Source organism: Nocardia sp. NPDC005366, assembly GCF_040606855.1.
Taxonomy (GTDB): domain Bacteria; phylum Actinomycetota; class Actinomycetes; order Mycobacteriales; family Mycobacteriaceae; genus Nocardia.
Genome location: NZ_JBEXFQ010000012.1, coordinates 1 through 113,880 on the forward strand (window position 1 = coordinate 1; position 113,880 = coordinate 113,880).

The 113,880-nt window shown below is 66.5% G+C and carries 111 protein-coding genes, 1 tRNA gene, 1 other RNA gene and 1 pseudogene (1 of these 114 only partly in view); 64 read left to right on the top strand and 50 right to left on the bottom strand.

Annotated features, from left to right (window positions below; all coding sequences use genetic code 11):
- Positions 1-375: 375 nt before the first annotated feature.
- Positions 376-1,055: pseudogene (locus ABZS43_RS15810) on the bottom strand (IS5 family transposase); the annotation flags it as partial.
- A gap of 133 nt (positions 1,056-1,188) precedes the next feature.
- Here ABZS43_RS15810 and ABZS43_RS15815 point away from each other — a divergent pair.
- A complete protein-coding gene (locus ABZS43_RS15815) occupies positions 1,189-1,485 on the top strand; it encodes a hypothetical protein (RefSeq protein WP_355036607.1) in 297 nt (98 codons plus the stop codon).
- Between the two features lie 605 nt (positions 1,486-2,090).
- On the opposite strand, the gene ABZS43_RS15820 is transcribed toward ABZS43_RS15815, so the two are convergent.
- From ABZS43_RS15820 to ABZS43_RS15830, 3 genes are read right to left on the bottom strand one after another with little or no spacing between them, the layout of a single operon-like run.
- A complete protein-coding gene (locus ABZS43_RS15820; RefSeq protein WP_355036608.1) occupies positions 2,091-2,717 on the bottom strand; it encodes a dihydrofolate reductase family protein in 627 nt (208 codons plus the stop codon).
- Positions 2,714-3,190 carry an SRPBCC domain-containing protein gene (locus tag ABZS43_RS15825; RefSeq protein WP_355036609.1) on the bottom strand — a complete coding sequence of 159 codons (477 nt, stop codon included), beginning with the start codon at positions 3,188-3,190 and terminating at the stop codon, positions 2,714-2,716. The genes ABZS43_RS15820 and ABZS43_RS15825 overlap by 4 nt, the downstream gene beginning before the upstream one ends.
- Positions 3,180-3,521 (bottom strand): metalloregulator ArsR/SmtB family transcription factor, encoded by a 342-nt coding sequence (locus ABZS43_RS15830; RefSeq protein WP_355036610.1) that lies wholly within the window; start codon positions 3,519-3,521, stop codon positions 3,180-3,182. Before ABZS43_RS15830 ends, ABZS43_RS15825 begins: the two co-directional genes overlap by 11 nt.
- 110 nt (positions 3,522-3,631) lie before the next feature.
- Here ABZS43_RS15830 and ABZS43_RS15835 point away from each other — a divergent pair, with 110 nt between their 5' ends.
- The 3 genes from ABZS43_RS15835 (at position 3,632) to ABZS43_RS15845 (ending at position 6,528) form a co-directional block, all read left to right on the top strand.
- Positions 3,632-3,823 (top strand): hypothetical protein, encoded by a 192-nt coding sequence (locus tag ABZS43_RS15835; RefSeq protein ID WP_355036611.1) that lies wholly within the window; start codon positions 3,632-3,634, stop codon positions 3,821-3,823.
- Between the two features lie 272 nt (positions 3,824-4,095).
- On the top strand, positions 4,096-5,064 hold the full coding sequence (locus tag ABZS43_RS15840) for an alpha/beta hydrolase family protein (protein WP_355036783.1): 969 nt from the start codon (positions 4,096-4,098) through the stop codon (positions 5,062-5,064).
- Positions 5,065-5,205: 141 nt separating this feature from the next.
- A complete protein-coding gene (locus ABZS43_RS15845) occupies positions 5,206-6,528 on the top strand; it encodes a VWA domain-containing protein (RefSeq protein WP_355036612.1) in 1,323 nt (440 codons plus the stop codon).
- Here ABZS43_RS15845 and ABZS43_RS15850 read toward each other — a convergent pair whose 3' ends face one another.
- On the bottom strand, positions 6,529-6,804 hold the full coding sequence (locus tag ABZS43_RS15850; protein ID WP_355036613.1) for a hypothetical protein: 276 nt from the start codon (positions 6,802-6,804) through the stop codon (positions 6,529-6,531).
- A 249-nt stretch (positions 6,805-7,053) separates the two neighbouring features.
- On the opposite strand from ABZS43_RS15850, the gene ABZS43_RS15855 reads away from it, so the two are divergent.
- The 4 genes from ABZS43_RS15855 (at position 7,054) to ABZS43_RS15870 (ending at position 10,394) form a co-directional block, all read left to right on the top strand.
- Positions 7,054-7,347, top strand: a complete 294-nt coding sequence (locus ABZS43_RS15855; protein ID WP_355036614.1) for a hypothetical protein — start codon at positions 7,054-7,056, stop codon at positions 7,345-7,347.
- A 213-nt stretch (positions 7,348-7,560) separates the two neighbouring features.
- Positions 7,561-8,790, top strand: coding sequence for a cytochrome P450 (locus tag ABZS43_RS15860; RefSeq protein ID WP_355036615.1), 1,230 nt, complete (start codon positions 7,561-7,563; stop codon positions 8,788-8,790).
- A 52-nt stretch (positions 8,791-8,842) separates the two neighbouring features.
- Positions 8,843-9,574, top strand: a complete 732-nt coding sequence (locus ABZS43_RS15865; RefSeq protein WP_355036616.1) for a TetR/AcrR family transcriptional regulator — start codon at positions 8,843-8,845, stop codon at positions 9,572-9,574.
- Between the two features lie 58 nt (positions 9,575-9,632).
- Complete coding sequence (locus ABZS43_RS15870; protein WP_355036617.1) at positions 9,633-10,394, top strand: SDR family oxidoreductase; 762 nt, start codon at positions 9,633-9,635, stop codon at positions 10,392-10,394.
- Positions 10,395-10,396: 2 nt separating this feature from the next.
- Here ABZS43_RS15870 and ABZS43_RS15875 read toward each other — a convergent pair whose 3' ends face one another.
- Positions 10,397-12,367: a TerD family protein gene (locus tag ABZS43_RS15875; protein WP_355036618.1), complete on the bottom strand. Its 1,971-nt coding sequence runs from the start codon at positions 12,365-12,367 to the stop codon at positions 10,397-10,399.
- 207 nt (positions 12,368-12,574) lie between these two features.
- On the opposite strand from ABZS43_RS15875, the gene ABZS43_RS15880 reads away from it, so the two are divergent.
- Positions 12,575-13,072, top strand: coding sequence for a hypothetical protein (locus ABZS43_RS15880; RefSeq protein ID WP_355036619.1), 498 nt, complete (start codon positions 12,575-12,577; stop codon positions 13,070-13,072).
- Here ABZS43_RS15880 and pabB read toward each other — a convergent pair.
- Positions 13,017-15,326, bottom strand: coding sequence for an aminodeoxychorismate synthase component I (gene pabB, locus ABZS43_RS15885; protein ID WP_355036620.1), 2,310 nt, complete (start codon positions 15,324-15,326; stop codon positions 13,017-13,019). The two genes, ABZS43_RS15880 and pabB, sit on opposite strands and share 56 nt — an antisense overlap.
- Positions 15,327-15,415: 89 nt before the next feature.
- Here pabB and ABZS43_RS15890 point away from each other — a divergent pair, with 89 nt between their 5' ends.
- The 3 genes from ABZS43_RS15890 (at position 15,416) to ABZS43_RS15900 (ending at position 18,234) form a co-directional block, all read left to right on the top strand.
- Positions 15,416-16,471, top strand: coding sequence for a phosphotransferase family protein (locus ABZS43_RS15890; RefSeq protein WP_355036621.1), 1,056 nt, complete (start codon positions 15,416-15,418; stop codon positions 16,469-16,471).
- Between the two features lie 21 nt (positions 16,472-16,492).
- Positions 16,493-16,954, top strand: a complete 462-nt coding sequence (locus ABZS43_RS15895) for a DinB family protein (RefSeq protein ID WP_355036622.1) — start codon at positions 16,493-16,495, stop codon at positions 16,952-16,954.
- Between the two features lie 149 nt (positions 16,955-17,103).
- On the top strand, positions 17,104-18,234 hold the full coding sequence (locus ABZS43_RS15900) for an NDMA-dependent alcohol dehydrogenase (protein WP_355036623.1): 1,131 nt from the start codon (positions 17,104-17,106) through the stop codon (positions 18,232-18,234).
- A gap of 190 nt (positions 18,235-18,424) precedes the next feature.
- Here the strand turns inward: ABZS43_RS15900 and ABZS43_RS15905 are convergent, their stop codons facing one another.
- Positions 18,425-19,618 carry a serine hydrolase domain-containing protein gene (locus tag ABZS43_RS15905; protein ID WP_355036624.1) on the bottom strand — a complete coding sequence of 398 codons (1,194 nt, stop codon included), beginning with the start codon at positions 19,616-19,618 and terminating at the stop codon, positions 18,425-18,427.
- Positions 19,619-19,743: 125 nt separating this feature from the next.
- On the opposite strand from ABZS43_RS15905, the gene ABZS43_RS15910 reads away from it, so the two are divergent.
- The 5 genes from ABZS43_RS15910 to ABZS43_RS15930 all read left to right on the top strand — a co-directional run bounded on the left by ABZS43_RS15910 (position 19,744) and on the right by ABZS43_RS15930 (position 25,065).
- Positions 19,744-20,574 (top strand): serine hydrolase domain-containing protein, encoded by an 831-nt coding sequence (locus tag ABZS43_RS15910; protein WP_355036625.1) that lies wholly within the window; start codon positions 19,744-19,746, stop codon positions 20,572-20,574.
- 97 nt (positions 20,575-20,671) lie between these two features.
- Positions 20,672-21,208 (top strand): DUF3145 domain-containing protein, encoded by a 537-nt coding sequence (locus ABZS43_RS15915; RefSeq protein WP_355036626.1) that lies wholly within the window; start codon positions 20,672-20,674, stop codon positions 21,206-21,208.
- A gap of 317 nt (positions 21,209-21,525) precedes the next feature.
- Complete coding sequence (locus ABZS43_RS15920; protein WP_355036627.1) at positions 21,526-22,761, top strand: glycosyltransferase; 1,236 nt, start codon at positions 21,526-21,528, stop codon at positions 22,759-22,761.
- A 378-nt stretch (positions 22,762-23,139) separates the two neighbouring features.
- Entirely contained in the window at positions 23,140-23,526 is a 387-nt protein-coding gene (locus ABZS43_RS15925; protein ID WP_355036628.1) for a hypothetical protein, read from the top strand.
- Positions 23,527-23,967: 441 nt separating this feature from the next.
- A complete protein-coding gene (locus ABZS43_RS15930) occupies positions 23,968-25,065 on the top strand; it encodes a tyrosine-type recombinase/integrase (protein ID WP_355036629.1) in 1,098 nt (365 codons plus the stop codon).
- Between the two features lie 24 nt (positions 25,066-25,089).
- Here the strand turns inward: ABZS43_RS15930 and ABZS43_RS15935 are convergent, their stop codons facing one another.
- A complete protein-coding gene (locus ABZS43_RS15935; protein ID WP_355036630.1) occupies positions 25,090-26,346 on the bottom strand; it encodes a hypothetical protein in 1,257 nt (418 codons plus the stop codon).
- Positions 26,347-26,348: 2 nt separating this feature from the next.
- Positions 26,349-27,173 carry a GntR family transcriptional regulator gene (locus tag ABZS43_RS15940; protein ID WP_355036631.1) on the bottom strand — a complete coding sequence of 275 codons (825 nt, stop codon included), beginning with the start codon at positions 27,171-27,173 and terminating at the stop codon, positions 26,349-26,351.
- Between the two features lie 196 nt (positions 27,174-27,369).
- Here ABZS43_RS15940 and ABZS43_RS15945 point away from each other — a divergent pair, with 196 nt between their 5' ends.
- The 14 genes from ABZS43_RS15945 (at position 27,370) to ABZS43_RS16010 (ending at position 38,045) form a co-directional block, all read left to right on the top strand.
- Entirely contained in the window at positions 27,370-27,585 is a 216-nt protein-coding gene (locus ABZS43_RS15945; protein WP_355036632.1) for a helix-turn-helix domain-containing protein, read from the top strand.
- A complete protein-coding gene (locus ABZS43_RS15950) occupies positions 27,585-27,734 on the top strand; it encodes a hypothetical protein (RefSeq protein ID WP_355036633.1) in 150 nt (49 codons plus the stop codon). The genes ABZS43_RS15945 and ABZS43_RS15950 overlap by 1 nt, the downstream gene beginning before the upstream one ends.
- A complete protein-coding gene (locus tag ABZS43_RS15955) occupies positions 27,731-28,096 on the top strand; it encodes a hypothetical protein (protein WP_355036634.1) in 366 nt (121 codons plus the stop codon). The genes ABZS43_RS15950 and ABZS43_RS15955 overlap by 4 nt, the downstream gene beginning before the upstream one ends.
- Positions 28,093-28,443 carry a hypothetical protein gene (locus ABZS43_RS15960; RefSeq protein WP_355036635.1) on the top strand — a complete coding sequence of 117 codons (351 nt, stop codon included), beginning with the start codon at positions 28,093-28,095 and terminating at the stop codon, positions 28,441-28,443. The genes ABZS43_RS15955 and ABZS43_RS15960 overlap by 4 nt, the downstream gene beginning before the upstream one ends.
- On the top strand, positions 28,440-28,847 hold the full coding sequence (locus ABZS43_RS15965; RefSeq protein ID WP_355036636.1) for an RRQRL motif-containing zinc-binding protein: 408 nt from the start codon (positions 28,440-28,442) through the stop codon (positions 28,845-28,847). Before ABZS43_RS15960 ends, ABZS43_RS15965 begins: the two co-directional genes overlap by 4 nt.
- On the top strand, positions 28,844-29,887 hold the full coding sequence (locus ABZS43_RS15970; protein WP_355036637.1) for a hypothetical protein: 1,044 nt from the start codon (positions 28,844-28,846) through the stop codon (positions 29,885-29,887). Before ABZS43_RS15965 ends, ABZS43_RS15970 begins: the two co-directional genes overlap by 4 nt.
- A complete protein-coding gene (locus tag ABZS43_RS15975) occupies positions 29,884-31,908 on the top strand; it encodes a hypothetical protein (protein WP_355036638.1) in 2,025 nt (674 codons plus the stop codon). The genes ABZS43_RS15970 and ABZS43_RS15975 overlap by 4 nt, the downstream gene beginning before the upstream one ends.
- 47 nt (positions 31,909-31,955) lie before the next feature.
- Positions 31,956-32,552: a hypothetical protein gene (locus ABZS43_RS15980; RefSeq protein WP_355036639.1), complete on the top strand. Its 597-nt coding sequence runs from the start codon at positions 31,956-31,958 to the stop codon at positions 32,550-32,552.
- 19 nt (positions 32,553-32,571) lie between these two features.
- Positions 32,572-33,216, top strand: a complete 645-nt coding sequence (locus ABZS43_RS15985) for a hypothetical protein (RefSeq protein ID WP_355036640.1) — start codon at positions 32,572-32,574, stop codon at positions 33,214-33,216.
- Positions 33,217-33,275: 59 nt separating this feature from the next.
- Entirely contained in the window at positions 33,276-34,781 is a 1,506-nt protein-coding gene (locus ABZS43_RS15990) for a hypothetical protein (protein ID WP_355036641.1), read from the top strand.
- Between the two features lie 25 nt (positions 34,782-34,806).
- Entirely contained in the window at positions 34,807-35,145 is a 339-nt protein-coding gene (locus ABZS43_RS15995) for a hypothetical protein (RefSeq protein WP_355036642.1), read from the top strand.
- A gap of 6 nt (positions 35,146-35,151) precedes the next feature.
- The gene (locus ABZS43_RS16000; RefSeq protein ID WP_355036643.1) at positions 35,152-36,234 is read left to right on the top strand and encodes a toprim domain-containing protein; all 1,083 of its coding nucleotides are present in this window, start codon (positions 35,152-35,154) and stop codon (positions 36,232-36,234) included.
- Between the two features lie 50 nt (positions 36,235-36,284).
- Positions 36,285-37,214, top strand: a complete 930-nt coding sequence (locus ABZS43_RS16005; RefSeq protein WP_355036644.1) for a DUF2637 domain-containing protein — start codon at positions 36,285-36,287, stop codon at positions 37,212-37,214.
- An 87-nt stretch (positions 37,215-37,301) separates the two neighbouring features.
- Positions 37,302-38,045 (top strand): phage Gp37/Gp68 family protein, encoded by a 744-nt coding sequence (locus ABZS43_RS16010; RefSeq protein WP_355036645.1) that lies wholly within the window; start codon positions 37,302-37,304, stop codon positions 38,043-38,045.
- A gap of 75 nt (positions 38,046-38,120) precedes the next feature.
- On the opposite strand, the gene ABZS43_RS16015 is transcribed toward ABZS43_RS16010, so the two are convergent.
- Entirely contained in the window at positions 38,121-39,227 is a 1,107-nt protein-coding gene (locus ABZS43_RS16015) for a three-Cys-motif partner protein TcmP (protein WP_355036646.1), read from the bottom strand.
- 905 nt (positions 39,228-40,132) lie between these two features.
- Between ABZS43_RS16015 and ABZS43_RS16020 the strand changes: the two genes are divergently transcribed.
- The 4 genes from ABZS43_RS16020 to ABZS43_RS16035 all read left to right on the top strand — a co-directional run bounded on the left by ABZS43_RS16020 (position 40,133) and on the right by ABZS43_RS16035 (position 44,248).
- Positions 40,133-41,383: a hypothetical protein gene (locus ABZS43_RS16020; protein ID WP_355036647.1), complete on the top strand. Its 1,251-nt coding sequence runs from the start codon at positions 40,133-40,135 to the stop codon at positions 41,381-41,383.
- Positions 41,380-42,072, top strand: coding sequence for a hypothetical protein (locus tag ABZS43_RS16025; protein ID WP_355036648.1), 693 nt, complete (start codon positions 41,380-41,382; stop codon positions 42,070-42,072). Before ABZS43_RS16020 ends, ABZS43_RS16025 begins: the two co-directional genes overlap by 4 nt.
- Positions 42,073-42,397: 325 nt before the next feature.
- The gene (locus tag ABZS43_RS16030; protein ID WP_355036649.1) at positions 42,398-42,859 is read left to right on the top strand and encodes a type II toxin-antitoxin system antitoxin SocA domain-containing protein; all 462 of its coding nucleotides are present in this window, start codon (positions 42,398-42,400) and stop codon (positions 42,857-42,859) included.
- A 612-nt stretch (positions 42,860-43,471) separates the two neighbouring features.
- Positions 43,472-44,248, top strand: coding sequence for a hypothetical protein (locus ABZS43_RS16035; protein WP_355036650.1), 777 nt, complete (start codon positions 43,472-43,474; stop codon positions 44,246-44,248).
- A gap of 216 nt (positions 44,249-44,464) precedes the next feature.
- Here the strand turns inward: ABZS43_RS16035 and ABZS43_RS16040 are convergent, their stop codons facing one another.
- Positions 44,465-45,730: a hypothetical protein gene (locus ABZS43_RS16040; protein ID WP_355036651.1), complete on the bottom strand. Its 1,266-nt coding sequence runs from the start codon at positions 45,728-45,730 to the stop codon at positions 44,465-44,467.
- A gap of 130 nt (positions 45,731-45,860) precedes the next feature.
- On the opposite strand from ABZS43_RS16040, the gene ABZS43_RS16045 reads away from it, so the two are divergent.
- Positions 45,861-46,589: an inositol monophosphatase family protein gene (locus tag ABZS43_RS16045; RefSeq protein ID WP_355036652.1), complete on the top strand. Its 729-nt coding sequence runs from the start codon at positions 45,861-45,863 to the stop codon at positions 46,587-46,589.
- A gap of 846 nt (positions 46,590-47,435) precedes the next feature.
- On the opposite strand, the gene ABZS43_RS16050 is transcribed toward ABZS43_RS16045, so the two are convergent.
- From ABZS43_RS16050 to ABZS43_RS16065, 4 genes are all read right to left on the bottom strand, one after another.
- Positions 47,436-47,510 (bottom strand) — tRNA-Val (locus tag ABZS43_RS16050).
- Between the two features lie 31 nt (positions 47,511-47,541).
- Positions 47,542-48,006, bottom strand: coding sequence for a peroxiredoxin (locus ABZS43_RS16055; RefSeq protein ID WP_355036653.1), 465 nt, complete (start codon positions 48,004-48,006; stop codon positions 47,542-47,544).
- Positions 48,007-48,080: 74 nt separating this feature from the next.
- On the bottom strand, positions 48,081-48,503 hold the full coding sequence (locus tag ABZS43_RS16060) for a DUF3052 domain-containing protein (RefSeq protein WP_109526416.1): 423 nt from the start codon (positions 48,501-48,503) through the stop codon (positions 48,081-48,083).
- 117 nt (positions 48,504-48,620) lie between these two features.
- Positions 48,621-49,178: a hypothetical protein gene (locus tag ABZS43_RS16065; protein ID WP_355036654.1), complete on the bottom strand. Its 558-nt coding sequence runs from the start codon at positions 49,176-49,178 to the stop codon at positions 48,621-48,623.
- Positions 49,179-49,557: 379 nt separating this feature from the next.
- Here ABZS43_RS16065 and aceE point away from each other — a divergent pair, with 379 nt between their 5' ends.
- From aceE to ABZS43_RS16100, 7 genes are all read left to right on the top strand, one after another.
- Positions 49,558-52,353, top strand: a complete 2,796-nt coding sequence (gene aceE / locus ABZS43_RS16070) for a pyruvate dehydrogenase (acetyl-transferring), homodimeric type (RefSeq protein ID WP_355036784.1) — start codon at positions 49,558-49,560, stop codon at positions 52,351-52,353.
- A 71-nt stretch (positions 52,354-52,424) separates the two neighbouring features.
- A complete protein-coding gene (locus ABZS43_RS16075) occupies positions 52,425-53,699 on the top strand; it encodes a helix-turn-helix domain-containing protein (RefSeq protein WP_355036785.1) in 1,275 nt (424 codons plus the stop codon).
- 128 nt (positions 53,700-53,827) lie between these two features.
- The gene (locus ABZS43_RS16080) at positions 53,828-54,742 is read left to right on the top strand and encodes an ACP S-malonyltransferase (RefSeq protein WP_355036655.1); all 915 of its coding nucleotides are present in this window, start codon (positions 53,828-53,830) and stop codon (positions 54,740-54,742) included.
- Positions 54,743-54,863: 121 nt separating this feature from the next.
- Positions 54,864-55,163 carry a meromycolate extension acyl carrier protein AcpM gene (gene acpM / locus ABZS43_RS16085; protein ID WP_355036656.1) on the top strand — a complete coding sequence of 100 codons (300 nt, stop codon included), beginning with the start codon at positions 54,864-54,866 and terminating at the stop codon, positions 55,161-55,163.
- 10 nt (positions 55,164-55,173) lie between these two features.
- Positions 55,174-56,424, top strand: a complete 1,251-nt coding sequence (locus tag ABZS43_RS16090) for a KasA/KasB family beta-ketoacyl-ACP synthase (protein ID WP_355036657.1) — start codon at positions 55,174-55,176, stop codon at positions 56,422-56,424.
- Positions 56,425-56,534: 110 nt separating this feature from the next.
- Complete coding sequence (locus tag ABZS43_RS16095) at positions 56,535-57,968, top strand: carboxyl transferase domain-containing protein (RefSeq protein WP_355036658.1); 1,434 nt, start codon at positions 56,535-56,537, stop codon at positions 57,966-57,968.
- Between the two features lie 165 nt (positions 57,969-58,133).
- Complete coding sequence (locus ABZS43_RS16100) at positions 58,134-58,613, top strand: helix-turn-helix domain-containing protein (protein ID WP_355036659.1); 480 nt, start codon at positions 58,134-58,136, stop codon at positions 58,611-58,613.
- 7 nt (positions 58,614-58,620) lie between these two features.
- On the opposite strand, the gene ABZS43_RS16105 is transcribed toward ABZS43_RS16100, so the two are convergent.
- Both ABZS43_RS16105 and ABZS43_RS16110 read right to left on the bottom strand, forming a co-directional pair.
- The gene (locus ABZS43_RS16105) at positions 58,621-59,082 is read right to left on the bottom strand and encodes a hypothetical protein (protein ID WP_355036660.1); all 462 of its coding nucleotides are present in this window, start codon (positions 59,080-59,082) and stop codon (positions 58,621-58,623) included.
- Between the two features lie 155 nt (positions 59,083-59,237).
- Positions 59,238-59,933 (bottom strand): nitroreductase, encoded by a 696-nt coding sequence (locus tag ABZS43_RS16110; RefSeq protein WP_355036661.1) that lies wholly within the window; start codon positions 59,931-59,933, stop codon positions 59,238-59,240.
- Positions 59,934-60,141: 208 nt separating this feature from the next.
- On the opposite strand from ABZS43_RS16110, the gene ABZS43_RS16115 reads away from it, so the two are divergent.
- On the top strand, positions 60,142-61,881 hold the full coding sequence (locus ABZS43_RS16115; protein WP_355036662.1) for an N-6 DNA methylase: 1,740 nt from the start codon (positions 60,142-60,144) through the stop codon (positions 61,879-61,881).
- Here ABZS43_RS16115 and ABZS43_RS16120 read toward each other — a convergent pair.
- From ABZS43_RS16120 to ABZS43_RS16135, 4 genes are all read right to left on the bottom strand, one after another.
- The gene (locus ABZS43_RS16120) at positions 61,804-62,421 is read right to left on the bottom strand and encodes a TetR family transcriptional regulator (protein ID WP_355036663.1); all 618 of its coding nucleotides are present in this window, start codon (positions 62,419-62,421) and stop codon (positions 61,804-61,806) included. The genes ABZS43_RS16115 and ABZS43_RS16120 overlap by 78 nt on opposite strands.
- Before the next feature lie 161 nt (positions 62,422-62,582).
- Entirely contained in the window at positions 62,583-62,768 is a 186-nt protein-coding gene (locus ABZS43_RS16125) for a hypothetical protein (protein ID WP_355036664.1), read from the bottom strand.
- A 159-nt stretch (positions 62,769-62,927) separates the two neighbouring features.
- Positions 62,928-63,443, bottom strand: a complete 516-nt coding sequence (locus tag ABZS43_RS16130) for a gamma carbonic anhydrase family protein (protein ID WP_355036665.1) — start codon at positions 63,441-63,443, stop codon at positions 62,928-62,930.
- Complete coding sequence (locus ABZS43_RS16135; RefSeq protein WP_355036666.1) at positions 63,440-64,420, bottom strand: helix-turn-helix domain-containing protein; 981 nt, start codon at positions 64,418-64,420, stop codon at positions 63,440-63,442. The genes ABZS43_RS16130 and ABZS43_RS16135 overlap by 4 nt, the downstream gene beginning before the upstream one ends.
- Before the next feature lie 71 nt (positions 64,421-64,491).
- Here ABZS43_RS16135 and ABZS43_RS16140 point away from each other — a divergent pair, with 71 nt between their 5' ends.
- The gene (locus tag ABZS43_RS16140) at positions 64,492-65,259 is read left to right on the top strand and encodes an MBL fold metallo-hydrolase (protein ID WP_355036667.1); all 768 of its coding nucleotides are present in this window, start codon (positions 64,492-64,494) and stop codon (positions 65,257-65,259) included.
- A 133-nt stretch (positions 65,260-65,392) separates the two neighbouring features.
- Positions 65,393-66,508, top strand: a complete 1,116-nt coding sequence (gene ald, locus ABZS43_RS16145; RefSeq protein ID WP_355036668.1) for an alanine dehydrogenase — start codon at positions 65,393-65,395, stop codon at positions 66,506-66,508.
- Between the two features lie 25 nt (positions 66,509-66,533).
- Here the strand turns inward: ald and sigJ are convergent, their stop codons facing one another.
- Positions 66,534-67,475 carry an RNA polymerase sigma factor SigJ gene (gene sigJ / locus ABZS43_RS16150; RefSeq protein WP_355036786.1) on the bottom strand — a complete coding sequence of 314 codons (942 nt, stop codon included), beginning with the start codon at positions 67,473-67,475 and terminating at the stop codon, positions 66,534-66,536.
- 153 nt (positions 67,476-67,628) lie between these two features.
- A complete protein-coding gene (locus ABZS43_RS16155; protein ID WP_355036669.1) occupies positions 67,629-68,051 on the bottom strand; it encodes a TIGR03618 family F420-dependent PPOX class oxidoreductase in 423 nt (140 codons plus the stop codon).
- Positions 68,052-68,182: 131 nt separating this feature from the next.
- Here ABZS43_RS16155 and ABZS43_RS16160 point away from each other — a divergent pair, with 131 nt between their 5' ends.
- Positions 68,183-69,094: a cobalamin biosynthesis protein gene (locus tag ABZS43_RS16160; protein WP_355036670.1), complete on the top strand. Its 912-nt coding sequence runs from the start codon at positions 68,183-68,185 to the stop codon at positions 69,092-69,094.
- Positions 69,095-69,191: 97 nt separating this feature from the next.
- Here ABZS43_RS16160 and ABZS43_RS16165 read toward each other — a convergent pair whose 3' ends face one another.
- Together ABZS43_RS16165 and ABZS43_RS16170 are read right to left on the bottom strand one after the other, a co-directional pair.
- A complete protein-coding gene (locus ABZS43_RS16165; RefSeq protein WP_355036671.1) occupies positions 69,192-70,055 on the bottom strand; it encodes an SURF1 family protein in 864 nt (287 codons plus the stop codon).
- A complete protein-coding gene (locus ABZS43_RS16170; RefSeq protein WP_355036787.1) occupies positions 70,055-70,555 on the bottom strand; it encodes a low molecular weight protein-tyrosine-phosphatase in 501 nt (166 codons plus the stop codon). The genes ABZS43_RS16165 and ABZS43_RS16170 overlap by 1 nt, the downstream gene beginning before the upstream one ends.
- 44 nt (positions 70,556-70,599) lie before the next feature.
- Here ABZS43_RS16170 and cobC point away from each other — a divergent pair, with 44 nt between their 5' ends.
- The 6 genes from cobC to ABZS43_RS16200 all read left to right on the top strand — a co-directional run bounded on the left by cobC (position 70,600) and on the right by ABZS43_RS16200 (position 77,035).
- The gene (gene cobC, locus ABZS43_RS16175) at positions 70,600-71,652 is read left to right on the top strand and encodes an Rv2231c family pyridoxal phosphate-dependent protein CobC (RefSeq protein ID WP_355036672.1); all 1,053 of its coding nucleotides are present in this window, start codon (positions 70,600-70,602) and stop codon (positions 71,650-71,652) included.
- Positions 71,653-71,673: 21 nt separating this feature from the next.
- Positions 71,674-72,798, top strand: a complete 1,125-nt coding sequence (locus ABZS43_RS16180; RefSeq protein WP_355036673.1) for a Nif3-like dinuclear metal center hexameric protein — start codon at positions 71,674-71,676, stop codon at positions 72,796-72,798.
- 134 nt (positions 72,799-72,932) lie between these two features.
- Positions 72,933-73,577, top strand: coding sequence for a hypothetical protein (locus ABZS43_RS16185; RefSeq protein ID WP_355036674.1), 645 nt, complete (start codon positions 72,933-72,935; stop codon positions 73,575-73,577).
- Between the two features lie 265 nt (positions 73,578-73,842).
- Positions 73,843-74,580, top strand: a complete 738-nt coding sequence (locus tag ABZS43_RS16190) for a C4-type zinc ribbon domain-containing protein (protein ID WP_355036675.1) — start codon at positions 73,843-73,845, stop codon at positions 74,578-74,580.
- 211 nt (positions 74,581-74,791) lie between these two features.
- Positions 74,792-75,967 carry a bifunctional RNase H/acid phosphatase gene (locus ABZS43_RS16195; protein ID WP_355036676.1) on the top strand — a complete coding sequence of 392 codons (1,176 nt, stop codon included), beginning with the start codon at positions 74,792-74,794 and terminating at the stop codon, positions 75,965-75,967.
- Between the two features lie 363 nt (positions 75,968-76,330).
- A complete protein-coding gene (locus ABZS43_RS16200; RefSeq protein WP_355036677.1) occupies positions 76,331-77,035 on the top strand; it encodes a hypothetical protein in 705 nt (234 codons plus the stop codon).
- Positions 77,036-77,200: 165 nt separating this feature from the next.
- On the opposite strand, the gene ABZS43_RS16205 is transcribed toward ABZS43_RS16200, so the two are convergent.
- The 4 genes from ABZS43_RS16205 to ABZS43_RS16220 form a co-directional block, all read right to left on the bottom strand.
- Complete coding sequence (locus tag ABZS43_RS16205; protein WP_355036678.1) at positions 77,201-77,485, bottom strand: hypothetical protein; 285 nt, start codon at positions 77,483-77,485, stop codon at positions 77,201-77,203.
- 82 nt (positions 77,486-77,567) lie between these two features.
- Positions 77,568-78,146 carry an NUDIX domain-containing protein gene (locus ABZS43_RS16210; RefSeq protein WP_355036679.1) on the bottom strand — a complete coding sequence of 193 codons (579 nt, stop codon included), beginning with the start codon at positions 78,144-78,146 and terminating at the stop codon, positions 77,568-77,570.
- Positions 78,147-78,197: 51 nt separating this feature from the next.
- Positions 78,198-78,716, bottom strand: a complete 519-nt coding sequence (locus ABZS43_RS16215; protein WP_355036680.1) for a TrmH family RNA methyltransferase — start codon at positions 78,714-78,716, stop codon at positions 78,198-78,200.
- A 136-nt stretch (positions 78,717-78,852) separates the two neighbouring features.
- On the bottom strand, positions 78,853-79,740 hold the full coding sequence (locus ABZS43_RS16220; protein ID WP_355036681.1) for an alpha/beta fold hydrolase: 888 nt from the start codon (positions 79,738-79,740) through the stop codon (positions 78,853-78,855).
- A gap of 75 nt (positions 79,741-79,815) precedes the next feature.
- Between ABZS43_RS16220 and rnpB the strand changes: the two genes are divergently transcribed.
- Positions 79,816-80,246: RNase P RNA component class A (gene rnpB / locus ABZS43_RS16225), an RNA gene on the top strand.
- An 80-nt stretch (positions 80,247-80,326) separates the two neighbouring features.
- On the opposite strand, the gene ABZS43_RS16230 is transcribed toward rnpB, so the two are convergent.
- Positions 80,327-80,725 carry a hypothetical protein gene (locus ABZS43_RS16230; RefSeq protein WP_355036682.1) on the bottom strand — a complete coding sequence of 133 codons (399 nt, stop codon included), beginning with the start codon at positions 80,723-80,725 and terminating at the stop codon, positions 80,327-80,329.
- Positions 80,726-81,169: 444 nt separating this feature from the next.
- Between ABZS43_RS16230 and ABZS43_RS16235 the strand changes: the two genes are divergently transcribed.
- Both ABZS43_RS16235 and ABZS43_RS16240 read left to right on the top strand, forming a co-directional pair.
- Positions 81,170-81,484 carry a hypothetical protein gene (locus ABZS43_RS16235; RefSeq protein WP_355036683.1) on the top strand — a complete coding sequence of 105 codons (315 nt, stop codon included), beginning with the start codon at positions 81,170-81,172 and terminating at the stop codon, positions 81,482-81,484.
- A 3-nt stretch (positions 81,485-81,487) separates the two neighbouring features.
- Complete coding sequence (locus tag ABZS43_RS16240) at positions 81,488-82,924, top strand: RNB domain-containing ribonuclease (protein WP_355036684.1); 1,437 nt, start codon at positions 81,488-81,490, stop codon at positions 82,922-82,924.
- A 24-nt stretch (positions 82,925-82,948) separates the two neighbouring features.
- On the opposite strand, the gene ABZS43_RS16245 is transcribed toward ABZS43_RS16240, so the two are convergent.
- From ABZS43_RS16245 to panB, 4 genes are all read right to left on the bottom strand, one after another.
- On the bottom strand, positions 82,949-83,854 hold the full coding sequence (locus ABZS43_RS16245) for a CHAD domain-containing protein (protein WP_355036685.1): 906 nt from the start codon (positions 83,852-83,854) through the stop codon (positions 82,949-82,951).
- Positions 83,855-83,858: 4 nt separating this feature from the next.
- A complete protein-coding gene (gene pip / locus ABZS43_RS16250; protein ID WP_355036686.1) occupies positions 83,859-84,821 on the bottom strand; it encodes a prolyl aminopeptidase in 963 nt (320 codons plus the stop codon).
- Positions 84,821-85,264 carry a hypothetical protein gene (locus tag ABZS43_RS16255; protein WP_355036687.1) on the bottom strand — a complete coding sequence of 148 codons (444 nt, stop codon included), beginning with the start codon at positions 85,262-85,264 and terminating at the stop codon, positions 84,821-84,823. Before ABZS43_RS16255 ends, pip begins: the two co-directional genes overlap by 1 nt.
- 162 nt (positions 85,265-85,426) lie before the next feature.
- Positions 85,427-86,284: a 3-methyl-2-oxobutanoate hydroxymethyltransferase gene (gene panB / locus ABZS43_RS16260; RefSeq protein WP_355036688.1), complete on the bottom strand. Its 858-nt coding sequence runs from the start codon at positions 86,282-86,284 to the stop codon at positions 85,427-85,429.
- 268 nt (positions 86,285-86,552) lie between these two features.
- On the opposite strand from panB, the gene ABZS43_RS16265 reads away from it, so the two are divergent.
- The 3 genes from ABZS43_RS16265 to ABZS43_RS16275 all read left to right on the top strand — a co-directional run bounded on the left by ABZS43_RS16265 (position 86,553) and on the right by ABZS43_RS16275 (position 92,679).
- Positions 86,553-88,082, top strand: a complete 1,530-nt coding sequence (locus tag ABZS43_RS16265) for an alpha/beta hydrolase (RefSeq protein WP_355036689.1) — start codon at positions 86,553-86,555, stop codon at positions 88,080-88,082.
- 155 nt (positions 88,083-88,237) lie between these two features.
- On the top strand, positions 88,238-89,578 hold the full coding sequence (locus tag ABZS43_RS16270) for a glutamine synthetase family protein (protein ID WP_355036690.1): 1,341 nt from the start codon (positions 88,238-88,240) through the stop codon (positions 89,576-89,578).
- Positions 89,579-89,667: 89 nt separating this feature from the next.
- Positions 89,668-92,679 (top strand): bifunctional [glutamine synthetase] adenylyltransferase/[glutamine synthetase]-adenylyl-L-tyrosine phosphorylase, encoded by a 3,012-nt coding sequence (locus ABZS43_RS16275; protein ID WP_355036691.1) that lies wholly within the window; start codon positions 89,668-89,670, stop codon positions 92,677-92,679.
- Between the two features lie 10 nt (positions 92,680-92,689).
- Here ABZS43_RS16275 and ABZS43_RS16280 read toward each other — a convergent pair whose 3' ends face one another.
- Positions 92,690-94,225 carry an MFS transporter gene (locus tag ABZS43_RS16280; RefSeq protein ID WP_355036692.1) on the bottom strand — a complete coding sequence of 512 codons (1,536 nt, stop codon included), beginning with the start codon at positions 94,223-94,225 and terminating at the stop codon, positions 92,690-92,692.
- A 54-nt stretch (positions 94,226-94,279) separates the two neighbouring features.
- A complete protein-coding gene (locus tag ABZS43_RS16285) occupies positions 94,280-94,936 on the bottom strand; it encodes a 2OG-Fe dioxygenase family protein (protein ID WP_355036693.1) in 657 nt (218 codons plus the stop codon).
- 622 nt (positions 94,937-95,558) lie between these two features.
- Between ABZS43_RS16285 and ABZS43_RS16290 the strand changes: the two genes are divergently transcribed.
- On the top strand, positions 95,559-96,509 hold the full coding sequence (locus ABZS43_RS16290; RefSeq protein ID WP_355036694.1) for an endonuclease/exonuclease/phosphatase family protein: 951 nt from the start codon (positions 95,559-95,561) through the stop codon (positions 96,507-96,509).
- Between the two features lie 148 nt (positions 96,510-96,657).
- Positions 96,658-98,148 (top strand): metallopeptidase, encoded by a 1,491-nt coding sequence (locus ABZS43_RS16295; RefSeq protein ID WP_355036695.1) that lies wholly within the window; start codon positions 96,658-96,660, stop codon positions 98,146-98,148.
- Between the two features lie 31 nt (positions 98,149-98,179).
- Here ABZS43_RS16295 and ABZS43_RS16300 read toward each other — a convergent pair whose 3' ends face one another.
- From ABZS43_RS16300 to glnA, 9 genes are all read right to left on the bottom strand, one after another.
- Complete coding sequence (locus ABZS43_RS16300; RefSeq protein ID WP_355036696.1) at positions 98,180-98,638, bottom strand: 6,7-dimethyl-8-ribityllumazine synthase; 459 nt, start codon at positions 98,636-98,638, stop codon at positions 98,180-98,182.
- A 9-nt stretch (positions 98,639-98,647) separates the two neighbouring features.
- Positions 98,648-99,487 carry a lysophospholipase gene (locus ABZS43_RS16305; RefSeq protein ID WP_355036697.1) on the bottom strand — a complete coding sequence of 280 codons (840 nt, stop codon included), beginning with the start codon at positions 99,485-99,487 and terminating at the stop codon, positions 98,648-98,650.
- 24 nt (positions 99,488-99,511) lie between these two features.
- Entirely contained in the window at positions 99,512-100,906 is a 1,395-nt protein-coding gene (locus tag ABZS43_RS16310) for a M20/M25/M40 family metallo-hydrolase (protein WP_355036698.1), read from the bottom strand.
- Positions 100,903-102,567: a CocE/NonD family hydrolase gene (locus tag ABZS43_RS16315; RefSeq protein WP_355036699.1), complete on the bottom strand. Its 1,665-nt coding sequence runs from the start codon at positions 102,565-102,567 to the stop codon at positions 100,903-100,905. The genes ABZS43_RS16310 and ABZS43_RS16315 overlap by 4 nt, the downstream gene beginning before the upstream one ends.
- A gap of 127 nt (positions 102,568-102,694) precedes the next feature.
- Positions 102,695-103,546, bottom strand: a complete 852-nt coding sequence (locus tag ABZS43_RS16320) for a hypothetical protein (RefSeq protein ID WP_355036700.1) — start codon at positions 103,544-103,546, stop codon at positions 102,695-102,697.
- A 176-nt stretch (positions 103,547-103,722) separates the two neighbouring features.
- Positions 103,723-104,463, bottom strand: a complete 741-nt coding sequence (locus ABZS43_RS16325; protein ID WP_355036701.1) for an MspA family porin — start codon at positions 104,461-104,463, stop codon at positions 103,723-103,725.
- A 194-nt stretch (positions 104,464-104,657) separates the two neighbouring features.
- Positions 104,658-105,503, bottom strand: a complete 846-nt coding sequence (locus ABZS43_RS16330) for a hypothetical protein (RefSeq protein ID WP_355036702.1) — start codon at positions 105,501-105,503, stop codon at positions 104,658-104,660.
- A 167-nt stretch (positions 105,504-105,670) separates the two neighbouring features.
- Complete coding sequence (locus ABZS43_RS16335) at positions 105,671-105,799, bottom strand: hypothetical protein (protein ID WP_355036703.1); 129 nt, start codon at positions 105,797-105,799, stop codon at positions 105,671-105,673.
- Between the two features lie 171 nt (positions 105,800-105,970).
- On the bottom strand, positions 105,971-107,407 hold the full coding sequence (gene glnA, locus ABZS43_RS16340) for a type I glutamate--ammonia ligase (protein ID WP_355036704.1): 1,437 nt from the start codon (positions 107,405-107,407) through the stop codon (positions 105,971-105,973).
- A 252-nt stretch (positions 107,408-107,659) separates the two neighbouring features.
- Between glnA and ABZS43_RS16345 the strand changes: the two genes are divergently transcribed.
- Positions 107,660-108,112: an RDD family protein gene (locus ABZS43_RS16345; protein WP_355036705.1), complete on the top strand. Its 453-nt coding sequence runs from the start codon at positions 107,660-107,662 to the stop codon at positions 108,110-108,112.
- An 18-nt stretch (positions 108,113-108,130) separates the two neighbouring features.
- Here the strand turns inward: ABZS43_RS16345 and ABZS43_RS16350 are convergent, their stop codons facing one another.
- From ABZS43_RS16350 to ABZS43_RS16360, 3 genes are all read right to left on the bottom strand, one after another.
- Positions 108,131-108,874, bottom strand: coding sequence for a DUF4191 domain-containing protein (locus ABZS43_RS16350; RefSeq protein WP_355036706.1), 744 nt, complete (start codon positions 108,872-108,874; stop codon positions 108,131-108,133).
- A gap of 86 nt (positions 108,875-108,960) precedes the next feature.
- Entirely contained in the window at positions 108,961-111,165 is a 2,205-nt protein-coding gene (locus tag ABZS43_RS16355) for an elongation factor G-like protein EF-G2 (protein ID WP_355036707.1), read from the bottom strand.
- Positions 111,166-111,349: 184 nt separating this feature from the next.
- Positions 111,350-111,820 carry a DUF4254 domain-containing protein gene (locus ABZS43_RS16360; RefSeq protein WP_355036708.1) on the bottom strand — a complete coding sequence of 157 codons (471 nt, stop codon included), beginning with the start codon at positions 111,818-111,820 and terminating at the stop codon, positions 111,350-111,352.
- Positions 111,821-112,286: 466 nt separating this feature from the next.
- Here ABZS43_RS16360 and ABZS43_RS16365 point away from each other — a divergent pair, with 466 nt between their 5' ends.
- On the top strand, positions 112,287-113,150 hold the full coding sequence (locus ABZS43_RS16365; RefSeq protein WP_355036709.1) for a Scr1 family TA system antitoxin-like transcriptional regulator: 864 nt from the start codon (positions 112,287-112,289) through the stop codon (positions 113,148-113,150).
- Positions 113,151-113,214: 64 nt separating this feature from the next.
- On the opposite strand, the gene ABZS43_RS16370 is transcribed toward ABZS43_RS16365, so the two are convergent.
- Positions 113,215-113,469 carry a hypothetical protein gene (locus tag ABZS43_RS16370; RefSeq protein WP_355036710.1) on the bottom strand — a complete coding sequence of 85 codons (255 nt, stop codon included), beginning with the start codon at positions 113,467-113,469 and terminating at the stop codon, positions 113,215-113,217.
- A 371-nt stretch (positions 113,470-113,840) separates the two neighbouring features.
- Between ABZS43_RS16370 and ABZS43_RS16375 the strand changes: the two genes are divergently transcribed.
- Positions 113,841-113,880, top strand: the 5' end (the start) of a protein-coding gene (locus ABZS43_RS16375) for an NERD domain-containing protein (RefSeq protein ID WP_355036711.1). The gene runs 1,994 nt beyond the window's last position; 40 of the gene's 2,034 nt are visible here — the first part of the coding sequence; its start codon is at positions 113,841-113,843; the stop codon falls past the right edge of the window.

Here is a 113,880-nt window from a genome sequence, read left to right on the forward strand (position 1 = left end):
ACGCCGAGCCCAGACCCTGGACCAGGCATTCACGGCTCACCCCGAACGCTTCCACGGCCGCCGACCGCTACCACCCAGGCTGCCGATCCGGGTCTGGATCAACGAACCGCCAGCCACCCTCCGAACCGACCACCCGCCACAAACCCCCTACGCAGCCTGATGTCTCATCCGGATTGACAGCTTCCGCGGCCAACAGACCGGCGAAAGATCGAGGCTAGAGACTTCGATGGTCGTCTGACCGATAGAGGCGTCGTGTTCCCGCCACGGCAGCAGGCAGCGGCAGCGACTGAAGTGCGACGGTCTCTAAACCGGCGCAAGGGGAGCATTAGGGTGCCTGACAATGAGCCTTCGAGATTGTTTTACTTAGACCGTGTCTCACATGGTTGTTCGCGCTTTGGCGAGCTTCTTGAAGCCGGTCAGCGCTGCGGCGAGTGTGAGGAAGCCCGGGAAGTGAGTTCCTGTGCGGTCGTATCGGATTGCCAGTCGGTGATATCCGGTCAGCCACGAGATCGTTCTCTCGACCACCCAACGATGACGGCCCAGACGCTCGGCGGATTCGATTCCTTTGCGGGCGACACGAACCGCGATTCCACGCCTGCGCAGCCGCCGTCGCAGTTCCGGCTGGTCATAGGCCTTGTCGGCATGCAACTTGCCCGGCCGACGACGCTGCGGACCTCGCCGCGACCGCACCGCCGGGATCGCCTTCACCAGCGGCTTCAGTGCCTGGGAGTCGTGGACGTTGGCACCCGAAACCGCCACGGATAGAGGGATTCCCGCCCGATCGGTCAGCACGTGCAGCTTCGAGCCGGGCTTACCTCGATCGGTCGGATTCGGGCCGGTCAGGCCGCCCCCTTTTTCGCTCGCACGCTCGCTCCATCGGCCACCGCCCGAGACCAGTCGATCAGCCCGTGGGCGCCCAACTCGTCGAGCACCGCTCGATGCAACCGCCGCCACACACCCGATTGCGTCCAGACAGTGAACCGGCGATGCGCCGTCGGCACCGTCACGCCGAACGACGGCGGCAACATCCGCCACGCACAACCACTGGTCAACACTCAGGATTCGGGCGGCCAGCCGACGTCTCGATACAAAGTAATCACCGACAGGTGGGGCACTGTTGTTAATATGTTCCCAGACTGAACGTTATCCCCCGAATATAGCCTTCGGGAATTCAAGAGAGGCCCGGCATTGGCAATCAGCATCATCGTTCAGGATCAAATACATGAAAAGCATTCAACGACCGCAGGCCTCCCTGCGGTGACGCTCGCCGACATAGTGTTGGATGCGCCGGTCGGTTCGATTATGCGAGGCATACACAAGTACGCGGACACGATGTTCAACTCGTATCAACTGAAGTTCTTCCTCGAAGAACTCACTGAATTCGAACCGAAGAACTCCGCTGAATCGGAGCTGATTTCGGTTCTGCGGAGCGCTTCCGAGGAGGCGATCCGAATCCACGGCTACCTGTGGTTCAGCGGGGACTGAGCGACCACTCGTGACCTTTGTGGCTGAACGGGCGGCAGCCCCGCTCAGGGAACTCGGCACTGACGACGACGGCGTCGTCTGCGAACGACCGATCCTGGTGTACAGGTCGTGCCGACGCAGACCGTTGAGGTGATGTAGTTGATCGTCGCCCGTTGAATTGAAGACGCTGTTCGACGGGTGCCCCGGAACCGATTTCGACTCGCGTCGCGACAATGCCATTATCTGGGTTGTTCGCCGATACCGGTTGCCGCTGTGGTGAAGTCGCGAACCTTCCGTCGATGATCTCGATTTCGAGGAGGACACCGCGCTGGTCATCGGCAAGGGAAACCGGCCGCGGTCGTCACCGTTCGGCGACAAGACGAGGATCGCCCTGCCGCCGAGTGGTGCCCTGGTTCGCGAGGGACCGCCGCTTGAAGGCTCTGTATAGCCCGTGATGAGTGCCCAAGCCCTCGCGGCGGGTTTATCCGTTTCCGAATCGCGTGGACTCTGTCGCACGGGGCCTCGGAGCGGGCTCGGGCGTGCTGTCGCGCCAGGACATGTGCGTCTCCCCTCGACCGGCAACACCTACCCACTACACGCCAGTCGCCTCACTCGGTGATCGGGGTTCAGACGAACTGGCTGACGCCGTCGAATTCCGCAAGTGGTGCGGGTCCACCGACTTCGTATTCGAGCAGCAGCAGGCCGCGACCGGTGGCCTCGTGGCGAGTGAGTCGAAGGCCGGTGGTCGAGCCGTTTCCGGTGAGTAGTCGTCTTCCCGTTCGCAGCACGGTGGGGGCGACGACCAGTCGCACGATGTCGACGAGTCCGGCGGCGAGCAGACAATTGCCGAGGTGTGAGCTGCCGTGGATCTGTAGTTCGCGGCCCGGCCGGCGTTTCAGGTCGCCGACGGTGGCGACCGGGTCGCCGGGTAGTACTGTCGTCGGATTCCAACTGCCTGCTGTCAGGGTGTTGGATACGACGTATTTCGGCAGGGCGTTCATCCGCTCGGTGAAGGGGTCGCGGGGATCGGTGATGGCGGGCCAGTCGCGCGCGAACGCCTCGTAGGTGCGGCGCCCGAGGAGTAGTCCGTCGGCGGAATCGAGCCATTCGGAGGTGCGCTGGATGAACGTCTCGTCCAGGTAGGGCACCAGCCAGCCACCGCGATCGAAACCATCGCTGGTGTCCTCGGTCGATGAGCCCGGTCCCTGGCTGACTCCGTCGAGGGTGACGAACTCGGTGAGCGTGAGTTTCATGCCCTGACCTCGCTCTCGATGAGTTCTGTGAGTTGATCGGTGACCGTCCACCACCCGTGCGCGAATCCCAGTTCTTCGTGACGGGCCCGCGCGGCCGGGTCGCCGTGCCGGACGAGTACGCGATAGTCGGTGCCGTCCGGGTGATCGCGCAGGGTGATCTCGGCGGTCATCGGCACCGGAGCGCCTGCGGCCGGACGCCAGTTGCTGTCGAGGGCGTTGGTGAACACGAGGCGTTCGTGCTCCTCGGCGACCAGGAAGCAGGCATCCAGGTGTGGGACGAACTTCTCGCCGTCGTCACTCATACTCGTTACGAAGGCGCCTGCGGGCCTGATCTCGAGTCTTTCGACGCGGCACCGGGTCGGCGCGGGAAGCCACCATTGCGCAAGGCTTTTCGGGTCGGTCCACGCGTTCCACACGCTCGCGCGGGGCGCGCGGATGACGCGGTGGATGGTGAGGTCGAGATCAGGATTCATCGGTGGACTCCTTGGTTTCGGTGAGGAATTGCTCGAGCCGGTCGGTGCGGCCCTCCCAGATGCGGCGCTGTTCGGCCAGCCAGTCATCGACCAGTCCGAACCGTTCGCGGTCGAGTTCGCATCGACGCACCCGACCGGTTTTGACGGTCCGGATCAGCCCGCTGGCCTCCAGGACACGAATATGTTTCATGAACGACGGCAGGGTGATCGGCGCAGACTCGGCCAACTCCCCGACGCTGGCCGGACCGGATCCGAGGCGCTGGACCACTGCGCGGCGAGACGGATCCGCTAGGGCGGCGAATACGTCGTCCAGTACAGAATGCTTAGCCATATGGCTAAGTATTAATCGAGTTGCTTCGCGGCGCAAGTGGCGGATCCTGCGGAACGGCCGACAGGCATCGGCCGCGCAATGGCGGACGCCTGGCCTTCGCGGGATATGGCGTGGCGTCGGCATTGCTGTTCGCCGCCGTACTGGCGGTGGTGCTGCCTCGCTCGGCCCACGCGGTTCCCGCGACAGTCGCCGTCGCCGTGAGCATCCCGTTCATGGCGACATCGATCCCGTACTCGCTCGGTGGCGCGGTACTGACGCACACCCGCGCCCACACCTCGCGAACCATGGAACGCGTGCGCTGACAGTGCGACCGAACCCGCTGCGGATTGTGGTCTGTGCCAACGGTGGACGTTCGCGTTCGCGAGAAAAGCCAAAACCGCGATGGGTGCCGCGGTGCGGGGGTGCGGGGGGTTAGGGTCGGGCGGACAAGTGCCGCGTGTCGATGGGCTCGGAGGTTCGCGTGAGTGTCTGGGGTGGGCGGTCCGTCGTGCGCGGCGCTGTCCTGTTCGTTGCCGTTGTCGTCGTGTCGACTCTCGCCGCGGGGTCGGGTGGGATCGCCTCGGCCGAGCAGGAAATGTCGGTCGCGGTGCGGGCGATGGCGACGGCACGACCCGCGCCCGATGGATCACGGTTGGTGTCGGCGGCGCAGGGGCCGGGGCGGGTCGTGGATGTGGTGGTGCGTTCGGAGGCGATGGGACGCGAGGTGCGGATCGCGGTTCTTCCGGCAGTGGATGATTCGGCGGTCGCGCCGACCCTGTATCTGCTCAATGGGGTGGACGGTGGTAGCGATACCGAGTCGTGGGGTGACGGGAAGAATTGGCTCACCAGGACCGACGCGGAGAGATTCTTCGCCGACGAGCAGGTGAATGTCGTGATGCCGATCGGCGGCGGGGGCACATTCTTCGCGGATTGGCATGCGGAGGATCCGGTGCTGGGCAAACAGCGGTGGACGACCTTCCTGACCGGGGAGTTGCCGCCGATCATCGATTCAGCGTTCCGTGGTAACGGGGCGAACGCGATCGCGGGACTGTCGATGGCGAGTTCGGCGGTGTTCCGGCTGGCGCTGGCGGCGCCGGGGCTCTACCGCGCGATCGGTTCCTACAGCGGCTGTGTGCGGACGAGTGATCCACTCGGGCAGGCGATGGTCGAGACGATCGTCGCCGGCAAGCGCGGCAATCCGGCGAATATGTGGGGGCCGCCGACGGACCCGGCGTGGGCGGCCAACGACCCGTATCTGCATGCCGATCGGTTGCGCGGCACGGCGATCTACGTGTCGACCGGCACCGGGCAGGCGGGCCCGCTCGACACCCTCGACGGTCCAGGTATCAACTCGGATTCGCGGAAATTGCTGGATCAACTGCTCATCGGCGGTGCGCTGGACGCGATCACCTACTCGTGTACCCAGCAGTTGCGGGATCGATTCCTGGAGTTGAGTGTTCCGGCCACCTTCGACTTCCGTGCGAACGGAACCCATTCGTGGGGGTATTGGCAAGAGGATCTGCACAACTCGTGGCCGGTGCTGAGCGCGGCACTGCGGGAGTGAGCCGGTCGTCTGCCCGGCGATCCGGCCTACGGAGGAGGATCCGCGTCACCTGATCGAGGCGGGACACCGGAGGTCGATCGGCACCGGGTATTCGAACGCTCCCGTACGCTGAGCCCGGACGCGTCGAAAACAGGAGTCTCGGTGGTGCATTCGCTGGTCAAAGGGCAGAACGGCCCGTTGTCGGTCCCGCGAGCCGTGGTGTCGGTGCGGCTCGATGCCCCCGCCGACGTGTCCGCGTTACTCGTGACCGAATCCGGCCGGGTGCGCTCCGACGCCGATTTCGTCTTCTTCAATCAGCCCGAGGCGCCGGGGGTGCGACTGCGGCAGGGCGCGCCTGCCTCGCTCACGGTGTCACCGGCCGAGATCCCCGCCGAGATCGCTCAGGTGCGCGTGGTGATCACCCTCGACGATCAGCGGGCCACGTTCGGGCAGTTCGCCGCCGCCGTCGCCACCGTCGCGGATACGGCGGGAAATCTGCTGTACGAGTACACGATCGACGGTCTCGCGAGCGAATCCGTTGTCATCGCGCTGGAACTGTACCGTCGCGGCACGGAGTGGAAGGTGCGGGCGGTGGGACAGGGGTACGCGGGCGGATTCGCGGCGCTGGTCACCAATCACGGCGTGAGCGTGGACGACGAGCAGTCCGATACCGCGACCCCGGTTGCCGCCGGACCGATCGCCGCCGGACCGATCGCCGCCGGACCGATCGCCGTGGCGGCGACTTCCGCCGAACCTCAGGTGCGCACCGTCCCCGGTGAGGCCGCGCTGTCCTTGGAGAAGCGCGCCAAGCTGGACCTGCGCAAACGTGCTGTCGCCAAGGTGCTGATCGATAAGTCCGCGTTCGGAACTCGCGCCAGGGTCGTGCTGGTGATCGACAAGACCGGCAGCATGCTCGCGCAGTATCGCAAGCAGGTCGTGCACCGCGTGGTGGAGCGGATGATCCCGATCGCCACCCAACTCGACGACGACGGCGCCCTGGAGGCGTACCTCTATGCGCGTTCCTTCGTCAAACTGCCCGATATCGCTGTGCAGCACGGTGAACAGTGGGCGCAGACCTTTCTGCACCTGGGCGGCATACACGAGGGCATCGACTACGGCGTTCTCGGTGCGCGCAACGAAGAGTTGCCGATCATGCGCGACATCATCGACTCGCTGCGTCCCGGCGACCGGCCGACGCTGGTGTTGTTCTTCACCGACGGCGGTTTCGCGAAGAAACGTGAGATCGCCGCATTGATGCGTGAGGCCGCACATTTGCCCGCGTTCTGGCAGTTCGTAGGGCTCGGCCGCGCCAATTACGGTCTGCTGCGCAGTCTCGACGAGTTGGACGGCCGCATCGTGGACAACGCGGGCTTCTTCGCGCTCGACGATATCGATCAGGTCGACGACGACGAACTGTACGTCCGGCTGCTCGGTGAATTCCCGGACTGGCTGCGTGCCGCCCGCGCCGCCCGAATTATCGCCTGATCAGCCGATTACGGCGTTCATGATGGTGCCGGCGCTGGTCGCGACGACCCCGCCGATCATGGCTCCCGCCACCATCTTCGGCGATTCCAGACCGCCACCGGACCACTTCTCCCAGGCGAATCTGCCGCCCGCGTAGATGATGCCGATGATGCCCGACAGCAAGACGAACCACGTCAGGTAACGGACGAGTTGGAGGATCTTGTCGGAGATCGGAGGGGCCTCGGGCGAGGGGTTGCCGATCTGCGCGAGGACGTCATATGTGGAGACCAGTATCATTGGCGTGCTGCTCATTCTGATTCGGGCGGGACTCGGGACCGGTACGGCATCACTATGGATGGTATCGGTTTCCGCGGGGTGACGCAGGCGCCTGCTTGCACGAGATCCGGTGGCTCTGGATGATGGGTACTGCGCGGCGGCCGGGGAATCCGATTGTCGTGGCCGGTGGTTCCGCCCGGCGGTGTCGTCGGCGAATGCTGCGACACCCGAGTCGCTTTCGCCCTTCGGGGGTACAGGGAGGATCTCGCGGTGAGTATCGTGCTGACAACGTTCGGCGACGGCGTCGCAACGCTGGCCCAGATCGGTAATCCGACGCCCGAGGCCCCGCCGCTGTCGGACAAGATCATGCAGTTCGTCCGGTACATCACCTGGTTCGCGATGCTGTCCGGCATCGTCGCCATCATCTACGCCGGCGGCAGATTCGCCTGGGAGAAGTGGTCGGGAAGCGGTCTGGAATCACCGAAGATGGTCGCGGGAGCCATGATCGGCGGGGTCGTCGCGACCAGCGCCGGCACCATCATGAACGCGGTGATCGGCGCCTGATCCGCGCGGCCCAGGAAAAGTAAACACGTTTTACTAAATACTGTTCACAAATAGGTGCGCGGTGTGGTTCCATCTCCTTGGACGTGTTCCACACGGCGGTGCGAGTGAGCGCACCGCCACGATCGAGACCCATCGGACCAGGGGATCTCCGGGACGCCGTCCGACCAGCACAGTGTTGTGAGGTCTTGCAGCCCAGACCGGTAGGAGATTGCCGTGACCGTTACCTCGATCCCCGCGGGATTCGACTTCACCGACCCCGACCTGCTCGCCACCCGCCTTCCGGTCGAAGAATTCGCCGAACTGCGCAGGACCGCCCCGGTGTGGTGGTGCGCGCAATCCGACCGTGCCAGCGGTTTCGACGACGGCGGCTACTGGGTGGTGTCCAAGCTCGCCGACATCAAGGAGATCTCGAAGAATCCCGAGGTCTTCTCCTCGCACGAGAACACCGCGATCATCCGGTTCAACGAGGACACCACTCGCGAACAGATCGACATGCTCGGAAATATGCTGCTGCTGAATCTCGATCCGCCCCAGCACACCAAGGTTCGGCGCATCATCTCCAAGGGGTTCACCCCGCGCGCCGTGGAAAGCCTGCGGGCCGCGCTCACCGAACGCGCCGCCCGGATCGTGCACGACGCCAAGAAGAGCGGCCGGGGCGATTTCGTCGAGCAGGTCGCGTGCGAGCTGCCGCTGCAGGCCATCGCCGAACTCATCGGGATTCCGCAGGACGATCGCAAGAAGCTGTTCGACTGGACCAACCAGATGATCGCCTACGACGATCCTGAGTTCGACGGCAATCATCACGCGGCCACCGCCGAAGTGATGGGCTACGCCTGGAATATGGCCGAGGAACGGCGCAAATGTCCGGCGGACGATATTGTCACCCAGCTCATCAACGCCGATATCAATGGCGAACAACTCGGTTCGGACGAATTCGCGTTCTTCGTCATCCTGCTCTCGGTCGCGGGGAACGAGACCACTCGGAACTCGATCACCCACGGTATGAAGGCATTCGTCGACAATCCGGAGCAGTGGGAGCTGTATAAGCAGCAGCGTCCGCGCACCGCGCCCGACGAGATCGTGCGATGGGCCACCCCCGTCACCGCGTTCCAGCGCACCGCGACCCAGGACACCGAAATCGGCGGGCAGCGGATCAAGAAGGGGCAGCGGGTCGGATTGTTCTACAGTTCGGCCAATTTCGACGAGGACGGATTCGAGAATCCGTTCGCCTTCGATGTGCTGCGCGACCCCAATCCGCACGTCGGCTTCGGGGGCACCGGCACGCACTACTGCGTCGGCAGCAATCTGGCGCGGTTGCAGATCGATCTGATGTTCAACGCCATCGCCGACGCGATGCCGAATCTGCGTCAGGTCGCCGATCCGGTTCGATTGCGTTCGGGTTGGCTGAACGGAATCAAGCGCTGGGAAGTCGAATACGCTTGAATCGAGGGTGAGCCCGCGCAACGGCGCCGGGCGACATTCGAGGCGGGATGACGTGGGAGATAGACAACCCAAGCCGCGGGGCCGCGCGCCGGTCGTGACCGACGCCGATATCCGGCGGGTCGCCCGGGCGCTACTCGTCGAGCACGGTCCCGACGCGTTGACCCTGCGCGCCATCGCGCGCGAGCTCGGCATCACCGCGCCCGCGCTGTATCGGCATTACAAGAGCCGTGACGACCTGCTGGAAGGTCTGCGGCTGGAGTTCTGTGCCGATCTCGCAGCCGAACTCACCGCCGAGATCACCACCCTGCCCGACGACGGCGCGATCCAGTTCTTCGCCATCTGCAAGGGCTTTCGACGCTGGGCGCTGGCGCATACCAAGGAATACACCCTGGTATTCGCCTCGCCCGGCACCGGGCAGACGGCGCTGATGCGCCGCTTCGACGAGCCGTTCGGGCGGGTTTTCCTAGCGGCGGCGGGCCGACTGCTCGCGACCTACGACATCGTGACCCCGCCGACCGATGTGATCCCAGGGGAACTGCGCGAGGATCTCGTGCTGTTTCAGACCGAGCTGCTTGCGGCCCTGTCCGAAAGCGGGCAGAAATTTCCCGCCGAGAAATTGGATCTGGGCGTCACGTACCTGATGATCCAGATCTGGGCCCGGCTGTACGGGCATGTGACACTCGAGGTATTCGGCAACTATCCGATTCCGCTGTCGAATCCGGAGTTCCTGTTCGACGCGATGCTGGCCGATCTGGGGCGCACGGCGGGTCTGGTTTCGGGCTGAGCGGAAATCCTCGCCCGTCGTGCTTGGCGTCTGTCCCGGCCTGCGGTAGGTGTGGGTGATGAGCACTGTCCTCATCACCGGTGGCACCGGAGCGCTCGGCACGCGTATCGTCGACCGTCTGCGCAGAGACGGTCACCAGCTGCGGGTGCTGTCCCGGCGCGCCGGAGCCGGAACCCATCTCGGCGACCTGAACACGGGGGCGGGCGTCGCCGAGGCCGCGGCGGGCGCGGATCTCATCGTGCACGCGGCCACGGATTCGCGCCGCCTGCGCTGCCCCGATCCGGTGCAGACCGAACATCTGCTGCGCGCCGTGGGGGACGCGCGTCATCTGCTCTATATATCCATCGTCGGGATCGATCAGATCCCGTTTCGCTACTACCGCGGCAAACTCGCCTGTGAACGGCTGATCGCGGACAGCGGTGTGCCGTACACGATTCTGCGGGCGACCCAGTTCCACGAACTGCTCGCCGCCGCGATCGGCGCCGCCGCGCGGCTCCCGCTCGCGCCGCTTCCCCTGGATTTCCGGTTCCAGCCCGTCGCCACCGCCGATGTCGCGACACGGATCGCGGAACTCCTCGACGGGGAACCGGTCGGCACGGCCGCCGACTTCGGTGGACCGGAGGTGCTCACCCTCGGTCAGCTGGTCGAGATCTGGCGTGCGGCACACGGCGGCCCGCGGCGCACCGTGCGGATACCGCTACCGGGACGGATCGCCGGCGGCTTCCGTCGCGGTGTCAATACCTGCCCGGAGCATCGCGACGGCACGGAGACATTCGCGCAGTTCGTCGCCGAGAACGAAACCAACCCCTACGCACGCTGAGTTCAGATCCGCGCACCCTTGGTGCGGTTGCACGACCGGCACAGGATCTGCAGATTCGACGCGCTGGTCGCGCCGCCTCGGCTGAGGGGGATGACGTGGTCGAATTCCAGGTAGTGCCCGCTGCCGCATTCCACGCATTTGCCGCCGTCGCGTTGCCACACCTGGGCTTTCACCTCCTGTGGGATGCTGCGTGAATCGCGCTGTCCCGGGGTGAGCACCAGGCGTTTCGCGACCCGGAGCGCGCCTTCGAGCGCCGCCGCGACATAGTCCGGGTCGGCGACGTCGAACATCGCCCCACCGCGAGCCGAGGTCGCCGCGATGATCACCGAACTGTGCTCGGCATGCACCGAAACCACACGGTTCCAAGGGATCTCGGTCCCCGCGCCCGCCCCGACGAAGCGAATCTTCTTGTTGCTCGCGATCAGCCGTCCCTGCGTGATCTTGGGGCCGCGGGCAAGGTGACGCACATGGGTCGCGGCGAGATCGAGATGCACCCGTTCCTCCGGGTCCAGGTGCAGCCCTGGCGTGCGCACCACCGGCAGTTCCCCTTCGCGCAGCCGCGACAGCACGCGACCGCGGTGCATCCGCCTGCGTAGGTCCTCGATCAGGGGACCGGTCAGCGTCAATTCTTCGATGGCCGCCTCGAAATCGTCCAATTCCTGCTGGGCGATATCGCCGTCGGCGAAGGCGAAGGTCGCCAGTCGCTCGACATAGCCGAGGCCGGGCTCGCGCAGCATGTTCCTGCCGACCGTCTCCTCGATGTGCTGGTATCGCAGTGCCGCCCACAGTGCCGCCCACTCCTCGCCACGGGGACCTGTCGTGGTGAGCGTTCGCCTGGCACGGACACCCCAGTGCGTCAGGAATTCCTCGATCTCCGCGGCGCAGCGCTGACAGTCGGAATGCCCACCGAACAATTTGCGGCGCAGGGTATTTCCGCAACGTGCGCAGTGCCGCGCGTCGGTCTGCCGGCGCGGATGGGTGGCGGTGGTCCACTCTGTTCCGTCCCACCAGCGCATCCGCGCCGAATCCTCCGGATCCCGATGCCAGTCGGCGCGTTCCGGATTCGGCGGGGGAGTGGGCGGGCGCTCGGTGGAGCGCCGGGTGAGATCGACGGCACGGTGATAGGGGTGTGGCCGAGTCGGTTCGGCGACGGGGGGCGTCGGCCGCACGCCATGGCACGGTCCCTCGGGACTCGATGCCGGAAGATCGTCCATTGTTGCCGGACATGTACCGGACGCGGACGCCCCGGTGTGCACCTTGTCCGATGCCGATGCCGATGCCGATGCCGATGCCGATGCCGATGCCGATGCCGATGCCGATGCCGATGGCGATGGCGGGGCGTGCTGTGCGCGGGAAGCGGGCGGCGAGCCGGGCGCGGGCGGATCGGTCCATCGGGCGGCCGGGTAGGAGTCGGTGCGGCCGGGGCTGGCGAACGGGTTCGAGGCGCGCTTGGAACCGGCCTGTGCGTCGCGCCCGTCGACGGCGACCCCGAATTCGGTGATCATTCCCGCCAGTCCGGTGGTCCAGCCCTGGCCGATCGCGCGGAATCGCCACCGCCCGTCGCGGCGGTAGAACTCGCCGAACATCATCGCGTCGACCGCGTCGGAATCATCGATGTCGTAGTGCGCCACCGGGCCGTCGGCGTCGAACACCGTCACCGCGAGGCCGCCGACCTCGCCGAAGGTGCCGTGGTCGAGGGAGCCGCTCACGACGATCCTGTCCACCTCGGATTCGGTGCGTGGCAGCGACACACTCAGCCGCGCCGTGCCCGCCGCGGGCTCCTGATCGATGGTCACCGCCTGGGAGACGTGCCTAGGCGCGTTGAAGAAGACCAGATCGCGATCCGAACGCACCGTGCCCGACTCCGCCAGCAGCAGCGCGTGCGCGTCGACGACATGCTCCGATCGCCATGAAACAACCACGGCTAGAAGCGATGTCGGTACCGGCGCGTTGGCGCCCTTGCTGAGTTTCATCGTGCTCGAATATTGCCACGCCCCTCCGACACGCCGGACGGCTCGGCCGTCCTCGGCTGCGTCGCACACCCGGCCGAGCGAATTCGGCAGCGAATTCGGCGCGGGCCGAAGCATCACGTCGGCACCGCGAAAGCGCAGGCAGATCGATGTGCGACACACAGGCGGGCGGTCCATGAGTTCCCGCCGATATCGGGCACAGTGTTGTTCATGACCACCCCGAAGGGACCGGACAACGAAGGGGCCACCCCGAAACCGCAGGGCGCACGGCGACCCGGCCGCCCCGCCGACATCCTGGCCGCCGCGACGGCCGCTGTCGAAGCCGCCCAGTCCGCGGCCGGTCAGGCGTTGGAATCCGCACAGCTCACCGCGGGCTACGCCTTCGACGCGGCGGTTCGGCTGCCGCCCGCCTCGGCACAATTGGCCGCGCAACTACCCGCTCTCATCGACAACCTCTCGGCCGCCATCGACCGGCTCAATTCCACCATCGACCGCCTCGATCGCACCCTGGCCCTGGCCGACCCGGCCTTCGCCGCCTACGACCGGCTGCTGCCCCGGTTGGAGGCCGTGATCTCACTCGGCGAGGATGTGTTCGGCGCGCTGTCACGGCTGCCAGGCGTCTCGATTCTCGGCAGGGTCACCGGGATCGGCGCTAAACCCGATCGGGACGAGCAAGCCCCTCCGCCCCCGCCGAAGCGGCGTCGTTGACGCACGCGGGTGCTGCCCGGCGCGCGCTGTCCGCGCGGTAAGTGGCTGCCGCCTTGAGCAGGATCTCCTGGTATTCCTCGGTGGGATCGGAGTCGAGCACAATGGCACCGCCCGCGCCGATGCGCCAGTACCCGCCGTGGCGAACTGCCGTGCGAATGACGATATTGAGGTCGGCGGTGCCGCCGAGGCCGAGGAAACCGATGGTGCCCGAATACACCCCCCGCGCCTCGGTTTCGAGCTCATCGATGATCTCCATGGTGCGTAATTTGGGCGCGCCCGTCATCGATCCGCCGGGGAAACAGGCGCGCACGCAATCGATCACGTCGACATCGGGACGCAGTGTGCCGCGCACGGTCGAGACCAGTTGGTGCAGTGTCGTATACGTCTCGGTCGCCATCAGCTTCGGAACGTGCACGCTGCCGATCCGGCAGACGCGGCCCAGGTCGTTGCGGAGCAGGTCGACGATCATCAGGTTCTCGGCCCTGGTCTTGGGGCTGTCGGCGAGCTCCCGACGCAGGCGTTCGTCCTCGGCCGGGGTGTCTCCGCGCGGGGCGGTGCCCTTGATCGGTTTGCTCTCCACGGTGCGGGCCCGATCCACCTTGAGGAACCGTTCCGGAGAGGAACAGGCGATCTCGAGATCGTCGAAGCGTAGATAGGCCGCGTACGGCGCGGGGTTGCAGCGGCGCAGGGTGCGATAGAAGTCGAGTCCGTCGGATTCGCCCGCGGGGAAGGTCAGGCTGTCGGTGAGACAGATTTCGTAGGATTCGCCCACGCGCAATTTGTCCAGGCTCACCGCGATATCGGCGAGGTACTGTTCGCGGCCGCGGGTGAAGAGTCCGGCGACCGCTTCGGTATCGGGTGCGATCTCCAGTGTCGGCGGATTCGCCCACGTGGGAAGAGATTCCAGCACCTCGCGAGTGTCGCGGAGCCAATCCTGCGCCGCCCGTGCGCTTTCCGCCGCCTCCTCGGTGAGCGCCAGCAGATGGGTATGTCCGGCGACGTGGTCGACGACGACGAGCCGGTCGGCGAAGATCCACTGCGCGTCGGGTGTGGCCGCCCGGTGCGCGGCCCGCCCGCCGCAATCGGCTTTCACCTCGTAGCCGAGATAGCCGACGTAGCCACCGGCGAAATCGAAGGGGAGATCGGGGATATCGGCGCAGCGCCAGCGCAATTCGGAGGCCAGGTATGCCAGGACGTCGCCCGCGAAGACGCGGCGGTCACCCCCGGACGTCTCGACGATCACCACGCCGGTCTCCACTCGATAGCGGACCACTTCCGCGAGCGGCCCGCTGGCGTCCCCGAGGAAGGAGAACCGGTCGAGTCCCGGCTCGACGTGCTCGCTGTCGAGCCAGAACGCGGTGGCGGAGTCACCGTAGAGCCGAACGAATGCCGCCTCGGTATCGATGGCTCTCTCGATCACCTGGTGCCGAAGTCGCCAGGGTCTGCCGAGTCCGCCGCCCCGGAACGCGGTGCCGGGCAGGTCGTCGGGGCGCGCGGTCCGCACCGGGCTGGGCCCGAACTCCGGCCCGCCGCCGTCGCGGACGAATCGTCCGATATCGGACGATGGGCGAGCGGGCGCGTACCCGTCCGCGGATTCGGATCGGGTCGCCGACGCGGGCGCCAGTGACCGCACCGTCGCCGCTGTCGTCGCGGACACTCGACGGTCGCCGTGATGCCGCGTGGTCAGTTCCGCGAAATTGCGCAGCAGCGCCGCGCCGTAGTCGCCCGCGATGGATTCCGGATGGAACTGGACGCCCCACTGCGGACGTCGGCGATGTCGCACGCCCATGACGACGCCATCGGCGGTCGCGGCGGTGATCTCGAGGTCGTCCGGCAGCGGTCGCCGCGCGCACAGCGAGTGGTAGCGCACGGCGGTGAAGTCCTGGGGGAGTCCGGCGAAGAGGTCACGACCGTCGTGCGCGATCCGATCCAGGTACCCGTGCCTGGCGGCCGGCGCCAGGTCGACCACACCGCCCGCGCCGACCACGATGCCCTGATGTCCGAGGCACACGCCGAGTAGCGGCAGGGCAGCGCGGGCGATGACGGCGGCGGAGATGCCGACATCGCGCGCGATATCGGGCCTGCCGGGTCCGGGGGAGATGACGATGTTGTCGTAGCGGGCGAGGTCGAGTTCCGCGATATCGCGTACCTCGTCGTTGCGCACGACCGTCGGCTCGATCCCGTTCACCTCGCTGATCAGCTGGTACAGGTTGTAGGTGAACGAGTCGTAGTTGTCGATGAGCAACGTGCGCATGGTGTGCAAAACCCTACGCCTGACCGGTGACGGGAAACTGTTGTCGGATGCCTTCAGTTGCGCTGGACGCGTCGTGCACAATATGTGACATGTCTGTTGCGCAGCCGGTGGAAGTGGATCGCGAGGTCGTCGACTTCGCGATCGTGGGGAAGTGGATGGATGACAAGGGCTTGCCCGCCGGTGATTTCGAAGGAGTGACATCCCTGGGTGGCGGCACCCAGAACATCATGCTTCGCTTCGACCGCGGCGGTCGCGGCTATGTGCTGCGGCGCGGACCGAAACACCTGCGGGCCAAGAGCAACGACGTCATTCGCAGGGAGGCCGTGCTGCTCGCGGCGCTGGACGGCACCGAGGTGCGTTCACCCCGCCTGATCGCCGCGTGCGCCGACGAGTCGGTGATCGGGGCGGTTTTCTATCTCATGGAACCGATCGTCGGATTCAACCCGCAGAACGAACTGCCCGACCTACACGCCGGTGATCCCGAGATCCGGCGGCAGATGGGGCTGTCGGCGGTGGAAGCCATCGCGCGGCTCGGCTCCCTCGACTACCGGGCGGTGGGTCTCTCGGAGTACGGCAAGCCGGAGGGTTTCCTGGAACGTCAGGTGCCGCGCTGGCTCGGTGAACTCGAATCCTATTCGGCCAACCAGGGCTATCCGGGACCGGAGATCCCCGGCTTGACGCAGGTGGGCGAGTGGCTGGACCGCAACCGGCCCGCGCAGTGGACGCCGGGCATCCTGCACGGCGATTGTCACCTGGCCAACATCATGTTCTCCTACGACGGTCCCGAAGTCGCGGCCCTCGTCGACTGGGAGATGTCCACCATCGGCGACCCGCTGCTCGATCTCGGCTGGCAACTCGCGACCCGCCCGGAACCGGGCACCACCGGCTCTGCGCTGGTCGGCAAACTCGGCGCTGCCGGCGGATTACCCACGCCGGAGGAGATGATCGAGCACTACGGCCGGTTCTCCGAGCGGGATCTGAGCGCGGTCCCGTGGTACACGGTGCTGGCGTGTTTCAAACTCGGGATCGTGCTGGAGGGGACGCACGCGCGTGCCTTCGCGGGCAAGGCTCCCAAGAAGGTCGGCGACTTCCTGCACGCGATCACCGTGGAACTGTTCGAGAAGGCGCACCGGCTGATGGAGTGAGCGTCCGGATCTCGACGCCGTATGCGACTCTCGGCGGCGCTGGCCCGGCCCGACGCGGCCCGGCGTCCCGCTGATTCCGTATGGTCGCCACTGGAGTACGCCGCGCACGTGCGCGACGTATGCCGGATATTCGCCTACCGCACCGCCATCGCCGCGCGCGCCGACGCGCCAGATCCCATGGTGCCCGCCTTCGACGCGCGCGGAATCACCGCCGAGGAGGCCGCCGACGGCATCGCGACCTTCTCGGACTGGGATCAGGACGCGACCGCGGTCGCCGATCGCTACGGCGAGCAGGATCCCGCGACGGTGGCCGTCGAACTGGTCGCCGCGGTCGAGATCGTCGCGCGGGCCATCGAATCCGTGCCGGAGGCGGATCGGGGGCGGCGCGTGCGGCGTAGCGACGGGTCGGGCTTCACCGTCGAATCATTGGCGAGGTACTTCGCGCACGATGTGATCCATCACGTCCACGACGTTCGCGCCTGAGCGGTTTCCGGGGAACTTCTAGAACGCGTTCCTGTGGGCGTGATGGCTCTGTCGCTGATTATTCGTGTCGGTACTAGAACGCGTTCCACTTTTCTCGTACTGTGGGTGCAGTCACATGTAAGCACGTGCATCCGAGAGGGTCGACAGGAATGAAGACGAAGGGCGCGATCCTGTGGGGGATCGAAGAGCCATGGTCGGTGGAGGAGATCGAGGTCGGCGATCCCGTCGCGGGCGAGGTGCAGATCCGGATGGAAACCGCCGGCATGTGCCACTCCGATCACCACATCGTCACCGGTGCGACACCGATGCCCGGCTACCCGGTCATGGGCGGCCACGAGGGTGCGGGCGTGATCACCAAACTCGGGCCGAACTGCCCCGCCGACCTCCAGATCGGCGACCATGTGATCCTCTCGTTCATCCCCGCCTGTGGGCGCTGTCCGGCGTGTGTGAGCGGCAATATGGCGCTGTGCGACCTGGGTGCCGGGCTGTTGCTCGGCCAGGCGATCAGCGACGGCACCTACCGGATCCAGGCCAGGGGCCAGAACGTCATCCCGATGTGCCTGCTCGGCACCTTCGCGCCGTATATGACGGTGCACCACACCTCGGTCGTCAAGATCGACCCGACGATTCCCTTCGAGGTCGCCTGCCTCGTCGGCTGCGGCGTCCCGACCGGTTTCGGCTCCTCCACCCACGTCGCGCAGGTGCAGCCGGGTGAGACCGCCGTCATCGTCGGCATCGGCGGCGTCGGCATGAGCGCGCTGCAGGGCGCGGTGCTCGCGGGCGCGTCGAAAGTCGTCGCCATCGACCCGAATCCGTGGAAGCTGGAGCAGGCGCAGAAGTTCGGCGCCACCCACACCTACGCCTCGATGGCCGAGGCGATCATGCCGCTGCTCGAGGCCACCGAGGGCCGGATGGCGGAGAACGTCATCCTCACCATGGGGGAGATGCACGGCGAATACATCGAAGAGGGGCTGATTCTCACCGGCAAGGCCGGAACGCTGGTCGTCACTTCGATGGGTCGCATGGACGAGAGCGACGTCAAGCTGAACAGCTTCCTGCTGTCCATGCTGCAGAAGACGGTCAAGGGCTGCATCTTCGGCGGCGGAAACGCCCGTCAGGACGCGCCGCGCCTGCTCGCGCTGTACAAGTCGGGTCAGCTGAACCTGGACGACATGGTGACCCGCAGCTACTCGCTGGAGGAGATCAACCAGGGCTACCAGGACATGCTGGACGGCAAGAACATTCGCGGCATCATCCGGTACACCGAAGCCGACTGGTAACTCGGTGTCACCGCGGGCGAGCCGGGCCGCGATCTCGGCGACGAGGTCGTACGGCACCGGTTTGCCACCGGAAACTCCGCGATCGAAGGACCTGGGTGGGTCGACCGGGGCAGGCGTCACCCGTGCGAGCGTCGGGACCTGTTCCTTGGTCGGTAGGCCCCGGCGCTCGCACGGGTGACGTCCGGCGGGTTCAGGCAGAACAGCGCAACAGTGCTTCGCGCAGATTGCGGCTGCGGACGTCGTCGAGAACCGCCATGCCCAAACGATTCATCGAATAACCGAAGCCGAGACCGGTCGCCGGATCGGCGAATCCGAAGGAGCCGCCGAGTCCGGTGGTGCCGTACGCGCGTTTATCCGCACCGAATCGGAACGTGCCGCGTGATTTCCGGAAACCCAGGTGGTAGCGGCTCTTGGTTTTCAGGACCAGGTCGTCGGCGGGGACGTCATCGGCGGTGTCGGCGGCGGCGAGCCGGTCGAGTAACGCGTCATCGATGGGGAGCGCGCCGGTCCGGCCCGCCGCCGCGCCGTAGGCCCTGGCCAGGGCGCGGGCATTGCCGACCCCGTTCGAACCGGGCAGTTCGACCTCGAGGAATTCGCGCCGGGTCGCCCGCGCGGGCGCACCGCAGCGCGGATTGGTCAGCGCCGCGTGGGAATAGCCGCGTTTGGCGTAGATCTCCGCGCCGATCCGCAACGGGATATCGCGTTCGTAGCGCAGCAGATCCAGGCCGCGGGCGGCGGCAAGGGTGGCGATCCGCTCCATCGGCTCGGCGGCGGGCAGGCCGATGAAGAAGTCGAGGCCGAGCGGTCCGGCGATGTCCTCGGCGAAGATCCGGCCGAGCGTGCGGCGCTCGGGATCGACGCGCCGCACCAATTCACCCTGGTACAACCCGAGGGTGATGGCGTGATAGCCGTGCCGGGTGCCCGGCTTCCACGCGGGTTTCTGTGCCGCCAGAATCGTTGCGAGACCGTCGAGATCGGCGATCTGGGGCAGTCGCACCACGGTGTCGAGACCGGACAGGCCCGCCTGGTGGTCGATCAGCTGGCGCACGGTGACAGCGTCCTTACCCTGCGCCGCGAACTCGGGCCAGTACGTCGCGACCGGCTCCTCGTAATCCAACAGCCCCTTCGACACCGCCGCCGCGATCACGAACGCGGCCATCCCCTTGGTGGAGGAGAACACCGGGACGATGGTGTCGCGCTCCCACGGCAGCGTGCGTCGCCGGTCGCGGTGACCCGCCCACAGATCGACAACCGGACGATCGCCTTCGTAAACGGCCACCGCCGCGCCGATTTCGCCGTGCTGGGCGAAATTGCGGCGGAAAGCATCGGCGACGGGGCCGAAGCCGGCCGCCACATCGCCGTGGATCGTTGGCTGCGCAGTCATGGTGAGTCGATGGTACCGGCGGTACCGGTCCGGGTCCTCGGGCGATACGCCGGGTTCCTGTCCGTCCGGCGCGAGAATGCCCGCCTGAGCCGGACGCCCCGCGCACCGTCTCGTACGCTCGCGGTGTGCGTTCACTCGAGCAGATCAGGGAATGGCCCGTGCGGCACGCGGCGGCGGGAGTGCTCACCCCGGCAGGTGCGACGACCGAAGGCGACACCGACCGCGTCTTCCCGCTCGCCTCCGTGACCAAACCGCTGGTTGCCTACGCGGTGCTGGTGGCGGTCGAGGAAGGCGCGATCGAATTGGACCAGCCCGCAGGTCCGCCCGGCGCGACCGTCCGGCACCTGCTCGCGCACACCTCCGGCATCGCTTTCGACACCACCGACATCCTCGCCCCGCCGGGAACCAAACGGATCTATTCCAGCACCGGATATGAACTCCTCGCTCGATTCGTCACCGAGCAGACCGGCATCGCCTTCGACGAATACCTGCGCGAGGCCGTCTTCACCCCGCTGGGCATGACGGGTTCGGTGCTCGCGGGCCCGGCCGGACACGCGTGCCGCTCCACCGTCGCCGATCTCACCCGATTCGCGACCGAATTGCTGTCTCCGCGGCTGATCTCCGCGCAGACGCATACCGATGCGACATCGGTGCAGTTCCCCGGGCTCAACGGCGTCCTGCCCGGTTACGGATCGCAGCGCCCCAACGACTGGGGCCTCGGCTTCGAAATCCGGGACGGCAAGTCGCCACACTGGACCGGTGCGGCGAATTCACCTCGAACTTATGGCCATTTCGGTCAATCGGGAACATTTCTGTGGGTCGATCCCGTGATTGGGGTGGCGTGCGTCGCGTTGGCGGACGAGAATTTCGGCGACTGGGCGCGAGCCGCGTGGCCGACTCTCAGCGACGCGATCATCGCCGAGTCGACACACGAAGGCAACACGCTCGCGAAGTAACACGCGTAACATCGGGCACTCCAGTACACTCAGGCAACGCCAGCTGTAGACGGGTTCGTTGGGGAAGACGGTCCTCGTCGAAGCTGGAGGTATAAGGGTGCGCGCATCGAGTCAGTTCGCGGACGCGACGGCGGGTGTGGTGTGGATCCACTCGTCGCCAGCCGCGCTGTGCCCGCATGTGGAGTGGGCACTCACCTCGGCCCTCGGTTCGCCCGCGAAGCTGCGGTGGACGACCCAGCCGGCAGACGGACAACTGCGCGCAACCAGCGACTGGATCGGACCCGTCGGCACCGCCGCGCGCATTGCCCAATCCTTGCGGTCGTGGCCGGTGTTGCGGTTCGAGGTCACCGAGGATCCCAGTGACGGGATCGATGGGGAGCGTTACAGTTTCGTTCCCGCGCTCGGTTTGTGGCACGGTTCGACCTCCGCCTGTGGTGATGTCACGCTCGGTGAGATGCGGTTGCGGGCGATGCTGCAGGCGTCGCGGGAACTCGGGAAGTACACGACCTATGACCTCGCCGCTGAAATCGACCGTGCGCTCGGGACCCCGTGGGACGAAGACCTCGAGCTATACCGTTCCGGTGTGGATTCGATCGGGGCCGAGGTGACCTGGTTGCGTCGCGACGTCGGCTGATCTCGCCTCGGCAAGTGGACGGACCTGTGCGGTAAGGGCTGTGCGGTCAAGGCTGTACGGATGCGCCACTGGGAAGTGCTTGTCCGACAACGAATGTCAGGTGTTTCGGATGGCACGCCCGGGGTGGCCCACCTCGGCGACCATGCCCGAGTCGGTCCCGTCTGTGATCTCGAAAGGTGTCTCGCCGAGAAGCGAGGAGACCCCATTCTTCTTCCCCCACTTCAACATATAACGCACCGGGGGGCTTGCGGCAAGACCCGGGCCATGCCGCAGAATTGCCGCCCTGAAGCCAGGACCTGAGGGAATGGAGATTCACGGTGCGTGTGTTGTTGACGACTTGGGGATCGCGCGGGGACGTCGAACCGCTGGCCGGACTCGCGGTGGCGTTGCGGGAACTCGGCGCGCAGGCGCGGGTATGCGCGCCCCCGGACGAGGAGTTCGCGACGCTGCTGGAGCGGGTCGGCGTGCCGCTGGTGCCGCTGGGCCCGTCGGTGCGCTCGATCGTCGCCAACCCGAAGCCGCCGACGGCGCAAGACGCGTTCAAGCTCGCTCCCGCGCTGGTCGCCGCGCGGTTCGACACGCTCACCGCGGCGGCCGAGGGATGTGACGCGCTGCTGGCGACCGGCCTGATGCCGGCGGGCGCGCGGGACGTGGCCGAGAAACTGGGCATCCACTACGTGCTCGCGTGTTTCCACCTCCTCGGGCTGCCGTCGCGGCACTTCCCTCCGGGGAGGCGGCCGGGCACACCGTCCCCGCAGGAGGAGACCGACAACCGGGTGCTGTGGGAGCAGGACGCCCAGCGGGTGAACGCCTTGTACGGCGAGGCGCTCAACAGCCATCGGGCGGCGATCGGCCTACCACCGGTGGACAACGTCCGCGACTATGTCTTGACCGGCCGCCCGTGGCTGGCGGCGGACGCGACGCTGTGTCCGTCGCAGGGCAGGACGGACCTCGACGTCGTGCAGACCGGGGCATGGATCCTGCCCGACGGACGCCCGCTCCCGGACGGGCTGAAGGCGTTCCTGGACGCCGGCGCGCCACCGGTGTACGTGGGCTTGGGCAGCATGGCCGCGCCCGCCGCGAAGGACATCGCCAGGGTGGCCATCGAAGCCAGCCGCGTGCTCGGCCGCCGCGTCGTCCTCGCCCGCGGCTGGGCCGAGCTGGCCCCGATCGACGACATCGACGACTGCTTCGTCGTCGGCGAGGTCAACCAGCAGGCACTGTTTCGTCGAGTGGCCGCCGTCGTGCACCACGGCGGCGCGGGCACCACCACGACGGCGGCCCGAGCCGGCGCGCCCCAGGTGATCGTGCCCCAGATCGCGGACCAGCCGTACTGGGCCGCCCGAGTGGCCGAGCTCGGCATCGGTGTGGCACATGAGGGCTCGACGCCGACCGTCGTGTCCCTGTCCGCCGCGCTCACCGCGGCCATGACCCCCGAGACCCGAGCGCGAGCCAGGACCGTGGCCGGCGCGATCCGAGCCGACGGGGCGACGGTGGCCGCGAAATTGCTTCTCGACGCAGCCAGCCGGGAAAAGCCGTCCGTAACCGTGTGAACCACCATCCGAACCGGCCACGGTGCGATCCCGGCAGAGTTGAGCGGCGAAGGTCCTCACCGGGCAGGCACGATTGCCCTAGCGCCGCGCTCGCCGATCGAGTGGACTCGAGGTCGACATGTCTTCGCGAACAGGGGAATCCAGATATGAGTCGACTCGCCGTTCTGTCACCCGCACTCGCTGCTGCCCGATTTCTCCCAGTTGTTCGCCACGTTCCCGCCTATCAGCGGGTTACGCCTAGGGTCAGCTCCTGGTCGTGGTGAACATGCCTTCGACCATCCTCGCCGGTACCGTCCACGACGTCGGAGACAACTCAGAGGTGGCCGACTTGTCCCAGCTCATCCGACCAGGGCGGCGCAGACTCCGAGGATCGGTCCGATGATGTTCGCGGTCCGGGGCGTGACCGGAATCCTTCTGCTGGCGCATGGGCTCGTACACCTGCTGTACCTGGCCCCAGACGTGCCGGAGTTCTCACTCGGCACATCGTGGCTCGTCCCGGACAGGGCTCGCCAGCCGCTTGGGACGGGCCTGGTGACGGCAACGGTGGTCGCTTTCCTGGTCCTCGCATTGGCGGTGTGGGGCGTTCCGGGACTGTCCGCTGTCTGGGTGGCGATCGCCGTCGTGGCCGCTCTGCTGTCGACGGTGCTGCTCGTCGCGTTCTGGGACATCCATCTCGTGTTCGGGCTCGCGCTCGACGTCGCCATCTTCGTCGTCGCGACGACGCGCCCTCACTGGACGGAGCAGCTCATCGGCGCAAGAGGTTGACGCCGACTTCGGCGTGGACGCGCAGCGTCGCGGAGACACCAGGGACACCGACCGATTCCGGTCCGCTGGCTGACACTTCGCCGAATGACCGAATGACCGAATGGCCGGATGCCGAATGACCGGATACAGCCTCTGATATGGATGTGGATGTGGTGGGCGCAGAGGGGATCGAACCCCCGACCGCTGGTGTGTAAAACCAGAACGTGGTTCAATACGCGAACGTCTCGAAAGCCCACGTAGTTGGTCCGTGACATCGGTGCAGGCCAAGGGATTTGCGGGAAATTACGGCGAGACACAGAGGACACGTCTGAACACGGAATGACACCTACCTGCCCCACGTTCTGCCCCACGCGCCGAGATATTCTGCCCCACGTACTCTGAGAGTTCATAGTCGTCAGAGTGCGGCGATGCCGCAGTCTGCGGATGGAAGGAGTGAGGCCGATGGGGTGGGCTGAAAAGCTTCCGAGCGGGCGATACCGCGGGCTTTATCGTGACGGATTCGGCAATAAGCGGAGTGCGGGAATCTTCACGAGCAAGGACCTCGCGAAACGTAAGGCGACAGCCAAAGAGGATCAGCAGCGAGAGAACCCCACGCGCCCAGCCCCCACGATGACATGGGGTGAGTGGCTCCCGAAATGGACGGTGCTGCGTGCCGTCGAAGAAGGCACCCAGAAGATAGACGACCAACGGATCGGCAAGCACCTCAAGCCTCGATGGGGACATGTTCTACTGAAGGACATCCGTCAGCAGGATGTGCAGGAGTGGGTCGCGGAGCTACGTGGCGCAATGGCACCGACCAGCGTGGAGAAGTGCTACCACCTCCTGAGCGGATCGATGAAAGCGGCACGCAAAGCCCAGCTCATTGTGGAAAGCCCGTGTCATGACATCGACCTTCCCAAAGCTGGTCCGTCGCCGGAGCGGTTCCTCGAGGTAGAGGAATGTGCCGCGCTGCGAGAACCGCTCGAGGACGCCGATCGGCTGATTGTCGACGTACTGCTGGGAACAGGAATGCGGATGGGTGAGGCCCAGGGCCTGCACAAGGAGCACATCGATCTCAAACGGAAGACGATCTCGATCGAATGGGCTTGGGACAAGGCTGCCCGGCGTATGAAGCCGCCAAAAGACCACGAGAAGAGGGTGATTCCCATTGGTGACACCCTCACTAGGACCTTGGCCGTTGTGATCAAGCGAGACGGTCTGAGTGATCCGGCGCCAGTGAGATACGTAGCTGGGAGGTCGGTCAGGAGCGGCCTGCTTCTCGCGCACATCGATGGCCGCCCATACGATGCCGACAATTTCGGCAAGCGCTTCCAAGCAGCCGCACGTGTCGCCCAAGTTGGCGAAGGCGACGACAAGCGGCGGTTGGGGAAGGTGCGCCCCCACGATCTGCGGCACACGTACGCCGGCCGTCTCGTGCGTGCGGGTGTGCCCATTCAGCAGGTACAGAAACTTCTCGGACATGCATCGCTACGAACGACTCAGCGGTACGCCAGCCTCGCAGACAGTCAATGGGAGAGCGTCCGTGGTGTCCTTGGCTGATGGCCGATTTCCGTACGGTGCTGGTCAGCTCGCAGGCAGCGTCCCGCCATTAATTCTGTTCAGCAGCCACTGCCGTTTGGCTGGCCGATCTGGGAGTTGGTCGAGTTCCGCTTGCAGAGCGTCGATGGTGGACTGAACCAGCGCCAGGCTTCGGGGCGGCAATCCGCCGAGCATGGCCGCTAGGGGCGTAGCGACGACCCCGGCTGCGCCCGCGCCCACTGACTCTCGAATTTGCCGCGACGACCCATCCCATGTCACGAACTCAGGTGCAACGTGGTTGATCTCGGTGATCTCAGCCAATTGAATCTTGGCGAGCTTCCCGCCTTTCGGGAGTCGGCCGACGTTCCTCGCCCAAGCCGCAAGTTGGGCGTCAAAGGTGTAGCCGAACATCGGGTGACTGTAGATCGTTGTCTGTTCCGGCAGATCTTCGAGGAAACGTTCAGCTGTGTGCCGGGAGTCGACGTTCAAGATTGCCATCGGAGTGACGTGGCGATCGGCTGCGTTTGTGAGGTCATCAGCGCACCACGCGCAGGCAATCAGGCGGCTGGCGTCGACTGCCTCCAGCCAGATATCCAGGACGGCAACGCGCTCAACACTGCTCAGTTCGTCTCCTGCGGTAGTTGATCCATTTACCAGAAAGATGTCGGTCCATCCGGCAGCGGCTGCTTTTGCGTGAGCCCGCGTAGCCGCCATATTGAGCGCACCGTTCGCGTGTACGAGGTGCATCGTGGGTACGACGATTGTCGACTTAGCTGCTTGAACAGCGTCAACGATTTGGCGAGCTGCACTAGTCGGGTCGACCGCGGCTGTATCTATTCGGACGTCAGCGACGGAAAGCTGTGGAGTCGCATCCCAGACCGCCAGTCGGTCTCCGGTGTCTCCGGTGTCTCGCGCAGCGATCCGTGCCGCCGCGACGTCACGTGGGCACCACAGATCGACTATGACCCATCGAATCGTCGGGATCGCATCGAGCAGTGCATCGATCGCCTCCGGCTGACCGACATGTAGGACTGGGATCTTGTTGGCGGCGGTGATCGCGGTCAGCTCAGGTCGATCAATCACGTAGGTCGCGCCGTACCGGGTGTTCGCGTAGATAACTTCGCCCGCGGTGACCAACCGCTGGAGATCACCCAGAGATGCCATCCGGTACCCCGTCGTGCGACCGCTGCCAATCTTTATGCGCTCATAGTGGCGGAAGTCTGTGTCTAGTTCGCCAAGCGCGGCGGTAATCGTGTCTTTCCCCGCCGCAGGCGGCCCATAAATAACGATCGCTGTGTTCATGATCAGTCCCTTAGCGACTTGATCAATGCCTGAGCTTGCTCCCGTAGCGGCGGGGAGTCTGGGTCGTTTGTGATGATCGTGTGCTGCCACGGCGGCTCGAATGCGAGATCGATACCGCGTACGTAGTTGTCCCACTCGGCGAGCTTTCCGGAATCTCGAGCGGCACCGCGCCTGGTGATGTACGAGTACATCGAATCTGGCTGGCATCGGATCCAGACGACCTCCATGTCAGCTCCCATCGTGTCCAGCTCGACAGCTGTCCGTCGGAACCACGCCTCGGAGCTGAATTCTCGTATGAACGGGGCCGTCGCGATGACAGATACTCCGCAACTGACGTTCTCCCGAACTGTTGCAGCAAGGCACTCATACTCGGCGGGCCGCACGATATCCAGGTAGATCGGGGACTCCCGGTCTGAAACCGTGCTGCCCAGCTGTACGAGGGCGGCGTCAACCACATGCCGAGTGATCGTGTCTTTGTCAAGCATCGCCCAGCCGGTCAGTCGCGCCAGGATACGGCCAAGTTCAGTCTTTCCGCTTCCGGCATAGCCACCTACAAAGATCACCTGTGGACGACCCCGGCGAGGGCGTGGCGCTCCGGGAGTAGCAGTGTCACTAACCAACCGTCCTGAGCGCGGCTTGCTGATGACCAATCCCTCCTCCTCAAGGAGGGCCATGGCGTCATTGACGGGCGCCACGCTTACACCGAATTGCCGTGCCAACGCTCGCGTGCTCGGCAGCTTCTGACCTGGTCGGAGTCGGCCGGATTCGATCTCATTGCGGATCTCACGCGCGATCTGACGATGCCGCGTTTCCTCTGCGTTGTCCACGAGCCCTCCTCCGTCTGCCCCAGTTTGTCAAACCTATCAGTTGATACCTCAGGCGAGCATCAGGGGTCTGACAGATGTCACTTCCTTCGCCTTCTTGAGTGAATATGCCTGCATGTCTAGACATCAGAAGGCATCAGATTTACGATTTGAAGCATCAGATAGATGATCTGATGCCCGTGGATCTGAGGAGCAAGACATGAGCAGACGAAATGGTTCGATCGGTGGACGACAGACCTTGATCAGCCTGCGAGACGCCGCCGAACTGGCCGGAGGAGTACACCCGAGGACCGTGCGCCGATGGGTCGAAGGCGGACTTTTGGAGGGCTTTCAGGTAGGCCCGAGGTTGATCAAGGTCGATCGCGATCAGGTGCTGGCGCTGGTACGTCCTTTGAACCCGACCGGAGCCCTGTAATGCGCGCCCAGACGATCGGTCTTGCGCTTGCCGCGATCGTGGTGGGCTATCTGATCTTGGCCGCGCCGGGGGTTGTTGGTTTCACGGTGATGGTGCTGGGCGCGGTGGCGTTGTGGCGTGTGTCGCGTCGGTGGGGGGTTCGGCGATGAGCACGAACGAACCTTTCTGCGATCCGGCCGGTTTGCTGGACGAGTTGGATGCGATCACGGCTGCGCAGGAGTTGTTGCGGCAGCGCACGATTGCGTTGCAGGCTCGGTATGCGGCGTTGCAGACGCACGCCGACGTGGGCCGTTTCGACTCGCTCGGCGAGAACGGGTGGTCTGTCGAGGAGCACGGCAGCGTCAACGTCGAGTACACGGTCAAGTATCTGAAGTGGGCGGCCCAGGATGCTGGCAGGGTCGGCGACAGCCTGCATTCGGCGCGTGAGTTGGCCGTGCAGGTGCGGGAGTATCCGCAGCCTCGCCGTGGTCGGGCCGAGATCACTCGGGTCGATCGGGGGCGGTCGCGGTGAGCGCGTCGTTGAGGCCGGAGCCGCCGGTCCATCACAGCTACACCGTCACCGGTTACGACCGTGGTCGCGGCGTCGGGCACAACGCGTTGACGTCGATGACCGGTCCGGAGTTCACCAGTGTCGGTGCGGTCTATGCACCGTTGAGCGCGTTACCGGTCGGTCCACGACTGATCGCGCTCGCGGTGCTGGTCGTGATCGGCATGGGTGGGTGCACCGCGGCGTGGGTCGATTACCGGCACGACATTCCGTCGGTGGATGTGTGCCGGTCGGCGAATTCCGGTGTGCCGCCGGAGCCGGTGGGTTCGTGTGTGCCGCGTGAACAGCTGCCGCCGGTGGTGAGGCGATGAGCCGTTTCCACGATCCCGAGGGCAAGCGGTTCGGTATCCCGACGTGGCCGTGGCGGTTGGCGCCACGCCATTTGCGGACCCGCCGCCAGCTCGCGCAGGAAGGCCGCCGCCCCGGTGCTGAGCACGAGGGCCAGGTGCTGCGTGCGCGCGGCGGTTCGCAGGGGCCGTTGCAGGCGTACCTGTACGACGCGGAATCGGCTGTGCCCAAACGCGAACCGACCCCCGCGCAGTTGGAGGCGCTGAAGTTGGCGCGCTGGCAGCGCTCGGTCAACGCGTGCGAGCGCCGTGGGATCGACACCTCCGATATGCGTGAGGTGATTTTGCAGGCCCGCGCTGATATCGCCGCCCGCCGCGCCCACCGCCCCGACCAGCGCCGAGACCCCGGAACGGAGCGAAGCAGATGAACCACAAGAATGGAAACCCGCGGTGGGCGTCGTTGGAACGCCGTAACCGGGTCGAGATCGCGGGTGGCCTGCGTGACGCGGGTCTGACCTACGGGCAGATCGCCCGGCAGTTGGGTATTTCGCTGGCGCAGGTCGAGAAATGCTTGGGTGAGGCCAACGCCCTGCGGGCGCAGGGGTTGACCAAGCAGGAGGTCGCCGACGAGATCGGTGTCCCCTACGGGTCACTGGGTCGGATCCTGCACCGGTCTCGCCGCCGAGGCGTGACCGCGCGTCAGGACGCGGCGTTGGCGGCGTTGACGGATATGCACGGCATGCAGGTCGACGTGCTCGCGCTGTTTTTGTCGACGTCGTTGTCGAGTGCCTACGACCTCGCTGACGATCTGTTCGCCGCTGGTCAGGTGCACCCGTTGTCGTCGGTGCAGCGGGGGCGGGCGTGGGTGGTGCCCAAGCGGGACACCGCAGCCCGCTATCTGGGTTGGCGCCCGAGCGACTGGAAACCGAAGCTCATGTACGCCAACCACTTCCGTGCCGTCACCCAGGCCCGGATCATGCTCGTCGGCTCCGACCCAGAGAAATGGGTGTCGGAGCGGACGTTGCGGCGTCGCGCCGAGATCACCGCGACCGAATCCAAGTCCCGCCAGGTCGAATTCAGTACCGGACGCAAACCCCGCCGCGACCGCCCGCATGTGCATGACGGCCGGTTCCTGGGCGCGGTCGACGGCCGCCACGGCTGGTGGGCGCTGGAAATCGAGCTGACAGCGAAAACCGAACGCGCCCACATGGACACCGCCCTGGCCGGCGCCGTGCGCTCAGCCTTGCATTCCGAGGACGAACCGATCATCGGGCTGCTGTATCTGTGCCGCTCGGCCCGCGTGCTCGACACAGTCTCGGCCGCTTACAAACGCCTTCCCGCCGAGTTGCGGACCGACCGATTGCTGTGGGCGATCGGTGATTTCGATGACGAGTGGACCAGCTTCCTCGCCAACCGCCACCGCGCCAAGGCCACCGGAAACAGCCTTCACATCAAGGAAGCATCATGAGCAACCCGAACTGCACACCCATCCTCACCCCCACCGACTGCGGCCCCCTCACCCCCGCACCCGACCCGGTGATGGTGGCGCCGGTCGATCCGGCCGCGCCACCGGCCATCACACCGCAGGCCCCGCCGATCAAAGGCGTCGAAGGCTGGGACCTTCCCTCGCTGGACCTCGCCGCAGCCGGTCACGTCGCCACCACCGCGACGGTGTGTGGGGTGGTGGTGGTCGCCATGCTGGTGATGATCCTCGCTGTGGCCGCGGCGTGGCTGCCGCCGGCGCGGTTGCGGAACTTCGCCATCGCCTCCCTGCTGTTGCCCGCGATGTCCGCCCTCACCGGCGGTTCCTGGTCGGTACCCGCCTCCCTCTTGTGGTCCGGCGCAGCCCGGGTCACCGCAGGTGATCTGGCCGGGCTGCGCACGATGCTGATCCTCGGAGCCCCCGTCGCCGCACTGCTGGCCACCTATTACTGGGCACAGTTCGTGCACAAGACCAACACCGTCGGGTTGAAGTCCCTCGAACGCACCGAACGAGTCAAGGACGCCATCCACGCCCGCCGCTTCGCCAGCGCCGCCCGCGCCGCGCGGGCCGGCGCCCCGATCATTACCGGACAAGGGATCGTGCTCGGTCGGTTGGCGAAAACCACCACCGCCAAGACCACGAGTCTGTGGCAGGAGTTGACCGCGCGTCACGAGGACTGGCTGGTGGTCCCGCATAAGCAGGCCCGCCGTCATATCGCGTTGGTGTCCACGACCGGTGGCGGCAAGACCGAGGCGATCAAATGCCACTTCGTGGGGATGCTCGAATACGAGTGGACCGCCTGGCAGCAGTGGAAAACCGTCCCCGGTATGCGCAACAAGCACCCCCGCCCGTTGATGGTGGTGATCTCGTGCAAGGGCGGCGCCGACGACAAAGCCCTCGGCCTCGAAATCCGGGACCTCGCCCGACGCATGGGCATCGAGTCCAACCGGATCGCCACGGTCGGCCCGGGTGGTGACCGGCTGGAGCTGTTCAAAACCCTGACCGCCCGCGACATGCGCGGCGTGATCGGGGAGATGCTCAACGCCGGTCAGGCCACCACGAGTGAGGGGCAGCATTTCGATGAGATGCGCCGCCGCATCGTGTCCCTGGTGGTCGATGCGCCGGGTGGTCCGCCGCGGTCCTCGGCGGAGTTCCTGGAACGCCTGAACGAGGACAAGCTCCTCGATTTGTGGAACAAGGCCCCCGACGTGAAGCGGATGGTCAAGGCGTTGCAGGCGGAAAAGGTTCCCCAGATCGATGACGCTCTGATCAAGGCTACGAACCTGTTCGATCTGCTCCAGGATCAGGACGGGGCGATGGTCTTCGACGGCGGCAAAGACCTCGACGCCCTCGACGTCCTGTACGTGACCGTCCCGGGTCTGGACAAGGACGCCGCTCGCGCCCAGGTCGCCGCGATCCTGCGCATGGTCATGCAGAAAGCCGGACGCACCGCCAAGCACCTGCGGCGTTCGGTCACGGTGATCATCGACGAAGCCTCCGCCACCACCACCCCGTCGGGTGCGCTGAATTTGGTCGATGTGTGCGAGCGGGGCCGCTCCCAAGGCGTCGCGTTGGCGTTCGCCGCCCAGTCCCAAGAAGGCTTGGCGCTGGACAAATGGGCGTTGAACCGGCTGCTCAAAGCCTGCGCGGGTGGGTTGATCCTCGGTTACAACGAGAACGCCGGCGACCTGTGCGAACACCTGGGCACGGTGCGGTTCATGTTGCCATCGCGGCATCTGATCAAAGGCCAGCGCACCGGCGACGAAGGCCAGGTCTCGGTCGGGGACAAGTGGTTGGTCGACCCGGACCGCCTGCGGGAACTCGACACCGGTCAATTCGTCTACGCCCGCGCTCGCCGCGCGGACTGGGGCCAGGTCGTGCAGGTCACCCCGGACCGGGTGCGCCCGTTGCCGGGCACTGCCGCCTACAACGCCCAGAAGAACAGCACCGGCAAGCGGGTCACCGATACCGGTGAGAAGCCGAAGGCCGCGGGCAGCGCCGCCTGACTCACGCCAATTCCCCTATCTCTGTATTCGATTGTGAGGCAACAGTTATGCGCATCATCCGACCCGACGACGACAACGACCGCGACGACGAGCACGACCCCGAACAGGGGCCGACGCGCGCCGAGATCGGCGATTTCGCCGACGAGGTAGAGGACTACCTCGCCCACGTCCTCGCCAACGTTCCGCCCCCCGACAGCGACGAACCCCCCTATACCCCGCCGAGCCGGTCCGGTCGCCCGATCGGACCGAAACGTCCCGCCCTGCACCTGGTCCCGAACGAAGACGGCGACCGAGACAGGGACGCCGCCGCGGTGGACCCCGAAGCGGTGATCGAAGCGGGTCGGTCCGCGCGAACACGGATGGTGCGCAGCGCCTCGGGTGGCTCCGCTGTTGTGGTTCTGGCCGGGGCGTTCGCGTGCTGGGGCGAATCGTTCGCGGTGACCGGTCCGTTGGCGGTCTACGGCGCCGGGTGGGTGGGCTACCTGTGGTGGAACGCCGCCCTACGCCCGAGCTTCCCCGAAACCGTGACTGCGGTGACCGGCGGTATCGGCCGGGGTGTGTCCGGTGCCGTCTCCATCCTCACCAACACCCGCCGACAGCCCGAGGGGCCCGAGACCGGCGCGACTGTCGCTGTCACCGACTGAGAGAAGGGGAACAAACACTATGAACCGCAACATTATTCGACCCGTCGCGCTCGGCGTCGCCGCTGGTGTGGGCACGGTGTTCACGATCATCGCCTGGGATGTTCTGGATCCGCCGTACGAGGTGGCGCGTTGGGTCGACCGTTCACGGATGACCCGCGCCCAGCGTGAGGAGGTGGACGGTCTCGAAGCTGCCCGCCGCGCCGAGACCGCCGAAAGCGTTCGCAAGTACCGCGAGTACGTCGAGCAGACACGCGCGATGTTCCGTCCGGAACTTCTGGGTGTGGCTGAGGTTTCGCGGCTGGAGCAGTTGAGCACGGTCGAGTTGCTGGCCGAGATAGACCACGCCCAGACCCGGAAACGCGCGGTGTGGGATCAGCCCTGGTCGCCGACCGATTCCGAGTCGGCGACGCGCACGGTCGGGGTGTGGGATGCCCAGCTGAGGGCGATGCGCAGCGAGTTCGATTCCCGCCGGTGGGGTGATCGCCGCCGCGGCACGAACTGGGTCGACCGGCTGCGTTTGGACAACGCCTACAGCTGGGTCTACGACCACACCCGCGAAATCCAGACCACCCAGCCGTCCCATGCCGCTGCCCCGTCGACCGAGTCGACCGAAACGGCTGATCTCGCTGGCGAGGTCCCCGGTCTCGCCAGCGAGGACACGTGAAAACACCTATCCGCCAATACATCTGTCGATTACCCCAACCTTGAAAGGAAACCTGTTCGATGTCTGATCGCAGTACCGAAGACGAGATCCGCGCTGAAGTCCGCCAGTTCGCCCACCTGCTGCCGCACCTGCTGCGCTTGCACGCCCAGGCCGGGAACTGGTTGGAGCGCCGCTATGTCCGCAAGCAGATCAGCCGCACGCTGCGCGAGCAGCGCCGCGCCGAGGAAACCTCCCGCACCCATCACCTGTCGTGGACACAGCAGATGGTGGACCGCTACCGCAGCCATGCCCTGGCCGTGTCCGAACGGGCCAGTGATCCGAGCGTGGATCACGCACGCCGCTACCGCGACCACCAGGCCCTGTCCGAGCACGCCAACGCCCTGCGCAATCGCATCGCGGTGAATGACCGGCTCACGGTCACCGAGCGCGGTATCGCGCTGGACGGGTTGGATGCCGCGACCACGTTCCCGGATTTCGAGCCGGGCCGGTTGTTCAAGAACGCGCACAAGGTGCGGGGGATCGAGGCGTTGAGGTATCGGGCGCAGGTCGCCCGCGTACTCGGTGCCGACACCTACACCCAGCAGCTGCACACACCGCGGCAGCCGGAACCATCCTCGAGACCGCTGCCCGTGCGGTCCGCCGCTGGATTCACCGCCGAAGTTCGTGAGGAGTTGGCCGAGCGGATCAGCGCCGCGCAGCAGATCCACACCGGCCGCGGTGAGGGTGTCGAACCGTCGACTCCGCCGCCTCCCGACCCGGCAGACCGTGACCAGAACAGGGAGGTCGAGGTCGAGCCGGATCGGTTGGCCGCGGTCGAACACCAGCTTTCGGAGCTACAGGCCGACCGGGACCGGCTCGGCTCGCGAGTGCAGATGCTGCAGCGCGGGTTGGACGCGGTCACCGTCGAGCGTGACGATATCCGGCGTCGTTTCGATACCGCCGAAGCCCAGGTGGCGGCGTTGAAGACCCGCAACCAGCGCCTCGCCGCCGAGATCGGGGACCTGCGCGACCGTGCCACACCGCAGCTGTCCGCGGGTGTGGTCGAGCATGTGCGCCACATCGAAGGCGAACGCGACCAGGCCCGCCGCGAGCGGGACCGCTACAAGGCCGAACGCGACGAAGCCGTCGGCAAACTCGCCCGCTCCACACCCGAGCGGGAGCGGTTCGGTAGCCGCGCTCGCAGAGACCAGCAGCAGGACCCCAAGCGGAACGGTCACGACCAGAAGCGGAACGGTCACGACCAGCAGCAGGGGCAGGCGTTGCGGGAGTGGAACGAGTTGGTGGGTCGCAATATGGCCGAGTCCCTCGCCGATGTCCCCGATCATCCGGATATCGCGAAACGCGATCTCGAGCAGGTTGATTGGAGCCGGTTTACCGACGGCTCGGACAACGCCGACGAGCTGGCGCGTTGGTGGGCCAGTGAGGGTGCCGAGAAGTACTGGGCCGAACACGACGCCCGCACTCGTGAGCCCGGCAACGGCACCCAGGCGTGGCAGCCCGAGCGGGAGGATCCGCGCCCGGAGCGTAACGGGCATCGCCGCAACGGGATCGAACGGAGTCGTTGAGATGCACCGCGAACACGAGGACCTTATGCGCGGCGAGTACGAGGTGTTCTACCGGCTCGGGCGGGAGATGTTCGAGGTCGATACCGATGCCGAGATCGACCGGATCGATCAGCAGCGTTGGGAGATCGCGCGTCGTTGGCAGGGCGGCCCGCACGCTGAGCACTGGAACTATCTCGAAGACGCCTTCCATGATTGGCAGCGGGCGCCGGGCACGATGTGCCGGTTCATGGACAACGTCGCGTTCAACCGCGAACGCCAGACCGGGCTCTCGGAGTTGAGCGATGTGCAGTTGCGCAGCCAGGAACAGGCCCGAGCACTGACCGGCAACGATCGGCCCCACCAGCACCCGCAGCGGGGGCGGTGAACCGTCATGGACCACCGTCACCAGCAGGGCCGCTCCTACGAAATCGTGACCGATGCCCTCACCCGCAAGATGGGTCCACCCCGGTTCCCGCGGTCACCGGAGCAGTGGACGAACTACCTGTGCCCGGTCCACGAAGGCGACGGCCAGCACCACAACCCCTCTCTCGGTGTCCGTTACGACCCGCGTCAGCAACGCACGATCGTGCGCTGCTGGGCCCGCTGCGACGACGAAGACGTCATGAACCAGCTGGGTCTACGAGTCCGGGACATGTTCGACCACTTACCCGAACGCACCCGAAACAACACCAGCACCACCAACACTCGCACCACAACAAGTAACGGTTCTGCTCGCCGGTCCTTCGGGGCCGGCGGGCGGCCCGCCCGCCCACAATCGACCCCGCAGAAGTCGGTGGGGCAGGTCGTGTCACCGGTCGAGAAAGCGATCCTCGCCGCGCATTTCCCGATCCTGTCCAAGCCGGATTTGGGGGTGCAGACAGGTCGGCCCGAGACTGTCGATTCCTACATCTACCGCTGGCCCAACGGTCGGGTAGAGGGTGCGGTGCATCGGGTGCGGACACCGCACGAACACGGCTACGCCAAGAGTTTCTGGCAGGCCCATTGGACCGGAACCGAATGGGAACGCACCGGTTTCGCGCCGATCCCGTGGAAGCTCGCCGACATCCGCGAAGCCTTGGACACCGGTCGAGAGATCTATGTGTGCGAGGGGGAGAAGGACGTCCAACGCGCGAACCAGGCGGGGCAGATCGCGACCTGCAACGCGATGGGCGCCGGATCCTGGACCCCGGAGCACGCCCGCTGGCTCGCCGGGGCCGCGCGGGTGGTGGTGGTCGCCGACCGCGACCGCCCCGGATACCGGCACGCGGCCAAGGTCGCCGACTCCCTGACGGGCCGGGTGGGGGAGGTGCGGGTGGTCCAGGCCCGTGACGGCAAAGACCTCTCCGACCATTTCGACGCCGGATACGACCTCACCGATCTGGAACCCGTCCCGTACCTGGATCGGGCGCAGCATGCCCGGTTTCGGTCCGCGCCCGTGAACCGCGGGCAGCAGTCACGTACCCGCAGCCGGTGAAACACCCCGCTTGCGCATCGATCACTTGAACCGAGAGGAGACCACATATCATGACCACGAATGTGACCGGTGCGCAGGCGGTGCGCAGCAGCGAGACTGCGCACCACAGCGCACCGCACTCTGATCCGCCCGGTGCGCGGACCCGGGAAGAGACCTCCGCCATCCGGTTCTTCTGGGGCGAACTACTGCTCGTCGCGGCCATGTCGATCGCGGGCAACATCGTGCACGCATGGCTCAACGCACCGGCCGGAAAGCAGTGGGTCGCAGCGTTCGTCGCCTCCTTCCCGCCGATCGCACTGTTGGCAGCAACCCACGGCGTCGGACTGCTCGTCCGCGCACAGAACAAAGCCCGACTCGCCTACTGGGCCGTCGTCGGCCTTACAGCGGCCATTGCGGCGATCGCGTTCCGGCTCTCCTTCGACGCCCTGCGGGAGCTGTCGATACAGGTGGGGATGAGCGAACACCTGGCGTTCCTTTTCCCGCTCATCATCGATGGCGCCATCGGGCAAGCCACGGTCGCGCTGTTGGTGCTGGCACGCACCGACCGCACCGACCCCGAACCAGTGGTGCGCACCGAACCCGAGCCTGTGCACCGCCCCGAATCGGTACGCACCGTGTCGGTGCGTGAGGTCCATACCGAGACCCGCTCCACCACCGATGAACTCACGACCCCGCGTGACCATCAAGAGCTGGAGACCGGCCCTGCGAACCAGATAGAAGCTCCGCCACAGCAGGTGCGCATCGAGGCGGTGCGCACTGTGGACCGGTGGATCAGTGTTGCCGAGCGGGTGTGCGGCTCGGATCCGGCGGGGCGTCGTGATCCTGCGACGGTGGCGACGATTCTGCGATTGAAGTACGAGCAGGGGTGGTCGCACGCGCAGATCGCTGAGCAGATCGAGGTGAGTAAGTCGGCAGTAACTCGGACGCTGGCCGCAGCCCAGGAATACACCGAAACCATGAGGGATGGCGAATCATGCTGACCGAACTGTCACGAGATGAAATCGGTTCGTCTACGAATACACAGAATGTCGACGTAGTGTCGACGGGACAGGGGAGGTGGTGGTGACATGTCGGATAAATCGAGCATCGAGTGGACCGAGGCGACGTGGAACCCGGTCACCGGCTGTGACCGTGTCTCGGTCGGGTGTGACCACTGCTATGCGATGGTGTTGGCGAAGCGGTTGAAGTTGATGGGGACGGCGAAGTATCAGCGTGACGGTGATCCGCGCACGTCGGGTCCAGGGTTCGGGGTGACGATCCACCCGGATGCGTTGGATGTGCCTCGGCGGTGGCGGGCGCCGAGGGTGGTGTTCGTCAATTCGATGTCGGATCTGTTCCACGCTAAGGTCCCGGTCGGGTTCATCCGGGATGTGTTCGACGTGATGCGCGAAACGCCGCAGCACACCTACCAGGTCCTGACGAAACGCTCGCTGCGGCTCAAACGGCTCGCTGGAGGGTTGGAGTGGCCGGCGAATGTGTGGATGGGGGTATCGGTGGAGACCACCGACAACCTCGATCGGGTCGATCACCTGCGGGAAGTACCCGCCGCAGTGCGATTCCTCTCCTGCGAGCCCTTGCTGGGTCCGTTGGAGGGGTTGAAGCTCGACGGCATCGGATGGGTCATCGCCGGCGGGGAATCCGGTGCCGGTCACCGTTGGATGGATCCTGAGTGGGTTCGCGAGATCCGCGATACTTGCCGCGATGCTGAGGTGCCGTTCTTCTTCAAACAGTGGGGCGGGCGCACACCCAAAGCGCTGGGCAGGGAACTCGACGGGCGAGTATGGGACGGAATGCCCACCCCGATCGCCTGACCTGTATCTACCTGAGCCCCTGCCATTTGCGGCAGGGGCTCTTCTCGTTGTCCGTGCCAACCGCGAGTGGTCGGATCAGCGGGGAGTGGCGTGTTGTGTGTTCGTGGTGAGTTGGATGACTGATCCGCGTCGGATTTGTCGTGTGCCATCGCCGAGTTCGGCGGCGCCAGAATGGACGAGGGGAGGTAGGGCGTCGATGACGTGTTGCGGGCGGAACACGGTGTCGAACAGGGCGAACTTGCGCAGGGTTTCTACTCGGGTGGGTCCGTGGGTGCGGAGTCGGTCGCGTAGCAGTCGTGAGAGGGGACTCAGTTCGGGGTCGGTGAACTCGAACAGGGTTTCCAGTTGGCTGTCGCGTGGGTCGCGGAAGCCGATGCCGAAGACTTTGTCCACTTCCCAGAGGCTGTCTTTCATTTTCTCCAGGCCGAGGCGGTGGTTGGTGCCGAACACCAGGTACAGGGTGTCGCCGCGGCGGTCGACCAGTTCGAAGTCGAGCAGATACCGGAAGCCGGCGGTTTCGAGTGCATTGCGGTAGCAGGTGAGGATGAACTGGCGTTTCTCGCTGCTGGGCAGGACGGAGGCTTGCCGCCAGGTCCGGTCACCGCCGAACACATCATCAGCCGCATCGCCGAGGTCATCGACAAATCGCACGAAATGCTGCGGCTTGAAGGTGACGATCACCTCCGAGCCCGGGTTGTTGGCGATGCGCTGCAGAAGTCCATAGGGCACGGGGGCATTTCCCCATGAGTCGAGGACCGCCAGGATCGGCGACCCCCACGCACCGAGCTTGCCCAGCTCCAGTTCTAACAGGTCCTCGCACTTCCCCTTCCGGACTGCCACCGGCATCAAGCCCGGGTTCCGCGGGCGCTGCGGGAAAACGCGAGTCAGCTGATCGGTGAGCATCGTGACGCAACGTTGGTCGTCATCGATGAACAGGAAATTAGCCTTCTTCGACAGATTGGAGACCTCCTCGGCGAAGGCCCGGACTGCGATAATCGGCGACCCGTCCTCGCCGCCGGCGTAGATACCGGGCCCGGAGAACCCTTCAGCGTAGGTAGCTTCGTTCCATGAGTCGTTGCTGAGGATGATCGGAAACCAGCGATGTAGATACCGCCTGTAGATGTTGTGCTTGGCCGCGGTGTGCTCCACCAACTGCCAGGGCACGGGTCCGTCGACTGGCATGGAAACCCCCTGAAATCCCCAAAGCTTGACGCGCCGTTCTTGATGCAAGAGTAACGAGGCGCAGCCTCACACAGGCTGTTTCTGCTGCAGCCGGGGCGTCTTACCCGGGGATTCTCTACGACCGTTCGCACCCCCTCCCCGCAACGGGCGGGTGGGCCAAGGCCCCCCGAAATCATGCGATCTCGATGCGGATCTGATCCGGATCTGATCCGGACGTGATCCGGATCTGATCCGGACGAAAAGTCGCATCAAAATCCGATCAGAAAGCTTCAAAAACCCGCTGTACCAGCGGTGTTTCGTGCCGCCTGCTGTCCTGCCCGTCCGCCACTCTCTATGGCTTCGCTGTTCATAGAGAGTGGCGGACGGGCAGGACAGCAGACAACACAAAACACAAAGACAAGAACGAGAGATGACCACAAAGAGGGGAGGGAGACCACAAGGGGAAGAGATGACCACAAAAGGGAGGGTTGGGAGCGGGGTGACGTCAGGTGGGAAAGGTCGCGTATAGAGCAGCGCCACCGGAGGTGGCGGGTTCGCGCGCCGGGGGCGCGCTCAGCGCGGGGGACGGAGTCGGCACGCGAGCGGACGATTTACAGACGCGCGAGATCGGTTACGGCGCACTGGAAGCAACGCGGGTTCGGAAGTAGGCGGCGCACGGGGGAGGGACCACAAGAGGAGGGTCGGCGCAGCTGTACGGATATGACGCGCAGCGATCAATCGTTGATACCTATGCCTCAATCATAGCGATGCGTAGGCATCAAGACCTTTGATCCATATGCGACAATCCAGCTGTCGACAGGAATGTAAAAGTGCTGTTAGACAACAGTTTTGGTGATAGAATTGAGGCATAATCATCAATGCCGGAGAGCCGATCCGCCCCGGTTTCTGACGTGGGGATTACGTCGATGAAATTCTTTCTCGGTACTCATCAACCGCACTGGCTGACCTTGTCGGGTGATCCGTTGTTTGTGTGTGACCGGCGTTTGCGTGACCGTAAGACGTTGCCGCGGGCGCGGGGGGAGTGGGCGTTGGACAGTGGCGGGTTCACCGAGCTCAAGGACTACGGTGGCTGGTCGACCACCACCCCGACTGCCTATATCGGCCGGGTGCGTCGGTATGCGGAGGAGATCGGTGGGTTGGTGTGGGCGGCGCCGCAGGACTGGATGTGTGAGCCGATCATCATCGCCGGTGGCACGATCGGGTCGAACAAGTTCGTCGGCACCGGACTGAGCGTGGTCGAGCATCAACGCCGCACCGTCGAGAACTACCTCGAACTCACCACGCTGGCACCGGATCTACCGTTCGCACCCGTCTTGCAGGGCTGGGTGTTGGACGACTACCTGGCCTGCGCGCAGCTGTACACCGAGGCCGGTGTCGACCTCGCCGCGCAACCGATCGTCGGGCTGGGGTCGGTGTGCCGCCGTCAGGCCACGAGTGAGGCTGCTGCGATCATCACCGCGATCACGACCGCGGTACCGGGGATCCGGTTGCACGGGTTCGGGATCAAGACCGCGGGTTTGGGTGCCTATGGTTCGTTGTTGGCGAGTTCGGACAGCCTCGCCTGGTCCGACGCCGCCCGCCGCGAAGCGGTGCCGTTGCCTGGGTGCACGGGCCACAAGAACTGCGCCAACTGCCTGACCTACGCGTTCCGGTGGCGCCAACGCGTCCTTGCGTCGCTGGCCGGGCACGCCACCCGAACCCTGGTCTGCCCGACCCCGTCGCGGGGGACGGCGGTGTCCAGAAAACTGGACAGGAACAATGGTGCTTCACAGCGTTTGGCGTTGTCCGGGTTCAGGATCGACGCCGCTCGACTCGAACGCGACACCACCATCCGCTGGGCAGCCCACCGCGACGGAATGACCATCCGCGCGATCGCCGCCCTCACGGATCTCAGTCCGACGCGTATCGGGCAGATACTCGCTCAACCCGACCGCGGTCCACTGCTGGATCAACTCCGTGAGCTACGCGAGAAGTGGGGTGTGGATGCCGATCCGGCGATGCGGGCCGCGGCCGATCATGTCATCGCGAACGTGACTGCTACCGAACTGGCGAACAGCCAACCCCGTGGCCAAACTGCCGCGGTGGTGCCGCAGAAGAAGCCGGAAGAACCAACTCTATTCGACTTCCAGGACGCCGAAACCAAAGTGCAGCCATGAACGCATTCGCCGGATCAGTGGTCGTCGCAATCGAATCGGCGTGGGCCGCGATCCGCGCCAAACACCCGGAGGTCCCCGACGTGGTCGTAACCATGGCTGCGGGGTCGATGGGCTCGCCGCGCGGGTTGCGACTGGGTCATTTCGGGCCGGATCGGTGGGTGCGAGGCACGGATTGGATGCCGGAGTTGTTCGTCGGCGGGGAAGGGTTCGCGTTCGGTGCCCGCGAGGTGTTCGGCACGTTACTGCATGAGGCCGCGCACGGGATCGCGCGCACGCGGGGTGTGCAGGACGTCAGCCGTGGCGGTGCCTACCACAACAGCAAGTACAAGACGATCGCCGAGGAACTCGGGTTGACCGTGACACGCCAGGCGAGCCGCGGTTGGTCCGAAACCGCCCTGCCGGACGCGACGGCGAAGCGGTACCGCCGCCAGATCGACGCACTCGCCAAGGTGTTGATCGCGCACCGCCGCAATGAACACGAGCCACCACCCGGTACACCGGCCGACGGCAACGCCGACGAGGGGACCGCGGGTGAGGATGCCGAACGCGCGCCCCGCAACGGGCACGCCCTGGTGTGTGGCTGTGAGCCGGTCCGCCGCGTCCGGGCGGCGAAGCGCACGATCGAGGCCGGGCCGATCCTGTGCGGGATCTGCACCCAGCCGTTCGCCGTCGCAGACAGCGAGGATTGATTCGTAGGCATCAGTATGCCCGTGCGATCACCGCTTTCACAGGAACCTCAGAAACAACCGATGTTGACAGGGTTCTGGGTCTGTACTTCCCCGGCGCGGCTCCACGGGCACTTACCTGGGCAGGGCTAGGCTGCTGCGGACGAGCGACTCGCCTAACGGTTAGACACAGGTAACGCGTTCTGCGCCAACATGTATGACCTCAGACGTCGATCCAAGAGTCAAACGGGTCCGTTCTGTTACCAGCGGTTGCCGAGGATGTCATACCCACCCACTACACTCAGGGAATCTCGGAGAGACCGACGATGCAACTCGAAGCAGGGACACAATGACCGGCAACCCGATGCGCGCACGCGATGTCGCCCGCTGGTTCATCGCCTGGGCGGAGAACATCGACGCAAGCATTTCGAACTTGAAGCTGCAGAAGCTTCTCTACTACGCGCAGGGGCACCACCTTGCTCGGACGCAGCAGCCGCTGTTCTCGGACGAGATCCAGGCGTGGGCACACGGCCCCGTGGTGCCCGATGTCTACCACGAATACAAGCACTTCGGTTCGAACGGGATTGACGCTGATCAGGTCCTCGACGACACGTTCACCTGGGATGACTACAAGGAGATCCAGGACTGCCTGCTTGAAACGTGGGACACCTACGGCAGCCTTGCTGCGTGGGCGCTGCGTGATAAGACCCATACTGAGCCGCCATGGCGTGAGGCGTTCGAAGAGGGCGCCGGACGAAACAACGTCATCACCACGGGGCGTCTGTTCAAATTCTTCACCAGTGGCACCTAGCAAACGGCGGGGAACGACTCCGGTCCACACAACCGCCGCGACCCCAGCTGCCACACCTTCCTCCGCGCAGGCAGGGCACCCGGTCCTGTGTCTGCAGCATTTGCAGGAAAAGTTCGGGATAGACAAGCTTGAGCCGTCTCAATGTCAGGCGTTCCTGTTGAAGTGGCACAAGCGGGCTAAGTTGACGTGGACTGAGCTGGTACAGCACGATAGACATGGCCTGGGGTCGGAATTCCTGCCAAAATCGAAGTTCAAAACTGCGATCCCCGAGCACCTAGAACGCGACAAATATCTGGTGTTTCGGCATGAAGGGAATCACGCGTTCGCAGGGTTCCGTACGGGCGATGTTTTTCACGTGCTGTGGATTGAAGCGAAGTACAACGACTTGTACAACCATGGATCCTAGTTGTGCAAGGCTGGCGCTCAGATTGTCGCACTGCTCGCATTCACCTTAAATAGCTTATTGGTTAGCGTCGACCATGTGTGCTCGCTTTGGACCCCTCGGCGTCATAGTCGATCTTCAGGCCGAAGTTGCAAATGCGACCCGCGGCGCCTCTTTTGATGTGTTGGAGTGGTGGCAGGTCTGGTGGTCGGCCACTGTAGGATCATGTAATGCTGAGGCGATTCGTCTATCTTGATGAAACTGCGCTAGATCAATATATCGCTGCTGTAGAGGGCGGTCTAACAGCCGAGACGCACAAGCGTTCCACTCGGCGTGGAACCGCAGAAGGCGTGGATGTGGCTCTGAGGGAGGGGGGCGAAGACGAAGAGTCACGAGCCGTGGCGGACACCCCTGAAGCGCGCTTCGATCGTTTGCTTAAGGCGGCTGCGGCTGACCCCGAAGGACTTGCCTGGATTGATGTCGATGAGCCTGACGCCGACTTTTCGAAGGTGCGCACCGGTGCCATGATCGCATGGGATTGCGACCTCTATGTTCCCGACTTTGTCAAGCTTATGGCGGGCGGGGGCGAAGGGCGACGTGCACTAAAGATGGTCCAGTCTTTGATGCCTATGGCTCAAACCTTGGACCTCGCAACGGAAGGTCTCCCATCTGTAGATAAGCTCTCCGCGATGTCCGGCTTTCTGAACAAACTCGATGCGAGCCTAATCGTTGTCGGAGAAGACGATACTGATTGGAAGGTGTCCGGACAGTTAGCGGAAAACCATCTCAAGTCTGAAGAGGTGGAGGGGCGCGCACGGATCGTGGGCAAGGTCACTAAGAAGCTTGCAAGCGGTCAATGGAAATCATTTCTAGCGTTCCCAGGTGCGACGCTAATCCCTCGCGACGAGCGTCGACGCCTCGAAAAGCAGCGCCCAACAGTGGAAACCGCTGCACAGTATCTCGAAGGCCCCTCACTCTTCCTAGATATTCTTGCAATCTATCGATAGGTAATCTCTTCCTATTGAGATCGCGTCTCGTCGTGAATCGGGAAAGCGGCAGTCGTGCAGGAATATTTTGTGGGAAATCTGCAAAAAGCATTCTGCAATAACTATTGCAATCTCGAGGACGGCCAGGTATTCGGCGTAATATCTGGCCGCTTCAGTAGAGCTGAGGATTGACTGATCGATCGCTCATGCTGCGCAAGTTGTGGTGGCGCGAGCAAGTCAGTCGAGTTGTAGCCGACCGGTCGCCGCCTTTAGTATTGCGCGTGCGGATTCTGCGGTGAGGCCACCCATTTCGACCCGCTTGATCATATCGAACAGTTCGCGTGTATCTATAATTAGTCCGTCATCTTGTGCAAATTCTGTGACGTGTTCGTCGGCACCATCGAGGATGTTCGGCCGACTGGCAGGGGGATCTAGCCGGAAAGCATTGGCTATGTACCACATACGCTGAACTTCTTTATGTGCTCTTTCATAGATACGACGATGGCGTCCGACCGCCAGCAAGTCGTTCGACTTCGCACCCTTCGTATATCCCTTCACCTCAACCATGGCGGTCCAGTCCCCCTCCGTCACTGACAGGTCACTCTGCTTGGCCTGGCCCTCGGCCAACTGCCTGTCGAGATTTGTCACGTCGAAACCCAACTCGGTTAGCGCGTGCGTGACTGCATCGACTAGCGCATCGTCGTGGTCCGTCAACAGCCGTCGCTGCGGTGATCGTCCTGCGTCCCTGATCAACCCGTCTAGGTTCACCTCGCTGACGCCAATTCTCGCGGTCAAGCGCGCCAACTCGGCGTGCGCTTCCGCTATCTCAGTGCGTAGACCTTCGATCTGAACCTCATCCTGCAAAGACATCCATCGAACATCGGATGTCCATGTCGGGGAAGATGGGAACCGCGTCCGGTCCTGACCGTGCCACTCCTGGAACGCGAGATTGAGTGCAGGCTCCAACACGTCAATTGCCTGCTCCGGCAGATACCACACCTCGCGGGCGCCCTCGTGCGGTCGATAAATTACCGCGATGGGGTCGCCATCGACACTGCCGAGGATCGGGATCCAATTGTTGCTATCTGTGCCTGGCGGAGGAACGAACACGCTGCGCGTGAACGGTTCTTTCGGGAGAACGGGAATCAAATACCGTTTGACGAACTCTCTCCGCGCGTCACTTAGTCCCTGCGGGATCCTCAGTTCGTGCCCAGAACGATCGACTCGTTCGGGGTAGTGGTACCTGGTGCTGCCTGGAGACTTTTCAACATACGCACCGGCGGCGTCGCCACCCACTTGAATGACTCGCAGATTACAGTTCAGAGGAAGTGACGGTGTACCAATCGCCACCAACGCGTCCCAGCTTAGCCAGCGTGGCTCGGGCTCGAGACCTCGACGGACCGATTGCGTGTACTTCCTCACGATGGGCTCGACCTGGTCCAACACGGCCTCGGCGCCGCTGATGAGGACACATGGTGGAGGGTATGCACCAACTACGCTCACCTGGTGATCCTCTCATTGCAGATCGGTACGAACTGGCGGTTTGGACAACGCTAAACTTTCGAAACTACGCTCGCTCGTATGCTGGATATGCCACGATCGGCACAGCGCACAAGCGGATTGACCTTGTAATTTGGCTGTCGATGAGGTCTCAGAGAAGGCGCCGAATGATCTGGTAACTGTGGCGGATCGGGAGGCCGAGCGGCTAATCTCGCTCGGCTTGCGGGAGATCCTGGATGTTCCAGTGGTTGGGGAGGAGTCCGCCACCGACGATCCGAGCCTGCTCGCTGCTGTAGGGACTGCTGAGATGTGCTGGTTGGTGGATCCGATCGACGGCACCGCAAATTTTGCGGCCGGCCGTCCTGAGTACACAGTGATTGTGGCCTTAATATGTGCGGGTGAGCCGGTCGCCGGCTGGATCTTTGTACCCGAGACCGGGCAGATATACGTTGCTGAACAGGGTTCGGGGGCGTTCCGGGATGACACTCAGATTAAACGTGCGCCGCCTGCGGCCGAGGTGGCCAGATTGCGGGGCGCTGTTCCTACGCGCCGTCTGGACCCACCCGGCCGTGCGTGGCTGGTAGAGATGACCGGCCGGTTCGCTGACCTGGGTCCTGGCGCGCGGTGCGCGGGCGTGAATTACACGCAGATGGTAGATGGCATCCTCGACTTTGTCTTAAACCAGCGCAGCTTCCCGTGGGACCACGCCGCGGGCGTGGTCCTGCTGGCCGAGGTGGGCGGTGTGTCGCTGCGACCGGACGGCACCCGCTACCGGCTGGCTGAAAAACCACACAACCGGCTGCTGAACGCAGTGACGCTCAACTGCTGGGCAGCGGTGCAGACCACGCTATGGGCGAGATAGCTCTCTCATGGCCCGGAGCCGCACCTGACGAGTCCAACGCCCCACCGAGGCCGCAGCAGTCGAGTTCAAACAGGCTAGATATGCGCGTTCTTACGCTCATCTACCCCAGTGTTAATCACAACCCACCCACCCCTAGGCCTTTGAACGCCCCTACGTGTCGGAGACGGGGCGAAGATCTCTACCCGTAGGGATGGAAACCGGGCTGGGGTTCATCCTCCGTCGCATGCCGGCTCCTACGTTCGTAAGTTTCCCGCGCCGTCTCGGCGGGCATAGCCAACGCAGCCCCGATTTCAGGCCAACTGTAGCCATCGGCGAGCGCGTGCTGGATCGCTACCCAACGCCACTCCTCAAGGTTGTCCGTCAGCCGACGAGCTGCCTCCAATGCCTGCAAGTGGGAGACCTCCGCATGCTCTGTCGCTGCGCCACGCTCGAAGAGAGACCGATGATAGGTCGCCCACACCGCGAAGAGCGCGCGATCGTCACCGTCTTCAAGCACTGTGGCTATGTCGGTGCCCGTTGGCAGAGTGCCAATCGTTGTCGTTGAAAACTGCTTGTGCCCCATGTCAGCGGATTTGAGCGGGGCCGACGCTCATATGCATCAACCAATCCTCACTCACTGCGGGCGCAGGCTGCCACTCGATGCGGTCGATGGTCAGAGTCGCTTTTAGTTTGGGCTGAGACGGACCATAGATGCCGAGTCGGGGATCACGCCTCCCGCTATGCCCAACTACCGGGGGGAGACGACACATCGCTGACCCATCCGATTACTCTGCCCCAAGTTTGCCCCACGAAATTGGCGTGGGGCAAACTTGCCGAGGGAAAAACTCACTCTGACCTGCATCTTCTTGGTGGGCGCAGAGGGGATCGAACCCCCGACCGCTGGTGTGTAAAACCAGTGCTCTACCGCTGAGCTATACGCCCGCACTCCGCCGGTCGCTACCGACGGTGCGGCTTATGAATCTAGCGCGGCAAGCGCTTTCTCCCAAGCCGCCTGGTCACGGGCCTCTCCTGGCCCGTTCATCTCCGCGAAACGGATCTTGCCTTCCTTGTCCACGACGAAGGTGCCGCGGTTGGGGAAACCCGATTTCTCGTTGAAGACACCGTAGGCCTGGGCGATGGCGCCGTGCGGCCAGAAGTCGGACAACAGGGGGAAGGTGTAGCCCTGTTCGGCGGCCCAGATCTTGTGGGTGGGCGGGGGGCCGACGGAGATCGCGAGGATTTCCGCGTCGTCGTTCTGGAATTTGGGCAGCTCGTCTCGCACCTTGCAGAGTTCCCCCTGGCATATGCCGGTGAAAGCGAGCGGGTAGAAGACGATGAGCACGTTCTTCTTGCCCCGGAAGTCCGATAGCGAGACTTCCTGGTTGTTCTGATCTTTGAGCGTGAAATCCGGCGCGACAGTGCCAACTTCGATAGGCATACGCGAATCCTCCATCGTGTCGGGTCTCCGCCGGGTGGTGAGCGCACCACCCGGCGGAAACCATGGCGAAAAGGTCAGCGTTGCTTCGAAGGAGCCTTGGGTTGCACCAATCGGCTTCCGGCCCAAGCGCCGAGGCTGATCGCAGATGTCTGCGTCAGGCCCGCCGTGGGCGCGGCTTCGGCGATCTCGCTCGGATCGACATGGCCAGGCTGACCGGTCTTGGGGGTGAGGACCCAGATGAAGCCGTCGTCTGCCAGCGGGCTGATGACTTCCATCAGCTCGTCGGCCAGATCGCCGTCTCCTTCTCGCCACCAGAGCAGCACGGCGTCGACGACCTCATCAGAGTCTTCGTCCACCATTTCGCCGCCACTGGCGTCCTCGACGTCGGCCCTTAGGTCGTCGTCGGTGTCCTCGTCCCAGCCCAGTTCCTGGACAACCATGCCGTGTGTAATGCCAAGCTTCTGAGCGTAGTTCTGCGCGTCCGCCGCGGCGACCACGGTGGTGTCCTCCTCAACTCCCGACAGTAGGTAGATGCAAGCGAACATGGTTATCGGCTCGAGCGCAAGCTGATCGGATGAAATACCCTCCGAATGTCGCGCGTCCGGTACGGAATTTCAGCGTTTCGGGCAGGCTTCGCGCACCGCGTTACGGGCGTCGTTGACCCGCTTGCTGGCCTCGTTGAGCGGCCCGACCTGCGCCGTGTAGGACATTTTCCTGGTTTCGCCCGCGAGCTGCCTGGCGGCTGTGACGTACTCGGCGAATTTCGCGGCGAGATCTTCGGGCAGCGCGCCCGCCGCGGCGGTCACTCCGGTCTCGACCTTGGTGGCGGCTTCGTCGAGTGTGGTCGACGCGGCATCGCGTTTGGCGGCGTAGTCTGGCGCATTGGAGTCGTGCGCGTCGACGAAGTCGTTGTACGCCTTCACCCCGAGGCCGGAAGTGGTGGGGAACTGCGCGCAGTTTTCGCCGATGGCCTGAGCCTGTGCCGCCACCCGCCGCGACGAGGTCGCCGCCGCGGAGGACACGGCGGCCTCGGTCTTGTACGAGGAGAGTTCCGCGGCGTTCGGAGTGGCGGTTCCCTCCACCCGATCCGCGCATCCGGCGACCGTCAGCCCGGTCACGACCGCCGCGGCAGCGCACACCAGTCCGAACCCGCGTTGGTCAAGCACCTTCATCGTCCTCCCGCTCTTGCTCTGTATTCGGCGGTATCGAATAGCACGTGCTCAGGCGGCTCGCTGGGTGCCGAAATCGGCCTGCGCCGGAAAAACTACCGGGTAACCCATTGCCGAGGAAACCGTACTGGATTTGCTGCTGACATGATGACCTGGGACGCACCATCGGCAAGGATGGAGGGTGCGCCCGAACATTCGTAACGGGTGGTCCGCAACCAGCGCTCCGCCCGGGGAAACAGAAGCCATCAGCTTGTCCACCCCTGTACGAGGAGCAGACTTGACCGACGTGATCCACTCGTCCGTTCCAGCGAAACCCGCTGGCCCCGACACCGTCTCCGCCCCGAACGGGTCGCAACCACAGCCTGCTGGTCGGGTCAGGGTTATCCGTGAAGGGGTGGCCTCCTACCTGCCGGACATCGACCCGGACGAGACCAGCGAATGGCTCGAATCCTTCGATGAGATGCTCGACAGGGAAGGGCCGGGCCGCGCGCGCTACCTGATGCTCCGGCTGCTCGAGCGGGCGGGGGAGCGCCGCGTCTCCATTCCGGCGCTGACCTCGACCGACTACGTCAATACCATTCCCACCGAGAACGAGCCGTGGTTTCCCGGCGACGAAGAGGTGGAGCGTCGATTCCGCGCCTGGATCCGCTGGAATGCCGCGATCATGGTGCATCGCGCCCAGCGTCCCGGCATCGGTGTGGGTGGGCATATTTCGACCTACGCCTCCTCGGCGGCGCTGTACGAGGTCGGCTTCAACCATTTCTTCCGAGGCAAGGACCATTCCGGCGGCGGCGATTCCATTTTCATCCAGGGTCACGCCTCGCCCGGCATCTACGCCCGCGCCTTCCTCGAAGGCAGGCTCAGCGAAGACCAGATGGATGGTTTCCGTCAGGAATACAGCCACGGCGGGCCGGGACACGGACTTCCGTCATATCCGCATCCGCGGCTGCTGAACAATTTCTGGGAATTCCCGACCGTCTCGATGGGCCTCGGCCCGATGAACGCCATCTATCAGGCCAGGTTCAACCACTACCTGCACGATCGAGGCATCAAGGACACCTCCGATCAGCACGTGTGGGCATTCCTCGGCGACGGTGAGATGGACGAGCCCGAATCGCGCGGTCTCGCACATGTGGCGGCGATGGAGGGGTTGGACAACCTGACCTTCGTCGTCAACTGCAACCTCCAGCGCCTGGACGGTCCGGTCCGCGGCAACGGCAAGATCATCCAGGAACTGGAGTCGTTCTTCCGCGGCGCGGGGTGGAATGTCATCAAGGTCATCTGGGGTCGCGAGTGGGACGCGCTGCTCGGCGCGGATCGCGACGGCGCGCTGGTGAATCTGATGAACACCACTCCCGACGGCGACTACCAGACCTACAAGGCCAACGACGGCGCCTACGTGCGCGACCACTTCTTCGGTCGTGACCCGCGGACCAAGGCGCTCGTGCAGGATCTTTCGGATACCGAGATCTGGAATCTCAAGCGCGGCGGCCACGATTACCGCAAGGTCTACGCCGCATACGCCGCCGCGATGGCGCACAAGGGCCAGCCGACGGTGATTCTTGCCAAGACCATCAAGGGCTACACCCTCGGCAAGCATTTCGAGGGACGCAACGCCACGCATCAGATGAAGAAGCTGACGTTGCAGGATCTCAAGGATTTCCGCGATCTGCAGCGCATCCCGATCTCCGACGCGGAGTTGGAGAAGGATCCGTATCTGCCGCCGTACTACCACCCGGGCACAGAGACCCGCGAGATCCAGTACATGCTGGATCGCCGCAAGGCCCTTGGCGGTTTTCTGCCCGAGCGACGTTCCGTGGCAAAGCCTCTGCAACTTCCCGGCGACGAGGCGTACCGCTCGGTGCGCAAGGGTTCGGGCAAGCAGAATGTCGCGACGACGATGGCCCTTGTCCGGCTGATGAAGGAACTGCTGCGGGACAAGGAGATCGGCAAGCGGATCGTGCCGATCATCCCGGACGAGGCCAGGACCTTCGGTATGGACTCGTGGTTCCCTTCGTTGAAGATCTACAACCGAAACGGTCAGTTGTACACATCCGTCGACGCGGAATTGATGCTTGCCTACAAAGAGAGCGCCATCGGGCAGATCCTGCACGAGGGCATCAACGAGGCCGGTTCGACCGCTTCGTTCACCGCGGTCGGCACCTCGTACGCCACCCACGGCGAGCCGATGATCCCGCTCTACATCTTCTACTCGATGTTCGGATTCCAGCGCACCGGCGACGGATTGTGGGCGGCGGCGGATCAGCTCGCCCGCGGATTCGTCCTCGGAGCAACCGCTGGGCGAACCACGCTGACCGGTGAGGGTCTGCAGCACAACGACGGCCATTCGCTGTTGCTGGCTTCGACCAATCCGGCGGTGGTGACCTACGACCCGGCCTTCGCCTTCGAACTCGCGCATATCGTGCGCGACGGTCTGCGCCGGATGTACGGGGGTGGCGTCCCCGCCCCGTCGCATCAGACGGCGCTGCCCGGCACCGAGACGGTGCGTCGTGCGGAGGACACCTTCGGCGGCGAGGACATCTTCTACTACATCACCCTTTACAACGAGCCGTATCAGCAGCCTGCCGAGCCCGAGGGCCTGGATATCGCCGGTCTGCTCAAGGGCATCTACCTGTACAAACCGGGGGACGCCGGTGATCTGCGCGCGCAGATCCTGGTCTCCGGTGTCACCGTTCCCGATGGTCTGCGCGCGCAGGCGCTGCTCGCGCAGCGGTGGGGAGTGCAGGCCGACGTCTGGTCGGTGACCTCGTGGGGTGAACTGCGCAAAGAGGCGCTCGCGAAGGAGATCGCGGCGTTGCGCGATCCGGGCGCCGAGGCGAGCGTGCCCTATGTCACCGAGGCGTTGTCCCGGGTCGATGGCCCCTACATCGCCGCGACCGACTGGCTGCGGGCGGTGCCGGATCAGGTGCGCAAGTGGGTTCCCGGTGATTTCACCACCCTCGGCACGGACGGGTTCGGCTTCTCCGACACGCGCGCCGCGGCGCGGCGGGTCTTCAATGTCGACGCGCAGTCGATCACGATGGCGGCACTGGAAGGTCTGGCCCGTGCGGGCAAGATCGACCAGGCCACGGTGCTAGAGGCAGCGGCGGAATACCGCATCGGCGATGTCGACGCCGCGCCGAAGTCGGCCGCGAGCACAGACGAAGAACTGGCGTAGCGGACTATTGGACCGTGGAACGTAAACCGCCGCGGCCTCGACGGATCTCCGAAGGCTCTTCCGAGCACGAGGTGTATCTGCCGACCGGCGCACTGTCCCCGAATCGGCAGAACCGGGATCCGCTTCCGGATACATTGCTCAAGCGGGTGAAGCAGTTCTCCGGGCGCCTGTCCACCGAGGCGGTCGGGTCCATGCAGGATCGGCTGCCGTTCTTCGCCGATCTGGATGCCGCCCAGCGGGCCGGGGTCCAGATGTTGGTGCAGACCGCGGTGGTGAACTTCCTCGAGTGGCTACAGGATCCGGATAGCGATATCCGGTTCAGCCTGGACGCGTTCCAGGTCATTCCGCAGGATCTGGCGCGGCGGCTGACGCTGCGCCAGACCGTGGATATGGTCCGCGTGGCCATGGAGTTCTTCGAACAGTGGCTGCCCGCGCTCGCGCGCAACGACCGGCAGCTGGTGGCGCTCACCGAGGCGGTGCTGCGATACGGGCGTGAGCTCGGCTTCGCGGCTGCCTCGGTGTACGCCAGCGCCGCGGAATCACGCGGTGCGTGGGATACCAGGCTGGAGGCGCTCGTCGTCGACGCCGTTGTGCGCGGCGATACCGGCCCGGACATGCTGTCGCGGGCCGCGACGCTGAACTGGGATGCCACCGCGCCCGCGACGGTGCTGGTCGGCACGCCGCCGAAGGATCAGAGCGTGTCGATGGTCGGTGCGGTGCACACCATCGCGGGCAGACACGGCCGCGCCGCTCTCGCGGTGGTGCAGGGTTCTCGGCTGGTGATGGTGGTCAGCGGTCATCTGAGTGATACCAGCCATATCTCGGCATTCCTGTCCGATCTGCTCGCCGAGGTCTTCTCGGACGGGCCCGTGGTGATCGGACCGACCATGCGCACCCTCGGCGCCGCGCACGCCAGCGCGTTGGAGGCGCTCGCAGGCATGGAGGCCGTGGTGGGGTGGCGGGGCGCGCCGCGGCCGGTGCACGCGACAGAATTACTGCCCGAACGCGCTCTGCTCGGCGATAGGGCTGCGATCGACGCTCTGAACGAGTATGTTGTCCTCCCGTTGGCCGCTGCGGGATCCGCGCTCGCTGACACCCTCGATGCCTATCTGGACTGTGGCGGAGCCGTCGAGACGTGTGCTCGCCAGCTGTACGTCCATCCAAATACGGTGCGATATCGCCTCAAGCGAATCGGGGAGATCACCGGGCGTGATCCCATGAATCCGCGGGATGCCTATGTGCTCCGGATCGCGGCAACAGTGGGTCGTTTGACACGAACCCGTAACGAATCATCAACAACTGACCCAGAGGCACCGCATGCCACTGTGGGTCCGCAGGGGCTGTAACGGATTCGGCGAACCGGTCGATCGGGACATCCCACATGCGCTTTTGTGGGAGTCCCACAAAAGCGGTCTCCAAGCTTCATTCGCGTCGACATCTCGTGCGAGGCACCTCACAGTGTTTTCTTAGAGATGTGATCGCGTTGTTCGCCCCTGGACAGGGGTCCCAGACACCCGGCATGCTCGCGCCTTGGCTCGACCTTCCCGGCGCGGGAGAACGCCTCGCCCTCTGGTCCAAGGCCTCGGGCCTGGATCTCGTCCGTCTCGGCACCACCGCGACGGCCGAGGAGATCGTCGACACCGCGGTGACGCAACCGCTCGTGGTTGCCGCCGCGCTGCTGGCGTTCGCCGAAATCGAACCGAATTCACTGCCGGCCGCTACGATCGTGGCCGGACATTCGGTGGGTGAGTTCGCCGCCGCCGCTGTCGCCGGAGTCATCTCTCCGGATGACGCTGTGGTGCTGGCCGCCATCCGCGGTGCGGAAATGGCCAAGGCGTGCGCGCTGAAGCCGACCGGAATGTCCGCCGTGCTCGGTGGCGATGAGGCCGCCGTACTCGAGCGGCTCGCGGAATTGGATCTCGTTCCGGCCAACCGGAACGCGGTCGGTCAGATCGTGGCCGCGGGCAAACTCGACGCCTTGGCGGAACTGGCGGCCAACCCGCCGGAGAAGGCGCGTGTGCGCGCGCTTCCCGTCGCGGGTGCCTTCCACACCGCGTTCATGGCTCCGGCCCAGGACGCGGTGGCGGATGCCATAGGCAGGATCGCGCCGCATGAACCGACTAGGGTTCTACTGTCGAACTTCGACGGTCAGCCGGTCGCCTCGGGACAGGATGCGATCGATAAGCTCGCCGCGCAGGTCACCCGGCCCGTTCGCTGGGATCTGTGCACCGAGGCCGTCCGCGCCGCGGCGGTGTCGGCGGTGGCGGAGTTGCCGCCCGCGGGCACGCTGGTCGGGATCGCCAAGCGGGAATTGAAGGGCACGCCGACGCTGGCCCTGAAAACCCCGGAAGACCTCCCCGCGTTGGCCGGGCTCACGACCTCCGGCTAGCTTTCCTCCGCGACGGTGCGGAGAAATTCGCACAGTCGTGATGAATCGGCGGTAACCAACCGCTGGTTCGATCCGAAATAAACACAAGAGCCCTACAAAGAAACAAGAAGGGAGCCACAACGTGGCCGCTCTGACCCAGGAACAAATCGTCGAGGAACTCGGCAAGATCATCGAAGAGGTAACGGGTATCGAACCCTCCGAGGTGACCATCGAGAAGTCCTTCGTCGATGACCTGGACATCGACTCGTTGTCCATGGTCGAGATCGCGGTGCAGACCGAGGACAAGTACGGCGTGAAGATCCCGGACGAGGATCTGGCCAGCTTGAAGACGGTCGGCGACGCTGTCAGCTACATCCAGAAGCTCGAGGCGGAGAACAGCGAAGCCGCCGCGGAGCTCAAGGCCAAGTTCGACTCCGAGTAGGGCCGAAACAGTGACCACTCCTTCCACCTTGAACGGGAATTTCCCCAACGTCGTCGTAACTAGCCTGGCGGCGACCACGTCGATCGCGGGTGACGTCGATGCGACGTGGAAGGGACTCCTCAACGGCGAGAGCGGTATCGACGTTCTCGAGGATTCCTTCGTCGAGGAATACGACCTTCCTGTCCGCATCGGCGGACACCTGAAGGTCCGACCGGACACCCTGCTCACCCGGGTCGAATGTCGGCGCATGGCCTACGTGGAGCAGCTCGCGACCGTTCTCGGTCGCGAAGTCTGGCGCAACGCGGGCAGCCCGGAAGTCGATCCCGAGCGGCTGGGTGTTGCCATCGGTACCGGGATCGGTGGCGGTGACGCCCTCATCGACTCGGTCGACAAGCTGAAGAACGGTGGCTATCGCAAGATTTCGCCTCTGGCTGTTCAGATGGTCATGCCGAACGGCCCTTCGGCCGTGGTCGGTCTCGAATTGAAGGCCAGGGCAGGAGTGGTCACTCCGGTCTCGGCATGCTCGTCCGGCTCCGAGGCCATCGCCAACGCATGGCGGATGATCGTCATGGGCGATGCCGACATGGTCGTCGCCGGTGGTGTCGAGGGCTACATCGACGCCGTGCCGATCGCGGCATTCAGCATGATGCGTGCCATGAGCACCCGTAACGACGATCCGAAGGGCGCCTCGCGTCCATTCGACAAGGATCGCGACGGATTCGTCTTCGGCGAGGCGGGCGCCCTCATGGTCCTCGAGACCGAGGAGCACGCCAAGGCCCGCGGTGCGACGATCCACGCCCGGCTGCTCGGTGCGGGCATCACCTCGGACGGGTACCACCTCGTCGCCCCCGACCCCACGGGTGACGGTGCCGCGCGCGCCATGAAGCGCGCACTGCAGACGGCGGGTCTGACCGCCAAGGACATCACGCATATCAATGCGCACGCGACCGCGACGCCGGTCGGCGACACCGCCGAGGCGAACGCGATCACCAAGGCCGTCGGCAACCATGCCTCGGTATATGCGCCGAAGTCGGCACTGGGCCACTCGATCGGTGCCGTTGGCGCCCTGGAGTCCGTGCTCACTGTGCTCAGCATCCGGGACGGCATCGTCCCGCCGACGCTGAACCTGGAGAACCAGGATCCGGAGATCGATCTCGATGTGGTGCACGGCGAAGCCCGTCGCCAGGAAATCGAGTACGCGATCAACAATTCCTTCGGTTTCGGTGGGCACAATGTGGCGCTCGCCTTCGGTCGCGCATAGCCGCACGATCGACTGCACAACGATCCCCGGCGGGGTCGGAATTCGACCCCGCCGGTGGTTCGACATACGCAGCCGCGTTTTGCGGCACATTTGATTGAGGAGAGAACGCGATGACGATTATTGCTCCCGCGTTTCAACAAGAGACTGCGCTGGACCCGCGTGACCCGCTGGGCAGGCTCCAGCGATTCTTCGATCCCGGAACCATTCTTCCGCTACACCCGCGTAACAAGTCCGGAGTCCTCGCCGCGATCGGCGAGGTGGACGGTGTCCGCACCGTCGCCTACTGCTCCGACGCCACCGTCATGGGCGGCGCGATGGGCGTGGACGGCTGCAAGCACATCGTCGACGCCATCGATACCGCCATCGACTCCGGCGTTCCCGTGGTCGGCATCTGGCATTCCGGCGGCGCCCGGCTGGCGGAGGGCGTCGAAGCCCTGCACGCCGTCGGCCTGGTCTTCGAGGCCATGGTGCGCGCGTCCGGCCTGGTCCCGCAGCTTTCGGTGGTGCTCGGTTTCGCGGCCGGTGGCGCGGCCTACGGCCCCGCGCTGACCGATATCGTGATCATGGCCCCCGAGGGCCGGGTCTTCGTGACCGGTCCCGATGTGGTGCGCAGCGTCACGGGTGAGCAGGTCGACATGGCCACCCTCGGTGGTCCGGTGACCCACGGTAAGAAGTCGGGCGTCACGCATATCGTCGCCGACAGCGAGTCCGATGCCATGCACCGTGCCCGCAAACTGGTGTCGATGTTCGCCGAGCAGGGCGAATTCGATCTGCTCGCGGCCGAGCACGGCGACGTCGACCTGAAGGCGCTGCTGCCGGAGTCGGCCAAGCGTGCCTACGACGTGAAGCCGCTGGTGCACGAGTTGCTCGACAACATCAACGGCGAGTCCTCCTTCGAGGAACTGCAGGGCGGTTACGCGCGCAGCATGGTGACCGGCCTCGGTCGCCTCGGCGGTCGCACCGTCGGCGTGCTGGCGAACAACCCGCTGCGTCTCGGTGGCTGCCTCAATTCCGAAAGCGCCGAGAAGGCAGCACGTTTCGTGCGCCTGTGCGACGCGTTCGGCATTCCGCTGATCGTCATCACCGACGTTCCCGGTTACCTGCCCGGTGTCGGTCAGGAATGGGAGGGCGTGGTGCGCCGCGGCGCGAAGTTGCTGCACGCCTTCGCCGAGGCCAGGGTTCCGCGGGTCACGCTGGTCACCCGCAAGATCTACGGTGGCGCCTACATCGCGATGAACGCCCGTTCGCTGGGTGCGACCGCCGTGTACGCGTGGCCGGGTTCCGAGGTCGCCGTGATGGGCGCCAAGGCCGCGGTCGGCATCCTGCACAAGAAGGCACTCGCCGCCGCGCCGGAGGACGAGCGTGAGGCGCTGCACGAACGTCTCACGGTCGAGCACGAGAAGATCGCGGGCGGCGTCGAGCGCGCCATCGCGATCGGGGTCGTCGACCAGGTCATCGAGCCGGCCAAGACCCGTAGTGCGATCGCCGCCGCGCTGGCCGCCGCGCCGTCGCGCAAGAGCCATCACAAGAACATTCCGCTGTGATGTGAGTTTCGGCGAACGGGCCCCGGGATTTCCCGGGGCCCGTTTTCGTCCCGCGCCGCGCGCACGCCGACGCGAACCTCGCGCACGGTGCACCCCGGACGTGGCGCACCCGCGCTACGACGCGATAACGGGAGCGGGGGCGTCGCCGCTGGGTAGCATCGGGGAGTGCGTTACGAGGAGCTTGCCGAGGAGCCGTGTTCGATCACGCGGCCACTGGTGATTCTGGGTGACCGGTGGACACTGGTGATCCTGAAGCACTCGTTCGCGGGCATTCGCCGTTTCAATTCCTTCCAGAGTGCGCTCGGCATTTCCCGTAGCCGATTACAGGATCGGCTGGACAGGTTGATCGAGCACGGCATCCTCGTGAAGCAGAAGGCGGAGGTCGGCGCGCACGAGGAATACCGACTGACCCCCAAGGGCCACGATATCTATCCGATTCTGATGGCGATCCGGGATTGGGGCGATACCTATATGGCGCCCGACGGTCCACCCGTCGAATACCGTCATCGCGGATGCTCCGGTGAAGCGCATGTGAAACTCGAATGCGATTCCTGCGGAAGCGGATTGACCGCGCGCGATATCGCCCCTGAACTCGGGCCCGGATTGACCGGCGAAGGCACCGCGTCTGGACGCGCGGCGGGCTGAACGCCGATTACGAACCCATGCGGATCTTCTCGGCCGGATTGTCCTGATTGACGCACTCCTGGAACGGAATCGCGGCGGCGGGGGGTTCCCGGCAGTCCCACACCCCGGTGCCGACGGCGACGGTGATCACGACATCGTCGCCCCATGCCTGGGACCGGGCGGCGTAGATGTCGGTGACCGCGACGGCGGCCGGACACGCGGCATCGCCCCTGGTGGTGACGGCGGACACCGTCAGGCCGAACTGTGCTGTGCCACAGGAAATCTCGATCGGCTCCACGACGGGCGGCGGCGTCCGGGGCGTCCGCGCGGGCAGTGTCGGCGTCGCGCCGGTCGTGGTCGCGGTCGTCGCCGCGGCGGTGGCCGTCGGCGTCGCGCCGAGCGGGTCGTCCTCGGCGTCGTCGCAGCCGGACAGGCCGAGGGTGAGGACGGCCACCGCGATGATCGCCGACACAGCACCGATGGGACGCATTGAGCTCCTCCTGGGTCGCGCGGTCGACGCCGGAGCTGCGCAATCGCCCCCGACCTGCGCTCACCCTAACGCGGCGGAGGGCAGAGCGCTGGGACCGACGCGTGGGGCCGCGTCGAGGCGGGCTCGGCCGGTTGCGGGCGGGCCCGGCGGATTCCTCAGTTCGTGTGCCAGCTCGCGACCTGGTCGACCTCGGCCCTGGCGGTGCGGAATCCGTTCACCGGATGGTCGATGTCGGGGTAGCCGAAGGAGATAGCGGCCACGACCCGGCGGTGGTCGGGTATGTCGAAGTAGGTGCGCAGGAACGGGGAATAGGAGGCCAGGGCGGCCTGGGGCGCTGCGCCGAGGCCGAGGCTCTGGGCGGCGAGGAGGAAATTGCCGATGTAGAGACCGCAGTCGACGGCGCCGTAGACCCCGAGATCGGCTTCGCTGGTGACGATGGCGACGTGGGGTGCGTCGAACAGTTCGAAATTGCGCACGGCCTGACGCATGGTGCCCGCGTTGTCACCCTTGGCGATGCCGACGCTGTCGTAGAGTTGCAGTCCGCATTCGCGTCGGCGATCCCGGTACACGCCCGTGTAGTGCGCGGGGAACGGGAAATCCGGTTCGGGTATCGCACCGGCGACGTGGTCGAGCAGTTCCTTGCGGAACCGATCGGTGCCTGCGCCCTCGGTGATCACCAGCTGCCAGGGTTGGGTGTTGCACCACGAGGGTGTGCGCTGGGCCAGGCGCAGCAACGCCTCGATGGTCTCGCGGGGCACCGGGTCGGCCGTGAACTGTCGGCAGGTATATCGCGCGCCGAGAATCCGGCTCAATGCCTCGTATTCCTCGGTTCGCGCGCCGGTCGGGCTCATCCGCCCACCCCTCTCTGATTTGGTCTTATTTCGAGACTGAACGCTAGCATCGGCGGTCTTGTTTCGGAACCTCGAACGGCGGGAAAAGGGCAGAATCGTCACGCCGGTCGAGGCGGCGACGGCTTCGAGGGGACCGCCATGTCATCGCATCCTCGCGTGACACGGCAAAATCGAGTCATCGACGGGGCCTGCTGGCAGAATCCGACGCATGGGTTCCGACGCCCGTGACGCGCGTAAGCGGCACGGCAGGCACTACACGCCGCCCGCGCTCGCGCAGTTCCTCGCGCGGCGCCTGCTCGCGCATATGCCGAAGCCCGGCCTGCCAGGGACGCTGCGGGTACTGGATCCGGCGTGCGGCGACGGGGAACTGCTGCTCTCGCTGCACCGTGAGATCGCCGCTCGGCTGCCGGGTGTCGCCGTGGAACTGATCGGCTTCGATCTCGACGAGACCGCGCTCGCGGTGGCGCGAGGCCGGGCCGGGGCGGCGCACGTCGAGGTCGAATGGCATATGGGGGATTTCCTGTCCGAGTCGGAATGGCTGGCGGACAATAGTTTCGACGCGATCATCACCAATCCGCCGTATGTGCGCACCCAGCAGTTGGGTACCGTCGCCGCACGGTCGCTGGCCGAAAGATTCGGGCTGCGAGGCCGTATCGATCTGACCCACCCGTTCGTGGCCGTCGCGCCGCGACTGCTGCGTCCGGGCGGTGTACTCGGCCTGCTGTGCGCCAACAGATTCATCACCACCAGGGCGGGCGCCAATATTCGCGCGGTCCTGTGCACGGAACTCGCGCCGGTGGAACTCTACGATCTGGGCGACACCAAATTATTCGAAGCCGCCGTGCTGCCCGCGATCACCATCGCCACCCGCACCGAGACGCGCGCGGACTGCCGCTTCGTTTCGGCCTACGAAGTGCCCGAATCGGAGGCCGATTCGGTCCACGGTCTTTTCGAGGCGTTGACCCGCGATACCGGCGGCAGCGTCGCCCACAATGGGCGCACCTTCGCCGTGGAGGTGGGCACGCTGTGGGCCGATGAGCGGGCCGCCCCGGCGCGGGGCGCCGACAGCACGTGGCGGATGTCGCGCCCCGGCATCGACGCGTGGCTGGCGGGAATCGCCGATCGCACCTGGCGCAGTTTCGGCGAGGTCGCGCGCATACGGGTGGGAATCAAGACAACCGCCGATCGGGTTTTCATCTCCGACCGATGGCACGAGATCGAGCCGCCTCCCGAACCCGAATTGTTGTTCGACCTGATCACCCACCACGATCTCGCGCCGTGGCGGATCGTTCGCGCGCGCGACACCCGGGTGTTGTATCCGTACGACACGGGCGTGTCGCGACGGACCCCGGTCGATCTGAGCGAATTCCCCGGCGCCGCCGCCTATCTCCGATCGCACGAGCAGACGCTGACGGCCCGCAGATATGTGGTCGACAGCGGCCGGAACTGGTTCGAGATCTGGGTGCCGCAGCGTCCGCATCTGTGGCGGGTGCCGAAGCTGGTGTTCCCCGATATCAGCGAGCGCCCCCGGTTCGCGCTCGACCGTTCGGGAGCCGTGGTGAACGGGGATTGCTACTGGATTTCGCTGGACGATCTCGGAAGCGGGGACCATCTGGCCTATCTGCTGATGGGCGTGGCGAATTCCGCGCTGGGATTGCGTTTCTACGACGCGGTGTGCGGAAACCGCCTCTACGCGGGCAGGCGACGATGGATCACCCAGTATGTGTCCCGGCTGCCGCTGCCCGATCCGGGGTCTGCCTCGGCGGTCGAGATCGTCGGTCTGGTCGGGGAATTCGTCCACGGACGCCCGATCGACGAGGAGGGGCAGGCGATCCTCGACGACCTGGTCGCGGCGGCGTTCGGTGTGGCCTCAGGCCGTGGCCCTGACCCCGACCATGGGCAGCAGCGTGCGACGGGCGAATTCGCGCCCGGCCTCGGCGTCGCCTAGCGGGATCAGGCCGTCGGGGGTGAGGGCGAGCGACAGCGCGAGGCGGGCCATGATCTCCGCGACCAGGTCGGCGTCGAAATCGTTGTCGCCAGCGCGCAATTCGCGCAACTTCCCCGCCAGATAGGTGCGGCCTACGGCGAGGATCGGACCGCCTTCGGTGGTGAGCCTCGGCAGGATCAGATCGGGTTCGGTCCGCAGCAGGCGGCGCAGCAGTTCGTTGCCCGCGATCGCGCCGATGAAGGCGACGAAGATCTCCACCAGTTGATCCTCGGTGCCTTCGACGGTCTGCGCCCGCCTGTCGATATCGGCGACGAAGCGTTGCGCCTCCCGGACGCTGACCGCCTCGACCAAGTCGTTCTTTGATTCGAATCGGCGGTACAGGGTGGCCGGGCTGATTCCGGCGCGCCGGGCGATCTCGCCCATGCTGGTGCGCTTGATGCCGAAATCCAGGAATGCCGACAGTGCGCTCTCCAGGAGCTTCTCACCGTCTTTGACGGGCTTGTCCAGGATCCGCTGGAGCATGGGCGGGACGGGGGGCATCGAGTCTCCAGTCAATCGGCGCGCCGACAGTGTGGGGTGGGCCGTTCATTATTCCACCGGCAGGCGTTGCCGTGGCCACGGGATTCGCCGAACCCTGAGTGGAACGCGCAACAAGCATCTCACTGTGTCGACCGCCCTGTCCGGCGTTCACCGCGAAGCGGCTACGGGTGGGGGAGATCCAGGTCGGCCATTTCCTGTTCGATCGCGTTGGCCGCGAAATCGACGCCACTCGAGCGCAGTTCGTGGACCCGGCGCTGTAGCGCCTCGATGCCGCCCGGTTGCGCCGCGATATCCGCGACACTGATCCGCCCCTTCGGCCGGTGCATATTCGTATCCCCATACGACACCGTGATACCTCCTAGCCTGCGCGCCACGCCGCTTGCCACCGGGGTAACCCCTCGATGAAACAGCTGGACAACGTCTCGGCCAGAGCCCCCGGGACGCCGGGCCCGCAATCAAAATGTTATCAGCGGTTCGTCCTGGTCATTTGAACAGTGTGCGATGTCTCACACAATCTTCGCGTCCCGGTGACCGGCCATATTGTGCAGGTACACGGCGCTGTTGAGGCGGATGCCGTCGCGTTCGGCCTCGCTCAATTCCCGGCGCACCTTGCCCGGCACGCCGGCCACGAGCGAACCCGGCGGAATCTGCGCGCCCTCGGGAATCAGCGCATTGGCCGCGATCAGGCTGCCCTCGCCGATCACCGCGCCGTTGAGCACGGTCGCGCCCATGCCGATCAGCACGTCGTCGCCGACCGTGCAGCCGTGCAGAATCGCGTTATGTCCCACCGAAACTCCCGAACCGACGGTCAACGGGAAACCCGGGTCGGCGTGCAGCACGCAACCGTCCTGGATATTGGTCTTGGTTCCGACGATGATGTCCTCGAGATCCCCGCGCAGCACGGCGCCGTACCAGACGCTGACCTCGCCGCCCAGTTTCACCCGTCCGATCACCGTGGCGTTGGGCGCGATCCAGGAACTGTCATCGATCTCCGGGGCGACGCCGCCGAACTCAATCCTCATGGGGGCAACTTAGCCGACCGGAGACAGCGTCGATCCGGGGTGCGGAACTGCGCCCGGTGCGCGGCCGGACTGGTGCCGAGGATGCGGTGGAAATGATGACGAAGACTGACCGCGGTCGTGAATCCGGTGGCCGCCGCGATATGGTCCACCGTCTCGTCGGTGGATTCGAGCAGGAGGCGGGCGCGGTCGGTGCGCTGGTGCAGCAGCCACTGCTGCGGGCTGCTTCCGGTGCGTTCGCGGAACCGGCGGGTGAAGGTGCGCCGTGACATGAGGGCGATCCGTGACCAACTGTCCAAGTCGACCGGATCGCCGAGATGGGTCCGAGCCCATACCATCGCACGCTCGATCGCGTCGTCGTCCGCGTCGTCGGGGACGGCGACCGGAATGTACTGGGCCTGGGAACCGCTGCGATGCGGTGCGGTGACCAGGGCGCGGGCCAATTCGGTCGCCGCGCGACTGCCGAGATCCGACCGGACCAGATGCAGACAGCAATCCAGTGCCGCGGCCACTCCCGCCGAGGTGACGACGTCGCCGAGATCCGACCACAGCGTGTCGGCGCGCACCAGGACGGCCGGATAGGCCAGGGCCAGATCGGGGGCCGCCGCCCAGTGGGTGGTGATCTCACGTCCGTCGACGAGGCCGCTCGCCGCGACCGCCCAGGCGCCGAGGCACAGGCCGACTATTCGTGCGCCGCGGGTGTGCGCGGCGCGCAGTGCCGCGCACAGTTCGGCGGAGACGCCCTCGCCGGAAAGCCAACTGGGGATCACCACGGTGTCGGCGGTCTCGAACGCCTCCAGTCCGTGTTCGACCGTGATATCGAAACCCGCCGGGGTGCGCAGAGTTCCGGGCCGTTCCGCGCATACTCGCACCGCATACGGTGCGGCGCCTCCGGCTCCGACGCGGCCGAAGACCAGGGTGGGCACCGAGAGGTGGAACGGGCTGATGTCGTCGAAGGCCAGAACCGCCACGGTGTGCATGGCCCGATCTTAGCGGTGAGTGGCTTGCGGGCCACTGTAAATGGCGTTCGTCTCCGCGCACCATCGACGTCATGACCGACACGATCACCCACACCACAGTCGAAGCCCTCCACATCGGCGGCCCCACCCTGCGCCTGCGCTACGCCGGACTCACCTGGCTCACCGATCCCACCTTCGACGCGCCCGGCGACTACCCCGGACCCGTCACCTTGCACAAGCTCAGCGGGCCCGCACTCGGACCGGAACAGGTCGGCGCGGTCGACGTCGTACTGCTGTCGCACGATCAGCATGCGGACAATCTCGACATCGCCGGTCGTGCCTTCCTGACGGGTGTGGAAACCGTGCTGTCTACCTCCGAAGCCGCCGGGCGAATGCACGGCGTTCGGGCATTGGAGAATTGGGAGACCCTCGTGATCGGTGAGGTGCGGGTGACCGGGGTGCCCGCGCTGCACGGGCCGCCGGGGTGCGAACCGATCAGCGGCGTCGTCACCGGATTCGTGCTCGAGGCCGCCGATCAGCCGACGATCTATATCTCGGGCGACAACGCGTCGGCGGATCTGGTGGGCGAGATCGTCGGCCGCGTCGGCCGCATCGATATCGCGATCCTGAATGTCGGCGCGGCCAATGTCGGAATCTTCGGCGACAGCGACGGCACGCTGAACGCGCGCACCGCGCTGCGGGCCGCCGAACTGCTCGGCGACGCGGTGATCGTGCCGGTGCACGCCGAAGGATGGGCACATTTCAGCGAGACGCTCGACTATCTGGCGCGGGTGTTCGACTACGCGGGCCGTGGCGGGCGGCTGCGGATTCCGCGGGCGGGGGAGGCGATGGCGATCTGACCGGTCCGCGCGGACAATTCTTCGCCTCGATCGACGGTTTCGCGCAGGATCATCGGGAAGTGTCCGCGCAGGCCGGAAGACCATCGCGCGCGCCGTCATGGCGAACACCCCCGACGTGGGCCACGATGGCCCTATGAAGATCGGAGTTCCGCGTGAGATCAAGGAGCAGGAGTTCCGGGTCGCGCTCACACCCGCCGGTGCAGGGGAACTGACCAGACACGGGCACGAGGTGCTGGTCGAGGCGGGGGCGGGAGCCGGGTCGGGGTTCGGCGACGGCGACTACCTCGCGGCGGGCGCGCGGCTCGCGCCCACGGCCGAGCAGGTATGGCGGACGGCGGATCTGATACTGAAGGTGAAGGAGCCGATAGCGCCCGAGTATCCGCGCCTGCGGCCGGGGCAGGTGCTGTTCACCTACCTGCATCTGGCGGCGTCACACGAATGCACCGAGGCGATCCTGCGCTCCGGAATAACGGCGATCGCCTACGAAACCGTCCGCGCGGCGGACGGCTCGCTGCCGCTTCTCGCGCCGATGAGCGAGGTCGCCGGGAAGCTCGGCACCCAGGTGGGGGCGTACCACCTGATGGCGCCGCTCGGCGGCGCCGGGGTGCTGCTCGGCGGCGTACCCGGGGTTCGTCCCGCCGACGTGGTCGTGCTCGGCGGCGGTGTCGCCGGAACCGATGCCGCGACCGTGGCGGTGGGGATGGGTGCGCGGGTGACCGTCCTCGACACCAACCTGTCCCGCCTGCGCGCACTCGACGCCCGCTTCCGCGGTCGGCTGACCACGGTGGCGTCGAACGCGGTCGAGGTCGAGCAGGCGGTGCTCGGCGCGGACCTCGTGATCGGCTCGGTGCTCGTGCCCGGCGCGCGGGCCCCGAAATTGGTCTCCGAAGAACTCGTCGCCCGCATGCGCCCCGGTTCGGTACTGGTCGACATCGCGATCGATCAGGGCGGGTGCTTCGAAGGTTCGCGCCCGACCACGCATGCGAATCCCACCTTCCGCGTGGGTAATTCGCTGTACTACTGCGTCGCCAATATGCCCGGCGCGGTACCGCACACCTCGACTGTCGCGCTCACGAATGCCACCATGCCCTACGTCCTCGCCATCGCCGACGGCGGCCTGCGGCAGGCGCGCGTGGCGCGTCCGGAGCTGACGACGGGCGTGCTGGCCGAAGAAGGGCGCTTGCTGTCGGCGGAAGTGGCCGCTGCACATGGCTATTCGACGTCGCCGAGGATGGGATCGGTCGGGTAGACGGCATATCCGGATGCCCGGTCGATCACTCGGCGTCCGGCCCCAAGTACCAGTCCGGGACACCGCCGGTCGGGAGATCGCGCAGTTTGTCCGGGTTGCGGATGACGTTGATGGCGACGATGCGGCCCGCGTCGACGGTGAAATCGAAGACGCCGACGTGCGTGCCGTCGAAAACGACGAGGCCGGGATTGCCGTTGACCAGCACCGCGCGGCCCCACCCGCCCTTCGCGGAAGGAGCGTGGTACCAGCCGAGCAGCATCTTGGCGATGAGTTCGGCTCCGTGCACCGGTTTCCGGATGGCGGGCACCTTGCCGCCGCCGTCGGCGGTGAGGCTGACGTTGGTGTCCAGCACGCCGAGCAGTGCGCTCAGGTCACCGGAACGCCACGCGAGCGCGAACGCCGACACCACTTTCTCCTGCTCATCGGCCGAGGCGGGGAAACGCGGGGTACCGTCCTCGACCCGCTTGCGCGCGCGGGAGGCCAACTGCCGCACCGCCGCCGGTGTCCGCCCCACCACTTCGGCGACTTCGGGACCGCTCATGCCGAACACATCCTGTAGCACGAAGGCGGTGCGCTCGGCGGGTGAGAGCGATTCGAGGACGACGAGCAGCGCGGTGGTGACCCGCTCGTCCTGGGCCAGCCGATCGGCCGGATCGTCCCAGGTGGTGACCTCCGGTTCGGGCAGCCACTCGCCGACGTACTGCTCGCGGCGGGCCCGCGCCGAACCGAGATAGTCCAGGGCGAGCCTGCCGGTGACGGTACTCAGCCAGGCGCGCAGGTTGTCGATCTCGTCGGCCTTGCCCGCCGCGTGCTGGCGTTGCAGCCGCAACCACGCCTCCTGCACCACGTCGTCGGCATCGGTGAGACTGCCGAGCGTGCTGTAGGCGAGTCTGCGCAGATACGGGCGATGCTCCTCGAAACGCCGAGCCAATTCGGCGGCGTCGAGAGGTTCGGCCGGTTTGTCGATCACTGGCACCCACCGTTTCGGTCACGCCCGCCCCTGGCTGGGCGGATCTTTGTCGGATGTGGTCACCAGGGTGACGATGCGGGCTTACCGAGTGTGACATCGCGCGGTCGCGACCCGATCACCGTGCGTCGGCGTGATCGGGGTGTCGCGTGGTCAGGACGCCCAGGGACCGATGCCGCCCACTTTGTCGACGCGAATGCGGGTGAGGAAACCGGGCGGAGCGTTGTCGGGCGGGAAGCCCACGTCGGGGGAGGCGAGGGTTTTCGCGAGTTCGGCGAGCAATTCCGGCGCACCGCCCTCGACGATGCGGGCCGTGCCGGTGATCGCGAGGTAAGGGCGCATGATCTCGCCGCCCTCGCGGGACAGGATGGTCACCGCGACCCGGCCGTCCCTGCGGATATTGCGCACCTTCTGGTACTCGCCGAGGTGCGCGGTGACGAGTTCGTCGCCTTCCGGCGTCGATTGCAGTGCCACCCACACCACACTGACCTGTGGGCTGCCGTTCGGGTTGAGCGTCACCAGCGTGGCATCGGCCCCCGCGCCGATGAGTGTGCGCGCGTCGTCGTCGAGTCTCATGTGCTAGTTCTACAGTGCGCCTGGCGAATTCATTCCCGCCCCGCGACCGCGAACAGGTCGAGGCGCATCCGGTCGTACCCCCGACCGGCGGTGACGCGCCGGGCGGATACCCTCGCCGGATGCAGAAGGGGATGTCGAGAGCGGCCGGGTTGGTACTCGGTTTCGCGCTCGATCGCGTGTTCGGTGATCCGCGCCGCTGGCATCCGGTCGCCGGATTCGGCACGGCGGCACAGGCTCTGGAGCGGCGGACCTACGCCGACGGACGCGCGGCCGGGGTGGTGCACGAGATCGTGGCGGTCGGGAGCGTGCTCGGCATCGGGCTGCTGCTGCGGCGCGGCGGGGTCGCGGCGACGGCATCGGCCACCTGGACCGTGCTCGGCGGACACAGTCTCGCGGGGACGGGACACGAGATGGCCGATCGGCTGGAATCCGGCGATCTGGCGGGGGCGCGGGCATTGCTGCCGTCGCTGTGCGGACGTGACCCCGAGGTACTCGACGCGGACGGGTTGGCGCGCGCCGCGCTCGAATCCATCGCCGAGAACACCTCCGACGCGACGGTGGCGCCGCTGCTGTGGGGTGCGGTGGCCGGGGTGCCCGGACTGCTCGGTTACCGCGCGATCAACACCCTCGACGCGATGATCGGCTACCGCGACGCGCGTTATCACCGCTTCGGCTGGGCCGCCGCGCGGACAGACGATGTGGCGAACCTGCTGCCCGCGCGGGTCACCGGCTTGCTCACCGCGGCCCTCGCCCCGGTGGCAGGCGGCCGTCGCGCCGACTCGCTCGCCGCGTGGCGACGTGACGCGGCCCGTCACCCCAGCCCGAACGCCGGTGTGGTCGAGGCGTCGATGGCGGGTGCGCTCGGAATCCGACTCGGCGGACTCACCCGGTACCGCCACGGCGTCGAATCGCGTCCGATTCTCGGTGACGGACCCGCGCCCACCGTCCCGGATCTGCGTCGCGCCGTGCGCATGTCCGAAGCGGTGCAGGCGGCGGCGGTGCTGTTGGCCGCCGGGTGGGCGCTCGCCGCGGGACGGCGCTGAGGCGAGGCCGGGACCGTGGCGGGTCGGCGAACGATCCCGCGGTGTCTGTGGAGCCGAGCCGGGCCGGACGCGGGTTCGAGCGGTTCGGTGGCCGATGTCAGGATCGGGTGTGACCGTAGCGGTCGGCCAGACGATCCCGCGGTGTCTCCCGAGCGGGGCCGGACGCGGGTTCGAGCGGTTCGGTGGCGGTCGGCCCGGCGGCGGCCTTGTCCCTGCGGCGTTCGCGGATTTCCGCGTACACGAAGTAGCCCAGTCCGAGCGGCGCCATGATGCCGAACGCCAGCCATTGCAGCCCGTACGACAGGTAGGGGCCCGCATCGAGTTGGGGCAGCGGTGTGGGGGAGAAAGCGCCCGGCTGGTTCTCCGACAGCTGGAGGTAACCGCCCCGGTCCCCGGTGGGGATCGCGGTGAGCGGCACCCCGAGAACACTCGTCGCCTGGGTGGTGTCGATCGAGTAGACCTGCCGGAAACCGTCTTCGTTCAACGGATCCTTACCCGGCGTGACACCTTCGGACATGCGGACGCGTCCCTCGAGCCGCTGCGGTCCGGCGGGCGGATCCGGGATCAGTGGTGGACGCGATGTGCCGTCGACGCCTGCGATCAGTCCGCGATCGATGAGCAGGATCCGCCCGTCGGATAACGCGAAGGCCGCCAGCACCGAGTAACCGGGCGCGCCGTCGAGGTGTCGCAGCCGGACCAGCGCGGTCGAATTCGGCAGATAGCTGCCGGTCGCGGTGACACGTCGCCATTCGATGCCGCCGGCGGTGTCGTCGAGCATGGTGGTGATGTCGACCGGGTCGGCCCGCACCGAATCCGCGATCAGTTGATTGCGATGCGAGGTCGAGGTGTTCTTGCCGAGCTGCCACGGCGCGAGCACCGTGAAACACAGGTAGGCGAACGCGACGACCAGCACGCCGAGGATGAGCCAGCTCGGCCGCAGTAGGAAGGTGATCCTGCGCATCAGCGGGATCCGCCGGGTACCGCTTCGCCCAACGCGGCGTAGGTCCACTCCATCAGGCCGGGCATGGCGGCTTCGATCTGCTCGCGGACGATCTCGAAATCCGAGGTGTCGCCGTAGTACGGGTCGGGGACGTCGGCCCCGTCGGCGTCCGGATCGAAACTGCGCAGAAGCCTGCGGCGATCGGAGGGCACACCGACCTCGGCCAGTGCGCGTTCGTGGCCGCGGTCGAGGGCGATCAGCAGGTCGGCGCCGCGGTGCTCGGGGCCGAGCGCCGCCGCCGCGTGCCCGATCGGGTAGCCGCGTCTGCGCAGTGCCGCGGTGGTGCGAGGGTCGGCCTCGTCGCCGACATGCCAGCCGCTGGTACCCGCACTGCTCACGCGCACCCGGTCGGCGAGACCTGCCTCGTCGAGATGGTGCGCGAATATCTTCTCCGCCATCGGCGAACGGCAGATGTTGCCGGTACAGACGAACGATATATGCAGCTCACCCACGACAACCATTCTGGCCGGTGACGCCACGACGCCGCCACGTAGGGTGTGAGATCGTGCCCTCCGACACGGTCGATCACGCGAAACTGCGCCACCACGGCGATGTGGACGCGCGCCCGGGCATGCTCGATTTCGCGGTGAACGTGCAGGGCAGCGCTCCGCCGCCATGGCTGCGTGACCGCCTCGCGGCCTGTCTGACCGATCTCGGTCGTTATCCGAGCGCCGCCGCCGACCTGGCCGCGCGCTCGGCCGTCGCGGCCAGGCACGGTCGCGACCCCGGGGAGGTATTGCCGCTGGCCGGTGCGGCCGAGGGGTTCGCGATGCTGCCCCGGCTCGCGCCGAGGCTGGCCGCGGTGATCCATCCGTCGTTCACCGAGCCGGAGTTGGCGTTGCGCGAGGCGGGCATACCGGTGACGCGGGTGCTCCTCGAACCGCCCTACACCCTGGACCCGGCCGCCGTACCGGAGGACGCCGACATGGTGGTCCTCGGCAATCCGACCAATCCGACCTCGGTTCTGCACGCCGCGGACACCATCCGCGCGCTGCGCCGCCCCGGCCGCATCGTGGTGGTGGACGAAGCCTTCGCCGATGCCGTGGTCGGTGAGCCGCAATCGCTCGCGGGTGTCGCGACACCGGATGTGCTCGTTCTGCGCAGTCTCACCAAGACCTGGGCTCTCGCGGGTCTGCGCTGCGGATATTTCCTCGGTGCGCCCGATCTACTGGCCCGGCTCGGCCGAGGCCGCCCGCACTGGCCGCTCGGCACACTGCAACTGGAGGCGATCACCGCGACCGCCGAACCCGCCGCCGTCGCGTGGGAGCAGCGACGCGCGGCCGTGATCGCCGACGAACGCGACGCCATGGTCCAGCGCCTGACCGCCCTCGGCGTGTCCGTGCACACCCCCGCCGACGCCCCCTTCCTGCTGCTGCGGGTGCCGGACGGCGAACTGCTGCGCAAACACCTCGCGGATCTGGGTGTCGCGGTCCGGCGCGCCGATACGTTCCCCGGGCTCGGCCCGAACCACCTGCGGGTCGCGGTGCGCGGCGCGGCCGAGGTGGATCGTTTGGTCGCGGCGATCGAACAGTCGGGTTGTACATATCGACAGGCGTGAGCACAGATCAAGGAGAGGCGGATGGTGACGACGCTGGCGGAACTCATCGGGGTGTTGGACGCGGCCTATCCGCCGAATTTGGCGCAGTCGTGGGATTCGGTCGGATTGGTATGTGGTGACCCCGCCGACGAGGTGACCCGGGTCCTCTTCGCCGTCGACGCCACGGCGGAGGTGGTCGACGCGGCGATCGATCAGCGCGCGCAGGCGCTGGTCGTGCACCATCCGCTGCTGCTGCGCGGCGTGGACACGGTGGCGGCCGACACGCCGAAAGGCGCACTGCTGCATCGGCTGATCCGGGAGGGCTGCGCGCTGTTCTCGGCGCACACCAATGCCGACTCCGCCGATCCCGGCGTCTCCGACGCGCTCGCGAATACGCTCGGGCTCACCGTCACCGGTGTGCTCGACCCGAAACCCACCGCCGCCGTTGACAGTTGGGTGGTGCAGGTGCCGCGCACCCATGCCGAGGCGGTGTTGACGGCACTGTTCGCCGGGGGTGCCGGCGGTACCGGCCACTACCGCGACTGTGCGGTACGGGTGCCGAGCATCGGCCAGTTCCGCCCCATGCCGGGCGCGACCCCCGCCATCGGCGCGATCGGTGAACTCCAGCTCGTCGAGGAGGACCGGATAGAGGTCATCGCGCCGCCCGCGGCACGCACGGCCGTGCTGGCCGCCCTGCGCGCCGCCCATCCCTACGAGGAGCCCGCCTATCACGTCACCGAGCAGGCGTCGTTCCCCTCCGGGGTCGGCATCGGCAGGGTCGGGGTGCTGCCGGAGCCGGAAACGTTGCGCGCCTTCACCGCCCGTGTGCGCGCCGCGTTGCCGAAGACCGTGTGGGGGGTCCGCGCGGCGGGTGATCCGGATCGGATGATCGAGCACGTCGCTGTCTGCGGCGGCGCCGGCGACTCCTATCTGGGGAAGGTCGCACGGCTCGGCGTCGACGCCTACGTCACCTCCGACCTGCGCCACCACCCGGCCGACGAGCATCTGCGCGCGGGCGGTCCCGCACTGGTCGATGCCGCCCACTGGGCGACCGAATTCCCGTGGTGCGCCCAGGCCGCCGATATCGTCCGGCGCGCCATACCCGCCGTGGAAACACATGTTTCGAACCTGCGTACCGACCCGTGGACGGTGACCGGCACGGAGTGAAGCACAACGGGACGCCGAGCGTGGCCGTGCCGATGGTGACTTCCAGACACTCGCCGCTGTCCGATTTGCGCGTGTTGCCGGTGTGTCGCGACGTTCACCCGAATCGAATCCCTCGGACCGGGTACAACTACCGCATGAACTACCCGGTGGACTTCGGGTTCGTGCAGATCGGCCTGATTCTGCTCATCCTGATCGCGATTGCGCTGTTGATTTCGGCGTTGGTAATGGTGCGCAAGGTGGGGCCGCGTGTGCTGCTCGGGCGGGGCGCGGGTGGATTCGTCCTACTCGTCGTCGCGGCGGGCCTGCTCTGGATAGCCACTCTCATGCAGACCTATCTCGGATTGAGCGGAGAGATCAAGGCCGCCCACGTGGTGGTGAAAGAGGTTGCCGGGCAGGATCATCAGCTGGAGGTCGAACTCACGCTCTACGGTGACGACAACCATTCGGAGCGCAAGGAGAAGTACCAGGTCCAAGGTGATCTGTGGGTGCTGCAAGCCAATATCGTCGAATTGGAACCGTGGGTGAACGCGCTCGGTTTCCACTCCGGATACGAGGTCAGCCGTCTCTACGGTCAGCGCCTCGACGGTAACGCGACCACCCAGAACCAGATCTTCGTCAACGGTGACGACAAGGATTTCTTCGCCGATATGCGCGAAGGCAAGTGGTACACCGAACCTTTCGTCCGCTCCGCGTACGGCAACGCGGTCATCGCGACACCCGGTGAGTACGACGTCTACATCTCCCGCGACGCCATCAAGACGCGCGCGGCCGGGTCGTAGATCTCCTCGCGGACCGATCCTGTCGGCCGACGCGGGTCGCTCGCCCGCGTCGGTGCCATCCCCGGGCGACCATGTCCGGACTGCGCGGCTCAGCACGGTTGCGCGCCGGGACCGCCGGAGGTTCGACATCCCCGAGCGGGCACGCCAGTGGCCTCGCGTCCGATCGCACCACTGCCGGGGTACGGTTGAGCACTGGTATTCGACGTCCCCGCGGCGGTTCGGGTACCTCCCATCCATCCGATAAACGTTCAGGAGTTTTCCCGCGTTGAATGTCGAACCTCCGATCCAGGCCAAGCTGCTCGAGCTCGCCGCCGTCGACGCCGAGCTGACGCGGATCGCGCATCGCCGGACCGTGCTGCCCGAGCAGCAGGAGGTGGCGCGACTGGAGGCGGAGCGCAATGCGCACAAGGACGCCGCAGTGGCGGTGCAGATCCAGCTGGACGATCTCGATCGCGACATCAAGAAGCTGGAGGGGGAAGTCGACGCGGTGCGCAAGCGCGAGGACCGCGACCGCGGCATGCTGAGCGCGGGATCGGTGAACGCCAAACAGCTCACCGAGATCCAGCACGAACTGGGCAGTCTGGAGCGGCGGCGTTCGGTGCTGGAGGACGAACTGCTCGAGGTGATGGAGCGCCGCGAGGCGTCGGCCTCCGATCACGATCACGCGGGCGCTCGGCTCAGCAAGACCGAGGAGGAGTTGACCGACGCGCAGCATCTGCGGGACGAGGCCCTGGCCGACCTGGAGGTGGCGCAGCGGCGATGCGATAAAGATCGGGCGGAACTGATCCAGCGTTTCCCGGCCGAACTGCTGACCATCTACGACCGTCAGCGCGTCCAGCACGGGGCCGGTGCGGCGCTGCTACAGGCCAGGCGTTGCGGGGCGTGCCGGATCGAACTCGATCGCGGTGAGATCGCGCGCATCGCCAAAACCGCGCCCGATGTGGTCGTCCGTTGTCCGGAATGCGGCGCGATCCTGGTCTGCACCAAGGAATCGGGTCTCTGACCAGTTCGGATGTCGGCGCCGATTCGGGTATGTCGGAAGACGAGCGCTGAGCGCGTTCGCGCGGACACGGCCGAGTCCGGGGGGAAACCGAACCCGCTTCCGGGCGGCCCGGCTAGCGTGACATGGTGGTTGATCGAGCGTGCGAGCGTTCCGGCCGGACCGGCCGGAGCCGCTCGTCATCGGCGTCCGTCATGAGCGAGGAGTTCGGGTAGTGAGTAACGAACACGTGATCGTCGAGGCGGACGGGGGGTCGCGCGGCAATCCGGGTCCGGCGGGCTACGGTGCCGTGGTCTTCGCCGCCGACCGCTCGCGCGTCCTCGCGGAGCGACGCGAATTCATCGGTGTCGCGACCAATAACGTCGCCGAGTACCGCGGGCTGATCGCCGGACTGGAAGCGGCGACCGAATTGGGCGCGCGCACGGTGGACGTGCGCATGGACTCCAAACTCGTCGTCGAGCAGATGTCGGGGCGCTGGAAGATCAAGCACGCGTCCATGATTCCGCTCGCTGATCGCGCACGCAGGCTGGCTGCGGCATTCGACCGGGTGTCGTTCACCTGGATCCCGCGCGCCGAGAACCCCCATGCCGACCGGCTCGCCAACGAGGCCATGGACGACGCCGACATGGTCGCCGAAGTCAGGGAAGCCACCTCGGCGGTCCCGGAGGATCGCGCGGCCGGGCAGACCGCCACCCCTGCCACTACCGCCCCTGCCACTACTGCCCCCGCCGTTAGCGCGCCCGCCGCCACCGCGCCCGGCTGGACCGGCGCCGTCGGCCGCCCGACTCGGCTGCTGCTCTTGCGTCACGGCCAAACGCCCCTGTCCGTCGAGCGACGGTACTCGGGGCGGGGTAATCCGCCGCTCACCGAGATCGGCCGCGAGCAGGCCGCGCGTGCCGCGAAGTCGCTCGCGACCAAGGGTGATATCGCCGCCGTGGTCAGTTCGCCCCTCGGCCGCGCGGGCGAGACCGCCGAGGTCGCGAGCGCCGCGCTCGGCATCCCGGTACGTGTGCTCGACGGGCTGATCGAAACCGATTTCGGTGCATGGGACGGCCTCACCTTCGCCGAGGCCGCGCGGCGCGATCCCGACCTGCATGCCCGCTGGCTCGGCGACACCTCGGTGGCCCCGCCGGGTGGCGAGAGTTTCGACCAGGTCAGGGAGCGGATCGAGGCGGTGCGCCGCGATATCGTCGCGCTGTATCCGGGGCAGAACGTGGTGGTGGTCAGCCACGTGACACCCATCAAGACGCTGTTGCAGTTGGCGCTGGGCGTCGGACCGTCTCTGCTGTATCGATTGCACCTGGACCTGGCCTCGTTGTCGATCGCCGAGTTCTATCCGGACGGCGGTTCGTCGGTGCGACTGGTCAACGACACCTCGTATCTGCACTAGAAACCGTGGTGCGACGGCGTGGTCGGATATCGGCGAAAAGATGGTCAAATGTTCAGTACGGTAGTACATTTCGAGATTCGATCACCCCGGCGCCGGATCACCGCTGTTCGACCGTGAATATGATGTGGCACACGTCGGCGCCGTGGATCGGGCCCGGCGCCTCAACGGCGAGGCGGCCGTCTGCCTGCCGTTCATCCGGCGCTGATAGCTTCGCCGTTCGCGGACTACCTCGGTGCGGGGAATATCGGTGCCGACGGTGGGCGTGCGGGTTGTCGGGGCGATACTGCCATGAGATGTGGTGCGGTCAGGCCCGGGGCGAATCCGGGTGTCGGCCTGTGTTTTTCGAGAAGGAGAGTAACTGCTGTGAAATTCAGAGGGATGGCGGCCGTCGTTGCCGTCATCGCGAGTGTCGGTGCCGCCGTGGCGGGGATGGCGCAGGCTGCGCCGGGGAGTGTGGTCCTCGGCGGTAGTTCGGGCATCGTGTTCGACAACAACTCGGCGTGCTCGCTGACCGCCATCGGCTATGACAACGCCAATCGGCTCGTCGGTCTGACCGCCGGTCACTGCGCGCCCACCGGCGCGCGGTTGGCGTCGGAGAACGCGATGGAGGCGGGCGCGATCGGCGTCGTGGCCTATTCCGACAACGGGGAGGGTCTGGATTTCGCGGTTCTGCAATTCGACCCGGCGAAGGTCACCCCGGCGCGCGTCGTCGGCGCCACCACCATCAACGGCATCGGCGGCCATCCCGAGCCGGGAACCACGGTGTGCTCGAACGGCCGCACCAGCGGTCCCGGATGCGGAGTCGTCTGGGGCAATCTGGACGACACCGTCACCATCAATCAGGCATGCTCCAAGCCGGGTGATTCGGGCGGTCCCGTCACCGTCGGCGATCGCCTGGTCGGCATGAACCAGGGCAGGCTCACCGGCCTCGCCGGTATCGGCTTCGACCTGCCCTGCGCGACGGCGGCGAACCCGATCCACTCGCCCGCGTTCTTCGCGCCGATCGACATCATCCTGGCCGCCGTCAACGCCACCGGTGGCGTCGGCAGCGGATTCCGGACCTTCTGAGCCGATCACATCGCACTCACCGCCGCGCGCCCACGATGGGCCGCGGCGGTGAGTTTTTTCCTACGTCGCCCATCGACGCGCCCGACGATGGTGCGCAGTCGGTCTCCCCGCCATCGGCCGCCGGGCGGTGAATCGACAGCGGGCGGCGAAGCCGCCCTGGAAAGCTCAGTCGAAGACCGCGAGCCGCAGCCGGGATGTGTAATTGCCCGCGCGACCGATGGCGTCGATGGCGGCGTCGAGTTCGATCAGCGCCTCTTCGAAAACCTCCCGGGCACCCGCCACGCAGTACGCGGGCGTGGTGAGCGCGCCGATGCCCTCGGTATCGAGGAGCAGCCCCGAGGCGGGCAGGGCGCGGTAGTCCTCGCTCAGCTCGTCCAAGGCCCGGCGCAAATCGGTCACCTGGGCGAGGAGTCCGGCGCGGCGGGCGTCCAGCGATTGCGGATCCGACATGACGTGCGCTCGATTCTCTTGCGGGAACACGACACCCGCAATCTACCTCGGTGCCGTGCAACGCTCTCCGGCCAGGCGCGGATCAGTCGGCCGAGGTCGTGACCCGGATCGCCGAATCGAGTTTGGCGAGGAAACGCGAGAAATGCGGGTCGCATTCGATGACGGCGAAATCCTCGATATCGAACCACCGGCCCGCATCGAATTCGCCGGGATCGAGGGCGTAGTCGCGAGTGCGATCGCCACGGATGACGTACCAGAGGCTGACGTCTTCGTGCCCGCCGGACCGGCCGACCGTGGTGGTGACGGTGAGGAACAGGGGTTCGGCTCCGACGACATCGAATTCGGCCTCGATGCCCAGTTCCTCGTACGCCTCCCGCCGCGCGGCGGCGAGCGGATATTCGCCGGGATCCAGATGCCCGCCGGTGGGCAGCCAGAGTCCGGCGAGCAGATGCCAGCCGAGAAAGACCGCACCGGCGTCCGGATCGACCAGCACCGCGTACGACACCAGATGTCGTGGGGGCACCGCCGGTTTCACGCGACGGAACACATCATCGGTCGAGGCCAGCCACGCCAGTGTCGTCGCTATATGGGTGCGCTCCAGTTCGTCGAATGCTCGGACCCCGCCGACGATCTCGGCGATTCCCGCCGTCACCGGATTCATGGGTCGTGACAGTAGCGGCGGGCACCGACAATTCTCGATTCGACTTGACACTCAACACAATCCGGCGAGTTTGTACAGCACCAGTGACCCCGCGACCGCGACGTTGAGGCTGTGCCCCGAGCCGACCATCGGAATCTCGACGGCGAAATCGAGCAGGTCGACCCCCTCGGGCGGGATGCCGTCGGACTCGTGGCCGAGCACCATGACGGTGCGTTTGCGGGCCGGTTCGAGATCGGCGAGACGGATGGACTCGTCGGTGAGTTCGACGCCGACGATGGCCGATCCGCCTCGGCGCTGACGTTGCAACCAGCGGTCCACTCGACCGTCGATCCAATGTACGCACGGGGGTGTGCGCAACGTGTTGCCCTGGGCGAGCGCTTCGGGTACCCAGGGCCTGCGCGGTACCACCATGCAGGCGCCGACCGCGTCGCAGGTGCGAAGCAGGGTACCGAGATTGACGCCGTGTTTCGGCCACAGCGGCGCGGCGAGCAAATGGTTCCAGCAGCCGTGCGCGCGCCGACGCCGCTGTCGTCGCAGTTCGGGGCGGGTGCGAACCCGCGCGGCCGTCACGGATGGAAGGGGAGAGCCTTCCCCTGGGAGAGAATGGATTTCATCGAAACGGCGCTTCGCGGCGCACCGGGGCCATCGACGGGAATACTGTCATCGACGATACCCGCCCACCGCTACGCGCACCACTTGCTGTCGCTCACGGTCGCAGGACCGACACCAGGAATTCCGTCTGGTCGTAGACGGCCTGCTCGAAGACGTCATCGAAGTACAGGTCGAAATGCCCCACCGGATACCGCTTGACCACGGCGTGTTTGGTCCGCTCGGCGGCTTTGACGGTCGGTTTCGCCGGGGCGACCGAGTCGTTGTCCGCGATGGCGTAGAACACGGGCATCTTCAGGGCCTTGGCCCGCCGTCCCGGTGCGTCGAAGAGGGCGGGAAAAGCGATGCGCGCGGCCACTTTCGGAAGCCAGGTCGGGCTTTCCTCGGCCAGCCTGCCGTACCCCTCCGGCACGTCGGGGGCGCTCATGAGCGCGGCGGCCCGTTTGCGCCCGGCCAGTTTGATCCCGATCGGTTTGCGGCGGATCGGTCCGATCAGCAGGTCGGTGGCCGCGATCGTGATGACCTTCGTGAGGCTGATCGGGCCCTTGGTCATACTCGAGGCCCATCCGCTGGTGAACGGCACCTGCGCGACGACCGCGGCGATGTAGTCGTCCTCCGGCGCGATGGTGAGTACATGACCGCCGCCGAAAGAGGTGCCCCACAGGGCGATTCGCGTCTTGTCGATACCGCGCAGGGTGCGGGCGAAGGCGATGGCGTTGCGCCAGTCCTCACGCTGCCTGGCGATATGCGGCAGCTGGCGCGGTGTGCCCTGGCTCGCGCCGAAATGGCGGTAATCGAAGACGAGCACCGCCATGCCCGCGGCCGCGAATCGCCGCGCGTACCTGTCCAATCCCATCTCCCTGGTGCCCCCCAGACCATGGCCCATCACCACAAGTGGGCGGGGCTTGGGGACGCCGTCGGGAGGATACAGCCACGCCGCGCATTGCTCCCCGCCCGACGTGAAACTGACCTCGACACGCTCCATGGGCATTTACCGTACTGGGTCGGTTCCGGGTGCGCGGAACGGTGGTTCACCGGTCGCGTACCCTGGGTGCGCGGACGAGTTGGCCGGGCGACCGCGACGCTGGGAACGGGCACGCTGTGCCGCCGCCCGGCGTCGAGGAAAGTCCGGACTCCACAGAGCAGGGCGGTTGCTAACGGCAACCCGGGGTGACCCGCGGGACAGTGCCACAGAGAACAGACTGCCCACGGCCGGGTCGTGTGCGAACACGGCGCGGTCGTGCGGTGAGGGTGAAACGGTGCGGTAAGAGCGCACCAGCGCCCCGGGTGACCGGGGCGGCTAGGTAAACCCCGCCCGGAGCAAGGTCGAAGGTCGCACCGCTCGCGGTGCGACTGCGCAGGTGTTCGAGGGCTGCTCGCCCGAACCTGCGGGTGGACCGCTCGAGGCACCCGGCAACGGTGTGTCCAGATGGATGGTCGTCGCCCGGTGCGAACCGGGAACAGGATCCGGCTTACACGCCAACTCGTCCGCCCCCACCCCCGCCCGGTGGGGGAGATGTGTCCGGCCGCCGTCCTGGGACGTGCGGCCGATCACGGGATATCGCGGGCGACTACCCGCACATGAGTTTGGCCATCTGGTAGATCGCCGCTGCCTCTTCTTTCGTCGCTTCGGTCGAACCGTTCTTCGCCCGCGACACGACGCTGTTGATCACGGCGTCTTCGGATTTACCCGACTTCAGTTCCGAGCAGGTCTGGTTGAGGATCTCACTGATCTGCGTGTCGCTCTTGCCCTGCGCCAGTTTCGGGAACGCGCTCTTGAAGCTGACGACGAATGTGCCCGCCTTCGCGCTGTCGACGATTTGGGCGGCATCGCCCGCGGGCTTGGCCGCGGAGGACGCCGAGGCGCCGGTCGCGGACGCGGAGGAAGTGGAGGTGTCGTCGCTGCAACCGGAGAGGAGCAGAGCGAACACGGTGGCGCTGGCCGCGAGGGCGGCGGAGGTTCTTCTCACGGGCGGGATGCTAGCGGCCCCTGACGAAAGTCGCCTTCCGTGAGGTTAACGGAAGGCGACCATTGCGTGGACCGAAACTGTGAGGTCAGACCGGTTCGATCAGGAATACCTGAGCCCAATAGGCGGCCTGGTCGGGGCCGAGCAACGGCATCAGGTAGTCGAAGATGATCGATGACATCAGTGCGGTACTCCCAATTATCGACGTAACGGGTCAGTTCGGAACGTGCGGGACTTGCTCCGCCCGCGCCGACCGGGAACGTTAGCAGTCGGCCGCGACGCGCCGATGCGCGGCGGTCGCGCGTAACAATTCGCCCCGGACTGGCCGCGAGCGTGATCGACGTCATAGAGTGGTCGCCGTTGGCAAGGCCCGTTGCCGGGCTGCATCGGGCCTTTCGAATTTCGATTGCGGAAGCAGGTCTCAACTCCATGCGGGTAGTTCGTTCTATGGTCGCCGGTGCTCTCATCGCCGGGGCCGCATCGGTTTTCGCCGTCCTGGGCGCAGGGTCCGCCAGCGCGGTCGCTGTGACCCCATTGCCGGGCGGCGTGCAGGTCGATCTCAGCCCGGCCGATACGCAGTGGGTGCACCAGACCCACTTCGGACAGACGATCGCCGGTCTTCCGCATCCGTCGGCTGCCTCCTTCGGCGAGGCGCTGGATTCGGCGGCGGCGGTGTCGTCCACATATCCGACCGGGCGGGTCACGTTCACCGTTTTCGGTCCGTTCAACGAACTGAACGGCACCATGCTGGCGTTGCAGTAGCTAGTGGAACTGCACCAGCGGATTCTCTCGGCGCCGGTCGACTTCGGCGCCATCAGATCCGAATTCGGCCTGGCCTCGACGTATCCCGCCGAGGCCACCGCGGAAGCCCGCGACGCGATCGATGCGTTCGCGGGTGACCGGATCGACCGTACCGATATCGAATTCGTGACGATAGACCCGCCGGGCTCGATGGATCTCGATCAAGCCGTCCATCTCGAGCGCACCGGCACCGGCTTCACCGTGAACTACGCGATCGCCGACATCGGCGCCGTCATCGTTCCCGATGGCGCGCTCGCCCGCGAGGCGGGCGCCAGAGGCCAGACCTTCTACCTGCCCGACACCACCGTGCCGCTGCATCCGCCGGTGCTCTCGGAGGGTTCCGCGAGCCTGCTTCCCGAACAGGTCAGGCCCGCGACGCTATGGACGATCGACTGTGACGAGAACGCCGAACCCCTCCGGTTCTCGGTGGTGCGAGCCACCGTCCGCTCCCGCGCCCGGCTCGACTACGCGGGCGTCCAAGCCGATGCCGACGCCGGTCGGCCCCACCCCTCGATCGCGGCCCTGCCGGAATTCGGTACGCGGCGCATCGAGGCGGGACTTGAACGCGGCGCGATCGGGCTGCGGCTGCCGTCGCAGAGCGTGATCCGCGACGACGCGACCGACGGACATTGGCGATTGGTGCGGGAGCCGCGCACCGCCGCCGACGATTGGAACGAGCAGATTTCGCTGCTCACCGGCATCTGCGCCGCGCGCATCATGGTGGACGGCTCCGGCGGCGAACGCCTGGGACTGCTGCGCACGATGCCGCCCCCGCCCGAATCCGCCATCCAATCCCTGCGCCGCACCGCCGCGGCGGTCGGAATCTCCTGGCCCGCCGATAAACCGGTCGGGCGGATGCTGGCCGAACTCGATCCGAATACGCCCGCCGCCCTCGTCCTCATGTCCGAGGCCACCGGACTGCTGCGCGGCGCCGCCTACACCGTACTCGGCGATGCCGAACTGACGCCGCAAGCGCTGCGGCACAGTGCGATCGGCGCACCGTACGCCCACGTCACCGCACCGTTGCGTCGCCTGGCAGACCGATTCGCCACCGAGATCTGCCTGGCCCGCTGCGCGGGGACGCCGATCCCGGACTGGGTGCGCGAGGGGCTGGCGCCGACCGCCGATGCCATGAAACGCAGCGACGCCGTCGCAGGCAAGGTGGAACGCGCCTGTATCGACCTCACCGAATCGACCCTGCTCGCCTCGCGTACCGGCGACGAATTCGACGCCGTGGTGATTCGCGAGGCCAATGGCAACAGGCCCGCCGAGATCTTCGTCGCCGACCCGCCCGTGCTCGGGCCGTGCGCTGGCTCGCCCCCGGAAGGGTCCGCGGTGCGGGTCCGTTTGACCTCGGCCGATCCGACGACGCGCAAGGTCACCTTCACCTTTCCGGTCTGAGCGCCGACTCCTGTCGGCGCCCGGCTACGGATCTGAGACCAACTGCCGCGGTCTCTTCGACGACACCGCTCGAGCGGCGGCGGGATAGCGGTCGAGTTCGCGATCGGCGGCACTCTGTTCGGCAGCCGCGAGATGCTGGTAGATCGCGGTGGATTCGCCGGCCGCTTCGGCCCCGGCGGCGCGTTCGAGGATCGCTTCGCGCGATTCGACGGCGTCGCGGTGGTCGCCGAGAATCGTCTGGAGGCGTTTGGCGCGCGAGCCGAGTTCGGTCGCCGCGGCGCCGAGCACCTGTTCGGCCGCTTCACATGAATACCGCAGGCGTTTGGCGCTTTTGCGGATGTCGTGGAGTAATTCGACACGGTCGGCGGGGGAGACGGTCGGCTCCGCCCTGATCAGCGATTCGACGCGTTCCTGGTCGCGGTGCAGCACGAATCCGAAGAGTTCGGCTGCGGGCGTGGCGGCGCGCGAGGAGCGCAGCGGAGGCGCGGTTCGCCACTGGATCAGCAGGTCGTGCAGGGTGCGGTAGCGCTCGGTGTCGAGCGCCGCGAGCACATCGGCGTGCGCGGCGTCGTAACGGGCGCGTTCAGCGGCGACGAGCCGGGCGGTCGCCGCCGCGAGTGCGTCCGGGGAGATATCCTCCGGTGACCGGCTCGCGAGCAGCGCGGCGAAGCGATCGGCGCGCACCTCGGCATCACGCGCGACGCCGAGCAGATCCGCCAGCCACTTCAGTTCGGCGGTCGCCGCCGCCACCGGTTCCCGCCGCAACAATGTCTTGTACGACCGCAGCACACTGCGCAGTCGCCGCGTCGCCACCCGCATCTGGTGCACCGAATCCTCGGCGTCGGCCCTGACGTCTGGTTCGGCCGTCGTGAGCCGGTCCACATCGTCGCTCAAAGCCGCGATCAGGCCGGTTCCGGCGGTGATCCCCATGTGCTCACTTCACTTTCGAGAATCCATCGGTCGCCTCGACGAGATGATGGGTGATGCCGGGCTCGTTCGCCGCGTGCCCGGCGTCGTCGACGATGTGCAGCGTCGATCCCGGCCAGGCGCGATGCAGATCCCAGGCGCTGACCGCTGGACAGACGATGTCGTGTCGGCCCTGGACGATCACCGCGGGGATATGCGAGATCGTGCCGAGATCCCGCAGCAACTGGCCTTCGTCGAGGAAGCCGCCGTGGCGGAAGTAGTGGTTCTCGATGCGGGCGAAGGCGAGCGCGAACCGGGGCTCTGCGGTTTCGGCCACCCGGTCCGGTTGCGGCAGTAGCGAACTCGTCGACCCCTCCCAGGTGGACCAGGCGATGGCGGCGGCGGTCGCGATCCGCTCGTCGGGGGAGTGCAGCAGCCGGTGGTAGACCTCGACCAAGTCCTCGCCGCGTTCGGCCTGCGGCACCGGGGCCAGGAACTTCTCCCACTCGTCCGGGTAGACGTACCCGGCCGCGCCGTTGTAGTACCAGTCGATTTCCTTGCGCCGCAACAGGAAGATCCCGCGCAGGACCATCTCGGTGACGCGTTCGGGATATTTCTGGGCGTAGGCGAGGGCGAGGGTGGACCCCCACGAGCCGCCGAACACCTGCCACCGCTCGATGCCGAGATGGGTTCGCAGCGCTTCGATATCAGCGACCAGATGCCAGGTGGTGTTGGTCTCCAGCGACGCGCCGTCGGCGAGGTGCGGGGTGGAGCGACCGCAGCCGCGCTGGTCCAGCAGCACGATCCGGTAGGCGAGCGGATCGAAGAACTGCCGGTGCGTCGGCGAGGTGCCGCCGCCGGGGCCGCCGTGCAGGAATACCACCGGCTTACCGTCGGGATTGCCGCTGGTCTCCCAGTACATCGACTGGCCCGCACCGACATCGAGCATGCCGGAGTCGTACGGCTCGATCGGCGGATACAGCGCGCGCATCACAGCCCCACGATCACCGAGGCCAGATCCGGCGTCGACAGCGCCTCGATGGCCTGCTGGCGGACATCGGCGCAGCTCTTGGAAGTGACGGTATCGACGACGGCCTTGTTGCCGAGGACGTCGATGCCGTACTGAAGCCCCCACGGATGCACGATCAGGTTCATCCCGACTCGGCCGAGCGTCGGTCCCTGCACCCGGAAATTCGACAGCTCGGGCCGGATCGCATCGCACAGTGCCGTGGCCGCGGCATCGGACACCTGGGCCGTGGGTTTCTGGCTACCGCCGCTGCCCGCGCCGGTGCTCGCCTGCGGGGTCGAGGTGATCGAACCCGAACTGCCGGCGGGATTCGGATCGTCGGTGGGTCCACAGGCGGCGAGCGCGGCGGCGGTGAGAACTCCGGCCACGAGCAGCGTGCTGCGGGAAATCCATCGGCTGTGCGGCATCGGGTACCTCTGATCGTGTCGATATGGTCGATGCCGAGTGTGCCATTGATTCGACCGCTCCGGTGCGCGCCCGCGATGGCGAGGTCGCCCGCCGCCGTCGCGGAGCGCGTCGACCGGTTCGGCAACCGCGTCGGCGGGAGGTAGCTGTCCGGGCGGGTGGGATCAGAAGCTGTGTTCGGGACCGGGGAACACGCCGCGTCGCACCTCGTCGGCGTATGTCGCCGCGGCGGTACGCAATTGGTCGCCGATATCGCCGAAGCGCTTGACGAATTTCGCGGTCTTGCCGCTGGTGTATCCGGCCATGTCCTGCCAGACCAGCACCTGGGCATCGCATTCCGCGCCCGCGCCGATGCCGACGGTCGGAATGGTCAGCTTGCGGGTGACCTGCCCGGCGAGCTCGGCGGGAACCATCTCCATCACCACCGAGAACGCGCCTGCCTCCTGGACGGCGATGGCGTCGGCGATGAGTTGTTCGGCGCCGTCGCCGCGGCCCTGCACCCGGAAACCGCCGAGACTGTTGACGCTCTGCGGGGTGAAGCCGATATGCGCCATCACCGGGATACCGGCCGCGCTGATCAGGGCTATCTGTTCGGCGACACGCTCACCACCCTCCAGCTTGACCGCCTGCGCCTGCCCCTCCTTCATGAACCGGGTCGCGGTCGCGAGGGCCTGCTGTGGGGAGGTCTCGTAGGTGCCGAACGGCAGGTCGGCGACGACGAGCGCATTCGGCGCGCCGCGCACGACACCGCGAACCAGGGGGATCAGCTCGTCCACCGTGATGGGCACGGTGGTGTCATAGCCGTACACAACGTTCGCGGCGGAATCGCCGACGAGCAGGACCGGTATCCCGGCTTCTTCGAACAGTCGGGCGGAGGAGTAGTCGTAGGCCGTCAGCATGGCCCAGCGCTCGCCCTCGGCCTTCATCTGCTGGAGGTGGGGCACTCGCGTCTTACGCTTGGCCCTCTTCGGCTCGGCGGGAGTAGCGCCGTAGGCAGGGGTTTCCGAATCGGATACGGACATCGTCGTCCCTTTCGCTCCGTGTCGCCTCGAGGCCCATTTCGGGTCCCCGGGTCTTCTGACAGCTCAAGTGTGCCACCACCCCGCCCCGGCCGATAAGGCCGGTCGGCGGTGCAATTGGTCACACGGTGGACCGCTGGTCGCGCGGTGGCGTGCGCGCCGTCCACGTGCACCGCGATCGTGGGCGGCGGACCCGGTGGGCGGGCGCGAGGTGATCGGCGCGGTGGTGGTCGCGGGGGGAAGGCGTGCGCCGCCTGGCAGGATCATCGGTATGGGTCGGGTGCGGAGCGGGCGTGGTGTGCTGGTGGCGGCGGTGCTCGTGCTGGCCGCGGCGGGGTGCGGTGTCACGGCCGAGCAGGAGTCCGCGCCCCCGACCCCCGCCGGTTTGGATCGGTACTACACGCAGTCGCCGCAGTGGGGGACATGTGACGGATTCGGCGATCCAGAGGACCGACTCCCGCCGAGCGCCGAATGCGTGAAGATCACCGTGCCCGTCGACTACGCCCGCCCCGGCGGCGACACCGCCCAGATCGCGCTGTCGCGAATTCCGGCCTCGGGGAAGAAGATCGGTTCGCTGCTGCTGAATCCGGGCGGGCCGGGTGGTTCCGGACTATCGATGGTTGGTATCGCCGGGCGCAGTGAGCTGTCCGAGCATTTCGACAGGGTCGGGTTCGATCCACGCGGGGTGGGCTCCTCGACCCCGACCATCGTCTGTCTCACCGCGCCGGAGGCCGACGCGGAGCGGGCGGACCCGCCGGAGGACAACTCCGCGGCGGGTATCGCGGACGTCGAGGCCGAGAACAAGACGTACGCGGACAAATGCGCCGCGCGGACCGGCGCGGAATTCCTCGCCCATGTCGGCACCCGCGAGGTGGTGCAGGACATGGACGTGATCCGGGCCGTACTCGGCGACCGCGGGTTGAACTACCTCGGTTACTCCTACGGCACCAAACTCGGTTCGGCCTACGCCGAGAGATTCCCGGATCGGGTACGCGCGCTCGTCCTCGACGGCGCGGTCGACTCCGCGCAGGATCCGGTCCAGGAATCGCTGCGGCAGGCCGCGGGTTTCCAGGGCGTGTTCGACGCCTACAGCGTGCAGTGCGCGACCAAGCCCGACTGCCCGCTCGGCATCGATCCCGCGCAGTCGGTCGCGCGTTTCCGCGCGTTGGTCGACCCGTTGTGGACCACCCCCGCCGCGACCACCGATCCGCGCGGGCTGACCTACGACGACGCGATGACCGGCGTGCGGCAGGCCCTCTACACCGACGAACTGTGGCAGGTCCTCACCTTCGGGCTGGACGAACTGCGTCAGGGCCGCGGCGACACCCTGCTGCAGTTGGCCGATATGTACAACGGTCGTCGCGAGGACGGCACCTATCGCAATACCGATGACGCCTTCAACGCCATCCGCTGCGTCGATGACCCGCGCATCGCCGATCCCGCGGTCGCGGGCCGCCAGGACATGGAATATCGCAAGGCCGCGCCGTTCATCGACGACGGTCGCGGCACCGGCGCGGCCCCACTGGATCTCTGCGTGTCATGGCCGGTTCCCAATACGAGCGAGCCGCATCGGATATCGGTGACGGGTCTGCCGAAAACCGTGGTCGTCTCCACGACCGACGATCCGGCCACGCCGTATCAGGCCGGTGTCGACCTGGCCCAGCAACTGGGGGCGGCCTTGATCACCTATCGCGGAAATCGGCATACCGCCGCTCTCGTCGCGGGCGACGATTGTCTCGACGACGCTGTCATCGCCTACCTCGTCGACCTCACCGAACCCGCGCCGGGACTCACCTGCTGACTCGTTCGGACGGGCCGTGTCCAACCCGCGTCATACCTCACATTCGTGACAGTTCGGTCGCGAACTTCATTCCGGATAGCCGCTCAGCTACCGACATCGCAAACCTGAGCGTGTATGTAACACGGATTTAACGCCAGGTCTTTACTCTCGCGGACATGGATCGCCAGAAGGAATTCGTGCTGCGGACGCTCGAAGAGCGGGATATCCGCTTCGTGCGTCTCTGGTTCACCGATGTTTTGGGTTATCTGAAGTCCGTCGCGATCGCGCCCGCCGAACTGGAAGGCGCGTTCGAGGAAGGTATCGGATTCGACGGCTCGGCCATCGAGGGCTTCGCCCGCGTGTCGGAGGCCGATATGGTCGCCAGGCCGGATCCGTCCACCTTCCAGGTGCTGCCGTGGGCCAGCAGCAAGGGGCATCAGCATTCGGCCCGCATGTTCTGCGACATCACCATGCCGGACGGCTCGCCGTCCTGGGCCGACCCGCGCCACGTGCTGCGCAGGCAGCTGAACAAGGCGGGCGACGTCGGCTTCAGCTGCTACGTGCATCCCGAGATCGAGTTCTTCCTCATCGAGAACGGTCCGCAGGACGGCTCGGATCCGCGTCCGGCCGATTCTGGTGGATTCTTCGACCAGGCCGTGCACGATTCGGCCCCCAACTTCCGCCGTCACGCCATCGACGCGCTGGAATCGATGGGTATCTCGGTCGAGTTCAGCCACCACGAGGGCGCGCCGGGGCAGCAGGAGATCGACCTGCGCTACGCCGACGCGCTGTCCATGGCCGACAACGTGATGACCTTCCGCTACCTGATCAAGGAAGTGGCCATCGACGAGGGCGTGCGCGCGACGTTCATGCCCAAACCGTTCGCCGCCTACCCGGGTTCGGCCATGCACACCCATATGAGCCTGTTCGAGGGTGAGGCCAACGCCTTCCACGACCCGGACGACCCGATCAACCTGTCGAGTACCGCCAGGGCCTTCATCGCGGGCATCCTCGAGCACGCGCCGGAGATCAGCGCGATCACCAACCAGTGGGTGAACTCCTACAAGCGCCTGATCCACGGCGGCGAGGCGCCCACCGCGGCGTCCTGGGGCCGGTCCAACCGGTCCGCGCTGGTGCGCGTCCCCATGTACACGCCGAACAAATCGTCGTCGCGGCGCGTCGAGATCCGCAGCCCGGATTCCGCATGCAATCCGTACCTGACCTTCGCGATCCTGCTCGCGGCGGGTCTGCGCGGTATCGAGAAGGGGTACACGCTGCCGCCGGAGGCCGAGGACGACGTGTGGTCGCTGACGTCGGCGGAACGGCGTGCGATGGGCTTCCGCGAGCTCCCCGGCACCCTCGACGAGGCGCTGCAGGCGATGGAACGCTCGGAACTGGTCGCCGAAACCCTCGGCGAGCACGTCTTCGACTTCTTCCTGCGCAACAAGCGCCGGGAGTGGGCCGATTACCGCAGCCAGGTCACCCCGTATGAGCTCAAGGAATATCTCGGGCTCTAGATCGAAGAGATCACACCGCAACCTGCGCTCGGCCTGCCTTCGGCACGGCCGAGCGCCTTTCCTCACCCCGGGCCATGTAATTTAGGACTATGGTCCGGCCACCGTCTGCCCGCTCCGCTGTTCCAGGTGTCGGTCGGCTCGGATTACTCGAGCCGACGGCCAATGATTCGCTACGCGAATTGGCCTGGGACAACGTCGAAAGTATCCCCGTGTTGTGGGCGTTGTCGCGCGCGCCCGACGCCGATCTGGCGCTGAACACCTTGATGAAACTGCGGGAGCAGCTCGGAACCGAGTGGGCGGCACTCGATTCCGCGGTGCGCACCGATACCTCGTTGCGCGGCAGGCTCTTCGCGCTGATCGGCTCCTCCAGTGCCTTCGCCGACCACCTGGTGGCCGACGCGACCTCCTGGCAGCTGCTGAAGCAGGCGTCCCTGCCGGATCGCGAGGAAATGCTCGCCGATCTGCTCGACGTGGTGAAGGCCGTGCCCGAAGCGGGACCGCACGCCGGGCCGATGCTGTTCCGGGCGCAGATCGCCGGGCCCGAGGCGGTGGCGCTGCTGCGCAGGCGCTACCGCGATCAGTTGATGCTGCTCGCCGCGCTCGATCTGGCGGCCACTGTGGAGAACGAACCGGTACTGCCCTACCAGGTGGTCGGGCGGCAGCTGACCGACCTCGCCGACGCCGCGCTCACCGCCGCCCTCTCGGTCGCGGTGGCCCGCGTGTGCAAGGAGGGGCCGTGTCAGGTCCGTCTTGCGGTCATCGCCATGGGTAAATGCGGCGCCAAGGAACTGAACTACGTCAGCGATGTCGACGTGGTCTTCGTCGCCGAACCCGCGGATCCCACCGCCACCCGGTTGGCCGCCGAGATGATGAGCGTGGGCAGCCAGGCCTTCTTCGAGGTCGACGCGGCGTTGCGGCCGGAGGGCAAGGCGGGCGCGCTGGTGCGCACGCTGGAATCGCATCTCGCGTACTACAAGCGGTGGGCCCGCACCTGGGAATTCCAGGCGCTGTTGAAGAACCGTCCGATGACCGGCGATCTCGAACTCGGGCAACAGTATCGGGACGCGTTGATGCCGATGGTGTGGGCCGCCTCGGAACGGCCCGATTTCGTCCCCGACGTGCAGGCCATGCGCCGCCGCGTGGAGGATCTCGTTCCCGAGGATCTGCGCGAGCGCGAACTCAAACTCGGGCACGGCAGTCTGCGCGATGTCGAATTCGCGGTCCAGCTCCTGCAATTGGTGCACGGCAGGGTGGACGACACCCTGCACGTCCAGGGCACCGTCGAGGCGTTGACGGCCCTGGCCGCGGGCGGTTACGTCGGCCGCGACGACGCGGCGAATCTGACCGCGTCCTACGAATTCCTGCGCCTGCTCGAACATCGCCTGCAATTGCAGCGCCTCAAGCGGACCCACACCTTGCCCGCCGCCGACGACGAGGAGGGGATGCGCTGGCTGGCCCGCGCGGCGCATATCCGTCCGGACGGCAGGCAAGACGCGGTCGGCGTGCTGTCCGCCGAAATCCGCCGCAATGCCGTGCGGGTGCGGCGATTACACGCGAAACTCTTCTACCGCCCGTTGCTGGAATCGGTGGCGAAACTGGATTCGGACGCGTTGCGGCTGAGCCCGGACGCGGCGATCCGGCAGCTGGCCGCTCTCGGCTACGCGGCGCCGGAGAACGCGCTCGGACATCTGAAGGCCCTCACCGGCGGGGTTTCGCGCAAGGGCAGGATCCAGGCGCTGCTGTTGCCGACTCTGCTCGAATGGCTCGGTGACACACCGAATCCCGATGCCGGGCTGCTGGCCTACCGTCGCGTGTCGGAAGGTTTGGACGACCAGATCTGGTTCCTGCGCGAACTGCGTGACGAGGGCGCGATCGCGCAGCGGCTGATGATAGTGCTCGGCTCCTCGGAATATCTGCCGGACCTGCTCATCAACGCGCCCGACATCATTCGCATGTATGCCGACGGGCCGGTCGGGCCGCTGCTGCTCAGCCCCAAGCAGGAGGACGTCTCGCGCGGCATCCTCACCGCCGCCGCCCGCTACGAGGACCCCTGGCGCGCGGTGGCCGCGGCCCGTTCGCTGCGACGGCACGAATTGGCCAGGGTGGCCTCGGCCGATCTGCTCGGCATGCTCGCCGTCCCGCAGGTGTGCCGCGCTCTGTCCTCGGTATGGGTCGCGGTGCTGGAAGCCTCACTCATGGCGGTGATCCGGGCCGACGAGGCCGAGACAGGAGATCCGGCGCCCGCCGATATCGCGGTGATCGGAATGGGCAGGCTCGGCGGACTCGAACTCGGCTACGGTTCCGACGCCGACGTGCTGTTCGTCTGCGATCCGCGTCCAGGCGTCGATGAGACCAAAGCCGTGAAGTGGTCGATCTCGGTGGCCGACCGGGTGCAGAAACTACTCGGCGCCCCCAGCACGGACCCGCCGCTGCACGTGGACGCCGGACTGCGCCCCGAGGGCCGCAACGGCGCGCTCGTGCGCACACTCGCCGCCTACGCCGCCTACTACCAGCAGTGGGCCCAGCCGTGGGAGGTGCAGGCGCTGCTGCGCGCCCACCAGGTCGCGGGCGATCAGGAACTCGGTGTGCGTTTCCTGCACGTCATCGACAAGGTGCGCTATCCGGCAGGCGGCGTGTCCGCCGAATCGGTGCGCGAGATCCGGCGTATCAAGGCGCGGGTGGACGCCGAACGGCTGCCGCGCGGCGCGAATCCGGCGACGCACACCAAACTCGGTCGCGGCGGCCTCGCCGATATCGAATGGACGGTGCAACTGCTGCAATTGCGCCACGCTCACGAAATCGAGGAGCTGCACAACACTTCGACGCTGCAATCGCTGGATGTCATCGAGCAGAAGAAATTGCTGGACGCCTCGGATGTGGCACTGTTGCGCGACGCCTGGCTGACAGCGACCAAGGCGCGTAACGCGTTGGTCCTGGTGCGCGGCAAGCCCGCCGATCAGCTCCCCGGCCCTGGTCGACTGCTCTCGGCGGTCGCGCGCGTCGCGGGATGGCCGAACGACGACGGCAGCGAATTCCTCGACAACTACATGCGCGTGACGCGGCGCGCGAAAGCGGTGGTCGAGCGCGTATTCGGCACGTAGGCGTCGAGCGTTACCGCTGACGCTCTTCGCGACGGGGCATCAGCAGAAACGCCGCCACCGCCACGACAAGCGGCAGGAGCGTGACTGTCAGCATGGTGAGCCGCAATGCGTCCGCGAAGTCCTGCCCGAGGTGCAGTCCGGACGCGTGCCGGATCAGGTTCGGATCGAATCCGCCGCTGCCAGGGCTGAGCGCCAGGCTACTGCGCACGGCGTCCACCGTCTGCTCGGCTTCGGTCGCGGACAGTCCGCGCGAGCCGGCATCCGCCAGCCACTCCCGCCTGAAGAAGATCCGGAGCAGCAGCAGGTAGATGGTGGGCCCGAACGCGTAACCGGTCATTCCGAAGGCCAACTGCGCGGAAGCCACCGCACCGGAATGCCCGGCCGGAGCCTCGGACAGGACCGTCTCGGACACCGAGGCGGAGGTGACCAGCGAGCCCAGGTTGCACAGCCAAATAGCCAGCACCAGCAACCAGAGCGCCATCGTTGGGCTGACCGTGCCCGCCATCAGTAGCCCGCTCACCGCCAGCACCGCCAGGCCGGTGACCATCACCGGTCTCGGGCTGTACTTCCCGATCAGGCGCCCGGCCAGGATCACCGCACCGGCGATCAGCAGAGTGCCCGGCAGGTACAACAGGCCGATGGACTGGGGCGACAGCGAGAGCACCACGCTGCCGAACTGCCCGAGGGCGATACCGAGCCCGGCGACAAGGAAGTTCAACGTGAGGGTCGCCGCGATGGCCACGCTGAACGCGCGGCTGCGGAACAACGCCAGATCCAGGGCGGGTTCGTCGGTCCGGCGTTCATGGCGAACGAAAACCACGGCGGCCACCACACTGATCGCCAGCGGAAGTACAGTCTCGGGCCGAGAGACGCCGTTCTGCGCCGCCGCGAGGCCGATGACGAGGGCAAGCAGAGCCATTCCGACCAGGATGACGCCGACCACGTCGAGCCTGCCGCGCTGTTGGACGGGAGCCTCCGGGACGTACCGGGACGTCAACCATAGCGAGGCAAGGGATAGCAGCGGGGCGACCAGGAACAGGACCCGCCAGCTGACCGCCGCTACCGCCCAGCCCGTCAACGCCGGGGTCACCCCGCACAGGACCATTTCGACGGCCATGAACGCGCCGATCGCCGCCGGCCTCTTCTCCTGCGGCACCGATGTCTTCAGCAGAGCCAGCGGCACACCCAGCAGCGCCGTCATCCCGAGTCCGTCCAGCAGGCGCATCACGAGCAGGAAGCCGTAGCCGGGCGAGAGCATGGAGAGCAGGTTGACCACCGTGACGACGACCAGCCCCGACATCAGCAGGCGCTTGAGCCCGAAGGCGTCGCCGAGATTGCCCGCGGCGAGTACGGCGGCGGCCATCACCAGCGTCGCCGCTCCACCCAGCAATCCGACGAACTGCGCGGGAACGTGCAGGGCCCGGCTCACCTCGGGCAGGTTCAGACTGAGCACCAGAGGGTCGATGACGGTGACTGTGAAAGCGATGGCGAGCGCGATGATGGTGGGCGTTGTCTTCGCGTCGCCGCGGGACCGAACCGCAGGCACCGTGCACCTCCTGTCCCGTCCGCGTCGGATGAGATCGGCCGCCCCCGGTTGTCGTCAGCCCGGTGCGAACGTCACCACCAGGACATCGCGATAGGCGGGTCGGCTCCGATTCACCGGGCGTATCGCAGACACACTGTGCAGGGTGCGGCGGTCGTCCCCCAGCAGCAGTGCTCCCGGTTCGCTGAGCGTGATCGCCAGCAACCTTCTTCCGTCCGGATCGAAGACCGAGCTTTTACCGCCGACAGCGTTGCGCCTGCCGACCAGAAGTGACGACACCAGGGTGACGCCGTCGCGGTGCCTACCCTCCGGTGTGGGCAGTCCGTGCGTGTCCGCCGAGGCGATGACGCGGAAAGGATGCACCTTCGCGATCCACACCGCCGGGTCGTCCAGTGCCGTCGCCAACTGTCCGAGCAGGCGAAGCGCCGCCAGGAAAACAGGGTCGGCGACGAAGGAATCGGTCAGGGGCTCGAGGGTGCGGTCCACGCCGACATAGAGCGGGTTGCTGTTCTCCGGCTGCACGAAGGTGGCTTGCGGCAGCGGCTTGATCCGCCCCGTCGCCGGGGTGCAGGAGAACCGCCCGTACCGGCGCAGCCTGCACGTTCCCTGGTCGGCGGCGTAACTGTCCGTGCTGAGCGCGTCCCAGTGGGTACGGAAGCGGTCCCACGCATCGTGTTCAACACCGAGACGCGCTGTCGTGACGGGCGCGGGCATGAGATGAGCGCCACGGGTGACCAGGGCCTTTCGGGCGGCCTCAAGCGACCGGTCCGGGTTCGGAGCTTCCGGAGACGCAGAAGGTTTCGGGGCCGCCCGCGAGCCGTAGGTCGTTCTGTTCATGGATGGCCCGCCTTCCTCTGTCGTGTGCCGCGCGACTACCCCGAGGGGCGAGGAAAAACGGGAGCCGAACCGATCCGTGCCGTCGTCCACGCCGCATGGGGCGCCTTCGCGGGTCGTGACTCTCGAGTGTGCGGATGGACCGGCCGTCCCCGCGCACCGCCTCGGCGAGCCCATCGTACCTCGGCGACCTCGTTCGGCGGCTGTGCGAGCTGCCCCATCGTGCGGGCCGGTGGGCTGATCGCCATCGATGAGCACGCAGGTTCGGGAAAAGGGCAGTTTCGCGGCGCGACTGGCCGACTTCTGGGACGCGTGGATTCGCGTCGAACAATGGCATTTCGCGGAGCGCCCCTACGCCGACCGACTGGTGCGCCGAAGGCACGGCGGAATGAGATTTCGCCGGGACCGCGCGTCCGCTCGTGAACACCCCCCGGCGGCGTCTGCACACAACCTTCACAGACGCCATAGTTCGTCTCCACCTACCCCGCCTAGAGTGCATCGCATGGTGCGTAAATGGATGAACCGGGCACTGCTCGGTCTGGGGTGGGGCGCCCTCGTCACGGGAATCGCCGGAATAGTGCTCTATTTCGGCGCGGGAAGCGGACGACAGCTTCCGGTGCTGCTGGCGTCCGGGGCCTCGTATCTGATGCTCGGCGCGCTCGTCGCGTTGACCATATTCCTGCTCGCCCGCGGCTGGCGCAGTGCCGCCGCGGCGGGAATCGTCGTGGTGGGCGTGCTCTGGACGCAGGTGCCGATCTTCGTGGCCGACAGCCGGGCGGCGAGCGGGCCGGTCGTCACGGTCATGCAATCGAATCTGCTCTTCGGCGGCGCGGATGTGACCGAGGTGGTGCGGACCGTCCGCGCCCAGCGGGTCGATCTGCTCACCATCGACGAGTTGACGCAGGAAGCGGCCGACCGGTTGTCGGCGGCAGGGGTGGCCGAATACCTGCCGTACCAATACACACAGCCGCGCGGCGGGGGCGGCGGCACCGGCATCTACAGCCGATATCCGTTGCGGGACACCAGGAAATACGACGGTTTCCTCCTCGACAATCTGGCCGCGACCATGGATCATCCGCAGCGTGGCCCGGTCGCGGTCTTCGCTTTCCATCCGGTGCCGCCCACGGTGGATTTCCACTCGTGGAGCACCGAGATGCACCGGATACGCGAAATCCTCGACGCGCAGACCGGTCCGGCGCTGGTCGGCGCGGATTTCAACGCGACCCGCGATCACGCGGTATTCCGTGACCTGTTGCGCGGCCGTTTCGCCTCGGCCGCGGAACTGGCGGGCGCGGGTCGCTTGCCCACCTATCCGGCCGACCGCACATGGGGCCCGATCATCGGCATCGATCACATCCTGGTGGCCGACGGCACGGCCGAGGAGATGTGGGCGCTGACCATCCCCGGTTCGGATCATCGGGCCGTGCTCGCCCGTACCCGCCTGGACGCGTAGCGCATCGGAACGGTTTCGCCGGCCGGTTGTGCTGCGCGTGGCGTGATTTCTGCGATTACCATGTGAACGCTCGACCGGTGGGGGCGCGGATCCACCGGCGGGGCCCGGCGAACGTGCGGCCCCGCAAAGGATTTCGGGGAGGTACCTGATGAGGTTTGCGCGACTGCGCCTCGGGGTGATCGCGGCTCTCGTCGCGTTCGGCACGGCGCTGACGGCCTGCGATGCCGTTACCGTCACGACCGATGGCGCCGCGACCGACAATGGCGCGACCGACAATGGGGCGACCGACAATGCCCCGGCCACCGGCACGGAGAATCCGTGGGAGCTCGCTGGCGCCGCCACCGGCACCGGATCCAGTGGTGCGCGCCCCGGCGTCGCGGACGCGCCGCTGACGGCGGAGAACGGGGACGGTGGCCCGATCGACCGGCTGTCGCTCAACGCGATCGCCGATATCGAGGAGTACTGGAAAGCGGAGTACGCCAAAACCTTTCCCGGCGTCTTCACGCCGGTGAGTCGCTACATCTCCTGGGATGCGAAGGCGCCGAAGGAGCAGTCGATCCAGTTCTGCCGATCCGACACCTACCAACTCGTCAACGCCGCCTATTGCTCGGGGGATCACACCATCGGCTGGGATCGCGGGGTGCTGCTGCCGCAGGTGCAGGAGAAATACGGCGCGATGGCGGTGGTGATGGTGCTCGCGCACGAATACGGTCACGCCATACAGGGCCAGGCCAAGATCGCGGGCCTGCTCACTCCGGTGCTGGTGCAGGAACAGCAGGCCGACTGCCTGGCCGGGGTATTCCTGCGCCATGTGGCCGAGGGCGATGCGAAACATTTCACGATGAATATGACCGACGGATTGGACGGCGTGCTCGGCGCCACCGTCGCCATTCGCGACACCGACCCGAGTAATCCGAAGAATGTGCACGGGTCGGCCTTCGAGCGGGTGACGGCGGTGCAACTCGGCTACAACGACGGCGCGGCGGCCTGTAAGAAGATCGACCGCAAGGAGATCAAGAACCGGCGTGGCACCCTGCCGACCACCTTCGAGATCGCGGACGAGGAACAGCAGCAGTTGCCCGTCGACGTGGCAGCGCTGACCAGCGTGAGCGAAGCGCTCGCCCGGAACTTCCCGGTGCGGAAGGCCCCACGGTTCGACTACTCGGGTGTGGTGAAGAACTGCCCGAAGGTCACCGCCACCGCGCCGGTGTCCTACTGCCCGACCGCGAACACGATCGGCACCGATGTGCCCGCGCTGGCCGAGCGGGGTGAGGCCACCGGCGAGGACGAGATTCTGTCGGACACGGTGGCGGGCGATTACAACGCCTTCATCGTCTTCGTGTCGCGCTACATGCTCGCCGTGCAACAGGATCGCGGATTGACGCTGACCGGAGCCGAAACCGCTGGCCTGCGCACGGCGTGCCTGAGCGGCGCTTTCACCACAGCGTTGAGCGAGCCGAACAGTGACCCGCGGCTGTCGGCCAAGGATCTCGACGAGGCGGTCTCCGGTCTGCTCTCGGACGGACTCGCCGCCGCCGACGTCGACGGCAAGATCGTCACGAGCGGGTATCAGCGCCTCGAGGCGTTCCGAACGGGCGTGCTGGACGGCGAGCAGACCTGCCTGACGAAATTCGCCTGACCGCCGCCCCGGCGCGCACCGAGTCCCGCGGTCAGGCGGGCAGCGTCCGCAACGAGTTGAGCGTGGTCGCGAGCGCGCGGGCGGCTTCCGCGCCCTTGGTGACGAAATGCTCGGTGAAGTAGGTGACGTGTTCGCTGTGCTCGTGGAAATGATGCGGGGTGAGCACCACGGAGAACACCGGAACGTCGGTGTCGAGCTGGACGCGCATGAGTCCGTCGATCACGGCGGAGGCGACGAAATCGTGCCGGTAGATGCCGCCGTCCACGACCAGCGCGGCGGCCACGACGGCCGAGTACTTCCCGCTCGAGGCGAGCCGTTTGGCGTGCAGCGGGATCTCGAAGGCGCCGGGTACCTCGAAGACGTCGATGGTGTCGGGGTCGAAGCCGAGATCGGTCAATTCGGCCGTGAAGCCCTCGAGCGCCTTACCGACGATCGAGCTGTGCCACATGGCGCGAATAAAGGCGACCGACCCGGTGGATGTGGTTCCCATGCCGGGATTCTACTGCTGGGTAATGTGGCTCTCCAGCCATCCGGCCACGTCGGTCAGAACCCTGTCCTGTTCGGGCTCGTTGAATACCTCGTGGTAGAGGCCCTCGTATCGGATGACCGTCAGATCCTTCGAGCCCGCGCCCCGCTCCACCAGATCCGAACTCGACGGCGCAGCCAAGACATCGGCCGTGCCGTGCAGCACCAGCAGCGGCTGGGTGAGCGTGCCTAGCCGCTGTTTGACCAGATCGGTGGCGCGCAGGATTTCCGCACCCGTGCGCGCGGGCACCTTGCCCCGATACACCAGCGGATCGCTGTCGTAGGCGCTGACCACCGCGGGATCGCGGCTGATCATCGCCGAATCCAGCGTGAGCACACCGAGGTTCGGCGTCAACGCGCTCAGTACCGGCGCGAACAGTCGCTGCAGCGCATTGCCGACCGGAATATCCAATGGCGGGGCCGACAGCACGATCCCCGTGATATCCAGGGGCGCGCGCGTCGCCAGATAGAGCGTGACCAGACTGCCCATCGAATGGCCGAGCAGGAAGGTCGGCACCCCCGGGTGTTCGCGGACCGCGACCTCGAGCATCCCCTCGACATTGTCCGCGGCGCTGTCCATCGAGCCGATATTCGCTTTGCCGCCCGCGGATTTCCCGTGCCCGACATGGTCGAGCGCGTAGACGGCGAAACCGGCCTCGGCCAGTCGGGCGCCGACGTGGGCGTAGCGGCCCGCGTGTTCGGCGATGCCGTGCACGAGCACGATCACCGCGCGCGTCGCCGTGTCGGGAAGCCAGGCGCGCCAGGCGATCCGGCTGCCACGTGCGTCGAAAACGCCTTCTTCGGTGCGGGTCACCCGTGCTCCTTCCGGTTGCGTCGACTATTCGGGCCGTGCCGCGAGCGCGTCGATCAGCCGCCTGTTGAACTCGATCAGCCGAGCGTAGTTCACCCGGGAGATCCGCTCGTCGGTTCCGTGGATTGTCGCCAGGTCCGCGCCGGTGAGCACGATCGGCGCGAAGTTGCAGCGGGTCCCGGCCAGATCGTCGTAATGCCTGGAGTCGGTCGCGCCTGGCACCAGGCCGGTGGTGACCGCGACACCCGGCACGATCGCCTCGGCGATCGCGGCGATCACATCGAAGGCGGGGCCGGGGGAGGTGCCGCCCGACGGTTCCGATGACATACCGACGAGTTCGATGTCGACGCCGGCGTCGCGCACCACCCTGCGGCAGTGTTCGAGCACCGTGGTCACCGAATCACCGGGCAGGATACGGAAATTGACGAGTGCCTCGGCGTGCTGCGGAAGTACGTTCGCCTTCACGCCACCGCGAATGACGGTGGGCGCGGTGGTAGTGCGGACCATCGCCTCGGTCTGCGGGCTGATCGCCATGATGCGGGTGATGAGCGGCGCGACCGCACGCACCGAGGCCAAGCCGAGCAGGCGTCGCCGTGCCTCGGGCATGGCGTGGCGCAATCGCGACAGCATGTCGATCGCACCGGGGGTGAGTCGCAGCGGCATCGGATGATCCTGGACGCGCGCCACCGCGCGGGCGATCCGGCCCACCGCGGTCTGCTTACCCGGCATCGATGAATGCCCGCCCACTTCCCGCACCGAGAGCCGGACGGTGGCGTAACCCTTCTCGCCCAGCATGATCGATGCCACCGGGCGGTCCACGCCGTCGGCGACGCCCTCGGTGATCACACCGCCTTCGTCCAACAGCAGATCCGCGCGCACCCCGGCCGCACGCAGCCGTCGCGCCATCCGGACCGCGCCTTCGTCGCCGAACACTTCCTCGTCATGCCCGAAGGCCAGGTAGACGGTGTGCTCGGGACGCACGCCATCGGCCAGCGCCGATTCCACCGCCTCCAGGATCGCGACGAGCCTGCTCTTGTCGTCGATAGCGCCGCGACCCCAGATGTAGTCCGCGTCCACCACGCCGTCGAACGGCGGATGGGTCCAGCCCGGTTCGTCACCGACCGGCACCACGTCCTGGTGGGCCAGCAGGATCGCCGACACCCGCTCGGGCTCCCGGCCCGCCCAGCGGTAGAGCCTGCTACGACCGAAGGTCTCCAGTTCTAGTTCGGCGTGCGTCAGCGGGAAGGACTGTTCCAGATGCGCGGCCAGCCGCGCGAACTCGGCGTCGGGGGTTTCGGACTGCTCATCGGTGGAGATCGTGACGCAGCGCAGCGCCCGCGCGAGACGCTCGGCCACCACGTCATCGACCGGGGTGGACACCGCCACGCCACGGATCGTCGCATTCCGCGCCGCGGGACTCATCGCGGGCTCGTCTCGTTCGGCAGCTTCATATGCACCACCGCATTGTTCATCACCTCCGGCGCGATCGTGGTGGTCTTCTCCACGCGCCACTTCGCGTGGGCCTCGCTGCCCCCGCCGGTGAGGTCGGGTACGCGCGGCTCCACGAGCAGGGGAATATCGACCCGTCCGGACCGGACGGTCACCGTCGCGTTGGACGGTGCGTGCGTCCACACGTCGTCGACGACATCGGTGATCCGCACCCCGAGCCGATGCCCCGCGGCCAGCGGCCAGTCCTGGGCCAGCATCCTGACCTCGGTGGTCTCGGCGACCGGTGCGATGCCGCGGGTGATGATCGTGGCGCGCCCGCCGGGTTCCACGTCGTAGAGTTCGACCGCCGCCGTGGCCGACGCGGGACCGTCCAGCCGCAGCGAGGCGGTGGGAACGCCGGACAGTTGGGTGACCCGCTCGAACGGCTGCGAGATCGACCAGAGTTCCCGATCGGGACCGGGCACGTAACCGCGGTCGGTGTAGACCCCGGCGCGCAGTTCTGCCGGATACACGCGGGAATCCACCGGCGGCCACGCGGTTTCGGATCGCCACCCGCCGTCGAACTGTCCGACGGTGACGCGCGGACCCGGCACCGTCACATCCCGCCCGGCCACATGCCGGTCCAGGAACGCCATCATCTCGGCGTCGAACTGCGGTGTGCCGCACTTGAATCGGCAGTCACTGTGTCCCCACTGCCCGAACCAGGCCCGATGCTCACCCGCGCCCTGGGCCTGCCACAACTCGAACACCCGATCGGGGCGGGTGTTGGCATCGAGAAACCCCTGGCCGAGGAATAGCGGAATGGTGTTGCCGCGCGTCGCCGCCACCAGGTCGCGGGCCACCCACTGCGGATTCCGGTCGTCGTGATCGCCGGTGAGCGCCAGATACCGCTCACCGCACTCCTGTGTCATCTGCACGGCATTGGCCTGGTACTCGGGGGAGTCGTCGGGGCGGCCCGGCGTCGACGCGATCGCCAGATGTTCCATGCCGACCTGATCCGCCGGTCGAATACCGCCCTCGGTCACCGGTTTGCCGGAGAACTTCCACGACACACCCCGCATGTACAGGTACGAGTACGGGTCGACCACCGGTTCGAACGCGAGCACCGCGGCCAGCCCGCGCGGCCGTGCGGCCAGCCCGAGCAGTCCGGTCCACGCCTCGTAGGAGACCCCGACCATGCCCACCCGCCCGGTCGACCACGGCTGACTCGCCGCCCACTCCACCGCGGTCGTCACATCCGAACGTTCGCCCGGACCGCCGTAATCCGGGCAGCCGTTGGATCCGCCGAAGCCACGCAGATCGACGATGACATAGGTGTAGCCGGCCCGCAGTGCCAGATCGACGGGCAGGTAGTCGGTGGACGGTCCTCCACTCGCGCGCGGCGCGGAGATATAGGCCGTATGCGACCGGTACGGGCTGACGGTCAGGATCACCGGAGTCTTGGCGTCCTCGGGGAGTCCCGCCGGGCGCAGGACATCCGCGTGCAATCGTGTCCCGTCCGGCGCGGTGAGGTAGTGCTGCTCATACCGATGGGGTGTCACCACGGGTTCGGCCCCCGAATCCGCCGTGCCGACCGGAGCCGCCACCCCCAGTGTCAACACCAGCCCCACCAACACCCGCACAATCGCCGACACCGAGTTCACCCCTGGACTATGTCGGTCCGACCGGATCGCGTCCAGCCCCGGAACCTGGGGTCGGATCAGGTCGGCATGCGTCGATCCTCGACGATTCGCGTACTGATGGCCATGACCGGTGCGCGGCTCAGCCGACGAGTCGAGCGCCGTCGGGTACGTACATCCCGCGCACGTCGAATACCGCCAGGTGGGCGGTGGGGGCTTCGCAGGTGCGCGGCGCGTCGGCCGCAGTATTCGCCACGGCATGTAGTTCGGCGGCGCTGATCCTCAGCGTTACGACGTCATCGGGGCAGGCACGCACGGGAAACGCGTACCGCCGCAGGTCCGCGGGACCATATTCGCTCAGCAGCCGCGACGTCCCCTCCACCGTCGTCCGCATTGCCGCCGAATCGACTGCCGCCGCGCTCAATTCGTCGACGAGGGCAGTGCGCTGCGCCGGTTCGGTCACCTCGCGCGGCTCGAAAGCCGTTGCCGTGGGGGAGAGTTCGACCTTCCCGACCAGCTCGGCCGGACCATCGCGATCGACGGGCGCACCGCCCACCGTCGTCACCCCGTCGATATCGGCCCGCCGCACCTTGTACACCACGAACGGCGTATACGCGCGAACGCATTCGGGCCGGTCGACGCCGCCGAGGAGCGCCGCCACCACATCGGTGCCCATCCGCCGCAACTCGGCCTCGACCGGGGCCCGGCATCCGGTACCGGTCACCATGGCGAGATAGGTGTAGGTACCCAGATCGGTGAACAGTTCGGGATGGGCCACCACCTGCGGCACCGGATACGACCGATCCTCGCGCGTGGCGAACCATCCGGTGAAGGACCGCGCCGCGGCCTCGCTGTCGATGACGGCGGCGAACGGCGGCCCGTAGAACCCTGACGCGTCGAACTCGATCACCTGCGCGTCCAACGTCTGCGGCCGCGGTTCGGCACCTGTGTGACAGGCGCTCAGCGCGATCAGTCCCGCGACCACACCCGGCAAGACACGCCTCGCACTCCCCATATCCGCTCTATGTCCGCTCGCCCCTTCGGCGTTAACCGGCAGGCTCGGTGGCGCACGAACGCGCGCGTCTCCGGCCTGCGCCGCCGCGGGGTCGCCGAGGCACTCGACCATATCGCCACCAGGGTTCTCGCTGCGGTGAAGCTCCGGAATCGGTCCTACAGCGAGGTGGGGTCGCCGAACACCGCTCCGCTGTCGTCGACTTCGGGAGATCTGGCATACAGGTAGGTGAACTGTCTGATGGTCACCGGGCCGAGGCAGTCGTCGACCTTGATGTGGTAGTCGCGGGTCACGATCTGCACGGTCTTGCCTGGGATGAGTTCCTTGCCCTCGCCGATCGCGATATCTTGCACATCGCCGGGTTTGAGGTTGAGCGCCAATATCGGACCCGGGTCCACGGTGACGTGCGGTTTCACCCCCTGCCGTTCCTGTACCTGCCCGGACTCCTGCGTCTGCGCCTGCCCCGACTGCCGCGTCTGCGACTGTACCGACTCCCCCGTACTCGACTGTTCCGTCGTGCGCGACTGCGACTGCTCCGTCGTGCGCGACTGCGCCTGCTCCGTCGCGTAGTTCTGCTGCGGCCCTTCGACTCCGGCTTCGAGGGTGGGCTCGGCGCCGACCGATCCGCTGTCGATCTTGACCGCACAGCCGACGGCATAACCGGTCTTCAGCACGCCGCCGGCCGGCCCGTCGACCCGGCCGTAGGCGACATTGCTGACCAGGGCTTCTTGGGTGGTCCCGATCATGTTCAACGGCGCGATGCGTTGGATGGCTTCGTCGCGGACGCCGACTGTGAAGCTGCCGAACATCGAGCTGAAGGTCTTCTCGTGTGGTGGAAGGGTGGCGATATCCGCGTGCGCAGCTGACGCGGGCAGCACGGCAAGCGCTGAGGCGGTCAAGCTCAGTTTCCGGATAATTCGCAACATGATTGCCGACTGTAGTTAGTATTCAGCTACTTCTCGGTCCTGACACGCTGCCGCCCCGTCGGCATCAGCCGCCGGTCTCCACATCATCCAGCCGGGCGACCGCGGCGATGCCCTCCTGGCCGCCCGTCGCACCTGGAACACCACGAAAGCGACGCGCACCCTGCTCGTCAGCCCGCCGACGGCGGATCGAGCGGTGCGTTCCAGCCTTGCGCCGCACCCACGCCCGCGCCGATCACCGCGCCCGCGACGATGGCCGGGACGGTGATGAACGTGGCGACCATGGTCGCGCCGACGACCGGCCCCACGACCAGGCCCGTGGGCAGGAACGGGATGCCGAGGACGAACCCGCCCACACCGCCGACGAGTGCGCCCACCGCCATGGCGACGGGAGCGATCACCACGCCGCCGACGACCGCGCCGATCGCGGCGTCACCGATCATCCGCGCGGCGACCTCGTCGGAGCGCGCCTGCTCCACGCCGGAGCTGTCGAGCACGTCGGACAGCGCGTCCTCGACTTCCGCCGCGCCCGCGTTGATCTGTGCCGCCTGTTCCGGCGCCACGACGCTCGGACGGTCGAGTGCGACGCTGCCGATCCGGATCCGGTTCGCCTGGGGCGGCACGCCCGGCTCCGGATCGGCGACCGGCGCGGCGGCGGGCACAGGATCGCTCGACTCGTCCCAGGTGGGCGGTGCGAGGGAGGGGGCCGCGAGCGTCAGGCCCAGTGCCTCGGTGACGATCCGGGCGGGGGCCTCGACCGGCGAGTTCGGATGTCCGGCATCGGTCGGTGGAACGCCGAAAGCGATGGTGTCGAGTAGGCCCGCGCCGGAACCCATCGCCTCCGAGAGAGTGAGGGTGATGGGGAGCTGTCCGACCGGCGCGATCATCGGCTGGTTGTCGGCGAGGGCGGGCGTGGTCCCGGCCACCGCCGCGCAGACGGCGCCGCTCAGCAGGACGATGGCGGGGCGCAGGGCGGAGGAACGGTGTGAAGCGACGGGCTTGCCGTGTGTGCCCATGGGCTACCTCCTTCCGGAGTAAGGATCTCCGACTTGATTCGAAGCCGCGCGGCGCGCGGATGGGTAGCGACCGGCGTGTCCCGCCGGATCGGCGGGCGGACTCCTCTGCCGGGTCGTTCGGGCCACTTGTGACAACGCGGTGACATGCCAACCGGGGCAGCGAGAATTCATATCCTGACGATGATGTAATGCCCTGCGGTCTCTTGGAACTCGACGGCGGCGCTGATTGCCGTGTCATCGAATGTGGTGGTGCCGTTGGGAATGACGACCAACTTGTCGTCTTCCGCTCTTCCCATCGGCAAACGGTAGCGCGGCCAGATCCTGGTGACGTCCCTTGGCCGGGTATAGACGAGTCCACCCGCCGCGTGATCGCGCCTGTGATCACGCGGCGGGTGGACTCGATACCGCCTATTGCGTATGAACTGCGTACGAACCGGGCCAAGTAGACCTATTCGTGCAGGTCAGACTTACACGTCGAAGTAGAGCTCGAACTCGAGCGGGTGCGGACGCAGGTTGACCGGGGCGATTTCCTGGGTGCGCTTGATGTCGATCCAGGTCTCGATCAGGTCGGGGGTGAAGACGTTGCCTTCGGTCAGGTAGTCGTGATCCTGCTCGAGGCGGTCGATGACCGTGGCCAGGCTGGTGGGGGCCTGCGGGATGTTCTTGGCCTCCTCCGGCGGGAGCTCGTAGAGGTCCTTGTCGACCGGAGCCAGCGGCTCGATCTTCTTCTTGATGCCGTCCAGGCCCGCCATCATCATGGCGGCGAAGGCCAGGTACGGGTTGCCCGAGGAGTCCGGCGCGCGGAACTCGATGCGCTTGGCCTTCGGGTTGTTGCCGGTGACCGGGATGCGGACCGCGGCGGAGCGGTTGCGCTGCGAGTACACCAGGTTGATCGGGGCCTCGTAGCCCGGGACCAGACGGTGGTAGGAGTTCACGGTCGGGTTGGTGAACGCCAGCAGCGACGGGGCGTGGTGCAGGATGCCGCCGATGTAGTGACGCGCCAGATCCGACAGGCCGCCGTAGCCGGCCTCGTCGTGGAACAGCGGCTTGCCGTCCTTCCACAGCGACTGGTGCACGTGCATACCCGAGCCGTTGTCACCGAAGAGGGGCTTCGGCATGAAGGTGACGGTCTTGCCCTCGGTCCACGCGGTGTTCTTCACGATGTACTTGAACAGCTGCAGGTCGTCGGCCGCGCCGAGCAGGGTGTTGAACTTGTAGTTGATCTCGGCCTGACCGGCGGTGCCGACCTCGTGGTGGCCGCGCTCGAGCTCGAAGCCCGCGTTCTGCAGGTTGGTCGAGATCTTGTCGCGCAGGTCGACGTAGTGGTCGTACGGCGCGACGGGGAAGTAACCGCCCTTGTTGCGAACCTTGTAACCACGGTTCGGGGTGCCGTCCGGGTTGGTCTTGGCGCCGGTGTTCCAGGAGCCCGAGACCGACTCGATCTCGTAGAAGGCGCCGTTCATGGTCGAGTCGTAGCGGATCGAGTCGAAGATGTAGAACTCGGCCTCGGCGCCGAAGTACGCGGTGTCGGCGATACCGGTCGAACGCAGGTACTCCTCCGCCTTGCGCGCGATGTTGCGCGGGTCGCGGGAGTAGGCCTCGCGGGTGAACGGGTCGTGCACGAAGAAGTTGAGGTTCAGCGTCTTGGCGGCGCGGAACGGGTCGAGGCGCGCGGTGCTGAAGTCGGGCAGCAGCAGCATGTCCGACTCGTCGATGGACTGGAAGCCACGAACGGAGGAGCCGTCGAACGCTAGCCCTTCCTCGGCGAGGTCAGCGGTGAAGGCCTTCCCCGGGATCGAGAAGTGCTGCTGCACACCCGGAAGATCACTGAAGCGGATATCGACATACTCGACCTCCTGCTCCTTGATGTACTGGATGACCTCGTCGGCCGTGCTGAACGTCACTTGTTCTCCTTACGGATCGGTTCCCAGCCAGTGTCGATTGCATGGGTTCGTCGCGTCCAGACGCTATGGACGCGGTGTTTCCCAGCAATCAAGGCTGTGTTTCGCCAGTGTTACACGTGCGGCTGGCAGGGTGTGGATGGTCACCCCGGCTCGCCCTGCATCGTAATCCTGCCATTCGTTCCCCGCCCGGTGACGTTGAACTCCCCTTATGCGGTGCGAGCCCGACGGTCGCCGCCACCTACCCTGGAGGTCATGTCGCGCATCACCGGTAGCTGGCTTTCCGGACCATCGGCCGAGTCCGGCGACTCGGCTACACCCGAGTTTCCCGGCGAACATCTCGGTCTGCCGAAGTCGGGCGCGGGGTCGATAGCGGGGCAGGCGCGCCGCATCGGCGCCATGTTCGTCGACTGGTTGATGGCGGTCGGAATATCGCTGTTGATCCTGCGTCATGTGAACGCGAACCTGCCGCTGCTGATCTGGTTCGTGGTCGGCATCGCGGCGGTGACACTGTTCGGTTTCACGCCCGGACAGTATTTTCTCCGGTTACGCGTCATCCGGGTCGACGCCGCCGCGCCCGTCGGATTCGTCCGGGCGCTGGCGCGGCAGGTGCTGTTGATCTTCGTGGTTCCGGCGCTGTTCACCGACGCCGATGGGCGGGGTATGCACGACCGCGCGACCGGGACCGCGGTCGTCAACGCGCGGTAGGAGCCGGTCGCGGGTGCGTCAGCGCCTGCGGATCGTGCGCTGCACCCCGCGCATCTTGGCGCCCGCCGGCATCGGACCCTTCGGCATCGCGGGCCCGCCGCGCGCACCGAGTGCGGCCAGCCTGCCCTCGATCTGGTCGATGCGCTTGACGTCGATATTGCGCGGCAGTTTGGTGAGGTAGCGCTGTAGTTCCTTGAGCGGCACCTGACCTTCGTCGTTGCCGATGATCACGTCGTAGATGGGGGTGTCGCCGACCAGTCGCGCGGTCTTCTTCTTCTCCTGCGCCAGCAGCGACTTGAGCCGATTCGGGGAGCCCTCGCCGACGAAGACGACGCCAGGCAGCCCGATCACCCGGTGCACGGCATCCAGCTGGGTGGTCGCGGCGATGCCGTTGTTGACCCGCCATTTGCCCTGCAGGTTGTCCAGCACCCACGCCGCCGCGCCCGCCTGGCCCTCGGCCTTGGCGTAGACGTTCCTCTGCACCCGGCGGCCGAAAATGATGAAGGCGGCCAGTACGCCGAGCAGGATGCCCAGCGGCAGCAGGAACAACAGCAACCCGAAGATCAGACCGATCACCAGGAACACCACGATGATGCCGACGAGCGCGCCGATCATCAGGGGCAGCAGCAGCTTGTCTTCTTTGCGCTGCATCTGGAATGCCTGCCACAGCTGCTGACGCCGCTGTTTCGACGCCGCCTTGCGCGCCGCCTTCGCCGCGGCTTTCGCTTCCTTGGACTGCGTGCCGCCCTTACCTACTGCCATGGCTCCCAGGATAGTGGCAGCGTAGGGGCCGGTCGGCGGCGGGACGCGCTGGTCTCGAAAGGCAGGATCGACCGGTGCGCCGCCGGTCACCCTCCGTCGGCGTCTTTGCGTACCGCGTCGGCGAGAGCGGCCGGCATCGACTCGTGACGCGCGTAGCTCCTGCTGAAATCGCCGGTGCCGTGCGAGATCGACCGCAGGTCGATCGCATAGCGGCTCAGCGCCAGCTCCGGGACCTCCGCACGCACACGTGTCCTTCCGTCGCCGTGCGGTTCTGTGCCGAGCACACGCCCGCGCCGCGAGGACAGATCGCTCAGGACCGGGCCCACGTAGTCGTCGGACACCACCACCCAGACCTCCGCGTAGGGCTCCAGCAGCGCGACGCCCGCGCTCACGGCGGCCTCACGCAGCGCCAGTGCACCCGCGGTCTGGAATGCGGCGTCGGAGGAATCGACCGAATGCGCCTTGCCGTCGAACAGGGTCACCCGCACGTCGACCAGCGGATATCCGGCCGCCACCCCGCGCGCGGCCTGCGCCCTGACCCCCTTCTCGACCGAGGGAATGAACTGCCGTGGCACCGCCCCGCCGACGACCTTGTCCACGAATTCGATCCCCGACCCGCCCGGCAGCGGCTCCACCTCGATCTCGCAGACCGCGTACTGCCCGTGGCCGCCGGACTGCTTCACATGCCTGCCGCGCGCCGTCGCCTTCCCCGCGAAGGTCTCGCGCAGCGCCACCCTGTGGTCGATCACGTCCACCTGCACACCGAAACGGGTCCGCAGCCGCTCCAACGCCACATCGCGGTGCGCCTCGCCCAGACACCACAGCACCAGTTGGCCGGTCTGCGCGTTGTGCTCGAGGCGCAGGGCGGGATCCTCGGCGGCCAGCCGGCCAAGGCCGTGTGAGAGTTTGTCCTCGTCGGCCTTGCCGTGCGCGCGAATCGCGATGGGCAGCAGCGGATCCGGCATCGGCCACGGTTCGATGAGCAGCGGCGCGCCGGTCTCCGACAGCGTGTCGCCGGTTTCGGCGTGACCCAGTTTGGTGACGTAGGCGATATCGCCCGCGATGACCTGACCGAGCGGATGCTGCTGTTTGCCGAACGGCGAGGTCACCGATCCGACGCGCTCGTCCACATCGTGATCGGGGTGGCCGCGTTCCTCCAGCCCGTGCCCACAGACGTGCACGGTGTCGTCGGCGCGCAGGGTGCCCGAGAACATCCGCACCAGCGATACCCGCCCGACATAGGGGTCCGACGCCGTGCGGATCACCTCCGCCGCCAGCGCCGCGTCCGGATCGCACGGCAGGGGGCGCGGACCGCTGCCGTCGGTCGCGGGTGAGGCGGACACCACGTGTTCGGTCGGCGTCGGGAACCCGCCGACGATCAGATCGAGCAGTTCGACCGTGCCGAGTCCCTGTTTCGCGCCTTCTGGCGCAGGCGCGCCGAACAGCACCGGATGGAAACTCCCGCGCGCCACCGCCCGCTCGAGGTCGGCGGTCAATGTATCGAGTTCGATATCGTCACCGGCGAGATATCGCTCCATGAGCGATTCGTCCTCGCTCTCCGCGATGATTCCCTCGATCAGCCGATTGCGCGCGTCCTCCAGCACCGCACGCTGTTCCTCCGACGGTTCGGTCCGCTCGGCCACGCCCGCGGAGTAATCGACCACGCAATTGGGCAACAACTCGATAAGCCCGGTCACCGGACGATGCCCGTCCGGACTTTTCGGCCCGTATACCGGCATATGCAACGGCAGTACATTCTCCGACCCGCCACCGCCGAGCACCGTGCGGCAGGTCCGCACCATCTCGTCGAAATCCCCGCGCGCCGTGTCGAGATGGGTGATGACGATCGCCCGCGGCATTCCCACCGCCGCGCATTCCTCCCACAGCGCCCGCGTCGCCCCGCTCACCCCTTCCGGGCCCTCGGCCGCCGACACGACGAACAGCGCCGCGTCCGCCGCCCGCAGCCCGGCCCGCAACTCGCCGACGAAATCCGCGTATCCGGGCGTATCGACCAGATTGACCTTCATACCGCCCCACGCCATCGGCACCACCGACAACTGCACGGATCTGTGCTGCCGATGTTCGATGTCGTCGTAGTCGGACAGTGAGGTCCCGTCCTCGACCCGCCCCGCGCGATTCACCGCCCCCGTCGTCAATGCCAGCGCATCCACCAGCGTCGTCTTCCCCGCCCCGCAATGACCGACCAGCACCACATTCCGAATGTGTTCCGGTCGGTCGACCGTAACCACTCTGCCGTTGCCCCCGGCAGATCCACTCGTCTTGTCCACCATGTGTCACGCTTCCTCGCCTCGAGACCGCGGTCCTTCGAGCTTCCCACCATCGGATGCCGAACGTGGACGATTCAGCCCAAGGCGGTCCGGCGCGCGCCCGCGACCTCGACATACGGACCCACGTCTGCTTCGAGGGATTCGTTCCGGATGGGCATTCGCAGAGTCGGCGTTCCACCTCGGCGGATCAGCCCGTCAATCCCGGATCGGCCAGATCGGGAATACGCCGGAGCCCCGCGCCGACCTCGAAGGCGAGATCTCGGTAGCCGAGTGCGAGTTCGGCGAGCCGGTGCCAGGCCTGATGCAATTCCGGTTCCGGGCACCGGTCGGTCAACGCGCCCCTGGCGAGCACGCTGTAGCGGGCGAGGCGATCGACCACCGCGCCGACCGATTCGGTATGGAGGTGGGCCCCGCCGTGCGGTGACGGCAATTCCGCGGCCAACCACCGGTCGATATGGCGAACAAGACTCGCGCGCCGGATCGCGATCTCACTACGCGGACCGGTAGCCGCCCGCAGTTCCGCGTGGGCGAGAGCGAGCTCGCCCGCCGCCCACAGCACCGGATGGGCCGCGCCGCGCTTACCGGCGCACGAATCGAGGAGCAGTTCTTTCGACGGAAACGGATTCGCCGGTGCGCCGCTGTTCGCTGTTCCGGTCATCTCAGCACCGCCTCCTCCCGATACTGGGCGTATCTCGCCAGAGCGGGTCGGCGAGGACGTAATACACTGCCTCCCGGGTGGTCAGACCGATCAGCCGGGCGAATTCAGCTGCTTCGCAGACGAACTCGGCGAATTGCACGGCCGCGACCGCCTGTTCTAGCGAAACCGTCCGGCCGGGTAGGTACGACACGACCCAACGGCCGTCCCCCACGGTTTTGGCGTGATGAGCGCTTCGATCACTGATGACACGTACGCGATTGACTACCTGCACCGACATGGTTCCCCGATCTCGCCGAATGGTTCGGCGTGCCACCAATGCTCAGGTCCGCTGAATCAGAACTCGGGTCCACTGAATCACCCCCGCGTGAATCTACAGTACTGAATTTCACCCGATCTTACAAACGTGAATATCGGTATTCTCCGCACACGAGTGGGCCCAACGGCCGGACCGAGCTGAGGAGTATCGATGGCACCGACCTCCCCGACCGTCGCGGGTTGGGAACTGGTGCTTCGAATACGGCAGCGCGTCAACGAACTCGGCCTCACCTCCCGTCAGATCCAGAAGACGCTCGGCATCGGCCCCACCTACTGGTCGCAGATCACCAACTACAAAGGCGTTCTCACCGAGAACAAACTGGCCGCACTCGCCGACCTGCTCGAATTCCCCGCCGAGCAACGGCGCGAACTGCTCGAATTGCGCGGCCTGGCGAAGGAACGCGGCTGGTGGAACCGCTATTCGACGCTGTTCGACGAGGGCACGCTGCGCTACCTCGGACTGGAAGCGGGCGCGACCCACCTCAAGAGTTACGAAAGTTCGGTCATCCCCGCGCTTTTGCAGACCGAGGATTACATTCGGGCGCTGATGACGTCGTCGGTGGCCGCGAGACCAACCGAGGCGGAGGAACTGGTCAGGGCTCGGCTGGAGCGCCAGCAACGGCTTCGAGGTGAGGAGCCGGTGCTGCTCAGCGTCGTCCTCGGCCAGGCCGCCCTGATGCAGCAGGTGGGCGGGGTCGAGGTGCAGCGCGCGCAGTTGCGGTATCTGGTGTCGGCGATCGAGGATCTCGCCGCCACCGTGGATGTGCGCGTGATTCCGTTCGAGGTCGACACGGCCGCGGCGGTCAATGCCGCGACATTCACCGTCCTGGAATTCGCGAGTCCGCGGCTGCCGACGATTGGCCGGCTCGAATCGGCCACCTGGTCCGAATTGATCGAGGAATCCCGGGTGGTCGAGCAGTTGAAGTACCAGTATCTGCGGGCGCGGTCCTCGGCGTTGGAGATGGCGGATTCGGTCGCGTTGATCGAGCAGATCGAGCGTGGGCTGACGGGATAGTCCTTGCCCCGCGCCGCGAGATCTGTTCGGCGGACGCGGAACAGATCTCGCCGTCAGCGGATACTCAGCTGTTCTCGCAGCCGATGCCGTTGCCGTCCCGATCGAGGCCGTACACATCGGGGCCGATGACCTGCACCCGCCCGGTATACGCGGGCCCGTTCCCGCCGCCGCCCTCGCAATCCACATCGCTCGCGTAGGGAACGCACGGGGTATACGAGGGGTGGCAGCCGGACTGCGGTGCGGCGGTGGCCGCGCCGGTCGCGGTGAGGACGAAGGCCGCGGCCAGGGCAGAGAGGCCGAAGGCGGCAGTGAATCGCATTGTGCTCCATTCAGTTCTACAGCGGAGGACAGTGTGCCACGGCGGACGGGCATCGGCTCGGCAACCGGTGTCGCGTCGCGTGCGCGACCGGCACGCGCTGCCGATCACCACGCGATCTCTGTCGGACTCCGGCGGGCCGGGTCGACGCGAGCAATGCCTTCGACGGCCGTCCGCAACTCACGGGGATTCGCGCGAACGCCGACCCGCGCGGTGCGTTCACCCGCGATGCTGTGTCAACTCTCACACCGCGACACGCCAGGCTTTGTGTTGCCAATGCCCTGCTCTTACAGTGCCTTTCGGGTTTCCACGAGATCTTGCGCTGGATACCGTCGACTGGTCGATTGTGCGAGCGTGATGGAGGGTGACCGCCGATGCTGGTCATCAACGAACGGGCGGCCCTGCCGCGATCCG

Coding starts and splice junctions, on each gene's coding strand:
- ABZS43_RS16110 (WP_355036661.1), bottom strand. CDS start 59,933: ATGAGCCCGACCGGCGCGCGAACCGAGGAATACGAGGCATTGAGCCGG.
- ABZS43_RS15945 (WP_355036632.1), top strand. CDS start 27,370: ATGAGCAGACGAAATGGTTCGATCGGTGGACGACAGACCTTGATCAGC.
- ABZS43_RS16245 (WP_355036685.1), bottom strand. CDS start 83,854: ATGGGGATCACCGCCGGAACCGGCCTGATCGCGGCTTTGAGCGACGAT.
- ABZS43_RS16025 (WP_355036648.1), top strand. CDS start 41,380: ATGAACGCATTCGCCGGATCAGTGGTCGTCGCAATCGAATCGGCGTGG.
- ABZS43_RS15990 (WP_355036641.1), top strand. CDS start 33,276: ATGTCTGATCGCAGTACCGAAGACGAGATCCGCGCTGAAGTCCGCCAG.
- ABZS43_RS16365 (WP_355036709.1), top strand. CDS start 112,287: ATGGCACCGACCTCCCCGACCGTCGCGGGTTGGGAACTGGTGCTTCGA.
- ABZS43_RS16270 (WP_355036690.1), top strand. CDS start 88,238: ATGGATCGCCAGAAGGAATTCGTGCTGCGGACGCTCGAAGAGCGGGAT.
- ABZS43_RS15950 (WP_355036633.1), top strand. CDS start 27,585: ATGCGCGCCCAGACGATCGGTCTTGCGCTTGCCGCGATCGTGGTGGGC.
- pabB (WP_355036620.1), bottom strand. CDS start 15,326: ATGCGCACGTTGCTCATCGACAACTACGACTCGTTCACCTACAACCTG.
- ABZS43_RS16205 (WP_355036678.1), bottom strand. CDS start 77,485: ATGTCGGATCCGCAATCGCTGGACGCCCGCCGCGCCGGACTCCTCGCC.
- ABZS43_RS15935 (WP_355036630.1), bottom strand. CDS start 26,346: ATGAACACAGCGATCGTTATTTATGGGCCGCCTGCGGCGGGGAAAGAC.
- ABZS43_RS16295 (WP_355036695.1), top strand. CDS start 96,658: ATGAGGTTTGCGCGACTGCGCCTCGGGGTGATCGCGGCTCTCGTCGCG.
- ABZS43_RS16285 (WP_355036693.1), bottom strand. CDS start 94,936: ATGCCCGCGCCCGTCACGACAGCGCGTCTCGGTGTTGAACACGATGCG.
- ABZS43_RS16310 (WP_355036698.1), bottom strand. CDS start 100,906: ATGAGTCCCGCGGCGCGGAATGCGACGATCCGTGGCGTGGCGGTGTCC.
- ABZS43_RS16135 (WP_355036666.1), bottom strand. CDS start 64,420: ATGCACACCGTGGCGGTTCTGGCCTTCGACGACATCAGCCCGTTCCAC.
- ABZS43_RS16300 (WP_355036696.1), bottom strand. CDS start 98,638: ATGGGAACCACATCCACCGGGTCGGTCGCCTTTATTCGCGCCATGTGG.
- ABZS43_RS16115 (WP_355036662.1), top strand. CDS start 60,142: ATGGGTTCCGACGCCCGTGACGCGCGTAAGCGGCACGGCAGGCACTAC.
- ABZS43_RS16160 (WP_355036670.1), top strand. CDS start 68,183: ATGTCGAGAGCGGCCGGGTTGGTACTCGGTTTCGCGCTCGATCGCGTG.
- ABZS43_RS16020 (WP_355036647.1), top strand. CDS start 40,133: ATGAAATTCTTTCTCGGTACTCATCAACCGCACTGGCTGACCTTGTCG.
- ABZS43_RS15985 (WP_355036640.1), top strand. CDS start 32,572: ATGAACCGCAACATTATTCGACCCGTCGCGCTCGGCGTCGCCGCTGGT.
- ABZS43_RS16065 (WP_355036654.1), bottom strand. CDS start 49,178: ATGAAGGTGCTTGACCAACGCGGGTTCGGACTGGTGTGCGCTGCCGCG.
- pip (WP_355036686.1), bottom strand. CDS start 84,821: ATGCGCGCGCTGTATCCGCCGATCGAGCCGTACGACTCCGGCATGCTC.
- ABZS43_RS15905 (WP_355036624.1), bottom strand. CDS start 19,618: ATGACTGCGCAGCCAACGATCCACGGCGATGTGGCGGCCGGCTTCGGC.
- ABZS43_RS16015 (WP_355036646.1), bottom strand. CDS start 39,227: ATGCCAGTCGACGGACCCGTGCCCTGGCAGTTGGTGGAGCACACCGCG.
- ABZS43_RS16330 (WP_355036702.1), bottom strand. CDS start 105,503: ATGGGCACACACGGCAAGCCCGTCGCTTCACACCGTTCCTCCGCCCTG.
- ABZS43_RS16120 (WP_355036663.1), bottom strand. CDS start 62,421: ATGCCCCCCGTCCCGCCCATGCTCCAGCGGATCCTGGACAAGCCCGTC.
- ABZS43_RS16350 (WP_355036706.1), bottom strand. CDS start 108,874: ATGGCAGTAGGTAAGGGCGGCACGCAGTCCAAGGAAGCGAAAGCCGCG.
- ABZS43_RS16165 (WP_355036671.1), bottom strand. CDS start 70,055: ATGCGCAGGATCACCTTCCTACTGCGGCCGAGCTGGCTCATCCTCGGC.
- ABZS43_RS15880 (WP_355036619.1), top strand. CDS start 12,575: ATGACCACCCCGAAGGGACCGGACAACGAAGGGGCCACCCCGAAACCG.
- ABZS43_RS15965 (WP_355036636.1), top strand. CDS start 28,440: ATGAGCCGTTTCCACGATCCCGAGGGCAAGCGGTTCGGTATCCCGACG.
- ABZS43_RS15875 (WP_355036618.1), bottom strand. CDS start 12,367: ATGAAACTCAGCAAGGGCGCCAACGCGCCGGTACCGACATCGCTTCTA.
- ABZS43_RS15890 (WP_355036621.1), top strand. CDS start 15,416: ATGTCTGTTGCGCAGCCGGTGGAAGTGGATCGCGAGGTCGTCGACTTC.
- panB (WP_355036688.1), bottom strand. CDS start 86,284: ATGTCCGTATCCGATTCGGAAACCCCTGCCTACGGCGCTACTCCCGCC.
- ABZS43_RS15830 (WP_355036610.1), bottom strand. CDS start 3,521: ATGGCTAAGCATTCTGTACTGGACGACGTATTCGCCGCCCTAGCGGAT.
- ABZS43_RS16055 (WP_355036653.1), bottom strand. CDS start 48,006: ATGCCTATCGAAGTTGGCACTGTCGCGCCGGATTTCACGCTCAAAGAT.
- ABZS43_RS15825 (WP_355036609.1), bottom strand. CDS start 3,190: ATGAATCCTGATCTCGACCTCACCATCCACCGCGTCATCCGCGCGCCC.
- ABZS43_RS16265 (WP_355036689.1), top strand. CDS start 86,553: ATGGGTCGGGTGCGGAGCGGGCGTGGTGTGCTGGTGGCGGCGGTGCTC.
- ABZS43_RS16360 (WP_355036708.1), bottom strand. CDS start 111,820: ATGACCGGAACAGCGAACAGCGGCGCACCGGCGAATCCGTTTCCGTCG.
- ABZS43_RS16000 (WP_355036643.1), top strand. CDS start 35,152: ATGGACCACCGTCACCAGCAGGGCCGCTCCTACGAAATCGTGACCGAT.
- ABZS43_RS15895 (WP_355036622.1), top strand. CDS start 16,493: ATGCGACTCTCGGCGGCGCTGGCCCGGCCCGACGCGGCCCGGCGTCCC.
- ABZS43_RS16030 (WP_355036649.1), top strand. CDS start 42,398: ATGACCGGCAACCCGATGCGCGCACGCGATGTCGCCCGCTGGTTCATC.
- ABZS43_RS15850 (WP_355036613.1), bottom strand. CDS start 6,804: ATGATACTGGTCTCCACATATGACGTCCTCGCGCAGATCGGCAACCCC.
- ABZS43_RS15925 (WP_355036628.1), top strand. CDS start 23,140: ATGATGTTCGCGGTCCGGGGCGTGACCGGAATCCTTCTGCTGGCGCAT.
- ABZS43_RS15870 (WP_355036617.1), top strand. CDS start 9,633: ATGAGCACTGTCCTCATCACCGGTGGCACCGGAGCGCTCGGCACGCGT.
- ABZS43_RS16130 (WP_355036665.1), bottom strand. CDS start 63,443: ATGAGGATTGAGTTCGGCGGCGTCGCCCCGGAGATCGATGACAGTTCC.
- ald (WP_355036668.1), top strand. CDS start 65,393: ATGAAGATCGGAGTTCCGCGTGAGATCAAGGAGCAGGAGTTCCGGGTC.
- ABZS43_RS15820 (WP_355036608.1), bottom strand. CDS start 2,717: ATGAAACTCACGCTCACCGAGTTCGTCACCCTCGACGGAGTCAGCCAG.
- ABZS43_RS16255 (WP_355036687.1), bottom strand. CDS start 85,264: ATGCCGCACAGCCGATGGATTTCCCGCAGCACGCTGCTCGTGGCCGGA.
- ABZS43_RS16155 (WP_355036669.1), bottom strand. CDS start 68,051: ATGAGACTCGACGACGACGCGCGCACACTCATCGGCGCGGGGGCCGAT.
- ABZS43_RS16345 (WP_355036705.1), top strand. CDS start 107,660: ATGTCGCGCATCACCGGTAGCTGGCTTTCCGGACCATCGGCCGAGTCC.
- ABZS43_RS16035 (WP_355036650.1), top strand. CDS start 43,472: ATGCTGAGGCGATTCGTCTATCTTGATGAAACTGCGCTAGATCAATAT.
- ABZS43_RS16105 (WP_355036660.1), bottom strand. CDS start 59,082: ATGCGTCCCATCGGTGCTGTGTCGGCGATCATCGCGGTGGCCGTCCTC.
- ABZS43_RS16355 (WP_355036707.1), bottom strand. CDS start 111,165: ATGGTGGACAAGACGAGTGGATCTGCCGGGGGCAACGGCAGAGTGGTT.
- ABZS43_RS16370 (WP_355036710.1), bottom strand. CDS start 113,469: ATGCGATTCACTGCCGCCTTCGGCCTCTCTGCCCTGGCCGCGGCCTTC.
- ABZS43_RS16140 (WP_355036667.1), top strand. CDS start 64,492: ATGACCGACACGATCACCCACACCACAGTCGAAGCCCTCCACATCGGC.
- ABZS43_RS15975 (WP_355036638.1), top strand. CDS start 29,884: ATGAGCAACCCGAACTGCACACCCATCCTCACCCCCACCGACTGCGGC.
- ABZS43_RS15840 (WP_355036783.1), top strand. CDS start 4,096: ATGTCGGTCGCGGTGCGGGCGATGGCGACGGCACGACCCGCGCCCGAT.
- ABZS43_RS15980 (WP_355036639.1), top strand. CDS start 31,956: ATGCGCATCATCCGACCCGACGACGACAACGACCGCGACGACGAGCAC.
- ABZS43_RS16005 (WP_355036644.1), top strand. CDS start 36,285: ATGACCACGAATGTGACCGGTGCGCAGGCGGTGCGCAGCAGCGAGACT.
- ABZS43_RS16095 (WP_355036658.1), top strand. CDS start 56,535: ATGACGATTATTGCTCCCGCGTTTCAACAAGAGACTGCGCTGGACCCG.
- ABZS43_RS15970 (WP_355036637.1), top strand. CDS start 28,844: ATGAACCACAAGAATGGAAACCCGCGGTGGGCGTCGTTGGAACGCCGT.
- ABZS43_RS15955 (WP_355036634.1), top strand. CDS start 27,731: ATGAGCACGAACGAACCTTTCTGCGATCCGGCCGGTTTGCTGGACGAG.
- ABZS43_RS16220 (WP_355036681.1), bottom strand. CDS start 79,740: ATGGAGCGTGTCGAGGTCAGTTTCACGTCGGGCGGGGAGCAATGCGCG.
- ABZS43_RS16185 (WP_355036674.1), top strand. CDS start 72,933: ATGAACTACCCGGTGGACTTCGGGTTCGTGCAGATCGGCCTGATTCTG.
- ABZS43_RS16010 (WP_355036645.1), top strand. CDS start 37,302: ATGTCGGATAAATCGAGCATCGAGTGGACCGAGGCGACGTGGAACCCG.
- ABZS43_RS16335 (WP_355036703.1), bottom strand. CDS start 105,799: ATGGGAAGAGCGGAAGACGACAAGTTGGTCGTCATTCCCAACGGCACC.
- ABZS43_RS15930 (WP_355036629.1), top strand. CDS start 23,968: ATGGGGTGGGCTGAAAAGCTTCCGAGCGGGCGATACCGCGGGCTTTAT.
- ABZS43_RS15900 (WP_355036623.1), top strand. CDS start 17,104: ATGAAGACGAAGGGCGCGATCCTGTGGGGGATCGAAGAGCCATGGTCG.
- ABZS43_RS16180 (WP_355036673.1), top strand. CDS start 71,674: ATGGTGACGACGCTGGCGGAACTCATCGGGGTGTTGGACGCGGCCTAT.
- ABZS43_RS16275 (WP_355036691.1), top strand. CDS start 89,668: ATGGTCCGGCCACCGTCTGCCCGCTCCGCTGTTCCAGGTGTCGGTCGG.
- ABZS43_RS16170 (WP_355036787.1), bottom strand. CDS start 70,555: ATGGTTGTCGTGGGTGAGCTGCATATATCGTTCGTCTGTACCGGCAAC.
- ABZS43_RS16290 (WP_355036694.1), top strand. CDS start 95,559: ATGGTGCGTAAATGGATGAACCGGGCACTGCTCGGTCTGGGGTGGGGC.
- ABZS43_RS16210 (WP_355036679.1), bottom strand. CDS start 78,146: ATGAATCCGGTGACGGCGGGAATCGCCGAGATCGTCGGCGGGGTCCGA.
- ABZS43_RS16235 (WP_355036683.1), top strand. CDS start 81,170: ATGGTCGCCGGTGCTCTCATCGCCGGGGCCGCATCGGTTTTCGCCGTC.
- ABZS43_RS15995 (WP_355036642.1), top strand. CDS start 34,807: ATGCGCGGCGAGTACGAGGTGTTCTACCGGCTCGGGCGGGAGATGTTC.